This is a genomic window from Streptomyces sp. NPDC001822, assembly GCF_042892135.1.
Taxonomy (GTDB): Bacteria; Actinomycetota; Actinomycetes; order Streptomycetales; family Streptomycetaceae; genus Streptomyces.
Genome location: NZ_JBIATW010000010.1, coordinates 1 through 114760 on the forward strand (window position 1 = coordinate 1; position 114760 = coordinate 114760).

Sequence of the window (114760 nt, forward strand, 5' to 3'; positions counted from 1 at the left end):
GGGGGGCGGCGCGCGTGGGTCGCCGGGCGGGGGGGGGGGGCCCGGGGGGGGGCGCGCCGGGGGGGGGGGGGGCCCCCCCCGCGCCCCCCCCCCCGGCGGGGGGGGGGGGGGGCGCCCCCGGGGGGGGGGGGGCCCCCCCCCCCCCGCGTCTCGGGTTTCAGCCGGATGGTGCTCCGGCTGAATCGCGCTCAGCTGAAGGAGTCACCGCAGGCGCAGGAACCCGTCGCGTTCGGGTTGTCGATCGTGAAGCCCTGCTTCTCGATGGTGTCCACGAAGTCGACGGACGCGCCGCCCAGGTACGGGGCGCTCATGCGGTCGGTGACGACCTTGACTCCGCCGAAGTCCTTCACGACGTCACCGTCGAGCGAGCGCTCGTCGAAGAAGAGCTGGTACCGCAGGCCCGAGCAGCCGCCGGGCTGGACGGCGACGCGCAGCGCCAGGTCGTCCCGGCCCTCCTGCTCCAGCAGGGTCTTGACCTTGGATGCGGCGGCGTCGGACAGGAGGATGCCGTCGCTCACGGTGGTGGTCTCGTCCGATACGGACATCTGCTTCTCTCCCGGGTTGTACGGACTGCTTGCCGACGGTCCAACCATCGGGGCCTCGGATTCATTCCGGGCCGGGCGTGTCTGTTGCCTTCATGCTCGCACACCGCACCCGTGGGCGGATGCGTCACATCGACGCTATCGGCATCGTCAAGCTGACGCGAAGCGGTTATGATAGATAGCGTCAATTAGACGAAAAGGCGTTTCGCAGAAAAGAGAGGGTGCGTGTCGTGACCACCGCCCAGCCCCTGGATGTCCAGCCGACCCCGCTCGCCCTCCTGCTGCTCGGCCGCGAGGCCGACCCGCGGAGCGAGCGCGGGGTCGAATGCCCCGGCGACCTGCCCTCACCGTCCGACCCGGACCTGGTGGAGCGGGCCCGCGCGGCCAAGGAGAAGCTCGGGGACAAGGTGTTCATCCTCGGCCACCACTACCAGCGCGACGAGGTCATCCAGTTCGCGGACGTCACCGGCGACTCGTTCAAACTCGCCCGCGACGCCGCCGCCAGGCCCGAGGCGGAGTACATCGTCTTCTGCGGCGTGCACTTCATGGCGGAGTCCGCGGACATCCTCACCGGCGACGACCAGAAGGTCGTCCTGCCGGACCTGGCCGCGGGCTGCTCGATGGCCGACATGGCCACCGCCGAGCAGGTCGCCGAGTGCTGGGACGTGCTGACCGAGGCGGGAGTCGCCGACCAGGTCGTGCCCGTCTCGTACATGAACTCCTCCGCCGACATCAAGGCCTTCACGGGCAAGCACGGCGGCACGATCTGCACCTCCTCCAACGCGAAGCGCGCACTGGAGTGGGCCTTCGAGCAGAGGGAGCCCTCGGCGGGCAAGGTGCTCTTCCTGCCGGACCAGCACCTGGGCCGCAACACCGCCGTGCGTGACATGGGGATGAGCCTGGAGGACTGCGTCCTCTACAACCCGCACAAGCCGAACGGCGGACTGACCGCCGAGCAGCTGCGCGACGCGAAGATGATCCTGTGGCGCGGGCACTGCTCGGTGCACGGACGGTTCTCGGTGCAGTCCGTCGAGGACGTACGGGAGCGGATCCCCGGCGTCAACGTGCTGGTGCACCCGGAGTGCAAGCACGAGGTCGTGGCGGCCGCGGACTACGTGGGCTCGACGGAGTACATCATCAAGGCCCTGGAAGCCGCTCCGGCCGGTTCCAAGTGGGCCATCGGTACGGAACTGAACCTGGTGCAGCGGCTGGCGAACCGTTTCGCCGCCGAGGACAAGGAGATCGTCTTCCTCGACAGGACGGTCTGCTTCTGCTCGACGATGAACCGGATCGACCTGCCGCACCTGGTGTGGACCCTGGAGTCGCTGGCCGAGGGGAACCTGGTCAACCGCATCCAGGTCGACGAGGAGACTGAGAAGTTCGCGAAGCTGGCACTGGAGCGGATGCTGGCGCTTCCGTAGGGCGCGGCCCCGCGCACGGCCGAGGCGTACGCAGCCGTCGGCGCGCACGGCAGGGGCCCTTGGCACCATCCGGACGGACGGTGCCAAGGGCCCCTTCTTCTCGCGCCGTGAACCGCTTCCAGCGAAGCGCCGGCGGTCAGGCCTTCGCGGGCTCCGGCTCCTCGGAGGAGACCTCCTCCGGCGCCTCCGCGGCCGCCGTACCGGACTTCGCCTCACGCTTGGCGGCCTTCTTCTTCGCGCGGCGCTCCTTGCGGAGCTCCACCACCGCGTAGAGCGTCGGCACCAGGAGCAGCGTCAGCAGCGTGGAGGTGATCAGACCGCCGATCACCACGACCGCCAGCGGCTGCGAGATGAAGCCGCCCTCGCCGGTGACGCCGAGCGCCATCGGGAGCAGCGCGAAGATCGTCGCCAGTGCCGTCATGAGGATCGGGCGCAGACGGTGACGTCCGCCCTCCAGGACCGCCTCGACGACGCCCAGACCCTGTGACCTGTACTGGTTGATCAGGTCGATGAGCACGATCGCGTTGGTCACCACGATGCCGATCAGCATCAGCATGCCGATCATCGCCGGCACACCCATCGGGGTGCCCGTGAGGATCAGGAGGCCGATGGCTCCCGTCGCGGCGAACGGGATGGAGACCAGCAGGATCAGCGGCTGGATCAGCGACCGGAAGGTGGCCACCAGCAGCATGAAGACGATCGCGATGGCCGCCAGCATGGCCAGCCCCAGCTTCACGAAGGCGTCGCCCTGGTCCTGGGTGACACCGCCGATGGTCGCGGTGGCGCCCTCCGGGAGGTCCAGCCCGTCGATCTTCTGCTGGAGCGAGGCGCCGACCGCGCCGGTGTTGTCGCCGGTCGGCTTGGCGGTGATCGTCGCCGCGCGCTGACCGTCGATCCGGGTCATGGAGACCGGGCCGGGGACCAGTTCGACGTCGGCGATGTCGCCGAGCTTCACGGGGCCGAGGGACAGCGCCTTCAGCTCGGCCATGGTGGTGGCCGGACGCGAGGACTTCACGACGATGTCGCGCTCGGCGTCGTCCATGACCGCCTTGCCGGACGGGGTGCCCTGCACCGCGCCCGCGACCACTCCGCCGAGCGTGGTCTGGTCGAATCCGGCGTCCGCCGCCTTGGCGTTGGCCGTGACCGAGATGCGCGGCACACTCTGCGCCAGGTCGCTCTGGACGTCGGTGACGTCCTTCAGCTTCGCGACCTCTCCCCGGACCGCTTCGGACGCCTTCTTGAGGACGTCCGCGTCGGCGGCCTTGACCACGACGCTCAGGTCCTGGCTGCCGAACCCGTCGCCCGCCGCGATCGTGGTGTCGCCGATGCCGTCGAGCTTGCCGAGTGCCTCGTCGATCCGCTCCTGCGTGGCGTCGAAGTCGGCCGAGTCCTTGAGGGTGATCTGGTAGGAGGCCTGGTTGGCACCCGTGCCGCCGCCGAAGGCCGCCATGAAGCCTGAGGAGCCGACGGTGACCTGGTAGTCCTCGACGCCCTTGTCGGCGGCGAGGACCTTCTCGACCTTCCGCGCGGCCTCGTCCGCCGCTTCCAGGCTGGTGCCGGGGGTCAGCTCCTGCTTGATGGAGAGGACCTCCTGCTCGCCCTGGTCGAAGAAGTTCGTCTTCAGCAGCGGCGCCATGCCGAAGGTGCCGAACAGGACCGCGAAGGCGATGAGGATGCTGGTGACGCGACGCCGGGTGGCGAAGCGCAGCACGGGGACGTAGATCCGCTGGAGCCGGCTCGCGGCTTCCTTCTCCTCGGCCTTGCGGCGCGCCTCGTCCGGATCGGCGTCGGTGCCCTTGGGCGGCCGCAGGAACCAGTACGAGAGCACCGGGACGACGGTCAGCGAGACCAGCAGCGAGGCCAGCAGCGCCGCCGTGATGGTGAGGGAGAACGAGCCGAAGAGCTGCCCGACCATGCCGCCGACCAGCCCGATGGGCAGGAAGACCGCGACGGTGGTGAGCGTGGACGCGGTGACCGCGCCGGCCACCTCGCGGACGGCGGCGATGATCGCCGACTGCCGCTCCTCGCCGTAGCCGAGATGGCGCTTGATGTTCTCCAGGACCACGATCGAGTCGTCGACCACGCGGCCGATCGCGATGGTCAGCGCCCCGAGCGTGAGCATGTTCAGCGACAGGTCGCGGGTCCAGAGCACGATCAGCGCCAGGACCACGGACAGCGGGATGGAGACGGCGGTGACCAGCGTCGAGCGGATCGACGCGAGGAAGACCAGGATCACGACGACCGCGAAGACCAGGCCGAGCCCGCCCTCGGTGGTGAGACCGGAGATCGCCTTGGAGACCGCGGGTCCCTGGTCGGACACGACGGTCAGCTCGGCGCCGGCGCCGAGGTCCTTGCGCAGGTCGGGGAGCTTGTCCTGGACGGCGTCCGAGATGGCGACGGCGCTGCCGTCCTTGTCCATCGTCGCCATGACGGCGAGGCTCGGCTTGCCGTTCGTCCGCGTGATGGAGACCGCGGTGGCGGGCTCCTGCTTCACCGTGGCGATGTCGCCGACGCGGACGGCCTTGCCGCCCTTGCCGCCCCTGCCCGCGTCCCCGCCGGCCGGCGGGATCCTCAGGTCCTCGATCTGCTGGAGCGAGGAGTAGGCACCGCCGACCTGGATGGTGCGGCTCTTGCCCGACTCGGCGAACGAACCGGCCGGGACGGTGGCACCGCCCGCCTGGAGCGCCTGGGCCAGCGAGCCGGCGTTGAGACCGGCCGCCGCGAGCTTCCGGTCGTCCGGGACCACCGAGACCTGGAGGTCCTGTACGCCGTCGACCGTCACCTGGCCCACGCCGTCGATGTCCTCGAGCGCCGGGACGACCGTGCGGTCGAGCTGGTCGGCCAGCGCCTGCTGGTCCTTGTCCGAGGTGACCGCGAGGACGACGGTCGGGATGTCGTCGGTCGAGCCGGCGATGACCTGCGGGTCGACACTGTCGGGCAGCTGGATGCGGGCCCGGTTCACGGCCTGCTGGATGTCGGCGACGAGCTGCTTCGTGCCGTCGTCACCGAAGTCGAACGTCGCCATGATGACGGCGTTGCCCTCGCTGGCGGTCGAGGTGATGCCCTCGACGCCGTCGACGGCCTTGATGGAGTTCTCGAGGGGTTCGACGACCTGCTTCTCGACCACGTCGGGAGACGCACCCTGGTAGGGCGCCAGCACCGACACCATCGGGAGTTCGATGGTGGGCAGCAGCTGCTGCTTGAGCTGCGGGATCGCGATGGCTCCGAAGACGAGCGCGACGATCGAGATCAGCCCGATCAGGGCCCGTTGCGCGAGGCTGAATCTGGACAGCCAGGACATGGGTGGGTCTCTCTCTTCTGTGGCGTACGAGGCGGTCGGGCGGCTGTCGGTGGCACAGCAAGGGACAGGACAGGGGGACACCGCAGGGGACATCGCAGGGAACACGACGGGGGACAACAGCCCGCCCACCTATACGATCGCCGGTCCCGCGCGCGAAAACGTCGGCCCCCGGGCTGCTTTCTTATCCCGCGCATACCGCGCCTGGAGTACGCCGCCTCCACCTTTCGCTCCACCCGGGAGCAGGCCCGGCTCCACCCCTTACTCCACCCTGGGGCGCACCAGACCCGATTCGTACGCGATGACGACCAACTGGGCCCGGTCGCGCGCTCCCAGCTTGGCCATCGCCCGGTTCACATGCGTCTTCACGGTGAGGGGGCTGACGGCGAGACGCTCGGCGATCTGGTCGTTGGAGTGGCCGCCGGCGACCAGCACGAGCACCTCGCGCTCGCGCTGGGTGAGGGCGGCGAGGCGCTCGGAGTACTCCGCCGCGTCGGGCCCCGCGCCCGAAGTGCCGCCCTGGGCCAGGAAGGTGGCGATGAGGCCCTTGGTCGCGGCCGGGGAGAGCAGTGCCTCACCGGCGGCGGCGATGCGGATGGCGTTCAGCAGTTCGTCCGGCTCCGCGCCCTTGCCGAGGAATCCGGAGGCGCCGGCGCGCAGGGACTGCACCACGTAGTCGTCCACCTCGAAGGTGGTGAGCATGACGATCCGAACGCCTGCCAGGTCGGGGTCGGCGCTGATCATCCGGGTCGCGGTGAGTCCGTCGGTGCCCGGCATCCGGATGTCCATCAGCACGACGTCGGCGAGGGTCGAGCGGGCCAGCGAGACGGCCTCGGCACCGTCCGCCGCCTCACCCACGACCCGCATGTCGGGCTCGGAGTCCACCAGCACCCGGAACGCGCTGCGCAGCAGCGCCTGGTCGTCGGCCAGCAGCACCTTGATGGGCGTCATACGGATCCCCCCGTCGTCTCCGCGGTGACCGGCCCCTCCGGCGCACGTGTGCGGGACGTGACGGGCAGGATCGCATGGACCCGGAATCCGCCGCCGTAACGGGGCCCGGCCGTCAGTGTGCCGCCGAGCGCGGTGACCCGCTCGCGCATCCCGATCAGGCCGTGGCCACCGCCGCCGCCGTCGGAAGGTGTCGCGCCCGGAGCCGTCCCCCTCCCGTTGTCGAGCACCGTGATCTCCGCGGTCTCCCCGACCCGGACGACGCTGACCTCGGCCTTCGCCTCTCCCCCCGCGTGCTTGCGCACGTTCGTCAGGGCCTCCTGGATGATCCGGTACGCGGCGAGGTCGGCGGCGGCGGGCAGCGGACTGTCCCGGTCGGCGCAGGCCACCTCGACGGGCAGTCCCGCGTTGCGGAAGGTGTCGACCAGCGCGTCGAGGACCGCGAGCCCGGGTGCGGGTTCGGTGGGCGCCTCCGGATCTCCGGACTGCCGCAGGAGCCCGACGGTGGCCCGGAGCTCGTTGAGCGCGGAGCGGCTGGCCTCCCGTACGTGGGCGAGCGCCTCCTTCGCCTGGTCGGGGCGCTTGTCCATGACGTGGGCGGCCACCCCGGCCTGCACGTTGACCAGGGCGATGTGGTGGGCCACGACGTCGTGCAGGTCGCGGGCGATGCGCAGGCGCTCCTCGGCGACCCTGCGGCGGGCCTCCTCCTCGCGAGTGCGTTCCGCGCGCTCGGCCCGCTCCCTGATCGCGTCGATGAAAGCCCTGCGGCTGCGCACCGCGTCACCGGCCGCGCCCGCCAGGCCGGTCCAGGCGAGGACGCCGACGTTCTCCTGGCTGTACCAGGGGGTGCTGCCGACGACCATGGCGGCCACGGTCAGCACCCCCATCGTCAGCAGACCGACCCGCCAGGTGGTGGGCCGGTCGGTGCGGGACGCGACGGTGAACAGGGCGACGACCGCGCTCATCACGACGGGGGCGGGCGGGTCCATCAGGACGAACTCGACGGCGGACAGCACTCCCGTCGCGGCCAGCACGGCCATGGGCCTGCGCCTGCGCAGCACGAGCGCACCGGCGGCCAGCACCATCAGAAGCACACTGGACGGTTCCGGGGTGCGGGCGCCGAAGATGGGCTCGTGGCCCGGGTTCGGCTCGGCGAACGACGCGCAGATCATGCAGGCGAGAACGGCCGCGGCCAGTCCGCGGTCGAAGGCGAGGGGGTGGCCGCGAAGCCAGCGGCGGGGCCGCACGAAGCCGGTTCCGAGGGTGGTCACGTCGAGCAACGGTACGGCGTGGCATCGACGCCGCGGTCCGTGCCGTGTCAGGACGCCGTCACAGCGCCGGGGGCCGGGACGCGAGGGGGCTCCGGCAGCACGCCGCCCCGCCCCGGAGGGACCGGGGCGGGGCGGCGTACGGAGTGCGGCGGAGGGACGGCCCCGCTCAGCCGGGGATGAGCCCGTCGTCGCGGAGCATGGAGCGGACCTCTTCGAGGGTGGCGTCGGGTGCCGGAAGGATCAGTTCGGACGGCTCCAGGGAGTCGTCGGGGAGCGGCGATCCGAGCTCGCGCACCTTGTCCAGGAGCGCGTGGAGCGTGGTCCGGAAGCCCGGTCCGTCACCGCTCTCCATCTCCGCGAGGAGTATGTCGTCGAGCGCGTTCAGCTCGGCGATGTGACTGTCGGCCAGGCTGACCTGGCCCTCCCCCATGATCCGTACGATCATGACGCCACCCTCACTGCTTGTCGAACTTGTGCGGGGACTGCTGCGACTGCGGTGCCGCGTCCTGCGTGCCGCCCTCGATGGCCTGCTGCTGTCCGGCGGAGCCGCCGGCCAGCTCGGCCTTCATGCGCTGCAGCTCCAGCTCCACATCCGTACCACCGGAGATCCGGTCCAGCTCGGCGGCGATGTCGTCCTTCGCCGTGCCGGACGGGTCGTCGAGCGCGCCCGAGGCCAGCAGCTCGTCGATGGCCCCCGCACGCGCCTGCAGCTGCTGGGTCTTGTCCTCGGCCCGCTGGATCGCGAGACCGACGTCGCCCATCTCCTCGGAGATGCCCGAGAACGCCTCGCCGATGCGCGTCTGGGCCTGGGCGGCGGTGTAGGTGGCCTTGATGGTCTCCTTCTTCGTGCGGAAGGCGTCGACCTTCGCCTGCAGGCGCTGGGCCGCGAGAGTGAGCTTCTCCTCCTCGCCCTGCAGCGTCTGGTGCTGCGTCTCCAGGTCCGAGACCTGCTGCTGGAGGGCGGCACGCCGGGACAGCGCCTCGCGGGCCAGGTCCTCGCGACCGAGCGCGAGCGCCTTGCGGCCCTGGTCCTCCAGCTTGGACGACTGGCCCTGCAACTGGTTCAGCTGCAGCTCGAGCCGCTTGCGCGAGGTCGCCACGTCGGCGACGCCGCGGCGTACCTTCTGCAGCAGTTCGAGCTGCTTCTGGTACGAGTAATCGAGGGTCTCGCGCGGATCCTCGGCCCGGTCAAGGGCCTTGTTTGCCTTCGCGCGGAAGATCATTCCCATACGCTTCATGACACCGCTCATGGGCTTCGCGCGCCCCCTTCTGACGGACTGAGCTCCAGCACTCCAACAGAACCCACAGTACGGGCCCTGTCTCCATTACCGCACTGTTCGAGCACGGATGTGCTCCTCCCCAAGGACGACTGACGCCGGTCAGCGCTCCCGCCCAGGGAGTAGACGAAGATCAGGGGAAGTCACGGCGGCAGTCCGTTCTGCCCCTGTCACACCGCTTTTCTGGACGCGGGCCGTTGCCGGATCGTTCCCAGCCGGTCCCCGCTCGTCCCGGGCGACCCCTTACCCTTGGGTTTTGTGTTCCGTAGCCGTTCCAAGGAAGAGAAGGCCCCCACCGACAAGGTGACGGCGGACCTCTCCAAGCAGCCCCGCGACCCCCAGGCTCCCAAAGGTCGCCCGACCCCCCGGCGCAGCGACGCCCAGACGCAGCGCCGGCGCGCCTCCAGTGGTGCGCCGACGGACCGCAAGGAGGCCGCCAAGCGCCAGCGCGAAGCCCGCCGCTCCGACATGGCCCGGCAGCGCGAGGCGCTCGCCTCGGGCGACGAGCGCTACCTGCCGGCGCGGGACAAGGGCCCGGTGCGGCGCTACGTCCGTGACTTCGTGGACTCGCGCTTCTGCATCGCCGAGTGGTTCCTGCCCCTCGCGGTGATCATCCTGATCCTCAGCGTGATCCAGGTGCAGAACATCCAGAACATCTCCCTGCTGCTCTGGCTCGGCGTGATCGTGCTGATCGTCGTCGACTCCGTCGGCCTCGGCTTCCGGCTCAAGAAGCAGCTCGCGCAGCGCTTCCCGGACACCCCGAAGCGCGGCGCGGTGGCCTACGGGCTGATGCGCACGCTCCAGATGCGCCGCCTTCGTCTGCCCAAGCCGCAGGTCAAGCGGGGAGAGCGGCCCTGAGCACGGAGACCTCCGGCTTCACGGGGGTATCCTCCCAGTGGCTGGAGGGCCTCGGTGGACTGCGCAACACGGTCCGCCAGGAGCTCGTCGCCCGGCAGCTCGACGAGCAGATAGCCGGGCGCTTCCCCGTGGGGCAGCGGCTGCGGGTGCTCGACGTCGGCATGGGCCAGGGCACCCAGGCCCTGCGCCTCGCGCGGGCCGGCCACTCCGTGACGGGCCTGGAGTCCGACGCCGAGATGCTGCGGTCCGCGCGGGAGTCCCTGGCGGGCGAGCCCGAGGGCATCCGGGAACGGGTGCGGCTCATCGAGGGCGACGGCCGTGACACCGGGGTGCACTTCCTGCCCGGCAGCTTCGACGTGGTCCTCTGCCACGGCGTGCTGATGTATGTCCCCGAGCCCGATCCGATGCTGGCCGGCCTGGCCCGGATGCTGGCGCCCGGCGGCCTTCTCTCGCTGCTCGTGCGCAACGCGGACGCCCTGGCGATGCGGCCCGGAACCGCGGGCGACTTCGGCGCGGCTCTCGCGGCGTTCGACACGGACACCTACACGAACAGGCTCGGCCTCGAGGTCCGGGCCGACCGGCTCGGAACGCTGCGGGACACGCTCGCCGGCATCGCCGCGCCGCTGCACGCCTGGTACGGCGTGCGCGTCTTCACGGACAACGTGGACAACGCGGCGGAGCTGCCCGGCCCCGAGGAGCTGGCGCAGGTGTTCGCCGCCGAGGACCGGGCGGGGCGCACCGACCCCTACCGCGGGATCGCCGCCCTGCTCCACCTGTGCGGGGTACGCGGCTGATCCGGGCCCGGGCGTACGCCTGATCGGCCCACCAGCGCGGGGCACCGGCACGGCGGCCCGGCCATACTCCGGGCATGGACGCATCGCCGTACCGAAGCCGTGTACGCCGTTCCCTCGTGCCGTCGGCCGCCGCCGTGTGCGCGGCCGTCCTGGCGGGGAGCTGTGCGGGGCCCGGCCCCGCCCCGGCCGCGGCTCCGGCGCGGCAGGGGGTGGTGTCGCGCGCGGCGGGCGATCTGGAGGACCAGTACCAGGCGGTCATCAAGGACGTGCTGCCCTCCGTGGTGCAGATCGCCGCGGGAGACGGGCTCGGCTCGGGCATCGTCTACGACGACAAGGGCCACATCGTCACGAACGCGCACGTCGTCGACGGCGAGAAGACCTTCGACGTCAGCGTCGCGACCGGTGAGAAGGAGCTGAAGGCCACGCTGGTCTCCTCCTATCCGGAGCAGGACCTGGCGGTCATCAAGCTCGACGACGTGCCCGAGGGGCTGCGCGCCGCACGGTTCGGCGACACCGACACGGTCGAGGTGGGGCAGATCGTCCTGGCGATGGGTTCCCCGCTCGGGCTGTCCAGCAGCGTCACCCAGGGCATCGTCTCGGCCGTGGGCCGGACCGTCAGCGAGAGCGCGTCCGGCGGCGGCACGGGGGCGACCCTGGTCGACATGGTGCAGACGTCTGCGGCCATCAACCCCGGCAACAGCGGCGGCGCGCTGGTGAACCTGGACAGCGAGGTGATCGGCATCCCGACCCTCGCGGCGACCGATCCCCAGCTGGGCGGCAGCGCGGCTCCGGGGATCGGTTTCGCGATCCCCGTCTCCATGGTCCGTACGGTCGCCGACCAGATCATCAAGTCCGGCAGGGTCACCGACTCGGGCCGGGCGGCGCTGAACATCACGGGACGCACCGTCGTCGACGACGAGTACCGGCCGGCGGGCGTCGCGATCGTCAGCGTCCAGAAGGGCGGCGGGGCCGCCGACGCGGGTCTGCGCGTCGGGGACGTCATCACCCGGATCGGCGACGACCGGGTCACCACCATCACCTCGCTGTCCGAGGCGCTGGCCGGTGACAAGCCGGGCGAGAAGGTGACCGTGGCCTACACCCGGGGGGACGCGAAGAGGACGGTCCAGGTCACCCTGGGCGAGATCTAGGTCCTCCGGCCGGGCCGGGCGAGATCCAGGTCCTCCGAGGAGCGCGGCGCCGTCCGGCGGGAAGGCGGCGGACCCGCCCGGACGCAGGGGTCCGGGCGGGTCCGGGAGCCTCAGTCGGCCTGGAGACTCATGGGGCCGTAGATCTTCGTCGTGTCCTCGAAGAGCGACACCTGGTCGGCGCCGCCTTCCAGGAGCTCCTTCCAGAACTCACCGATCCAGGACTCCGCGTCGCCCTGCGTCGTGAACTCCTCCGGCTGCAGCGCCGGCTCCGTCTCCGTACCGTCGGACTTCTCGAACCGCCACGTCCACGCCATGTCCGCCTCCTGGGTCACGTTGCTCCCCGAAGACTAGTGGGTGTGCCGGGCGCGCAGGTGCCGCACGGACGCGGGAGGATCGGAGCGTGGAACTGACTCTGCTCGGCACCGGAGCCCCCGACGGGCTGCCGCGGCCCGACTGCCCGTGCGCCGTCTGCGCGTCGTCCCGCGGTGCGCGGGCCCGCGCCGCCACCGCGCTGCTCGTCGACGACGCCCTGCTGCTGGACCTCACACCGGGAGCCGTGTTCGCCGCGGCGCGCGCCGGCCGTTCGCTCTCGGGCGTGCGCCAGGTGCTGCTGACCCATCCTCACGACGGGCCCGCGGTGGAACTGCCCGCCTCGCTGCCCGCCGCCGGACGCGTGCCGGACGGCCAGGAGCTGACACTGATCAGCGGCCACCGGGTCCGGGCCATGGCGATGGACGCGCCGGGCACCGGCTACGAGGTGACGTCGCCGGAGGGCGAGCGCCTGCTCTATCTGCCTCCCGGGGCCTCCCCCGCCGGTCTGGCCGATCCGTTCGCCGAGCCGTACGACATGGTCGTGTGCGACGTGGTCGGCAGGCCGGACGCGGTGGCCAGGCTGCGGGCCGTCGGGGCCGTCACCACCGCCACCGAGGTCGTCGCGGTCCATCTGGACCACGACGCGCCGCCCGGCGCCGAGCTTGACCGGCGGCTCGCGGCCGCCGGGGCCCGGGCCGTGCCGGACGGGACGACCCTTCCGGTGGGCGCCTACCACGCCGTACCCGAAGTGCCCCGGCGCACGCTGGTGACGGGCGGCGCCCGGTCGGGGAAGTCGGTGGAGGCCGAGCAGCGCCTGGAGACGTACCCCGAGGTGGTGTACGTGGCGACCGGCGGCCGCCGGCAGGGCGACACCGAGTGGGAGGCCCGGATCGGGCTGCACCGGGAGCGCAGGCCCGCCGCGTGGCGCACCGAGGAGACGTGCGAACTCGCGGGGCTGCTGGAACAGGACGGGCCGCCGCTGCTGATCGACTGCCTGTCGCTGTGGCTGACGGACGCCATGGACCGGGTGGACGCGTGGGACGACACGGGGTGGACGGACGGCGGGCAGGAGAAGCTGCGCGCACGGGTCGGGGAGCTGGTCCGCGCCGTGCGCGGGACACGTCGCACGGTCGTCGCGGTGACCAACGAGGTCGGTTCCGGGGTGGTTCCGGCCACGGCCTCCGGCCGGCGCTTCCGGGATGAACTGGGCCGCCTGAACGCCGCGTTCGCCGCCGAGTGCGAGGAGGTGCTGCTGGTGGTGGCCGGGCGGGCCCTGGTGCTGCGCGGCTGATCGCCGCGGGGTGCCGGGGCGGGGACGCGTGCGGGGCTGCCGGGTACTGTTCCCGGCAGGAGCCCTCAGCGGGGTTCCGGCCCACCCTGTGACGACCCGCGAGGCAGACCCCCGTGAATCTGGACGACTTCTCCGACCTGATCGAACGCCCCGACGGGGGTGTGCGGCGTGATGCCGAGGAACGCCGGGAGCGGCTGGCCGTTCCCGTGGGCGCCCTCGGCCGTCTCGACGAACTGGGTGAATGGCTCTCGGCCGCCCAGCAGTCGGTGCCGGTCAGGCCGGTGGACCATCCGCGCGTCGTGCTGTTCGCCGGTGACCACGGGGTCGCCGAGCTGGGGGTGTCCGGCAGGGCCGCCGGGACCGCGCACCGGCTGGTGCGGGACACGCTGGACGGGACCAGCCCCGTCGCCGTGCTGGCCCGCCGCCTCTCCGTGCCCGTGCGCATCGTCGACGCCGGTCTGGACTGCGACCCGGAGCTGCTGCCGGACGCCGTCGTGCGCGACCGGGTGCGGCGGGGCAGCGGCCGGATCGACGTCGAGGACGCGCTCACGGCCGAGGAGGCCGAGCGGGCCGTACGCCTCGGGATGCGCATCGCCGACGAGGAGGCCGACTCCGGCACGGACCTCGTGGTGCTGGGTGACCTCAGCGTCGGCGGTACGACGGCGGCCTCGACCCTGATCGCGGCCCTGTGCGGCACGGACGCCTCGGTGGTGACGGGGCGCGGCGGCGCCCGCATCGACGACCTGGCGTGGATGCGCAAGTGCGCGGCGATCCGGGACGCGCTGCGCCGGGCCCGCCCCGTGCTCGGCGACCAGCTGGAGCTGCTGGCTGCGGTGGGCGGCGCGGATCTGGCGGCCATGACCGGCTTCCTGCTGCAGAGCGCGGTGCGCCGGATGCCCGTGGTGCTGGACGGCGTGGTCTCGGCTGCCTGCGCGCTGGTCGCCCAGCGGGCGGCCTTCCGGGCCCCCGACTGGTGGCTCGCCGGCCAGGTGAGCGGCGAGCCCGCTCAGGCCAAGGCGCTGGACCGGATGGCGCTGACACCGCTGCTGGACCACGGGGTGACGGTCGGTGAGGGCAGCGGCGCGCTGCTGGCCCTCCCGCTCGTCCAGGCCGCCGCGGCGCTCGCGGCGGAACTCCCCGAGCGGGTACGGGAGTCCGCCGGGGACGAGGAGAAGCCCTCCGGGGACGAGGAGAGGCTTTCCGGGGACGACCCGCAGGACGTGGATTCCGCGGAGGACGGCGAGACCCCCGGGGATCCTCGGCCCGCGGGGACGACGGGCTGACTCCTCAGAGCCCGCCGGGTCGCCTTCGATCGGAAAGCACGGGCGCCCGGTCGGAGGCCACCCGACGGGCGCTCAGAGCCCGGCGCCGGGCCGGGGCCCCGGGAGCGCGGTCCTGTCCGGCGCCCCGCCGATCAGGTCCTGGAAGCGGCGCCGGGGTCCGGCCCAGCGCACGTCGTGGTGATACGCCCTCAGCACCGCCCTGGCGCGGGCCCGATGGCGGCGGCGGTAGAAGCGCTTCGCCCAGAACGAGGCGGGCCGGGCCAGCCGGATCGCGCCGATCAGCGCGATGAACGGGATCAGCGTCCCGATCACCGCCATCCGGGCCTTGCCCTTGAACAGGGCGACCAGCACGAAGCCGAAGTTGCAGACGTACGTCAGGGCGACGCCCAGCCTGCTCTGCTGCTCCTCACCCGTCAGCTCGTCCACACCGAGCGGCGAGAAGCCGAGCAGCACGAGCAGGACGAGCGAGGCGGTGAGGACGACGACCTCCACGCTCTGCCGGCCCTCCTCGGTCCAGTACACGTCGTCCAGGTGCAGGATCAGCGCGAACTCGTCGAGCACGAGACCCGCGCCGATGCCGAAGACGACCGCGAAGACCCCGGCGGCCACGCCCTGCTGACCGCTCGCGACCGCACCGAACCCTCCGACCACCGAGAGCACGACCCCGGGCACCACATGGTGGACGTGCACGCCGCCGGGCGTGATGTTGCGGAACGGCCCCTTCCCCGCCCTGATCATGCGGGTGATCACCCGGGTGACCGCGAAGGTCAGGACGAAGGCGCTCAGGGCGATCAGCAGGGGGAGCTTGCCCGGCTCGACGATGTTCTGCTGGAACCAGTGACCCATGCCACCTCCACCCGGGGATCCACCTATACGGCTTTCGAGCCACTTTGCCCCATCTGGCGCCCGGTCACACCGGCTAGCCTGCGCGCGGTGACCTCCCTGAACAGCCACGGCCTGCGTTTCGCCTTCGGCACCCTGACCGCGCTCCCCGTCCGCGTCACCCGCTGGGACCGCCGGACCGCCCGCGCCGGCATGCTGTGCGCCCCCCTCGCCGGACTCGCCGTGGGCCTGCTCGCCGCCGCCTCCGGGAGTCTGCTGCTGCTCGGCGGGGCGGGAGCCCTGGTGGCGGCGGTCGCCTCCGCCGCGCTCCCGGCCGCGGTGACCAGGGGGCTGCACCTGGACGGGCTCGCGGACACCGCCGACGGACTCGGCAGCGCGCAGCCGGCCGAGGCCGCGCTGCGGATCATGAAGCAGTCGGACATCGGCCCGTTCGGCGTGATCACCCTGCTGTTCGTGCTGCTGGGCCAGGTCGCCGCCCTCTTCGAGCTCTACGGCCGGGGGTGGGCCGACGGCGCGCTGGGCGCGGTGGCCGCCGCCGTCACGGCCAGGCTCGCGCTGACGCTCGCCTCGCGGCGCGGTGTCCCGGCGGCGCGGCCCGAGGGGCTCGGCGCGGCGGTGGCGGAGACGGTCCCGCCCCGGGGCGCGGCGGCCGCGGCCTGTGCCGTGGTCGCCTGCTGCGCGGGGGCCGGCGCCCTGCTGGGCGGACACGGCGCGGCACTCCACCTGACGCTCGCCGTCCTGGCCGGCATCGGGGCGGCGCACCTGATGCTGCGTCACTGCGTACGGCGCTTCGGCGGCGTGACCGGCGACGTGTTCGGCGCGCTGGAGGAGACCGCGGTGACCACGGTCCTGCTGGCCCTCGCGCTGGGCTGACCGGCCGGGCCGAAGGGCGTCCGCGGGGCTCCCGCGGGCACCGCCGCGCGTACCCCCGCCCGGCGGACGGCCCGCCCCCGTGAGGCCGGGACTCGGGCGCGCGTAGGCTCATATCCGGCACATTGCGGCGGCGTCCACGATGCGCCGGGCCCGGTCGGCCCACCCCTCGACCGGCACACAACTCAACGGAAGCGAGATTTCACCACCGTGACTGCTCTCACTCTCAGCACCTCAGGTGCAGCGACGCTGCGCGCCGACGCACTCGTCGTCGGTGTCGCCAAGGGCGCTGGGTCCAAGTCCGGGGGCCTGGTCGTGGCACCGGGCGCCGAGGCCGTGGACAAGGCGTTCGACGGAAAGCTCGCCGCCGTCCTGGAGACGCTGGGCGCCTCCGGGGCCGAGGGCGAAGTGACCAAGCTCCCCGCCCCCTCCGGCCTGAAGGCCCCCGTCGTCATCGCGGTCGGACTCGGTCCGGTCCCGGAGAAGGACGACGCCTACGACGCCGAGACGCTGCGCCGGGCCGCCGGCAGCGCCGCCCGTGCGCTCAAGGGCTCGAAGAAGGCCGGATTCGCGCTGCCGACCGAGTCCGTCGAGGACGCCTCGGCCATCGCGGAGGGTGCGCTCCTCGGCGCGTACGCCTTCACCGCCTACCAGGGCGGCGAGAACAAGCTCGCCCCCAAGGACACCAAGCCCGACGCCCGGAAGCTGCCGCTCGGCGAGGTCGCCCTGCTCGGCACCAAGCCGCGCGACAAGGCCTTCAAGGCGGCCGCCGAGCGCGCCGTCGCGGTGGCCGAGGAGATCAACCGGGCCCGCGACCTGATCAACACCCCGCCGAACGACCTGTACCCCGAGTCCTTCGCCGCCGTGGCCACCGCCGCCGGCAAGGAGCACGGCATCAAGGTGCAGGTCCTCGACGAGAAGGCGCTCGTCAAGGGCGGCTACGGCGGTCTGCTCGGCGTCGGCCAGGGTTCCACCCACGGACCGCGCCTGGTCAAGCTGGCCTACACCCACCCCAAGGCCGAGAAGACCCTGGCGCTCGTGGGCAAGGGCATCACCTACGACTCGGGCGGCATCTCGCTCAAGCCGGCCGGGCACAACGAGACGATGAAGTGCGACATGAGCGGCGCGGCCGCCGTGTTCGCCGCCGTCGTCTCGGCGTCCCGCCTCGGCCTCCGGGTCAACGTCACCGGCTGGCTGGCCCTCGCCGAGAACATGCCGTCCGGCAACGCCACCCGCCCGGGTGACGTGCTGCACATGTACAGCGGCAAGACCGTCGAGGTCCTCAACACGGACGCCGAGGGCCGCCTGGTCCTCGCGGACGCGCTGACCCGCGCCTCGGAGGAGAAGCCCGACGCCATCGTCGACGTCGCGACCCTGACCGGCGCGATGGTCCTCGCCCTCGGCAACCGCACCTTCGGTGTGATGTCGAACGACGACGCCTTCCGTACGTCGATCCACGAGATCGCCGAGGAGGTCGGCGAGGCCTCGTGGCCGATGCCGCTCCCCGCCGACCTGCGCAAGGGCATGGACTCCTCGACCGCCGACATCGCCAACATGGGCGAGCGCATGGGCGGCGGCCTGGTGGCCGGTCTGTTCCTCCAGGAGTTCGTGGGCGAGGGCATCGCCTGGGCGCACCTGGACATCGCCGGCCCGGCGTTCCACGAGGGCGCGCCGTACGGCTACACGCCCAAGGGCGGCACCGGTTCCGCGGTCCGCACCCTGGTCAGGCTGGCCGAGCGCACGGCGGCCGGCGACCTCGGCTGAGGTCCGCACCGGCCGTCCCGCACGGACGATCCGCCCGCGGTGCTCACGCGCCGTACACGGCCCCGGGCATACGTCCGGGGCCGTGGGCGTTCCCCCTTCGGCTCCGACCGGCTTTTCCGGAGATCTGTACGCATCGGTAACCGTTCGGGCCCGGTGATCGTCCGGCCCGGAGCAGGGGCCCGCGTCCCGTCCGCCCGCAACAAGTGCGAAGATGGGTTCTCGGCAGGACAGGGCCCCCACCACAGGGCCGAATAACGCAAGCGGCCGAACACCAGCCGACCGGCCGGTCACACCCCAGCGACGGGGCCCGGCATACGGCGCACATGCATGGAGGACGTGACGTGGCGAACGACGCCAGCACCGTTTTCGACCTAGTGATCCTCGGCGGTGGCAGTGGCGGTTACGCCGCGGCCCTGCGCGGAGCTCAGCTGGGCCTGGACGTCGCACTGATCGAGAAGGGCAAGGTCGGCGGCACCTGCCTGCACAACGGCTGTATCCCCACGAAGGCGCTGCTGCACGCCGGCGAGATCGCCGACCAGGCCCGCGAGGCCGAGCAGTTCGGCGTGAAGGCCACCTTCGAGGGCATCGACATGGCGGCCGTCCACAAGTACAAGGACGACGTGATCTCGGGCCTCTACAAGGGCCTGCAGGGACTCATCGCCTCGCGCAAGGTCCACTACATCGAGGGTGAGGGCCGCCTTTCGTCGCCCACCTCGGTGGACGTGAACGGCCAGCGCGTGCAGGGCCGCCACGTGCTCCTGGCGACCGGCTCCGTGCCGAAGTCGCTGCCGGGCCTGGAGATCGACGGCAACCGCATCATCTCCTCGGACCACGCGCTGAAGCTGGACCGCGTGCCCAAGTCCGCGATCGTCCTGGGCGGCGGCGTCATCGGCGTCGAGTTCGCCTCGGCGTGGAAGTCCTTCGGCACCGACGTCACGATCGTCGAGGGCCTGAAGCACCTGGTCCCGGTCGAGGACGAGAACAGCTCGAAGCTTCTTGAGCGCGCGTTCCGCAAGCGCGGCATCAAGTTCAACCTCGGCACCTTCTTCGACAAGGCCGAGTACACGCAGGACGGCGTGAAGGTCACCCTCGCCGACGGCAAGGCCTTCGAGGCGGAGGTGCTGCTGGTCGCGATCGGCCGCGGTCCCGTCTCCCAGGGTCTGGGCTACGAGGAGGCGGGTGTCGCGATGGACCGCGGCTACGTCCTCGTGGACGAGTACATGCAGACCAACGTCCCGACGATCTCGGCCGTGGGCGACCTCGCCCCGACCCTCCAGCTCGCGCACGTCGGCTTCGCCGAGGGCATCCTCGTGGCGGAGCGCCTGGCCGGCCTCAAGACCGTGCCGGTCGACTACGACGGTGTGCCGAAGGTGACGTACTGCCACCCCGAGGTCGCCTCCGTCGGCATCACCGAGGCGAAGGCCAAGGAGATCTACGGCGCGGACAAGGTCGTCGCGCTCAAGTACAACCTGGCGGGCAACGGCAAGAGCAAGATCCTCAAGACCGCGGGCGAGATCAAGCTCGTCCAGGTCAAGGACGGTGCCGTGGTCGGCGTCCACATGGTCGGTGACCGTATGGGCGAGCAGGTCGGCGAAGCCCAGCTGATCTACAACTGGGAGGCGCTGCCGGCCGAGGTCGCGCAGCTCATCCACGCCCACCCGACGCAGAACGAGGCCATGGGCGAGGCCCACCTGGCCCTGGCCGGCAAGCCTCTCCACTCCCACGACTGATCCAGTCCCGGGCGACGACCGACCACATCCGCACTTTCGTAAGGAGCAACTGAAACCATGTCGGTTTCCGTAACCCTTCCGGCGCTCGGCGAGAGCGTCACCGAGGGCACTGTCACCCGTTGGCTGAAGGCCGAGGGCGAGCGAGTCGAGGCCGACGAGCCGCTGCTCGAGGTCTCGACCGACAAGGTCGACACCGAGATCCCCGCGCCCGCCTCGGGCGTGCTCTCGTCCATCAAGGTGGCCGAGGACGAGACCGTCGAGGTCGGCGCCGAGCTGGCCGTCATCGACGACGGCTCGGGCGCACCCGCGGCCGAGTCCGCGCCGGCCGCCGAGCCGGAGGCCGCTCCGGCCCCGGCCGCCGAGGCCCCCGCGGCACCGGCGCCCGTCGCCGAGGCCCCCGCCGCCGAGGCGCCGGCCCCCGCCGCCGCTCCGGCCGGTGGCGCCTCCGGCACGGACGTCACCCTCCCCGCGCTGGGTGAGAGCGTCACCGAGGGCACCGTCACCCGCTGGCTGAAGGAGGTCGGCGAGGAGGTCGCGGAGGACGAGCCCCTGCTCGAGGTCTCCACGGACAAGGTCGACACCGAGATCCCCGCGCCGGTCGCCGGCGTGCTGCTGGAGATCGTCGTCGGTGAGGACGAGACCGCCGAGGTCGGCGCCAAGCTCGCCGTCATCGGTGCCCCGGGTGCCGCGCCCGCCGCCGCTCCGGCTCCGGCCGCACAGGCCCCCGCCGCCGCTCCGGCCCCCGCCGCCGCGCCCGCCCCGGCCGCACAGGCTCCGGCACCCGCCGCGCCGGCACCGGCACCGGCGGCCCCCGCGGCCCCGGCACCCGCCGCGCCCGCTCCGGCACCCGCTCCCGCCGCCGCACCCGCCCCGGCCGCACAGGCTCCGGCACCGGCAGCCCCGGCAGCGCCCGCCGCCGCGGCTCCCGCCGGGGACGACGGCGCGTACGTCACCCCGCTGGTCCGCAAGCTCGCCGCCGAGAACGGCGTCGACCTGGGCTCGGTCAAGGGCACCGGCGTCGGTGGCCGCATCCGCAAGCAGGACGTAGTGACCGCCGCGGAGGCCGCCAAGGCCGCCGCGGCCGCTCCGGCTCCGGCCGCCGCCGCTCCCGCGGCCAAGGCCGCGCCGAAGCTGGAGGCGTCCCCGCTGCGCGGTCAGACGGTCAAGATGACCCGCATGCGCAAGGTCATCGGCGACAACATGATGAAGGCGCTGCACTCGCAGGCCCAGCTGACCTCGGTGCTCGAGGTCGACGTCACGAAGCTGATGAAGCTGCGCAACCAGGCGAAGGACGCCTTCGCCGCCCGTGAGGGCGTCAAGCTGTCCCCGATGCCGTTCTACGTGAAGGCGGCGGCCCAGGCGCTGAAGGCCCACCCGGTCGTCAACGCCCGGATCAACGAGGACGAGGGCACCATCACGTACTTCGACTCGGAGAACATCGGCATCGCCGTCGACGCCGAGAAGGGTCTGATGACCCCGGTCATCAAGGGTGCGGGCGACCTGAACATCGCCGGTATCTCGAAGAAGACCGCCGAGCTGGCCGGCAAGGCGCGCGGTGGCGGCCTCACTCCGGACGACATGTCCGGCGCGACCTTCACCATCAGCAACACCGGTTCGCGCGGCGCGCTGTTCGACACGGTCATCGTGCCCCCGAACCAGGCCGCCATCCTGGGCATCGGTGCCACGGTGAAGCGTCCGGCGATCATCGAGACGGACGAGGGCACGGTCATCGGCATCCGCGACATGACCTACCTCTCGCTCTCCTACGACCACCGTCTGGTGGACGGCGCGGACGCCGCCCGTTACCTGACCACGGTCAAGGCGATCCTCGAGGCGGGCGAGTTCGAGGTCGAGCTCGGTCTCTGAGCGGTTCGGCTGTAACCAGCCTCACCAGCGGCGCCCCCGTCCGGAACACTTCCGGACGGGGGCGCCGCCGTATTGTCTAGACACCACCCGGTCGTTCCCCGGCCGCCGTTGTCGGTGCAGGCGTCGACGGTTCGCCACGAAGGAGCCCCTCATGACCCCGCCCGTCGTCCACTCGCTGCGCGAACAGATCCGCGAGCACATCGTGGAGGGAATAGTCAGCGGGCGCTGGAAGCCGGGTGAGCGGATCGTGGAGCGCCGCATCGCGACGGAACTGGAGGTCAGCCAGACCCCGGTGCGGGAGGCCCTGCGCGAGCTGGAGACGCTCCGGCTGATCGAGTCGGCCCCCAACAAGGGCGTCCGGGTGCGCAGCCTCACGGCGGCGGACCTGGAGGAGAGCTATCCCGTACGGGCGGGGCTGGAGCAGATCGCGGCCGAGCTGGCGGCCCCGGCCCTCGGCGAGGACTGCTCGGCGCTCGCTCCGCACGTGGCGGCCCTCTACGAGGCCGACCGGCTGGCCGACGGCGAGGCGCAGGTGCGGCACACGGTGGCCTTCCACCGCGAGATGGTGCGGGCCGCCGGGAACGCCGTGCTGCTGCACACCTGGGAGGGGCTGGGCATCGAGGTGTTCACGGCCCTGTCGATCCGCTGGCTGGGCACCGTGCAGAAGTCGTACGCGGAGGAGCACGAGGCGCTCATCGACGCGTTCCTGCGGCGGGACCCGCGGATCGCCGTCCTGGTGAAGGAGCACGTCCTCGGGTGCGCCCCGCGCGCATGAGAGGCGGCCCGACCTGCGCGCCCATCTGCGACGTAGCCCGCTCTGCCGTGCGGTTCGAGGTCCGGTTCACCCCTTTGATCCCGTCACTCCGTGCCCCGTTTCGCGGCACCGCATGCCACTTTTCTTCATATCGAGAAGTTTTGCCCTTCACCCTTTGATCGATCATCGATCGACGACTTACAGTTCAGTCGCGGGCCCACCGGCCCGATCGCCCTGTCCTGCCCGTCAGGGCCTTCTCCACCCCCCTCCACTCCGGAAGGCGGCGATCATGACCGACCCCGTAGCAAAGCTTCCGAGCGAGCTCGACCAGCTCCCGGACCGCGACCCCGAGGAGACCGCCGAATGGGCGGCCTCCCTGGACGCCGTCACCAAGGCCGCGGGCCCGCACCGCGCCGCGTACCTGATGCGGCGCTCGCTCCAGCACGCCGAGGGCGCCGGCATCGCGCTGCCCAAGCTGCTGGAGACCGATTACGTCAACACCATCCCCACCTCCGCGGAGCCCGCCTTCGACGGCGACCTGGAGATGGAATCGAAGATCACCGCATGGAACCGCTGGAACGCGGCCGCGATGGTCACCCGGGGAGCCCGGTACGGCGTCGGCGGCCACATCGCCACGTTCGCCTCGGCCGCCTGGCTGTACGAGACCGGCTTCAACCACTTCTTCCGCGGCAAGGAGGGTGACGGCTCCGGCGACCAGCTCTACATCCAGGGCCACGCCTCGCCCGGCATCTACGCCCGCGCCTTCCTCGACGGCCGCATCAGCGAGCAGCAGCTCGACAACTTCCGCCAGGAGTCGGGCGGAGACGGCCTGCCGTCCTACCCGCACCCGCGGCGGCTGCCCTGGCTGTGGGAGTTCCCCACCGTGTCGATGGGCCTCGGCCCGCTCTCGGCGATCTACCAGGCGCGCTTCAACCGCTACCTGGCGAACCGCAACATCAAGGACACGTCGAACTCGCACGTCTGGGCCTTCCTCGGCGACGGCGAGATGGACGAGCCCGAGTCGACCGCCGCCCTCGCCCTCGCGGCGCGTGAGCGGCTCGACAACCTGACCTTCGTCATCAACTGCAACCTGCAGCGTCTCGACGGTCCTGTCCGCGCCAACTTCCGCGTGGTCCAGGAGCTGGAGGGCGCGTTCCGCGGAGCCGGCTGGAACGTCATCAAGACGCTCTGGGGCAACGCCTGGGACGAGCTGTTCCAGCTGGACACCACGGGCGCGCTGCTCCGCCGTCTGCGCGAGGTGCCGGACGCGCAGTTCCAGACGTACGCCACCCGTGACGTGGCCTACATCCGCGAGCACTTCTTCGGCGCCGAGCCCGCGCTCGCCGAGCTGGCGAAGCTGCTGACCGACGCGAAGATCGCGGAGTGCTTCTACAGCTCCCGCGGCGGCCACGAGGCCCGCAAGGTGTACGCGGCCTACCGTGCGGCCGTCGAGCACAAGGGCGCGCCGACCGTGATCCTGGCCCAGACGGTCAAGGGCTACACCCTCGGCAAGGGCTTCGAGTCCAAGAACGCCAACCACCAGATGAAGAAGCTGTCGATCGACGAGTTCAAGGGCATGCGCGAGCTGCTCGGCCTCCCGATCCCGGACAGCGCCTTCGAGGACGGGCTGGTTCCCTACGGCCACCCGGGAGCCGACTCCCCCGAGGTCCGCTACCTCCAGGAGCGCCGTGCCGCCCTCGGCGGTCCGGCCCCCGCCCGCCGGGTGCACGCCGTGGCCCTGCCCGAGCCGGAGGAGCGCGCCTTCAAGGCCCTGTACAAGGGCTCCGGCAAGCAGGAGATGGCGACCACCATGGCGTTCGTGCGCCTGGTGAAGGACCTCATGCGGGACAAGGAGACCGGCAGGCGCTGGGTGCCGATCGTCCCGGACGAGGCCCGTACCTTCGGTATGGAGTCGCTGTTCCCGTCGGCCGGGATCTACTCGCCGCTGGGCCAGACGTACGATCCGGTCGACCGCGACCAGCTGATGTACTACAAGGAGGCCAAGGACGGCCAGATCCTCAACGAGGGGATCACCGAGGCCGGTGCCATGGCCGACTTCATCGCCGCCTCCACGTCGTACGCGACGCACGGCGAGCCGATGATCCCGTTCTACATCTTCTACTCGATGTTCGGCTGGCAGCGGACCGGCGACCAGATGTGGCAGCTCGCCGACCAGCTCGGCAAGGGCTTCATCGTCGGCGCCACCGCGGGCCGTACGACGCTGACCGGCGAGGGCCTGCAGCACGCGGACGGCCACTCGCACCTGATCGCGTCCACGAACCCGGCGTCGCTCAACTACGACCCGGCCTTCGCGTACGAGATCGCGGTGATCGTCAAGGACGGTCTGCGCAGGATGTACGGCCCGGAGGCCGAGAACGTCTTCTACTACCTGACGGTCTACAACGAGCCGAAGCAGCAGCCCGCGATGCCCGAGGGCGTCGAGGACGGCATCGTCAAGGGCCTCTACCGCTTCAAGGAGGGCGCTCCGGCAGCGGAGGACGCCCCGCGTATCCAGCTCATCGGTTCGGGTACGGCGATCCACTGGGCCCTGGAGGCCCAGGAACTGCTCGCCGCCGACTGGGGTGTCACGGCCGACGTCTGGTCCGCCACCTCGTGGGGCGAGCTGCGCCGGGACGCGCTGGAGTCCGACGCGGCGCTGCTGCGCGGCGAGGAGCGCGTGCCGTACGTGACCCAGGCGCTCTCCGGCGCGCCGGGCCCGGTGCTCGCGGTCAGCGACTGGATGCGCGCGGTCCCGGACCAGATCAGCCAGTGGGTGGAGCAGGACTGGTCCTCGCTCGGCACGGACGGCTTCGGCCTCTCCGACACCCGCCAGGGTGCGCGCCGCCACTTCGGGGTCGACGCCGAGTCGGTCGCGGTCGCCGCGCTGGCCCAGCTCGCCCGCCGCGGTGAGATCCCGGCCTCGAAGGTCAAGGAGGCCCGGGAGAAGTACGGGATGTGAGCCCTGGACGGGGGCGGGTACCGGGTTCGCCCGGTGCCCGCCCCCGTCGTCGTACCGCCGGGCGCCACAATGGTCCGCATGCGTGCCGCCCGCCTGATCAAGATGGTGCTGCTCCTGCAGTCCCGCGCCTCCATGACCGCCGCCGAACTGGCGCGGGAGCTGGAGGTGTCGGAGCGCACCGTGACCCGGGACGCCCAGGCCCTCTCCGAGGCCGGGGTGCCCGTGTACGCCGACCGGGGCCGGACGGGCGGCTACCGGCTCGTCGGGGGCTACCGGACGCGTCTCACGGGTCTGGCCCGCCATGAGGCCGAGGCGCTCTTCCTGTCGGGCCTGCCCTCCGCGCTGCGCGAGATGGGCCTCGACGACGCCGCGTCGGCCGCGCGGCTCAAGGTCTCGGCCGCGCTCCTCCCCTCGCTCCGGGACGCCTCGCACACGGCGGCCCGGCGCTTTCACCTGGACGCCCCCGGCTGGTACCACGACCCGGTCACCCCGGAGCTGCTGCCCGCCGTGGCGGAGGCCGTCTGGGACGACCGGCTCGTCCACGCGCGGTACCGCCGCGGGCCGGGCGCCGAGGTGGAGCGCGAGCTGGCTCCGTACGGACTCGTGCTGAAGGCCGGGGTCTGGTACGTCTGCGCGCGGGCGGACGAGGACTTCCGGGTGTACCGGGTCGACCGGTTCACCGCGGTCGCCGTGTCGGGAACCCGCTTCGAACGGGACGAGGACTTCGACCTGCCGGGTTTCTGGGAGGAGCGGGCGGCGCAGTTCGCCCGGTCGATCCTGCGCACGGAGGTGACCGTGCGGCTGTCCGAGGCGGGCGTGCGCCGGCTGCCGCACACCGTGGACCGGGCTGCGGCCGAGGAGGCCCTGGCCGGGGCGGCCGGTCCGGACGCCGGCGGGCTGCGCACGGTCGTGCTGCCGGTCGAGTCCGCCGATGTGGCCTACGAGCAGCTGCTGGCCCTCGGACCGGAGGCCGAGGTCCTCGCCCCCGCCGGCCTGCGCGAACGTTTTGCCGATACGGCCGAACGGTTGCGCGATCTCTATCGCTGAACGTCCCCGGAAGTGAGGCCGAAGGCCTCATTTCGGTGTCTGGGCGTGCGTCGCCCGTCGTCGGGGCAGATGCTGGATCCGTGATGGACGAGACGGAGTTCTGGCAGATCATCGACAGCACCCGCGAGGCCGCCGACGGCGACCCCGAGGACCACGCCGATCTGCTCGTCGAACGGCTGGTGCGGCTCGATCCCGACTCGGTGCTGGATTTCGCCCGGCACTTCGAGGCCCGCTACAACCGCGCGTACCGCTGGGACCTGTGGGGCGCGGCGGCCGTGCTGCTCGGCGGGGCGGGCGACGACGCGTTCGACTACTTCCGCTGCTGGCTGATCGCCCAGGGCCGGGAGGTCTTCGAGGGGGCGATGCACGATCCCGACAGCCTCGCCGAGCTGCTGGACGACTTCGGCGAGGAGCTCGACGGGGACGGCGAGGAGATCGGATTCGCCGCCGACGAGGCCTACGAGCAGCTCACGGGGGTGGTCGCGCCGGACCTCGGGCTGCCGCCGCAGGCCGCGAAACCGGAGGGCACGCCCTTCGGCCTCGACGACGACGGCGTGCTCGCTGAGCGCTACCCGGCGCTCTGGGAACGCTTCGGGCCGGCCTGACCGGAACCGCGCCGGGCGCCGGGCGCCGGGCGTCAGACGGTGAGAGAACGGCCCATCAGGACGTCGTCGACGTAGCGGCCGTGCAGGTGGAACTCCCCGGGCAGTATCCCCTCGACGGTGAAGCCCTCCGACGCGTAGAGCGCCCGCGCGGGGGCGTTGTGCCCGAGCACACGCAGGGTGAGCCGCCCCGCGCCCTGCCGCCGGGCCTCCGTGCAGGCGGCGCGCAGGAGGGCCCGTGCGATGCCGTGGCGCCGCGCCCACCCGGCGACGGCGAGACCCTGGATCTGGCGTACGTGGGCGTTGCACGCGAGCGGCGTCGGGCGGCCCAGCCGGAGGTAGCCCGCCGTCCGCTCCCCGTCCTCGGTGACGGCCTCGGCGACCAGGAAGTCCGCCGGCCTGTTCCGGTCGTCGAAGAAGGGCGCGTAGGGCGGCTGCGGCCTCGGCTGGACGGAGTGGAGGCCCGACCACGTCGCCCGGTCGAGCTCCGCCAGCCCGGCCTCGTCCTCGGGAACGGCGAAGCGGACGGGACGGAGGGAGCTGATCTGCGGCGCGGGCATGCGCGCCACTGTGCCACGCGGCCGCCCCGCCCGGCATCCGTGTTCCGCGCCCCGCGTCACGGATGAGCAGCCGCGTGTGGGGCAGGATGGACGCCATGCTGCGTTCCCGAATCGCCGTCACCGGATCGACAGGCCTCATCGGAGCGGCGCTCGTGCGCTCGCTGCGCGCCGACGGGCACGAGGTGGTGCGCCTGGTGCGCCGCCCGGCCGCGACCGGCGACGAGGTGGAGTGGGATCCGAAGCGCCAGTACGTCGATGTGGCAGGGCTGGTCGGCTGCGACGCGGTCGTGCACCTCGCCGGTGCCGGCGTCGGCGACCACCGGTGGACCGACGCGTACAAGCGGGAGATCCGGGACAGCCGGGTCCTGGGCACGGCTGCCGTCGCCGAGGCGGTCGCTTCCCTCGACACCCCGCCGAAGGTGCTGCTGTCCGGGTCCGCCATCGGTTACTACGGCGACACCGGTGACCGCGCGGTCGACGAGAGCGCCCCGCCCGGCGAAGGTTTCCTGCCGTCCGTGTGCGTCGAGTGGGAGGAGGCCACCGCGCCGGCCGAGGAGGCCGGTGTCCGCACGGTCCACGCCAGGACCGGGCTGGTCGTCTCCCGGGAGGGCGGGGCCTGGGGCCGCCTCTTCCCGCTGTTCAGAGCGGGGCTGGGCGGGCGGCTGGGCAGCGGCCGGCAGTACTGGAGCTACATCGCCCTGCACGACCACGTCGCCGCCCTGCGGTACGCCCTGGACACGGAGAGCCTGTCGGGCCCGGTGAACCTGACGGCCCCCTCCCCCGTCACGAACGCGCAGGTGACGGCCGCGATGGGGCGGGTGCTGAAACGCCCCACCCTGTTCACCGCCCCGGCCCCGGCGCTGAAGCTCGCGCTCGGCGAGTTCTCCGATGACGTCCTCGGCAGTCAGCGGGTGCTGCCCGGCCGGCTCCTCGACTCCGGCTTCGCGTTCGCCTTCCCCGGCATCGACGAGGCCATCCGCGCCGCGCTGCGCTGACCCGCCCTCCCCGGGCCACGGCGGCCCGCCCGTGCGGCCGCCGTGCGACCCCGTGCACCGGTGCCCCTGGGTGCGCGCGACTGCGCCCGTATCGGCCATCCACCTAGCCTCGACCCGAACTCCGGCATTCCGGGGCCGCGTTGGGGGAAATAGCCCCCCAGCATTCGCACCGACTCGGGGAGGGGCACGTGCTCACGGCACACACAGCAGACCACGCGGATGTGGTCATCATCGGGGCCGGTATCGCCGGCCTGTCGGCGGCTCACCAGCTGATCGGCGCGGGAGTGCACGTCAGTGTCCTGGAGGCCGCCGACGAGGTGGGGGGCCGGTTGGCCACCCATGAGGTCGACGGCTTCCGGCTCGACGGTCCGGGCCCCTTGCTCAGCACGGCGTATCCGGATCTCACGGCCTCTCCGGGGCTCGACGGCCTGGTCCTGCGGGAGTTCACGCCCGGCGTCCTCGTCCACAGCGGAGGGCGGCAGTACCTCGCCGGCGACATACGGAGCGCGCGGGGCGCACTCCGCGCAGTGCGCTCCCGGTCGAGCGCCCCCAGTGCGCCCCTGGGAGGAGCGATCGAACAGGCCCGCCTCGGCGCCTGGCTGGCCCGTCTCGCCACCACCCCCGAGTCCCGCATCACCGGCCGGCCCGACAGGCCCGCGCTCACGGCGCTGTCGGCACGCGGCCTGTCGCCCCGCACCCTCGGCGGGTTCGTCCGGCCGCTGCTCTCGGCGCTGCTCTGCGACCCGGAACTGACCACGTCGAGCCGCTGCGCCGAACTCGCCCTCCGCGACTACGCGCGCGGCCGGCTCTGCGTGCCCTCGGGCGGCTCCGCGGCCCTGCCCCGACTGCTGGCCGCCGCCCTGCCGCCCGGGACCGTACGCACCGGGGTGCACGTGACGGCCGCCGGCATCACCTCCGTACGCACCAAGGAACACGGCGAGCTCGGCTGCCGGTCGCTGCTGCTGGCGACCGGCGCGGGCGCCGCCGCCGAACTGCTCCCCGGTCTGCGCACACCGGCGTTCCACCCGGTGACGGTGCTGCACCACACGGCGCCCCGGGCGCCGTCGACCGGGGCGCGTCTCCTGCTGGACGCGGACCGGTCGGGTCCGGTCGCCCACACAGCGGTGATGAGCGAGGTGGACCCCTCGCGCGCACCGCGCGGCCGCGTCCTGATCACCTCCACGGTGCTCGGCCCGCAGCCGCCGGACCTGGACCGCACCGTACGCGCGCACCTCGCCGGGCTGTACGGGACGCCCACGCACGACTGGGAACTCCTGGCCGCCCGTCACGACCCGGAGGCCGTCCCCGCGATGGTGCCGCCTCATGATCCGCAGCGGCCCGTCCGGCTGCTCGCCGGACTGTACGTGTGCGGCGACCACCGCGACGTGAGCAGCGTCCAGGGCGCCCTGGCATCGGGCCGGCGGGCGGCCTCGGCGATCCTCGCGGACCTGGGGGTGAGCCGGCCCCGCGAGGACGGGACTCGCCTCCGCGCCGCCGCTTAGGCGGTCATCCCAGGGCGGCGACCCGGTCGCGGTAGCCCCGCACGGCGACGGCGTCGCGGTACGGCTCCAGGCGCCGTTCGAAGTCCCGGACGTACTCCGTCGCGCGCGCCGACCGCATCTCGGCCGCCTGCTGGGCCGCCTCGGCACCCAGCAGGCAGGCCTGGTCCAGTTCGCCGAGCCCGAGACGCGCCGAGGCCAGGACCACACGGCAGAACAGTCTGCTCCGCGCGAAGGCGGGCGCGCGGAGCTGGAGCGACCGCTCGGCGTGCTGTGCGGCCACCCGGTACTGCTGCAGATCGCGGTGGCAGTGGCCGAACTCGTCGGCGAGCTGGGCCTCGTCGAAGAAGCGCGCCCAGTGCGGCACGTCGTCCCCGGGCCTCGCGCCCTGCAACGCGCGCTCCGACCGGACGAGGGCGGCGACACAGGCCCTGGTCTCCCCCAGGACGCCGTGCCCGCGCGCCTCCACCGCGTGCAGCAGCGCCATGACGATCTGCGGCGCGGCGGAGCCGATGCCCTGCTGGGCGACGCGGGCGAGCTGGATGGCCTCCCTGCCGTGCCCGAGATAGACGGCCTGCCGGCTCATCGTGATCAGGACGAAGGCCCCGTACGCCCGGTCACCGGCAGCCTGGGCCAGCCGCAGCGCCTGCACGAAGTAGCGCTGGGCGAGACCGTGCGCCGCGATGTCGTACGAGGTCCAGCCCGCCAGCCTGGTCAGGTCGGCGGCCGCCGAGAACAGCCGCCTGCCCATGGCCTCTCCGTAGCTCCCGCGGAGCATGGGCTCGGCCTCGTGCTCCAGGTAGCGGACGAGGGCCTGCCGGGCGTGGCCGCCGCCGTAGGCGTTGTCCAGGGTGCGGAAGAGCTCGCAGACCGAGCGCAGCGCGGCGACGTCACCGCTGCCGACCCGCAGGCCCGCACCCCGCTCGGTCTGCCGCTGGCGCGGGACGCCCAGGGGCGGTGCCGCGGGCGCGGGAGGCCGTGGGAGGCCGGGACCACGGGCGCCGTTCGGCACTCCGGGGGTACCGGGGGCCTGCGGGACGCCGCTCCCGTTCGCCTGGTGGAGTCCCTGCGGGGGCCGGGCCTCCGTGGCGGTGCGGGGGGCGGGTGCCGGGGCTGGGCCGCCCGCCCGGTCCGCCGTCCCGCCGCGGCCGACCCACTCGTCGGCGCGACCGATGAGCCAGTCCCTGCTGGGGACGACGAGTCCGGCCGGGGTGAAGGCGATCTTGCGCAGCTCGGTGTGACTGCCCGAGTCCTTGCGCCACAGACCGCTGACGATGTCGACCGCCTCCGCCGGTGTCGCCGCGAACTCGAGGCCCGCGTAGACGGGTGCGCACGCGTCCAGGCCCAGGTCCTGCGCCGAGAGCCTGCGCCCGAGGCGCCGGGTGAAGACCTCGGCGATCAGTGCGGGGGTGGTGCCGCGGGGCTGCTGGCCGCGCAGCCAGCGGGTCACCGAGGTCTTGTCGTATCGCAGGTCGAGCCCGTGTTCGAGGCCGAGCTGGTCCACCCGGCGGGCCAGCCCGGCATGCGAGAACCCGGCCTCCGCGATGAGAGCGGCGAGCCGCCGGTTCGGGGTGCGCTGGGGCGGTCGTTCCGACATCAGCTGAAAGGTCTCCTGCCATCGAGCACGGGCGGGCAGCCCTCCCGGGCTCCCCCGCGAGTGGGAGCGGGCGAGCCCGTTATGGAACGGCGCGAATTTAGCCGTCCCGGCCGCGGTCCCAGCGCCCTTCGCTCCACGTTCATCCGATCGTGTGAGGATTGCCCGGATCGCTGACGGATTCGACCGCGTACGGCCTGCCGGACCGGGTGTCCGGGACCGGTCGTACAGTGGCTGGGGGCGCACATCAGTGCATGGTGACGTGGTTCCGGGGACACCCTCCGGCCGCGCGGCACCGCGAGTAGGGAGGCACCCGAGTGAGTGAGCTGCGGTTCGTCCGTCTGGGATTCGGCGAGGAAGCCGTCGAATACCAGGAGGCCTGGCAGAAGCAGCGCGAGGTGCATGCCGCACGGTTCGAGGACACCGTCCCCGACACCTGCCTGCTCCTTGAGCACCCCTCCGTCTACACGGCGGGCCGGCGCACGACGGAGAGCGAGCGCCCGCTGGACGGCACGCCCGTCATCGACGTCGACCGCGGCGGGAAGATCACCTGGCACGGCCCCGGGCAGCTCATCGGCTACCCGATCCTGAAGCTGCCCCGCCCGGTGGACGTGGTCGCCCACGTGCGCCGGCTGGAGGACGCGCTGATCCTCACGGCCGCGGAGTTCGGTCTGGAGACCAGCCGCGTGGAGGGCCGCAGCGGTGTCTGGGTGCTCGGCGACCCGGTCGAGGACCGCCCGGCCCTCGGCGGACTCTCGCTGGACTTCGACCCCCGGCTGCACGACGAGGAGTTCGACCCCCGGCTGAACGGCCCCGAGTACGCGCCGTCCAACGCGGGCCAGCGCCGGGAGGACCGCAAGCTCGCGGCGATCGGGATCAGGGTCGCCAAGGGCGTGACCATGCACGGCTTCTCGCTGAACGTGAACCCGGACAACACGTCCTTCGACCGGATCGTGCCGTGCGGCATCCGGGACGCGGGCGTGACCTCGCTCTCGTACGAGCTGGGCCGTGAGATCACGATCGACGACGTGCTGCCGGTCGCCGAGCGGCACCTGCGGGAGGTCCTGGAGAACGCCGAGCCGGCGCCGCGCGTCATAGGCGCCCCCGAGGCCGCGGCGACACCCGCCTGAGAGGGCTCTCACGGGCCCGTCGGGAATAGGGCCTGTCGGCCACAGGTTGGGCAGACGTAAGACCGTTCTAACCACGGGCGTACCCTGGTGTTCGCCGAAGATTCCAATGCAGTGAGAGCTAAGGGGAGTGCCGGAGTGTCCGCTGTCGCACCCGACGGGCGCAAGATGCTGCGCCTCGAGGTCCGGAACAGCCAGACCCCCATCGAGCGCAAGCCCGAGTGGATCAAGACCCGGGCGAAGATGGGCCCCGAGTACAACCAGTTGCAGAAACTCGTGAAGAGCGAGGGGCTGCACACGGTGTGCCAGGAGGCCGGCTGCCCCAACATCTTCGAATGCTGGGAGGACCGCGAGGCCACCTTCCTCATCGGCGGGGACCAGTGCACGAGGCGCTGCGACTTCTGCCAGATCGACACGGGGAAGCCGCAGGCGCTCGACCGCGACGAGCCCCGCCGCGTGGGCGAGTCCGTGGTCACGATGGACCTGAACTACGCCACCATCACCGGCGTCGCCCGCGACGACCTGGAGGACGGCGGTGCCTGGCTGTACGCGGAGACCGTGCGCCAGATCCACGCGCTGACAGCGGAGCGGGAGGCGGGCGCGACCAAGGTCGAGCTGCTGATCCCCGACTTCAACGCCGAGCCCGAGCAGCTGGCCGAGGTCTTCTCCTCGCGCCCGGAGGTGCTGGCGCACAACGTGGAGACGGTGCCGCGGATCTTCAAGCGCATCCGCCCCGGCTTCCGTTACGAGCGTTCCCTGGAAGTCATCACGCGGGCCCGCGAGGCCGGTCTGGTGACCAAGTCCAACCTGATCCTCGGCATGGGCGAGACCCGCGAGGAGGTCAGCGAGGCGCTCCAGGACCTGTACGACGCGGGTTGCGAGCTCATCACGATCACCCAGTACCTGAGGCCCTCCGTCCGGCACCACCCGGTCGAGCGCTGGGTGAAGCCGCACGAGTTCGTGGAGCTCAAGGACGAGGCCGACGCGATCGGTTACTCCGGCGTCATGTCGGGTCCGCTGGTGCGCTCGTCCTACCGCGCCGGACGCCTCTTCCAGCAGGCGATCGAGCGCCGCGGCGCCGCCACCGCGGCCACGCCCTCCGTGTGAATCGGCGCACAACCGATTACTGAACAGTAATAGCCGCGACGACGCGGTCCGTACGCCCCCCGCAGGTCGGGGGCCCGTATGGGCCGCGTCGACGTGCGCGGCGCCGAAATCAGAGTTTCATTGGTGTTTGACCGACCGGTCATGCACTGGTAACACCGAGCAGTGACCCTAGGTACATACGCGATGGCTCCCGTGGCCACCGCGGTCATTGCTTCCCGCTACTCAGTGCGCGCCGGGTGCGCGCATCCGCTCCGAGGGGGAACGTCCACGATGCATGCCGCGCCGGTACGAGCCAACGCGATCCCGACCGTCACCACCGCACTCCGCGCCGTCGAGTCACTGCTCCTCAGCAGCGGCCAGCGCACCGCCCGCCGGAACGCCTGGACGGCGGTCCTCGAGGACCGTCGCAGGGCACAGGACCGGGTCGAGGCGGAGCACGTGCTGAAGGCTGTGGCCGACCACCGTTCCTAGGTCACCTCCGGGCCACGTAAACTTCGGTACATGGCGAGGAAGGCAAACACTGACGGCGCGGACAGCGCCGAGAACGCGGGGCGGCTCAAGCAGATCGCCCTGACCTACAAGATGACCAGGCGGTCGGACCCGAAGGTGGGTCTCGTCGTCGCGGGTGTGGGAATCATCACCTTCGGTGTCCTCCTCGCCATCGGTTTCGTGATCGGTCACCCGGTCTACGCGGGCATCCTGGGCTTCGTACTGGCGTTCCTCGCGATGGCGATCATCTTCGGACGCCGCGCGGAGCGGGCCGCGTTCGGGCAGATGGAGGGGCAGCCGGGCGCCGCCGCGGCGGTGCTGGACCGTGTCGGCCGCGGCTGGACCACGACCCCGGCGGTCGCGATGAACCGGAGCCAGGACGTCGTCCACCGGGCGGTCGGCAAGGCGGGGATCGTGCTCGTGGCCGAGGGCAACCCGAACCGGGTGAAGAGCCTCCTGGCCGCCGAGAAGAAGCGGATGGCCCGCATCGTGGTCGACGTACCCGTGCACGACATCATCGTCGGCGACGGCGAGGGCCAGGTGCCGCTGAAGAAGGTGCGCACCAGGATGCTGAAGCTTCCGCGGGTCCTCACCGGCCCGCAGGTGACCGCGGCCAACGACCGGCTGCGCGCGATGGGCGACCTGATGAGCAACATGCCGCTGCCGAAGGGCCCGATGCCGAAGGGCATGCGGATGCCGCGCGGCGGAAAGATGCGCTGACGCCGCTGAAGCGTGGGACGGCGCGGCCCCGGACGAGATCTCGTCCGGGGCCGCGCCGTTTCGCTGTCCGGTGCCCTTGCGCGCACCCGTCACGTGTTCTGTCCGGGATGCGGACGGCTCAGATACGGACCTGTACGGCGCGCGCCAGCCGGTCGTGGAGGCCCCGGCTGTCGCGGTCCCAGACGATGGCCGGGATGACCAGGAGGAGCAGCACGCTCCGCACGACGACCCGCACCGTCCCGAGCCGCCCGCCGTCCTCGGCGACGACCCGCAGGCCCATGATCCGCTTGCCCGGGGTGGAACCGATGGTTCCGACCGTCAGCAGGCTCATGACGAGGAAGACGCCGAGCGCCCAGTTCCCCGCCGCCTGCTGGTCACCGCGAGCGAGCAGGCCGTATGCGATCACCATGCACGCGATCCAGTCGATGAAGAGGGCCCCGAAGCGCCGGCCGAGCGGGGCGATCGACCCCGGGCCCTCCTTGGGCAGACCGAGGCGTTCGCCCCGGTGACCGAAGTCGGCGCCCATCTCCTCGGCCGCCGCGCGAGGGCCCGAGAGCCACGATCCGATTGCTTGCCTGTTGTCCACCCGACCACGGTACTGCGCGCGCGTTTGCACCCGGCCGGGCGGGGCACGGAACACGTCGCCGAGGTGTCCCGGGCAACCGGGCTGGTTAACTTGTGCGAAACAAATGGGTCATGCTGGAGAAATCCCTTCTGCCTATGGTCGGGTCCAGCGTGTGCCACCGCACTGGCCACACAGACGAGCTGCAACCCCGCCCTTTCCCGGGTCGGGAGTAGGAGGAGTTGGATGTTCCAGAACGCCGACGAAGTCCAGAAGTACATCGCCGACAACGACGTCAAGTTCGTCGACGTCCGGTTCTGCGACCTGCCGGGTGTGATGCAGCACTTCACGATCCCCGCGGCGTCCTTCGACCCGTCCGAGGAACTGGCATTCGACGGCTCGTCGATCCGCGGCTTCCAGGCCATCCACGAGTCCGACATGGCGCTCCGCGCCGATCTGTCGACGGCCCGTGTCGACCCGTTCCGCCGCGACAAGACCGTGAACATCAACTTCTTCATCCACGACCCGATCACCGGCGAGCAGTACAGCCGTGACCCGCGGAACGTCGCGAAGAAGGCCGAGGCCTACCTCGCCTCCACCGGTGTCGCCGACACCGCCTACTTCGGTCCCGAGGCCGAGTTCTACGTCTTCGACAACGTCCGCTTCCAGACGTCGGCGAACGAGAGCTTTTACCACATCGACTCCGAGGCCGGCGCCTGGAACACCGGTGCGGTCGAGAACAACCGGGGTTACAAGGTCCGCTACAAGGGCGGCTACTTCCCGACCCCGCCGGTCGACCACTTCGCCGACCTGCGTGCCGAGATCTCCATGGAGCTGGACAAGAACGGCCTCCAGGTCGAGCGCCAGCACCACGAGGTCGGCACCGCCGGCCAGGCCGAGATCAACTACAAGTTCAACACGCTGCTCGCCGCGGCCGACGACCTGATGCTCTTCAAGTACATCGTGAAGAACGTCGCCTGGCGCAACGGCAAGACCGCGACCTTCATGCCGAAGCCGATCTTCGGTGACAACGGCTCGGGCATGCACGTGCACCAGTCCCTGTGGTCCGGCGGCTCCCCGCTGTTCTACGACGAGCAGGGCTACGCCGGTCTCTCGGACATGGCGCGCTACTACATCGGCGGCATCCTGAAGCACGCCCCGTCGCTGCTCGCCTTCACCAACCCGACGGTGAACTCCTACCACCGCCTGGTGCCCGGCTTCGAGGCCCCGGTCAACATGGTGTACTCGCAGCGCAACCGCTCCGCCGCGATGCGCATCCCGATCACGGGCTCCAACCCGAAGGCCAAGCGCGTCGAGTTCCGCGCGCCGGACCCGTCCTCGAACCCGTACCTGGCGTTCTCGGCCCTGCTGATGGCCGGCCTCGACGGCGTCAAGAACAAGATCGAGCCGCCGGAGCCGATCGACAAGGACCTCTACGAGCTGGCTCCCGAGGAGCACGCTGGTGTCCAGCAGGTCCCGACCTCGCTGCCCGCCGTCCTCGACGCCCTGGAGGCCGACCACGAGTACCTCCAGGCCGGCGGCGTCTTCACGCCCGACCTGATCGAGACGTGGATCGACTACAAGCGCACGAACGAGATCGCCCCGATCCAGCTGCGCCCGCACCCGCACGAGTTCGAGCTGTACTACGACCTGTAGAACGCGGGGCGGAAGCCCCTGGCCGATGCCTGCAACGTGCCGTTCCGGCCGTTCCCGCCCGGCCTCGGAATGAGCGGCGAGGGCCGGTTCCCCCATCCGGGGAGCCGGCCCTCGCTGTCGTATGCCGGAACGCCGTCACCGACGGGGGGTCGGGGCGTCGTCGGCGGAGCGGCAGAGCGCCCGGCGGAGCCGGTGGAAGAGCCGAGGACAATAATGAATTCTTGACGACATGAAGTCGTCAATACGCACGGGTCCTTGACGCGACGTGTCCTACTGTCGATACGCGGGGGTCGGTGACGGGTCTTCAGAACGCTGGAGAGAAATTCCAGCCGGAAGTCCTGGTCATTTCTTCCGCGACCATCAGAACCATTTATTGACGTAGGCGAGTGATTTCATGAAGCTGAAGACGATAACCCGTGCAGCCGTCGTTTCCACCGGCGTGGCCGTAGCTGGGCTGACCCTGGCGACGTCCCCCGCCTCGGCCGCGGCCGCGGCCGACTGCGGCTCCGCCTGCTCCGTCTCCAAGCACGTCAATACCGGCATCGAGACGGCCGACTACCAGGCGCAGGTCAACAACAGCACATCGGGCTCCGGGGTGACGAGCTGGATCTGGGTCTGGTCGAACAATTCCGGGGCCCACGCCGACTACTACCTGAACGGCGACGGGAGCATGCACAAGATTTACGGCCCGGCCAAGGGTGCGGCGTCCACGACTCTTTCCCGGGACGTCACGTCGTTCAGGGTCTGCGGGCCCAACGGATTCGGCGCCGACACCTGTTCGGCCTGGGCGCACCCCCAGTACTAGCCTCGGTATTCCCCGAAGCCAAATCTCGAATTCCCCCGGAACACGAGGGCCGGACATTCCCGACCGGGGTGATCGTCCGATGGCGCGGGCATGAGACCAGGGCCTCTCGGCAACTCGGAGACATTTGTCGAACCGAGCGGACCGGGAGGCCCTGACGCAGTTGTGCGGAGGACAGGCGCGCGCCGCTCTGCCCTCCGCCCCGCAGAGGCGGTCCGGGGTGTCAGTCGGCAAGCAGGTCCCGCAGCTCCGTCACCGCCTCGCGGAGCCGGTCGGCGAAGGCGTGCATCTGGTCGGCGACCGCGCGCGGGGTGCTCAGGTAGAGGTTGAACCGCTGCGGCAGCAGGACGTAGGCCACACCGATGCAGCGGCTGCTCGTGGAGCCGAAGCCGAAGTACTGGATGTTCTCGGACGGTGCCGAGCTCGTGCTCAGGTAGTCGTCCCGCATGATCAGCCATCCCGGGGAGCGGTACAGGGAGGGCTGTTCGCCGACGCCGAGCTCCTCGCCCCGGCGGCGCTGGATCAGTTCCAGCTCCCAGAGGTGCTGCTCGGGCGCGTCGCCTGCCTGGCACTCCTTCGCCCGGGCGACATGGGCGGCCGCGGCGGCCCGGAACGCCGCGCGGCGGGCCTCCCGGTCGGCCACGGGGTCCTCCATCGCCGCGACGAAGGCCGGCATCTCGGGGGTCACCACCCGCATCGCCTCGGTGCGGCCGTGGCGGAACTGCCGGGTGGCGATCGACTCGTACGTCGCGCCCAGGTGCCCCTTGGCGCGCTGGTGGGCCAGTTGGTACGCGGCCTGCACGAACGCGTCCGGGGACACCCCGAGCGCCTTGGCCGCCGTGCTGCCGAAGTCCCCGAAGGAGACCGTGGTGGTGGCGGTGTCCCGCCCGTACGCGGCGAACGCGTCGGCGGCTGTGCGTACCCGTTCCCGCAGCGGCTCGTCCAGGTCGAAGGCGAGCGGGTTCGGGACCGGCTCGCCCTGGGAGCGTGCGCCGGAGAGGCGGGAGTGCTCGTCGGGCGGGGTGCCGAGCAGCGCGTCGGTGAAGCTGAGGATGGTCGTCCCGTCCAGCTCGCAGTGCTCGACGTTGATGCCCGCCCGGCCGTCCGCGTAGACGACGAAGGAGACGGCCTTGTCGAACCACCGGTTTCCCCGGTCTCCGTAGAGCAGTTCGTCGCAGGTCCCCTGGGTGTCCCCGGGTGCGAAGTCCTCCAGGCAGACGCAGAAGAGGGCGGTCTCGACGTCGTCCAGCGTCCGGGCGTTGCCCGGGCTCCTGGCCAGCAGCTCCTGCCGGGCGGCCGCCCACTCGGCCCGCGCCATGGTGGTCAGGTGACCTGTCCGGTCCTCGTCCGCCGTGTGGACGTCGGCCTTGGTCACCGCGCGGAGCCCCGCCTCGATCTCGTCGAGGCTGTGCGGGACGCCGTCGGGGCCGATGACGTCCAGCCGGAACATGGTGCCGCGAAAGAAGACGACGATGTGCCGCGCCGTCGAGGGCCCGGGCGCCTGCTCGCTGTACGGGGCGCGCACGGTGTCCAGCGGCACTCCGGGGATGCGCGTGGTGGAGAAGAGGTACTTGTTCTGCACCATCGACTGCGGAACCCCGCGCTGTTCCACCGGTGCCACGAGACCCTCGCCGAGACGCCGTTTGTAGTGGAGCGCCCCGGCGACGAGTCCGGCCGCGCGGTCGAGCTGCCCCTCCCCGGTGTCCTGGAAGAGGAAGAAGAAGTTGGCGTTGAGCGCGATGCGGTCCCGGCGGCCGAGGTAGCGGTAGGGCCAGAAGGTGTCGAGCCAGCTGTGCACCCCCTCCGTCGCGTCGTACTCCTCCAGCGCCGCGTGCAGTGTCCGGCCCGGGCCGCCGGGCCGCAGGAAGGCCGCGACCTCGGCCTCGGTGGCCGCCCGCTCCTCCTCGTTCAGCAGGGGGGCGCACCAGGCGAGGAACCTCTCGCAGCTCGCCTCCAGCGTGGGCAGCGGCACCTTCGGCAGACTGCCTTCACGGGCGAAGGTCGCTCCGGCTGCTGCTTCCTGACTGACGTTCAATGCGGCTCTCTTCTCGGTGAGTGGGTGGGAAAGGGATCTACCGGTTCCGGGGCGTGGAGAGGTGGAGCTGGGCGTAGAGCCAGCCATCCTCCTCCAGTCCCCTCGCGTCCACCTCGGCCGCGGCCATGCCGTCCAGGACCCGTCGCTGTTCCTGGGGCCCGGCGAACCGCCGCTGTCTGAAGACCCCGTCGACCGTGATCGTGCGGTAGCCGAGGCCGGCCAGGGCCCGCTCGACGGGGTCGAAGGGGAACATGCGCAGGACGAAGTGCGCCATCCAGGGAAGACGGCCGTCCTGGGCGCGGACGACGCGGACGAGCGTGCGTTCGGTGACGTAGCCGATGCATCCGGTCGAGATCACCAGGTCGGTGCCGGCGAGCCGGGCGCGCTGCTGCGGGGTGGGGTCGTACGTCTCCAGGTCGGCGTGGACCGTGTCGTCGAGGAAGCCGGCCTCGCGGGCGTAGGCCAGTGCGCCGGTGGAGGCGTCCAGGCCGGTGAACCGCAGGCCGTTCGCGGGGCTGCGGGAGCGCGAGAGGTCCTGGTCCCGTGCCAGGAGCCCGGCGCGTGTGGTGGGGCCGGTGCCGTCGTAGCGCGCGTAGAGCTCGTCCATCGTGAGGTCGTACTTGAGCAGGGCCGCGTTGATCCCGTACGAGCAGCCGATGTCGAGCACCCGGGGGGCGGCGATGCCTTCGGTCTCGCGGTACTCCTTGACGAGCTTCTCGAAGTAGGGCTTGGCCAGTTGGGGCACGCAGTAGCCGAGGGGGCGCAGTTCCTGGAAGTAGGTCCGGGGATCGGGTGCCGTGTAGATGTGGTCCAGCGAGACTTTTCCGGTCGCGTCGAGGCGCAAGGGGCTTCTCCTTGGTGGATCGCGTGGCTGGGCCCGGGTCGGGAGAAGTCCGTCAGTCCAGCAGCCGGTCCCCCCGCACCGCGCGGCCCTCCGCGGCCAGGTGCTCGGGCAGCACGCGGCCGAAGAGCTGCCTGGTGCGGGCCACGCTCCCGATGACGCCGGGGCGCTCGCTGTAGGCGAAGATCGCGCTGTGCCGCGCCCGGCCGCCCCGCACGGGGCTGACCCGGTGCAGCGAATAGCGGCCCATGAACAGCTGGAGGTCGCCCGGCTTCAGCAGGAGGCGCCGGGTCGGCGGTCCGCCGCCGTCCAGGACGTCCCGGACGTCGTCGAAGCACTCGTCGTCGGCGGACCTGATGTGCGGGCAGTACTCGAAGTCGCCGCCGCTCTCTGCCTCCTGGGTCAGCATGCTGACCGTGTACTCGTTGGTGTCGAAGTGCCAGGGGTGCTCCATTCCCGGGCGTACGACGTTGAGGACGAGTCCCGAGAGCGGATCGGCGAGCTCGTGCAGGCGGGGCAGTGCGAAGCAGTCGGCCACGAAGCGCTGGAACAGCCCGTTGCCGTAGAGCCGGCCGATGAGGGCGTCGGCGGGCACGCGGTCGCGGGCGACGAAGGCGTTGCCGCGCTGGAAGGTGCGCCGCCCGGGGTGGTCGTCGGGCAGGCCGGCGTCCACGTCGATGTTGTAGACGTTCACCGTCTCCACGTCGAAGTACGCCTGCGGGGCGATGGCCGCGCACTCCTGCCGCAGGACCTCGTGGAGCGCGGGCCGGATGAAGTCCGGGAGCACGGTGCAGCCGACCTCGGCCAGTTCGCCGCGCGCCCGCGCGACCACGGCCTCGTATCCCGGGCTCTCCGGGTCCGACAGGGGGTAGCGGTCCGTGTCGACCACCTGGTCGAGCGTGATGGCTTGCAGAGTGCTCATTCGACCCTCTCCACGCGCACGTCGGGACTGGACGTCGTCAACTCAACTGATGAGTAGCAGAGTTGAAGTTCCCACAGCCCTGCCGCGATGTCTGTGACACGTCACACGTCCACAGGGGCGCGTGGGCCGCCCGACGGCCGGCCGGAGGTGCGGAGGGGCCGTCGGCGCCCTCGGGCCCGGCCGTCCCGCCCGGCAGGTGACCAGCCACGGGGCCGGAGGGCGGGAGACGCCGGGCGGGGCGACGGCCTCGCGGCGCCGTCACCCCGCGGACCGGGCACCGAAGGGTGGCCGCCGCTCCTCACCGGTGCGCGTCGGATGCCCTGATCGCGGCGCGCAGCATCGGGCCGACCTGCTCGGACAGGTCGGCGGAGTGCTGGGCGGCCCACGAGAGGCCGAGTGCGACCGCGATGACCGCGCGGATGGTCAGCTCGGGGCGGATGAGACCGGCCTCCTGTGCCCGTTCGAGCAGTCGGCCGCCGGCGGAGTTCATACGGTCGCACGCCTCGTGCAGCCCTGATTCCTCGTTGGCCAGGGCATCCATGATCGACTCCGGGAGGCCCTGGTACGTCGCCGATCCGGCTGCCATCTCCTCAAGCCATGCCAGGAGCGCGGCCTCCGGGTCGGGGGACGCGAACAGGCCGTCGGCACGCGCGCGCAGGGCGTCGAAGTTCGCGTCGAGCAGCGCCTCGAGGAGTACGTCACGGGTGGGGAAGTGGCGGTAGAGCGTGCCGATGCCCACGCCGGCCCTGCGGGCGACGTCGCGAAGGGACGCGTTGGTGCCGTGTTCGGCGATGACCTCCCCCGCCGCCGTCAGCAGCAGGGCGCGATTTCTGAGCGCATCGGCGCGAGTTGTCGGTGGCACGTCATGACCTCACACGGGACGGAGCGGTACGTCGTTCGTTTAGCGGAGCACCGCTCCGCTATGATCTCTTCCGGAGCGTCGCTCCGGCGTCATCGACATCGTACGGAGCGGCGCCCGGGCACGCGACGGCACCGCCGGACGGGCGGGAGTGCGCCCCTGGCGCACGCAGGCGGGCGGCGACGCCCCACCACAGGCAACGACAGAGGGAGAGAACCGTGCGCGCGATCATCGTCGGGTCATCCGCGGGACAGAGTGTGGCGTCAGTGGGGGACCTCCCCGATCCCGAGCCCGCCGCCGGGCAGGTTCGCATCAGGATGGCGGGCGCCGCGGTCAACCCCGCGGATCTGCACGCCCTCGACGGCCGCGCCCCCGAGATCGGCGACGGGCGGCTGCGGGGGCTGGGACTGGACGTCTCGGGCGTCGTGGACGCGGTGGGCCCCGGTGTGCGGGGCCTGACGGCCGGTATGCCGGTGGCCGCGATGACGTTCCCCCACGCACCCCACTCAGCAGCCGGAGCGGCCGCGGAGTACGTGATCGTGCCGGCCGCCGACGTGGCGCCCGTGCCCGACGGGGTCGGCCTGCTCGACGCCGCCACGGTCCCGCTCAACTCGCTGACCGCTGACCAGCTCATCACCCTGCTCGGCCCCTCCCGCGGCAGGAGCCTGCTGGTCACCGGAGCGGCCGGCGGGGTCGGAGGGTACGCGGTGGCCCTCGCCGCGCTCGCCGGCTGGTCCGTCACCGGACTCGCCCGCGCCTCCGACGCGGACTTCCTGGTGCGGGCCGGAGCCACGGCGACGATCACCTCCCTGGAGGGAGTCACGGGCTTCGACGCGGTACTGGACGCGGCGCGTCTGAACGGCCCGGCGCTGAAGGCCGTACGCGACCAAGGGGCGTACGCCGGTGTCTTCCCCGGTGCTGAGCCGCCGGCCGAGCGGGGCATCACCGTCGTCAGTGCGGTCGTCGTCCCGGACGGCGGCCGGTTGCGCGAGATGCTGCGACTGACCGCGGAGGGACGGCTCGAAGCGCGCCGGGCCGGCACGGTCCCGCTGGCCGAGGCCGCGACCGCCTACCGGGCCCTCCGCGACGGTGGCAGCCGGGGACGCTGGGTACTGACGCCGTGATCAGGGCGGCCGGGTCCGGTGCCGGGGCGGACGTCGAGCCTCTGAACACCCCCACCCCCCGGCGCCGTTCAGGACTTCGGCCGTCGACGGACGCCCCGTCGGCGGCGCGCGGCGAAGGCTGAGCGGGGTGCCGCGGCTCCGGCCCGGCACTCCCGCCGTATACGGAATCGCCCGTGCCCCCGGGCCCGCCGGGCGACGGCGGACCCGTGCCCCCGACGATCCGGGGGCACGGGCGGTGCGGTCAGCGGCCGTAGCGGATCAGGGCGCGGACCATGCGGCAGGTGGTGTCGGACGGCGGGTGGATGGCGAGACGGTCGGCGGTCGTGCGTATCCGGTCGTTGTCGGCGCTCGACGGCTGGTAGACGCCGCTGTCGAGCAGGGCGATCGCCAGGCGCATGGCCTTCAGGCGACGGTTGTGCGAGACGTACCACTCGCGGGGCCGGCCCGCGGGGAGCGGCTTCTTGCGCGGTGGCGTGTGGAGCGGCTCGGTCGTGACTGTGGCGACGGCCATCGGCAACCTCCTGGCACGGTGGTGGAACCCTCACGAACTCCCACCATTTTACTGCCGCGCACTGACAATCGCCCCTGGCCAGAGGCCTTTTCGGGGTCACTCCCGTACCCTGGGCCCCATGGAGATCTGGATCAATCCCGCCTGTTCCAAGTGCCGCAGCGCGGTGAGTCTGCTCGATGCCGAGGGCGCCGACTACACCGTCCGCCGGTACCTGGAGGACGTGCCCTCTCCCGAGGAGATCCGGGACGTGCTCGGCCGCCTCGGGCTGGAGCCGTGGGACATCACCCGCACCGGGGAGGCCGACGCCGTGGACCTCGGGATCAAGGAGTGGCCGAGGGAGGCCGGCTCGCGCGAGCGGTGGATCACCGCGCTCGCCGGACACCCCGCGCTGATCCAGCGCCCGATCATCACCGCCGAGGACGGGACCGCCGTGGTGGCCAGGTCCGAGGAGGCCGTCCGGGACGCGCTCGGGCGCTGAACCACCGGATCAGGCGCGCACCGGCGCGAGCTGCGCCTCGGCCTCGGCGAGCAGCTCGGTGAGCCGCAGCCCGAACCGTACGTCGCAGGGGTGTGCCACACCCGTACGCGCCGCCTCCGCGAGCGCGTCCACGGCGATCCGGAAAGCGTCGCTCGCGTCCACCGCGTCCGCGGGCAGGCTGGACACACCGGCCTCTCCCCGGACCTCCAGCTCGGTCCCGGTCGCTCCTTCCGGTGCGTCCAGGGCGAGCGTCAGCGTGCTCGACGCACCGGAGGCGTGGCGCAGGAGCAGGTGCGCGGCGTCCGCGGGTCCGCGGACCGCGGTCATCTCCGTCACCTCGCCCAGCACCGGGACGAGGACCGAGAGCGCGTGCGGGCCGACGTCCCAGAGGCCGCCCTTCTCCCGGCGCCAGGGCGAGGCGCCGAACTCGTTGTCCGCGCCCGGGGCGAACAGTGCGCCGATCCACATGGCCCGTGCCGTGAACCAGCCGCCCTCGGCGGCCCGGTCGGCGATCCAGGCGGCGGTGCCCGCGTCGAACCGCATGGTGCAGAAGACCACGGAGGCGACACCGGCCCGCCCGGCCGCCTCGGCGACCTCGCGCGCGCCCGCGACCGTGGTCGCGACGGGCTTGTCCAGCAGCAGGTGGCGCCCCGCGGCGGCCGCCCGTACGGCGAGCGGCGCCTGGACGTCCGGCGGCACGGCGAAGGCGATCGCGTCGCTGCCGGCCACCAGCGCGTCGAATCCCGCGTCGCCCGTGAAGGCCTCGGTCCCGTGCGCCGACGCGAGCGTCTCCGCGGCTTCGGGGCGCCGGCCCCAGATGCCGCTCAGTACGACGTCCGGATGGGAGGCGAGGGCGGGGGCGTGGGTCATGCGGGCCCAGGGACCGGCGCCGACGAGGCCGATGCGCAGCGGTCCGCCGGAGGCGACGTGTGTGTTCATGCTACAAGTGTGCCTGGACGCGGCCGCGCGACGCGCCCCGCACCCCGCGCACCGTGCGGTGGTGCGGGCCCCGGCGGAGGTGCGCCGGTCCTCGACACCCGGGGGAAACACCGGTAACACGCGGTTCACATACGGGCAACGGCCGGGAAATCGCGGCTTGCGAAGCTGCGCACCATAGACCGCAGCACCCGCAAAGGATGGCGTCCGTGACGTTCAAGGCTGAGTACATCTGGATCGACGGCACCGAGCCGACCGCCAAGCTCCGCTCCAAGACGAAGATCATGTCCGGAAGCCCGTCCGCGGACGTGGCGGACCTGCCCATCTGGGGCTTCGACGGTTCGAGCACCAGCCAGGCCGAGGGGCACGCCTCCGACCGGGTGCTGAAGCCGGTCTTCACGTGTCCGGACCCGATCCGCGGCGGTGACGACGTCCTCGTCCTGTGCGAGGTCTTCGACATCGACATGACTCCGCACGAGTCGAACACCCGCGCGCTGCTGCGCCCGGTCGCGGAGCAGTTCGCGGGCCAGGAGCCGATCTTCGGCATCGAGCAGGAGTACACCTTCTTCGACGGCCACCGCCCGCTGGGCTTCCCCGAGGGCGGCTTCCCGGCCGCGCAGGGCGGCTACTACTGCGGTGTGGGCGCGGACGAGATCTTCGGCCGTGAGATCGTCGAGAAGCACCTCGACAACTGCCTGAAGGCGGGCCTGGCCATCTCCGGCATCAACGCCGAGGTCATGCCCGGCCAGTGGGAATTCCAGGTCGGGCCGGTCTCGCCGCTGGAGGTCTCCGACCACCTGTGGGTCGCACGCTGGCTGCTGTACCGCACCGCCGAGGACTTCGACGTCTCCGCGACGCTGGACCCGAAGCCCGTCAAGGGCGACTGGAACGGCGCGGGCGCGCACACCAACTTCTCGACGAAGGCGATGCGCGAGGGCTACGACGCGATCATCACCGCGGCCGAGTCGCTGGGTGAGGGCTCGAAGCCGATGGACCACGTCAAGAACTACGGCGCGGGCATCGACGACCGTCTGACGGGCCTGCACGAGACCGCCCCGTGGAACGAGTACAGCTACGGCGTCTCCGACCGCGGCGCCTCGGTCCGTATCCCGTGGCAGGTCGAGCAGGACCGGAAGGGCTACATCGAGGACCGCCGCCCGAACGCCAACGTCGACCCGTACGTCGTCACGCGGCTGATCGTCGACACCTGCTGCACCGCGCTGGAGAAGGCCGGCCAGGCCTGATCCCCACCGGACCGGCCGGCCCGGCCCCACCGGCACCGTCACCGAGGGGCGTCCGCACGCGGGCGCCCCTCGGGTGTGCCCGGACACCCGCCGCACGCCCGCGGGACGGGCGGTGCGCCGGAGAGGGGTGAGGGGTCCGGCACCGGGTGCGTATCGACGGGTGAGAGGGCTCTGATGCACAGCCGTAATCTCTGCTTCAATGGGGACATGGCCAGCTTCCAGCACACCGCGTCGGGTCGCAGCGACCTCGAGCCGTTCTGGCCCTCCCGTCAGCACCATGACTTCGACCGGGTGTGTTGCCGCGCAAGGAACGCGCAGGCCCTCTAAAGCCGCCTCACACCGGCCTTCGGCCCGCGCGCACGACGTACGTCCTCGACGACTCCTCGCGCGAAAGAGCTGACCCCATGACGAACGCCCGTACCCTCTCCACCGCGTCCGCCGCCACCGCGGCGTCCTCGGTACCCGCCGCGGCCTCCGCCACCGCCCGCGCCGCCCTCTCCCCCAACCGTCCCAGGCTGCGCGCCGTCGACCGTGACGAGGTGGTCGAACTCGCGGACGTGGCGGGCTTCCTGCCGCCGGGCGCCACCTGGCTGCCCGCGCCCCAGCACACCCTGCCGGCGCTGCCGGGCCGGCCGCCGATGGTCGGCTACCTGGTGCTCGTGCCCGCGGACCAGCAGCCGGCCCTCGCCGGGGCCGTGGCCACGGCCCGGCATCAGCAGCTCGTGCCGGAGCCGGTGGACGCTCCCGCGAGCGGCCCCGTGCGGATCGACTCCACCCGGCGCACCGCCGCTGTGGACGGCCTCACGCTGGACCTCACCTACCTCGAGTTCGAGCTGCTGGCACACCTGGTGGCGCATCCGCACCGGGTGCACACCCGCGACCAGCTGGTGACGACGGTCTGGGGCTACGGGCACGTGGGCGACGGGCGGACCGTCGACGTCCACGTGGCCCGCCTGCGCCGCAAGCTGGGTGCGGAGCACCGGCGGTCGATCCAGACGGTGCGGCGCGTGGGCTACAAGTACGCGCCCTGAGCACGGGCGCACGCTGCGGGAGGCCCCGGGGACCTGGTCCCCGGGGCCTCCCGTCGTCGGCCGGCAACCGCGGTCCGGACGCCCGGGGGTGGTGCCGGGTACACCCTCGGGCGGGTGGCTGAACGGCTGACGGCGCACCGTCCGCAGGGGCGAGACTGTGCGTCGAACGGGATCCGACGGGGGCCCGGCGAGGGGAGACACGCCATGCAGGCAACACGCAGCCGGGTGAGGACCGCGGCGCTGACCGCCGGGCGGGCGTTCGTCCTCTCGTTCGCGAGCATCGCCGGCTCCACCGCGCTCTTCGTCCTGTCGGTCCTCTCCCTGGCCTTCGTCCCGCTGGGCGTGGGGCTGGTGACCACACCGTGGGTCCTGGAGGCGGTGCGCGCCCACGCGAACCGGCGCCGGCTGCTGGCCGCGGCCTGGTCCGGCGTCCGAATCCCGGTGCCCTACCGGCCGTTCCCGAAGGATCTGCGCACCGGTCTCACCGGCCGGGTCGAGCGGTCCACGTTGCTGCTGAAGGACCCGGCCACCTGGCGGGACCTGAGGTGGCTGCTGACGGACATGACGGCCGGCTACGTACTGCTGGTCCTCACCTTCGCGCTGATGGTCTATCCGCTGGAGGGGCTGGTCCTGGCGGCGGGGCTGTGGCGGGTGTTCGAGGACAGCGCGTACTGGTACGGCTTCGTGCCGGTCGACAGCCAGCTGACGGGGCTGGCGGCGGCGGCCCTCGGCATCGCGGTGTTCCACGTCGGTCTGTGGGCGGCCGAACCGCTGCTCCGGGCCCACTTCGTCCTCGCCCGGTCGGCGCTGGCGCCCGCTCAGGGCGAACTCGCGCAGCGCATCGACCGGCTGACCGAGACCCGGCACGAGGCCGTGGACACGGCGGCCTCCGAACTGCGGCGCATCGAGAGGGACCTGCACGACGGGGCGCAGGCCCGGCTGGTGGCGATGGGGATGAACCTCGGCACCATCGAGGCGCTGGTCGAGAAGGACCCGGCGCAGGCCAAGAAGCTGCTGGCGATGGCGCGTACGTCGTCGGCGGAGGCCCTGGCCGAGCTGCGTGACCTCGTGCGGGGCATCCATCCGCCGGTGCTCGCCGAGCGGGGTCTGGGAGACGCGGTGCGCGCGCTGGCCCTGCGCATGCCGGTGCCCTCGGAGGTGACGGTGGAGCTCTCGGGCCGTGCCGGGGCACCGGTCGAGTCGGCGGCGTACTTCGCGGTCAGCGAGGTACTGACGAACGCGGTGAAGCACGCGGGTGCGGACCGCATGTGGGTGGACGTGCACCACGCCGAGGGCATGCTGCGGATCTCCGTCACCGACGACGGCAGGGGCGGTGCGGCGGTCACGGACGGTTCGGGACTCCGCGGAATCGAACGCCGGCTGGGTACATTCGACGGCGTACTCGCCGTCAGCAGTCCCGCGGGCGGCCCCACCATGGTGACCATGGAGATCCCTTGCGCGTTGTCCTAGCCGAAGATCTCTTCCTGCTCCGCGACGGCCTCGTGCGCATGCTGGAGGCATACGACTTCGAGGTCGTCGCGGCCGTCGAGTCGGGCCCCGAACTGACGCGCTCCCTGGCGGAGTCGGACCCCGACGTCGCCGTCGTCGACGTACGGCTCCCGCCGTCCCACACCGACGAGGGCCTGCAGTGCGCGCTCGCCGCCCGCCGCACCCGGCCGGGGCTGCCGGTGCTGGTCCTGTCCCAGCACGTGGAGCAGTTGTACGCCCGTGAGCTGCTGGCCGACGGCGCCGGCGGCATCGGGTACCTGCTGAAGGACCGGGTGTTCGACGCGGACCAGTTCGTCGACGCCGTGCGCAGGGTCGCCGCGGGCGGCACGGCGATGGACCCGCAGGTCATCTCTCAGCTGCTGTCCCGGCGTTCCGCGGACAAGCCGATGGGGGGCCTCACGCCCCGGGAGCGTGAGGTCATGGAGCTGATGGCGCAGGGCCGTTCCAACGGGGCGATCGCGGCGCAACTGGTGGTGACGGAGCGCGCGGTGGCCAAGCACACCTCGAACATCTTCGCCAAGCTCGGCCTGCCGGTGTCCGACGACGACAACCGCCGCGTGCTGGCGGTGCTCGCCTACCTCGACCGGGGCTGACGCCGCCGTCCGCAGCTCGTCGGCCGCGCGGCCGGAGCGCCCGTGGCCGGGGCCCCGGCGTGATCCGCCGAGGGAATTCGGGGCCGGGGTGAACGCACGGGGCGCCCCGTGCGTATGGGACGTCACGCTTCTGACTCGAAGCCCCGAAGCGGAGGAGTTCCATGGGACGCACATCGCGCAGGAAACGTTCGACACTGGCCAACCGGGCGATCGTCGCCTCGGCCGCGCTGATTCTGGGTGGAGGTGGGCTGGTCGCCGTCAACGTCTACGCGAGTGCGGGCGAGAGCGGCTCCGGCTCGCCTCCCGGACAGGATCGGGCGGCGGCTCGCCAGATGTCCACCATCGACTGCCCCGACGCGGGAACAGCCCTTCCCGACGTACCGGAACAGGCGCGGCCGGAGGTCGACCGCGAACTGGCAGCCATGGATACGCAGATCACCGACGCGTACCGGCAGTTCGCCGACCGCAGGGAGCAGATCTCCCGGGATCCCGGTCTGGCGCAGAACGCGGTGCTGGGCCCGTTGCAGAGCAAGCGGACGGCCAGCCTGGACCGCATCGGGACCGCCGTGGAGCGGGTGGCGGGCGACCGCCCCCAGGGGCTCGACGGGCTCGCCGGATGCAGCCTGCGCGCCGACGACGAGGGCGGCGGGACCGGGGGCCAGGGCGAGGGCGGGGGTGACGGCCAGGACGGCGGCCAGGATCCCGGGGAGGGTGCGGACCAGGGCCAGGACGGGGGCGGAGGTGACGCCCAGGACGGCGGTCAGGACGGCGGTCAGGACGGCGGTGACGGCCAGGGAGGCGACCAGGGACAGCAGGGCAACGGCCCCGAGGCCTCCGACTTCGTCGACATCGAGTCGGTCCGGCCCAACGTCGACCGCCCCCGCCTCCGCCGGGGAGCCTCGCGCGGTACGTTCACCACCTCCTGCGGCCGCAACGAGAACGGCAAGTTCAACCCCGACAACGTCATCGCGGCCCCGGGTGTGAGCAACGGCGCCCACCACATGCACGACTACGTCGGGAACCAGGCCACGGACGCCTTCGCCGGCGACGACGACCTGGCGGCCGGCGAGACGACCTGCCGCAACCGCGGCGACCGGTCCACCTACTACTGGCCCGTGCTGCGTCTGCAGAACGGCCAGGACGAGGACGACGTGGCCGCGGACGGGGGCGGCAAGGACCAGAACACCGGGGAGATCCAGACGCCTTCCCAGGTCACGCTGAAGTTCGTGGGCTCCCCCGCCGGGAAGGTCACGGCCATGCCGCGCTTCCTGCGCATCATCACCGGGGACGCCAAGTCGCTCACCAACGGCGACGCCAACGCGAACGCCTCCTGGAGCTGTACCGGTTTCGAGAACAGGCAGCTCAAGGACAAGTACCCGATCTGTCCCGAAGGCAGCCAGGTGGTGCGCTCCTTCGCCTTCCAGAGCTGCTGGGACGGCCGGAACACCGACAGCGCCAACCACCGCACGCACGTCGCGTTCGCGCAGGACGACGGGCGGTGTCCCAGCGGCTTCAGGGCCATCCCGCAGCTGGTGCAGCGCATCGTGTACGACGTCCCGCCGGGCCCCGGCTTCGCCGTGGACTCGTTCCCGGAGCAGCTGCACAAGCCGGTCACCGATCACGGCGACTTCATCAACGTCTTCGACGACAGGCTGATGAAGAAGGTGGTGAGCTGCATCAACGGCGCACGCAAGTGCCGCTGACGCGGTGACCCCGGCACCCGGGGGCACCGTCCGGACCGGGGCCCTCAGCCCGGCGGTGTCCGGGCGGGGGCCCCGCGGCCGGCCCCGGACCTGCGCGGTCAGCTCCCGTGGTGACCGGAGTGCCCGCCCTCGCTCCCCCCACCGCCACTGTTCCCCGAGTGGTGCGGCGAGGCGGTCTCCACCGTCCCCCCGAGCCGGCCGCGCAGCGCCGCGACCACCTCGGCGTCACCGACGGCGACCCACTTCCGGCCGACGAGGTAGGACCCGCCGTAGTCGTTGGCCTCGTTGATCCACTCCCGCTGCCCCCGGTCGGTGGCGAAGGTGGCGAGCACATAACGTCCGTCGCCGGTGGTGCAGTTCGCCTGGCGGAGTTCCTCGGCGTCCGTCTGCACGTCGGGATCGCAGTCCGCCTTCGAGGCAAGCTGTTCCAGTGTCCCCTTCGCGGTGGCCGGCACGTCGGGCCCGTCGCCGCCGTCCGCTCCCCCGCCGCAGGCGGTGAGCAGGACCAACCCCGCCAGCACGGCTGCGGCGGCCCGGGGGGCCCGTACTCGTCGCCACTCCTGCTGTTGCACCATCCGGCCATCGTGCCCCGGTGGTACCACCCGGCGCGGGGAAACCACGCAACCCGCTCCCGGGGGCGCGCGTGCCGGAGTGACCATCGCACCATTCGCTCGTTCTGCTGAACATGCCCCCACTGCGAGCAGTACCGCCGCCCGCCGGCCGCCCGTTCGCGACGCCGGCCGCCTCGGACCGGACCGAGGCCGCGCCCGCCGAGCACTACGCGCGCCTGGTCCGGGTCGCCTACCTCGTGCTGGCCCCCTCGCTCGGCCGCAACCGCCGGGTCGTGTCGGCCCACTGGCTGGTGCAGCGGGCCCTGGCGGCCGGGGAGGGCGCGGACCCGGGTCACGCGTACGCGCACGTGCGGCTCCGGGTGGTGCGCTCCGCGCTGGAGGCCGGGCTGCCGTTGCTGCGGTTCGCCCGGCCCCGTCGGGCGCAGTTCCCTCCGCTGGTGCCGCAGGTGTGGGGGCTGCGGCTTTTCCCGCACTCGTGCGGGGCGGAGGAACTGGCCCTGGAGCAGGCGCTGGCCGGTGTCTCGGGGCCCTCCCGGGCCGCGCACGTCCTCCGGGGGCTGGAGGGGCTCGACGACGCCGAGGTGTGCGGGGTGCTCGAAGCAGCGGGCGTCGCGGACCCGCGGGCCGCGCTGCTGGAGGCCGACGCGCTCACCGCGCCGTACGCCCTGCTGTCGTCGCCGGAGTTCGACCCGTGCTCGCTCCAGGTCAGACCCACCGACGCGGCCCGCCGGGGGCGGCGCGGGCGGGCCGTCCTCGCGGGGCTCGGGGCCGCCCTGGTCTGCGGGACGCTGCTGCTCACCCCGGGGGACGGTCTCAGCGGCCCGGGCCCCGCATCCGCGCCGCTCTACTCCCTGCACCACTCCGCCCAGCGCGCTCTGGACCCGGCCGCGTTGCGCAGGGTGCCGGCCGGGCTCTGGCGGGGCTCGGAGCGTGCGGACTTCACCGTCTGGCCGACGCGCGGCGACCGGACCGGGGACACCAGGCTGCTGCGCCGCGCCCTCGCCGCGTGGGCGCGGCCTGGGCCCGCGGTGGCCGCGTCCGCGACGCCGGGTACTCCCGACGGGCCCCCGATGGGCCCTCCCCAGCTCCTCTACGCGGGCGAGGTGGGTCCGGCGGCGGTGGTCCTGTTCCACGACGGTCTGCGGGTGGTGCGCTACGCCGAACCGCGCAACGCCGATCCGGCCGGGGGCGCCGCCCTGGACTTCGCCCGGGTGGACGGGGCGGACGCGCTGTCCGCGAGTGCCCTGGTGGTGCAGCGCCGGGAGGGGCGGGTCCGCTATCTGACCGCGCCCTGGGTGCGCGAGGCGGCCGTACGCGATCTGCTCACGCCCCGCCGGGCGCCCCGGGCACTGGCCCTGGACCGGCACGGGGTCACGGATCCGGTGGCCGCGCCGGAGCCGCGGGAGGACGGCCGGTCGGACTGCCGGTCCTGGCAGGCGCTGGAGGTACGGGACGGCACGGCCGCACGGCTGATGACGGACCTCGGCGAACTCACCCCCGCCCGGCTCACGTCGGGGGCGCCGTCCGCTCCGCACGACGTGTCGGGCCGGGCCGAGCGGGAGAGCTGGGCGCGCACGGCCTGCCTGCTCCCGGCGGTGCGGTCCCACGGCGTCCGCTCGGTGAACTCCTGGGCGTACGCACGGCAGCAGCTCCCTGAGGGGGAGGGCGCCGCACAGTGGCTGTGCACCAGGGCGGACACCTGGCGGGGCACGGGGAGCAGGGTTCTGGCGCAGTTCCAGGCCCCGCCCGAGCTGTCGGGCGGGGCGGGGGCGCCGGGTGCGGTCGCGGCGCGCGCCGAGGACTCCCCGGACTGCGGGATGCGCAGGCCGAGGGTGCTGGCGGGGGTGCTGTGGAAGTCGGACGGCGGGCGGTGGTACGTGCTCGCCGCGGGCTCACGGCAGTTCGCCTCGCTGACGGCGGCCGGCGGGGTGCGGGGGCGGGCCGACGGAAGGCTGCTGGCGCTGCCGGCCAGGGCGGGCGACCGGGCGCGGCTGGCCGGGGTGCTGGTGGACGGCAGCAGGGTGGGCGCTCTGCGCTGACCGGCACCCTCGCGGCTCCCGCCGGGAACTGCCCGGTGGAGGTGGCGGACCGGCGCGTGGCCACCCCCCGTTAGGCTGTCCGGCATGACGACCGGTGTGCGGCGCAGGATGGGCGTCGATGAGCGCAGGGCCCAGCTGATCGGCGTCGCGCTGGAGTTGTTCAGCCACCGCTCGCCCGACGACGTGTCGATCGACGAGATCGCGGTGGCGGCCGGCATCTCGCGTCCGCTCGTCTACCACTACTTCCCCGGCAAGCGGAGCCTGTACGAGGCCGCGCTGAAGCGGGCGGCCGATGATCTGGCCGGCCGTTTCCTGGAGGCGCACGAGGGTCCGCTGGGGGCCAGGCTGCTCCGGGTGATGCACCGCTTCTTCGACTTCGTCGAGGAGCACGGGCCGGGCTTCGCCGCGCTGATGCGCGGGGGCCCCGCGGGGGGTTCGTCCACGGCGGACGCCCTCGTCGACGGGGTGCGGCAGGCGGCCTACGAGCAGATCGTCGCGCATCTCGGTGTGCCGTCGCCGCCCGCGCGGCTCGAACTGGTCGTGCGGTCCTGGGTGTCGCTCGCCGAGTCGACGGCCCTGCTCTGGCTGGACGGGAAGCGCGTCCCGCGTGCGGAGCTGGAGTTGCAGCTCGTGCACGACTTCGCGGCGCTCGCGTCGGTGAGTGCCGCGTACGACCAGGAGATGGCGGGGATCATGCTGCGGGTCTTCGCCCAGGAACCGGCGGACGGCCCGTTCGACGAGCTGCTCTCGCGGCTCGCCGCCCTGGCGCCCGCCGTGCCTGTGGTGCCCGCGGTGCCTGTGGTGCCGCCGCAGCGGCGGGTCTGAGCCCTCAGCGCTTGGCGTAGGACGGGTCGAGGTCCCTGATCTCGGCAGAGGTGTGGACGGCCAGGCCGTCGGCGGGCTTCAGGTGGCCGGCCAGCAGGTCCAGGATCGTCTCGGCCAGCCGTTCCTTGAGCTCGGGTGTGCGGCCGGCCAGCAGCGCGACCTCGACGTGCACGATCGCGTCGCCCGCCGGGGCGTCCCCGACGACCGACTCCTCGACGCGGCGGAAGCGGGTCTTGCAGCTCGGGACCTTCGTGGTGACGGTCTCGGCGACCATCGGGTGGAGGGCGAGGGCGAAGCCGCGTCGGTCGAAGCCGTCGTCGAGCTCGGCGGAGTAGTCGACGGTGATCTGCGGCATCAAACGCTCCTGGTGCGGGTGCGGTGGGACTGTCGGACCTCAGCTTTCCCCGATCGTCGCGGTGGCACAAGGCGGTCTTGCCGGGTGGGACCCCGGAGACGGAGACGGCCGGTCCCGCCACCGGACCACGGGGGCGGTGGCGGGACCGGCCGGTGCGGACCGTCAGCGCGCGGAGAACACGGCGACCGTGCGCCCCGGCACGGTGAAGCTGCCCGACGTCCCTTCGTACGAGGCCTTCTTGACCGTGGAGTCGGCGCCCGCCGCCTGGACGGGGTGCAGGGCGTAGGACTTTCCGGCCAGGCCGGGGACGGCCTGGGTCCGTGTCCCCGGGGTGGCGTTCAGGACGACGACGAGTTCACCGAGCCGCATGGTGATCACTCCGGGCGTCTCGTCCGTGCCGGACAGCGGGAAGGACAGGGCCTCCTGCACCTGTGCGGTGGTGGCGAGGCCGAAGCCCTGCTCCGTGGTCCGGATCGTGAGCAGGTCCTGGTAGGCGGCGGACGCCCCCGTGATCTCCGCGCACCCGGGGGTGAGTGCGGCGGAGGTCAGCAGCGGCTTGCCGTACGGCCACTTGTCCTTGTTGTCGGCGGCGGGCGGCAGCCCCCGGCCGAAGCCGTTGCCCTTGCGGCAGTCCCAGTGCAGCGCGTTGAACCAGTCGCCGCTGTCGTAGGAGTTGCGGTCCAGCGACTTGGAGCGCAGCAGGTCGGTGCCCGCCTGGGAGAGCGCGGGCCCCTGGGAGAGCGCGGCCGTCGCCATGGCCAGCACCTGCATGCGGGCCCGGTCGGCGGCCGGGGTGCCGGCCGGGAGCTTGAAGGCGAGGGCGTCGTAGAGCGTCTCGTTGTCGTGGGCGTCGGCGTAGGCGAGTGCGTCGCCGGGTGCCGCCGCGTAGCCGGCCGGGGCGCCGTTGTAGTCGACCTCGGATCCCGTGACCGTGCGGCCCCGGCTGTCGGTGAAGGTGTAGTCGGCGAGGTTTCCGGTGAGGCCGACCTTGATCAGGTCCTGGTAGTGGAGGAGCCGGGCCTTCTGCTCGGCCTCGGTGCCGTTGGCGGGTGAGGTGTTGGGGTCGGTGTAGAGGCCGGAGGCGAAGCCCTGGATTCCGGGGTCCTCGTCGAAGGGGCCGCCGCCGCGCACGGCGTCGCGGGCCCGGTCGGAGAAGGTGGCGATGCCGGTGCCGGCCATGTTCTTCTGGGTGGCCTGGACGAAGCGGGCGTCGTCGGCGATCTCACCGAAGTTCCAGCCCTCGCCGTACAGGATGATCTTCTTGCCGTCGACGCCGTCCCTGGCGACGGTCAGCTCGTCGAGGGCCTTGCGCACCGCGAGGATGTTGGCCTTGGGGTGGTGTCCCATGAGGTCGAAGCGGAAGCCGTCGACCTTGTACTCCCTGGCCCAGGTGACGACCGAGTCGACGACGAGCTTGCCCATCATGGTGTTCTCGGTCGCGGTGTTGGCGCAGCAGGTCGACGTGGCGACGGTGCCGTCCTCCAGGAGCCGCTGGTAGTAGCCGGGGACGATCCTGTCGAGGACGGACTTGTCGTCCTGGCCGGAGGCGACGGTGTGGTTGTAGACGACGTCCATCACGGTCCGCAGTCCGGCGCCGTTGAGCCCCTGGACCATCTGCCGGAACTCGGTGGTGCGCTTCGTGCCGTCGGGGTCGGAGGCGTAGGAGCCTTCGGGAACCGTGTAGTGCAGCGGGTCGTAGCCCCAGTTGAAGCCGTCCTGCGCCGCCGCCTTCGTGACGCAGGCCTGCTGCTCCTCGGAGTCGGGGGCGTACACGGACAGGTCGCAGGCGGGCTGCTGCCGGTCGGACTTCTTCTCCGGGATGGTCCCGATGTCGAAGACGGGCAGCAGGTGCACGTAGCTGGTGCCGGAGTCCGCGAGCTCCTTGAGGTGCTTCATGCCGTCGGAGCGGGTGTCGGTGAAGGCGAGGTACTCGCCGGGGTGTTTCGACGTGGAGTCCGTGACCGAGAAGTCACGGACGTGCAGCTCCTGGATCTGGGCGTCGCGGAGCGGGACGGCGGCGGGCTTCTTCAGCGCGGACCAGCCGCGCGGAGCGAGCTCCGGGCCGGCGAGGTCGACGACGAGGCTGCGGGCGGAGTCGGCGGTGAGGGCGGTGGAGTAGGGGTCGGTGACCTTGTTGGTGACCAGCTTCTGGACGGTGGGCGCCCAGACCTGGACGGCGTAGCGGTAGGGCTTGCCCGTCCAGGACTTCGTGCCGGTGACCGACCAGACGCCGGTGCGGCCGTCGCGCCGCATCGGGACGGTCCGTCCGTCGAGTTCGAGCGAGACGGTGCGGGCGGTGGGTGCCCACACGGAGAGCGTCGGGCTGCCCTTGCGGAAGACCGGGCCGAGGGCGGCGCCGCTCGCCGCCTTGCCGTACAGCTCGTCCAGCACTCCGGCGGTCTGGACGCCGGTGGCGGCGAGCAGGGCGCCGTTGGCTGCACGCTGGGTGGCTATCAGCTGGCCGCGCAGGGACTCGCGGACGCGGTCCCGGTCGCGGGTGTCGACGGTGAACGCCGGATAGTCCTTCAGGTGCGGGTACTTCGCCTTCTGGGCGTCGGTGAGTCCGGTGGCGCCGAGGCGCAGCCACCGCCCCTCGTCGGACAGGGCGCCGTCGACGACGGAGATGCCGCCCTTCTCCGCATACACGAGCTGCTGGCTGGTGGCGTCGGTCGCCTTCACCTTCCAGACAACGGTGTCCGCGTCGATCCACTGGGCTTCGGCCTTGGTGAGATCGGGCGTCGGGGCACCGCCCGTCTGCGGGAGCAGGTAGCCGGGCCGGCCGCCGAGCATCCAGACCTCGTGGCCGTAGGAGGCGATGTCGAGGGACTGGTCGCTCGGGAGGTCCTTCTCGTCGCCCTTGTGGAGGATGTAGCTGAGCGAGGTGGCACCGTCGGTGAGCGGGACCTCGAAGGTCACGCCGTACGCGTCGGTCCTCGCGGGCTGCAGCGGCTTGGCCCAGTCCGTGGGGGCGGCGGCGCCGGTCCAGGTGTGCAGGCCCCAGCCGGTGTAGTCGCCGTCGGCGCGGTGGTAGTGCAGGACCGCCTTGGAGGTGTCCTGGGGAGGGGCTTCGGGTGCCTCGGCGGACTGCTCGTCCTTGCCCTGCTCGATCCATACCTGGCCGGTCCGCGCGAGGTCGACGGTCCGCTCGGGCCCGTCGGCCGTGCCGTCCTTCTCGACGGTGTACGGGACCGAGGAGGCGTCTTCGTCCAGATCGATCCAGGCGAACGCGCCGTAGGCGTCCCGGCCGGTGAAGTCGGCCGTCGTGTCTCCGGACTTGAGCTGCCAGCCCTCGTAGTCGCCGTCCGCGCGCTTGTAGTGGACGACCGCATGGTCGCGGTCGACGGCGACGGGCTTCGGGGCGGGCGGGGCCTGGCCCGCGGTCGTGGAGGCGAGGGCGCTCGCGGTGCGACCGGCCCGGTCGACGACCACGGCCTTGTAGCGCAGCGCGGTCCCGGCCTTCACCGAGTCGTCGAGGTGCTGGGTGACCTTGTACGGGGCGTGGTCGGCAGAGCCGAGGGTGGTCCACTTCCCGTCGCCGGTCTGCGCGGCGAACACCACGCGGTTCAGGTCTCCGCCGCCGGCCTCGGCGCTGATCTCGACGGTGCCGGTGGCCCCGGCGGCCGGGGCCTTCAGGGTGATCGAGGGCGTGGCCGCAGGTGTGCCGAGCGGCTTGTCGGCGCGGAGCACGATGCTGGACAGCGCGGGCACGGTGACCTTGACGGTCCTGTCGGCGGCGCTGCGCACGGCTCCTGAACCGCCGTACAGCATACGGAAGTTCATCCCGATCGACTCGGTGGGCAGCTGGACGGTCCGCGCCTCGGTGGAGTTGTTCGAGGCGACGACGTACTCGTACGGCTTCCTGGTGTCCGTACGCGAGAAGGCGTGGACGGAGCCCTCGGCGTAGCGTTCGGTCTGGGTGCCGTCCCGCAGCGCCGGGTGCTCCCGGGTGAGCTTCGAGAGGGCGGCTATGGACCGGTAGAGAGGGTGTGAGGTGTCGTACGCGTCGGACGCGTGGGTGCGGTCGGTGCCGATCTGGTCGTCGTCGAGGTAGTCGGCGGTCTTCGAGGCGAAGAGCGTCTGGCGGGCCTCCTTGTCGCCGCCGGCTCCGGTGTAGCCCTGTTCGTCGCCGTAGTAGATCACCGGGTTGCCGCGGCCGAGGAACATCAGCTCGTCGGCCAGGCGGGCGCGCTTCAGGAGTTCGGCGTCGCCGGCCTTCGGCTTGTCCTGCTTCAGGAAGGTCCCGATGCGGCCCATGTCGTGGTTGCCGAGGAAGGTGACCTGTTCGTAGGCGTTCGCCTTGTCGGTGGTGTAGCGGTAGTCGTCCGCGTAGACGTCGGCGAGCTTCGAGGCCGGGGCGCCCTGGGACGCGTACTGACGGGCGGCCTCCTGGAACGGGAAGTCAAGGGTCGCGTCGAGCCTGCCCCGTGTCACGTAGGGCGAGGTGATCTCGGTGTCGGCGGAGTAGACCTCGCCGAACATGAAGAAGTCGTCCCGGCCGTGCTTCGCCGCGTAGCCGTCGAGGGCGGTGGCCCACCGGGTCCAGAAGTCGAGGTCGACGTGCTTGACCGTGTCGATGCGGAAGCCGTCGATGTCGAAGTCGCGGACCCACTTCTCGTAGATCTTCTCCATGCCGGAGACGACCTCGGGGCGTTCGGTCCACAGGTCGTCGAGGCCGGAGAAGTCGCCGTACTCGGTGGATTCACCGGCATAGGTCGAGTCGCCCCGGTTGTGATACATCGTGGTGTCGTTGAGCCAGGCCGGGACCTTCTTCCCCGTGTTGGCGGGGGTGTACGGGAAGGAGTCGGCGTCCACCTCCTCGACGCCCCGGCTGTCGTCGAACGGACGCCCGTCCTCGTCGAGATAGGGGAAAGCGCCCTTGGGCTTGTAGCCGTACTTCTTCTCGGCGTAGTCGACGGTGTCGGCCGTGTGGTTGGTGATGACGTCGAAGAAGACCTTCATGCCCTTGCCGTGGGCCTTGTCGATCAGCTTCGTGAGATCGGCGTTCGTCCCGAAGTGCGGGTCGACCTGGGTGAAGTCGGTGATCCAGTAGCCGTGGTAGCCGGCCGAGGCTTGGTCCCCCGTGCCCTGCACGGGCCGGTTCTTGAAGATCGGCGCGAGCCAGATCGCGGTGGTGCCGAGGCCCTTGATGTAGTCGAGCCGCTGGGTGAGGCCCTTGAGGTCGCCGCCCTGGTAGAACCCCTTGTCCGTGGGGTCGTAGCCGGTCTCCAGCCGCGAGCCGGTGAGACCGCCCCGGTCGTTGGAGGTGTCACCGTTCGCGAACCGGTCGGGCAGCACGAAGTAGAACTGCTCGCGGGTCAGGTCGTGCCTGGCCGGCTCCTTCGCGAGCTTCGCGTCCGAGGGCGGGGACGGCGGTCCGGGCGCGGCGGACGCGGAGGCCGCCGGTACGACGGGCAGCAGCGCCGCGCACAGTGCGGCGACGGCTCCCCGGCGGAGGGTGGTTCGGGACACGGGCGGGTACTCCTCGGCTTTCGGGGATCGGGCGGTGGAGCGGTGCGGGCCGGGGACGCTCACCCTCGCGTCCCCGGCCCGGCGGTGAACGGGGTCAGCCGCGCCAGACGTCGGCGGTCAGCGTGACCTTTCCGGAGGACGGCACGGTGGCGGTGCGGTTGGCGCCGCTCTCCCAGGTGGTGTTGCCGCTCGCGTCCTTGCGGAGGTACTTGTACTCGAAGGAGGTCCCGGCGGGCAGGGCCACGTCGAGCTTCCACACGGGATAGGCCGCCGGGTCGAGCTTCAGGGCGCTGCCGGGCGACCAGGTGCCGAGGGCCGCCTGGTTCCCGGTGACGTAGATGTTCTGGCCCGGCTGGGTGGTGGCGTTGACGCCGAAGGAGGCACCGGACCCGGTGCCGGGGTCGGGGGTCGTGCCGCCGCCCGTGCAGGTCCGGGCGCCCACGTGCAGGGCCACGGCGGTGTTCGCGCCGAGGGTGGCCGTGAACTGCCCGGACCCGTTGACGGTGACGCCCTTGCCGGACTGGACGTCGCAGTAGTCACCGGCGGGCAGCGAGGTCTGGAACGTACGGCTCAGCGACGAGCCCTCGTGGTTGATGGCGACGTACGCCTTGGAGCCCCGGCCGAACGCGATCTGGTCGCCGCCGTTGTCCCACCAGTCCGTGACGGCCTGCCCTCGGGCCGAGTTGCGGAAGCCGACCATGGAGGAGATCTCGCGCCAGGCGTGCTGGCACTTCCAGCCGTCGCTGTAACAGGCGTTGACCTGACCGCCGTTGGGCGGACCGGCGTCCTTGTCGGACCACTCGTAGCCGGAGTGGACGTCCGGGGAGCCGTAGGGGTACGCCAGCATGAAGACGTTCGCCAGGGTGTAGTTGGCGCCGTCCTTGTAGTTCAGGGTGTCGCCGCCGCGCTCGGTGTCGTGGTTGTCGACGAAGACGGCGGACTTCCCGGACTGCATGAAGCCCCAGCCCTCACCGAAGTTCTTGAGGTAGGCGAGGTTCTCGTTGTTGAAGACCTGCTTGAGGCTCCGGGCGTAGCGGAACTCCTGGACGTCGCCGCTGCCGAGGTACTCGGAGGGCGAGACGGCCTCGCCCGCCCCGTAGATCGCCTCGTGCTTCCAGTACACGCCGGGGTTGCTCAGCCGGGACTTGATGTTCGCGAGGTCGGCGGCCGGCATGTGCTTGGCGGCGTCGATGCGGAAGCCGTCGACGCCGAGGGACAGCAGGTCGTTGAGGTAGCCGGCGATCTTTCCGCGTACGTAGTCCTCTCCGGTGTCCAGGTCCGCCAGGCCGACCAGTTCGCAGTTCTGGACGTTGGCCCGGTCGCCGTAGTTGTTGATCTGCGACTGGCAGTCGTTCATGTCGTTGACCGAGTAGAGGCCCGGGTAGTCGTACTTGCTGTAGCCGGAGCCGCCTGTGCCCGTGCCGGAACCGGCGGACATGTGGTTGATGACCGAGTCCGCGATGACCTTGACACCCGCACCGTGACAGGTGGAGACCATGTTCGCGAAGGCGTTGCGGTCACCGAGCCGGCCGGCGATCCGGTAACTGACGGGCTGGTACGAGGTCCACCACTGGCCCCCCTGGATGTGCTCCTGGGGCGGGGAGACCTGGACGAAGCCGTAACCGGCGGGCCCGAGGCTGTCGGTGCAGGCCTTCGCCACGGAGGCGAACTTCCACTCGAACATCACGGCGGTGACGTCCTTGTCGCCGGGCGGCGCGGCCTGAACGGTGCCGGCGGGTATGGCGAGGACGGCGGCGCCCGTGGCGAGGGCGAGCGCGGCAGACAGGGATCTGCGTGCCATGACTTTCCTCCTGCGGTGGGGGAAGTGCGGGGGATGGCGGAGCAGCCTCACGTGGCAACGCGCCGTGCCGTCCAAGGCCTTGAAGGTTCTTGCAGCAAGAATGCAAAAACTTCGGTGCGGCAGACCGTACGAGTCCGGCCAGTCCCGGTCAACCCCCGGGACACGACGCGATCACCTCCCGCTCACATCTGTGAAATACGGGAGATCGCGACCTGCAAGGCCTTACGCAACTTATTGCGGGGCTGTTAAGTTCACCCCGACTCCGGTCCGGCCGGCCGGGGGTCCGGCACCCCGGGCCCCACGCGCCCGGCCGGCCGGGCCGGTCACGCCACGGAGAGGCCCGGACGTCGCTTCCCCGCCGGCCCACCCAGGGCCGACGCCCGGGCCCCTCCTGGCGCACCCGCACCCCCGACGCCGGACTCGGCACCCATGGCCGGCCACCCCTCCCCGACGGGCACGTACGGCGAGATCCGACAACCCCACGCACCGGCCCCACGAGGCGGCCCCACCCCCAACTACTTGACCAGGCAACTTATTCTTGCGATTCTTGGATCACCGGAAAAGCCGTATCTGGCGTCATATACGAATGACAGGGCGTCAGGCGCAACAGCGAAGAATCGAAGGGAATTGACGTGAGTGTCGCCGAGCCTGAATTCGTGGTGAGGGATTTCTGGGAGAGCTTCGGTCCCACCTGTGATGACGCGATCGCCACCTGCAAGCGGCTCGTCGCCGACGAGGTCGCCTGGGAATCGGTCCTCGCGGACGCCAACCCCATCGGCACCCTCGATGAACTGGTGAACGATCTCGAACGTGCTCGCCGCGACCTCGGCGCCGAGGGCTATCAGTTCGACGTCAAGTACATCGCCACGCAGGGGGACGTCGTCCTCAGCCAGCGCGTGGAGAAGATCCTGGCAAAGGACGGCAGCACCCTGCTCGTATTCGACGTGATGGCTCTCACGCGCGTGGAGAACGGCAAGATCACCTGGAACCGCGACTACTTCTACAGCACACAGCCCAAGGAATGGGGCCGTGACGAGTGACGAATCGATCCCGGCCGACCGGCCACGGCGGGGTTCGGACGGCCGGGGAATGAGTGGGGCGGGGAGATCCACCTCGCCCCACTCGAAGCCGGGCAGGCTCGGAAATATATACTTGCATCGTCAAATCTGAGCGGGTGCGGTGAGTCCACACCATGCGCCCGAGGACGGGAGCGATATGACCACGCCGGCGTCGGACGGCTATCGACAGACATGCCTGCCCGTCGACGAATGGCTCTCGCAGCGTCTGCTCGGAACGGGAGTCGTCGGTGCGGAGAGGGACGCGCTGGTCCAGACGGCCCGCGAGGAGTTCAAGAAGATCTACCGGGACGTCCTCGACGAACTGTTGGACCAAGCCCGTGGGGCCGCAGCAGAGAAGCAGCCGGCTGCGGAAAGGGTGACGCGGGCTGAGGCCGTGAGTGGCAGGGACGCCGACAGCCGGAGCATTCGTGAGGCTCTGACGGGGATGGTGGCGGACGCGCCGACGGCGTCGCAGCCGGACATGGCCCCGTCCGGAGTTCTTCCTCTGGCTGAGAGCCGCCCGGGGGCTTCACCACTTTCTGATACCTCCGATCGTGGCCTGACGGCGTCCGTCAGGGAGGCTGTCGGAGCGGAGGTGATCGTCCGGTACCCGGAGATTCCCGAGGTTCTGGTGGTGCGGGCCGTTGAGCTGTATCACGGGCTGCGGCCGGTCTCTACGTTCGTGACCGCCGCTGACAGCGCTCAGTACGTGGTCGATGTGGGCGACGTGGCGCGAGCGGGTCTGGAGCACGTGGCGACAGGGCCGAAGCATCCGGAAGTGTCGGCTGTCACCGAAGCGGCCGAACGCGCCATGAGGACTGAGGCGTTGAGGCGTGCGGAGGACGCCGAACGTACCGCGCGGGGCGGCCGGAGCTCTGTCGCTGCGGGGGCGGAGGGATTCACCGCTGATGACCTGAGGGCCCTGGCCCGAGTGCAACGCGAGCGGAATTCAGGGGACGAGCGCGAGAAACTCGAGCAGGCCTTGAGTCTGGGGCAGGCCGCTACGGCACGTGCCTTCGGGAACATGCCGATGCTGATCAGCGAGTCGACGGACCCGGAGCCGTACTCGCAGCAGCCCTTCGAGTGGCAGGTGGCTGCTGTCGTGGCGAATCTGTTCCTCGACAACGGCGTCAGCGAGCGGACCCTTGTCGCGGCGCAGGAAACGGCAGACCGGCTGGCCGGGCGAGAGTCTTCTTCCCAGCGCAATGCGGTCAGAGCACCCGGGGGTGTCCGCGGCAGGAACGCCGGTCATGTGCGCGGTGATCAGCCGCAGGCCGGGCCCTCGGCGAACCCCGCAGCGGGGCCTCATCAGGGATACCCCGTAAATGAGCCGGACCGGCAGGCAGCAGCTCCGCAGCAGAATTATCGAGGTGGGCCGGGATGGCAATTCCATAGGCAAAGGGGTTGGGAGCCGGACCCTGCATACCGTCCGCCAGGACAGGAGCGCAATCCCGCCTACAGGTATCCCGGCTACGAGTTGATGGACTATGTGCCTGGCCAGGGTTGGGTTCCCTCTCCCAACCCCGGCCAGGCACAATGGATGCCGCCCGCTCCCGATGTGTGGCGTGGGGCGCTGCCGCCGGCCCAGCCGGCCCTTCGCCACGGGCCCGGACGCGAGGGCCTTTCCGTTGATCCCCGAGCAGTCGGTTCGACCGAGCCCGTGAACTTCACCCTGGATCTGATGGTCCGTCAGGACGGTGACACGATAAGGGGTGGACAGCTCAACGTAGGACACTCCTGGGTGGCGATGCACACCCAGAAGGGTCACAACAAATCAACCACCACCTACGGTTTCTATCCCGCAGAATTCAATCACGACCGCCCATTCAATAAGTACCCCGGCGTGGTGCGTGAAAACTACGACGATCCGCACATCGCGGACGCAAAATTCTCCGTGGACATCAGTCGGGAGCAGTACAACAGGGCAGTAGATTTCATAGCGAGGAGCACCAACCTCGAATACCACCTGTTGGCTTACAACTGCACTACGTTCGCCCGCGAAGTTTACAAGGTGGCCATCGGGAGAAGCGCCCCGGGAAAAACCGCTCCGGGAATGCCGGACACCCCCGCCGAGCTCCGTAAGGATATCGAGCGGCGGAACGCCGCCGGCTCGTCGAGTAGGTCGGGTTTGTTCAATCCGTTCCGCCGGCCGGGCGGCTCACGCGACGCGGATCTGAACCCCGCAGGACTGCCCCTGGGGCACGCCCTGGTGCTCGGGCAGCCGCGTTTCGGCGGTGCGGTCGAGGTCGATTCATCCGTGGTGACGCGGTCCGCCGGCACCCGGACGCAAGCGAAGCGGCACGAGACCCTGACCAGGTTCGAGCTTCCTGATCCGAGCCGCTCCGAAGTCCTGTTCGGTTACGACGTCAGCGATACCGGCGAGATTCATCTGCTCCACGACGGGAACACCGTCCACCTGCCCGCCGACGGCTGGATGTCCTACGGAGACGATTTTCTGCACGGGCGGGGCTACCTGCTGCGCGGAGACAGCGGCTGGATCGGGCAGGTCGAGAACTGGGACGGGCTGCGCGCGGAACTGCCACCGAGTGCGATGCAACATCAATTGGTGGTGCACGACGAACAGCTGTACATCGTTCCCGCGCAGGGAAGCAGAGCGGTGATACTGCCGCTGAACGCGATAGAGCCGGCACACGTCGCTGAGCCGAGCCCGCCCGCCTATGAGGAGGAAATCCCCACCCACGGGCTCGCCGGGGACGAACAGCAGGCGGCCTCGAACGCCTCTTCCACTGACGACGTCGTGGGCACGAGCCGTGACAACGTCCCACTCGGTCGAGTCGGCACATCGCATGCACCGCAGGCCGCCGGTCCGGCATCCGCCACGTCATCCGGCCCGGGCCTCCTCGCCTTCCTCGACGCACCCCGCGGAACAGGGACGGGGACGCCGCGGACGGATCCGAAGGAGGGCGTTTCCGACGGGCTCTCCGCGCACCCGCAGACCGCGGATGGGATTCCGGCTCCGCAGGAGCAACGCCCTGCGATGCCGCGACAGGCCGCTCCGGAGGCGCAGGAGGCGCGGGACGTCGGGCAGGAGCGGGTCGGAGACGGTGGGCCGGGTGCGGATCAGTCGCAGCACGTGGGCCACGACTCCTCGAACACTGCCGGCACGTCAGGCGCCGAGGTCGTGCCCTTGGCCGAGGATTCACCCGCCACGGAGTGGCTGGGGTCCCTGCTCGTCCGGCTCAACGAGGACGTCCGGCCGACGGTCCGGATCTGGGAACGGTCGGCCGGCGGTCATGTCGAGGTGCTGAAGGACGTTCTGGCGGAACCCGGCTCGCGGTCCCTGGTCTTCGGTGCGCAGTGGGGGAACCCCGTATGGGCCATCAACATGGCAGGCACGATCAGATGGTTCTCCCTCAATGCCGAACAGGTGCCGGTCCCGCATTTCGCCGACGGTTCGTTCGCCTCGATCGACATCGACCGCAGGGGTCAGCTGACCGGACCTGCCGCGAGCGTCCTGAAGACGACCGGGCCGCCGGCACTGCACGGGGCGAAAACCGGGTTCTGTGATCTGAACATGGGCGTAGACCTCGGGGCCGTACTCGGGTGGCAGGCGAGGGCGTAGGCGTGAGGCCGCGCCGGGTGCGGCGGTGCTTACCGGAAGAGTCCGCGCATCCGTCGGCTCCGGGTCCTGCAACCCTCAGAGCCTCCGGCAAGGTCTTCCACCGCGTCACCGCCCACCGGGCCGCGCGCTCGCGCGACCCGGTGGGCGGTCACCGCACGAGGTCGACTTCGGCCCACACCGTCTTGCGCGGGGCGGGCCCCGCATCGGTGCCCCAGCGGTCCGCGAGTGCCCCGACGATCAGCAGGCCGCGCCCCGACTCCGCCTCCCCGTCCGGCAGGCCGACGGCCTCGGGTGCGGGAGGCATCCGTTCGCCGCGCGCGTCGGTCACCTCGATCCGCAGCAGCGCACCGCGATGCACCGCGAGACACAGCCTGAAGTCCCGGCCCGGTACGCGGCCGTGCGCGACGGCGTTCGCGGCCAGTTCGGCCACGATGTGGGCGGCCGGCTCCGCGGGCAGCCCCCAGTGGCTCAGATGGGCGGTGGCGAGCAATCGGGCGAGCCTGGCCCCCCGGCGGGTGGGCGAGAGCAGCACGGCGAACTGCCGTGTCGGAGCGGAATGTTCGGTTCGGGTGATTTCTTGGGTCACGCCTCCCAGCCTGACCCCGCCTGCCTACCGTGAAGAGCGACAAGGCGGTTACGTACGGTGATTGTCCAGTCCTTGTCCCGTGCTGTCCCGGCTGTCCAGGGTGACCAGCTGGGGACGACAGAGGTTGGTGGAGAACCGCAGGCGCGTCGGAAGTGGGGCACGGATGAGCGTGGAGCAGGTCGGTACGTCAGGCGGCGGCGACGGAGCGGACGAACCGGGTTGGGAGGTCGATCCCGATGACGAGTCGAGCGCGGCGCTGGTCGGCTCCGTAGGCCGTCAGATCAAGGCCTGGCGGGAGTCGGCGGGCATGCGGGCCGGCGAGTTCGGGGCCGCGATCGGGTACGGCGAGGACCTGGTCTACAAGGTCGAGGGTGGCCGCCGCATCCCCCGGCCGGAGTTCCTGGACCGCGCGGACGACGTGCTGGGGGCGGGCGGGAAGCTCGCCATGCTGAAGCGGGAGTTGGCGGAGGTCCGGTATCCGAAGAAGGTACGGGACCTGGCGCGCCTTGAGGCACAGGCTGTCGAACTGCTGGCGTACGGCGATCACAACCTGCACGGGTTGCTTCAGACCTCGGAGTACGCGAGGGCCCTGTTCGAGATGCGGCTCCCGCAGTACGAGCCGGACGAGGTCGAGCAGGCCGTCGCGGCGCGCGTGGCCAGGCAAACGATCTTCGATCGAACCCCGGCTCCCGCGCTCAGTTTCGTACAGGAGGAAGCGACGCTGCGGCGCCCGCTTGGGGGCACAATGGTTCTGCGTCGCCAGCTGGAACGCCTGCTGATGGTGGGCAAGTTGCGGAACGTTTCCCTCCAGGTCATGCCGATCGACCGCGAGGAACATGCCGGAATGCAGGGGGAGACGCAGGTGCTGAAGTTCAAGGACGGCTCGGCTCTGGGGCGCTCGGAAGGGGCGTACAACGGTCGGGCGGTCTCCGATCCGAAGCAGCTCCGAATCCTTGAGCTGCGCTATGGCATGATCCGGGCCCAGGCTCTCACCCCTCGCGAGTCACTGGCCTTCATCGAGCAACTCCTGGGAGAAACATGATCAGCGAGCTCTCCGCCGAGGGCACCCATCAGCTGAACTGGCTTAAGAGCAGCTACAGCAGCAACAGCAGCGAGGCTGACTGCGTCGAGGTGGCGACCACCCCCGGAACAGTGCACGTGCGCGACTCCAAGAACACCCGGGGCCCGTTTCTCGGGTTCGCCCCCACCACATGGGACGCCTTCCTGACCTACGCCTCGGAGCGCTGAGAGGGGCCGGGTCCCCCCTCCGGACCCGGCCCCTCCCGCGTCCCGCCCCCGCGCGGCGTCAGGCGCTCCGCACCGCCGCCGTGGACCCTCGTACCACCAACTCGGGCTGGAACACGTACTCCGTGCGCTGTACGGGGCTCCCGCCGATCTCCTCCAGCAGCGCGCCCACGGCCGCCGCCGCCATCGCCTGCACCGGCTGGCGCACGGTGGTCAGGGGCGGGTCGGTGAAGGCGATGAGCTGGGAGTCGTCGAAGCCGACGACCGAGACGTCGCGCGGCACGTCGAGGCCTCTCCCCCGCGAAGCCCGGACCACGCCGAGCGCCATCAGGTCGCTGCCGCACACGATTCCCGTGCAGCCCCTGTCGAGCAGCGCACCGGCCGCGACCTGTCCGCCCTCGACGCTGAACAGCGTCGAGCAGACGAGGAGTCCGGCCTCCTCCCGGTCCATGCCCAGCACCTCTACGGCCGCGTCGACGAAGCCGTCGCGCTTGCGCCGGGAGGGCACGTAGCGCTGCGGTCCGATGGCCAGGCCGATCCGCCGGTGACCGAGTTCGGCGAGGTGCCCGACGGCCATCCGCACGGCGGCCTGGTCGTCGGGCGAGACGAACGGGGCGCTGATGCGCTCGTTGTAGCCGTTGATGAGGACGAACGGCACACCCCGGTCGCTGAGCGCCGCGTACCTCGCCGGGTCCGCCGAGGTGTCGGCGTGCAGCCCGGACAGGAACACGATCCCGCCGACGCCTCGCTCCACGAGCTGTTCGACGAGCTCGTCCTCGGTCGCGCCGCCGGGGAGCTGGGTGCAGAGCACGGGCGTGTAGCCGTGTCCCGCGAGCACCTGCTCCACGGACTGCGCGAACGCCGGGAAGATCGGGTTGGTGAGTTCGGGCGTGACCAGCCCGATCAGCCCGGCGCTGCGCTGCCGCAGCCGTACGGGGCGTTCGTAGCCCAGGATGTCGAGCGCCGCGAGCACCCGCTGACGCGTGGTGTCCGCGACGCCCGGCTTCCCGTTCAGGACGCGGCTGACGGTGGCCTCGCTGACGGCCGCCTGTCCGGCGATGTCGGAGAGCCGCAGCGCCGGTCCGGTCCTGGGTGCGGGGACGGTCACACCGTCCACCACACCGTGGTGTCGGCGGGCAGGTCGACCGTGCCGCCGTCCACGGTCACGCGGTCGCTGGAGAGCAGCGGGGTGCCGGGGGCGGTGATCCGCACGGGCGCGCCCGTGGTGTTGACGGTGCACACGAAGCCGGGGCGGCCGAAGGCGAGTACGCCTTCGGGGGCGTCCAGCCAGCGGACGTCCGTGCCGACGCCGAGTCCGGGGTGCTCGCGCCGGGCGGCGATCGCGGTGCGGTACAGCTCCAGCGTGGAGCCGTCCCTGCCGCTCTGCGCCTCGACGGACAGCTCGCCCCAGCTGTCGGGCTGCGGCAGCCAGCTGCCGCCGGTCCCGAAGCCGTAGGAGCTGCCTCCGCGGGTCCACGGGATCGGCACGCGGCAGCCGTCGCGGAAGCCGTCCTGGCCCTCGGCGCGGAAGTACGACGGGTCCTGGCGCACCTCGTCGGGCAGGTCGGTGACGTCGGGGAGGCCGAGCTCCTCGCCCTGGTAGACGTAGGCGGAGCCGGGCAGCGCCAGCATCAGCAGGGTCGCTGCGCGCGCCCTGCGCAGGCCGAGCGCGCGGTCGCCGGGGGTACGGATCTGGGTGCCCAGACCCGGCGGGTTGGCGAAGCGGGTGGCGTGCCGGGTGACGTCGTGGTTGGACAGCACCCAGGTGGTGGGGGCGCCCACCGGACGCATCGCGTCGAGCGAGGTGTCGATGACGGCGCGCAGCTCGGCGGCGTCCCAGGCGGTGGAGAGGTACTGGAAGTTGAAGGCCTGGTGCATCTCGTCGGGGCGCACGTAGTTCGCGGTTCGTTCGACGGTGGGCGTCCACGCCTCGGCGACCAGGATGCGATCGCCGGGGTACTCGTCGAGGATGGTGCGCCAGCTGCGGTAGATCTCGTGCACACCGTCCTGGTCGAAGAACGGCAGGCCATCGTCGGCGCTGCCCAGCAGCTTCAGCTGGTCGTGGGACCCGAGGTCGGGCAGTCCCTCGGCCTTGACCAGGCCGTGGGCGACGTCGACGCGGAAGCCGTCGACGCCCATGTCGAGCCAGAAGCGCAGGATCGAGCGGAACTCGTCGGCGACGGCGGGGTGTTCCCAGTTGAAGTCGGGCTGCTCGGGCGCGAAGAGGTGCAGGTACCACTCGCCGGGCGTGCCGTCCGGGTCGGTGGTGCGCGTCCACGCGGGTCCGCCGAAGATGGACTCCCAGTCGTTGGGCGGGAGTTCGCCGTCGGCGCCCTTGCCGGTGCGGAAGTGGTAGCGCTCGCGCAGCGCGGAGCCGGGGCCCTCGGTCAGGGCGCGCTTGAACCACTCGTGCTGGTCGGAGGAGTGGTTGGGCACCAGGTCGACGATGATGCGCAGCCCCAGGCCGTGGGCTTCGCGGATGAGCGCGTCGGCGTCGTGCAGTGTGCCGAACATGGGGTCGATCGCCCGGTAGTCGGCGACGTCGTAGCCTGCGTCGGCCTGCGGTGAGGCGTAGAAGGGGCTGAGCCAGACGGCGTCCACCCCGAGGTCCCTGAGGTACGGGAGCCGGGCGGTGACGCCCGCGAGGTCGCCCATGCCGTCGCCGTTGCCGTCGGCGAAGCTCCGTGGATAGACCTGGTAGATCACCGCGTCCTGCCACCAGCCGGTGCGGTGGCCCGGGGCGTCGTCGGACGTGCCGGTGGAGGGGGCAGCGAGGTGCTGGGTCATGTCGTCCCTGGGGTGTCTGGGTGGGGGGCGGCGCCGGGACCGGGTCGGGGATCCGGCGCCGCCGTGACGTGGCGTGCGGTCGTGCGGACTGGGCGCGTCAGCCCTTGACGGCTCCGGCGGACATGCCGGTGACGAGGTGCTTCTGCGCGAAGAGGAAGACCAGTGCGGCGGGGATGGCGATGAGCACGGACGCCGCGGTCATCGGGCCCCACTGGGCGCCGTACTGGTTGACGAACTTCTGCAGTCCGCCGGCGAGTGTCAGGTTCTCGTCGCCGACCATGAAGGCGGAGGCGTAGGCCACTTCGCCCCAGGCGGTGATGAAGGAGTAGAACGCGGTGACGGCGAGGCCGGGCTTGGCGAGCGGCAGGATGAGCCGCCAGAACGTGCCGAAGGGGGTGAGCCCGTCGACCTGCCCCGACTCGTCGATCTCCATGGGGATCGTGTCGAAGAAGCCCTTCATCATCCAGGCGCAGAACGGCACCGAGATGGTGAGGTAGGTGATGACCAGGCCGGCCGGCTGGTTGAGCAGGCCGATGGTCGACATGATGTTGTAGATCGGCACGATCAGGACGGCGACCGGGAACATCTGGGTGATCAGCAGCGTCCACATCAGCCCGCGCTTGCCGGGGAACCGGAAGCGGCTGACGGCGTAGCCGGTGGTGGCGGAGACGAAGACGCCGATGACGGTGGAGAGTCCCGCGACGACCACCGAGTTGCCGAACCAGCTCAGGAACTCGGTGTCCTTGATGAGGTTCGTGTAGTTCTCGTAGGTCGTCTCGCGGAAGAAGTCCGTCGTCGTCGCGTACCTGGCGGGCTTCAGCGAGGTCAGCAGGACCCACAGCACCGGGAAGACCGCGATCACCGAGGCGGTGATCAGGGTGAGGTGCAGGGCGACGGAGGCGGCCGGCGAGCGGTCGCCGCGGCGGCGGACCTTGCGCGCGCCGTGCCGGCTCGGGGTTGCCGTGGCGGTGGTCACCAGTTGTCTCCCTGCGTGCGGAGCACTCGCCGGTACACCATGGCGAAGAGCATCAGGAGTACGAGGATCAGCACGCCCCAGGTGGAGGACTGCGCGAAGTCGCGCGGGCTGATCTCGAACGAGAACTTGTACGCCTGCGTCACCAGGATCTGGGTGGCCTCACCGGGTCCGCCGCGGGTCAGCAGGAAGATCACGGGGAACATGTTGAAGGTCCAGATGGTGGAGAGCAGGATCACCGTCGTGGACACCGGGCGCAGCCCGGGCAGCGTGATGTGCCGGAAGCGCTGCCAGGCGGTGGCGCCGTCCATCTCCGCGGCCTCGTAGTGCTCGGAGGGGATCGACTGCAGCCCGCCGAGGAGGGCGACCATCATGAACGGCACGCCCAGCCAGACGTTGACGGCGATGACCGAGAACTTGGCCCACGCGGGGTCGTTCAGCCACGGTATGCCGTCGATCCCGGCGCCGCCGAGGATCTTGTTGAGCAGCCCGCGGTCCTCGTTGTAGAGGAAGCGCCAGGCGAACACCGAGACGAAGCCGGGGATGGCCCAGGGCAGGATCAGGGCCATGCGGTAGACGGAGCGTCCGGCGATCCGGCGGTTGAGGATGTTGGCGAGGGCCATGCCCAGGCAGAACGTGATGCCCACGCAGGAGACCGTCCACACCAGTGTCCAGCCGAGCGTGCCGAGGAACTGGGTACCCGTCAGCGCGTCGACGTAGTTGTCGACGCCCACGAACTCGTAGGTGGCGGGCAGTTCGTTGACACCGATGGACCGGGCGACGTTGCGCTCGTTCGCGTCGGTCAGCGACAGGTAGATGCCGCGGACCAGCGGGTATCCGATGATCACGCCGATCACGATCACGACCGGGGCGACCATGGTCCAGGCGTACCAGTGGACCGACACGGCCCGCCGGAGCCTGCTCGGTGGAGCGGATTGACCAGTACCGCGGCTCCGGCCGCGGGCGACGTCGTCGCCCGCGGCCTTCGCCACCGACTGGCTGGTGTGGACAGCCATCAGCCGGCCTGCCTTCCTGGGTTACTTCCAGCCCTTGAGGAGCTTGCGGTAGGAGTCGCCGGTCGTCGAAGCGGCCTTCTCCGGCGTGGTCTGGCCGGTGAGCACCTTGGTGTACTCGGTGACGAGCGGCGCGAAGAGGCTGCCGGTCTCCGGGATCCAGGGGCGCTCGACGGCGGTCTCGACGACGGGCTTGAAGAACTGCACGATCTCGCTGTGCACGGCCTGCTGCTTGGCGTACACGGAGGTGCGGGTCGGGAGCAGGTTCAGCTCACCGGCGGTCTGCGCCTGGGACTCCACCGAGGTCATGTAGTCGACGAAGGCGTAGGAGGCGTCCAGGTTCTTGGAGCCCGCGTACACGGCGAGGTTGTGGCCGCCCTGCGGGGCGCCCTGTCCGGCCGAGCCGGCCGGCACCGGGGAGATGCCGAGGTTCGCCTTGTCGGTGAACTCCTTGCCGGTCAGGGTGTCGGCGACGGCCCAGGGGCCGTTGATCATCATCGCGACCTTGCCGTCCTTGAACGACGACTGCATGTTCTCCCAGCCGTCGGTGGCGTCGGTCTTCGCGGCGCCCGAGTCGACGAGGTCCTTGACGGTCTCGAACGCCTTGACGCCCTCGGGCTTGTCCACGGTGACGGACTTGGAGGAGGCGTCGACCAGGTCGCCGCCCTCGCCGTAGAGGAAGGAGAGGAACCAGTACGCGTCGTCGCCACGCAGGTAGAGGCCGGTCTTGCCGGTCTTGTCCTTGATCGTCTTGGAGACGGTCTTGAGGTCGGCGATGTTCTTGGGGACCTCGACGCCGGCGTCCGCGAAGATCTTCTTGTTGTAGAAGATGCCCATGGAGTCGATGACCTGCGGGACCGCGTAGGTCTTGCCCTTGTACTCGGTCGACGCGGCGGCCTGCTCCAGGAAGTCGTCCTGGTCCTTCAGCGCGGTGGTGCCGTCCAGCGGGGCGAGGTAGCCGAGGTCGGCGAACTCGGGGGTCCAGGCGACCTCGGAGCGGATGACGTCCGGGGCACCGGCCCCGGCCTGGGCGGCGTTCTTGAACTTGTTCTGCGCCTCACCGAAGGGGACGTTGACGTACTTGACGTCGACCTTCGGGTGCTTCTTCTCGAAACCCTCGGCGAGCTTCTTGAAGACCTTGTCCTCACTGCCGACGGTCGAGGTGTCCCACCACGTCACCGTGCCGGAGAGCTCGCCCGAGCTCTTGCCGCCGCCGGACTCGTCGTCGCTGCCGCAGGCGGTCGCCGCGAGCGCCAGGGCCGCGACCAGGGCGGTGGCCGTTATGCCACGTCGCATCTGAACTCCTTCAACTGCCGTACCGCTCCGTCGCGGCGCCGGGTCGACGTGAACGTAACAAGGATGAAAGACGTCCGAAAGACTTTGCGGAAGATTTCTGCAAGCGCCGGTGATCGTTACATTGGCGTGTCCTCAAGGTTGCCGTCAAGCCTCTTGACGGAACCGCCGAACCCCTGCGCATGCCTGGCCAGAACCGTGCGGTGACCGGTAGGAAGATCGGATCGCAAGGGTGGATCGTCGCCCGCAAGCTCTTGCAAGATATTGCCGCCGCGAGCCCCGCGGGCGCGGCCGACCGGGTCGGACTGCCCGAATCCCGCTCATGGTGGGCAATCCGACACGCGCCCGGTACAGTCCCCTCATGACCGCACGGCTTGCCGATATCGCAACTCAGGCGGGGGTCAGCGAAGCGACGGTCAGCCGAGTACTGAACGGCAAGCCCGGTGTCGCAGCGGCCACCCGCGAATCCGTCCTCGCGGCGCTCGACGTACTCGGCTACGAACGCCCTGTGCGACTGCGCCGGCGCAGCGCGGGTCTGGTCGGCCTGATCACGCCCGAGCTGGAGAACCCGATCTTCCCGGCCCTGGCCCAGGTGATCGGCCAGGCGCTGACCAGGCAGGGCTACACCCCGGTGCTGGCGACCCAGACCCCCGGCGGCTCCACCGAGGACGAGCTCACCGAGATGCTCGTCGACCGCGGGGTCTCGGGCATCATCTTCGTCTCGGGGCTGCACGCCGACACCTCGGCCGACATGCAGCGCTACGAGCAACTGCGGGCCCAGGGTGTCCCGTTCGTGCTGGTCAACGGCTTCTCGCCCAAGGTCCAGGCGCCGTTCATCTCCCCCGACGACCGGGCGGCGATGCGGCTCGCGGTGACGCACCTGGTGGCCCTCGGCCACCAGCGCATCGGCCTGGCGGTCGGCCCCAAGCGCTTCGTGCCGGTGCTCCGCAAGATAGAGGGATTTCACGCCACGATGCAGGAACAGCTGAACCTCACGGCCGGTGCCGTGGAGGAGTTGATCCAGCACTCCCTGTACACGCTGGAGGGCGGCCAGGCGGCCGCCTCGGCGCTGATGGAGCGCGGTTGCACCGCGGTGGTGTGCGCGAGCGACATGATGGCGCTGGGCGCGATCCGGGCGGCGCGCAGGCTGTCGATGGAGGTCCCGGGGGACCTCTCGGTGGTCGGCTACGACGACTCGCCCCTCATAGCGTTCACCGATCCGCCGCTGACCACGATCCGTCAGCCGGTGACGGCGATGGGTCAGGCCGCCGTGCGCACACTGCTGGAGGAGATCGGCGGCACGCCCGCACCGCACAGCGAGTTCGTGTTCATGCCCGAGCTGGTCGTCCGCGGTTCGACGGCCTCCGGGCCCGGCCACTCAGCGGCAGCCCGCCCCCGTCCGTGAGGAACAGAACGTGCGACCGGAACCCGTCCGTAGGATCATCGGGCGGAGGGGGACGTATCTGGCAGACTCTGCGCCTATGGGTGAATCGCACGTGACCACACAGGAAGACCGCACGGCGGCCACCCCGTCACCCGTCGCGGACGGAGTGACGGAGTCCGGTTCCACCCGGGCGATCAAGGGGTCACGCCTGCGCACCCGCTTCTCCCTCGCGGCCCTCCGGGCCCCGCGCCGTCCGCGCCTCTGGTTCGAGATCCTGCTGATCGCGGTCAGTTACTGGCTGTACTCGCTGGTGCGCAACGCCGTGCCCGAGCAGAAGGACGCGGCCCTGCGCAACGCCGACTGGATCTGGTCGGTCGAGCACAGCCTGGGGCTCGCCTTCGAGGAGTCGGTCAACCACGCCGTCAATTCGGTGACATGGCTGATCGTGTCGATGAACTACTACTACGCGACGCTGCACTTCGTCGTGACGATCGGCGTGCTCATCTGGCTGTTCCGCCGCCACCCCGGCCGTTACGCGGCCACCCGCCTCGTCCTGTTCGCGACCACGGCGGTGGCGCTCCTCGGCTACTACCTCTTCCCGCTGGCCCCTCCCCGGCTGATGAACGGCGGGGGGTTCTTCGACACCGTGCTGCTGCACCAGACCTGGGGCTCCATGGCCTCGGGCAACTTCAAGCACATGTCGAACCAGTACGCGGCGATGCCGTCGATGCACATCGGCTGGTCGTTGTGGTGCGGGCTGACCATCTTCGCCCTGGCGTCCGCGCCCTGGGCGCGCATCCTCGGACTGCTCTACCCCATGGCCACGCTGGTCGTGATCGTGGCGACCGCGAACCACTTCTGGCTGGACGCGGTGGGCGGCATGGTGTGCCTGAGCTTCGGCCTCGCGCTCTCGTACGCCTGGTACGGGACGCTGCCGCACCGCCTCCCCCGACAGGTGGCCGCCCGCACCGGACGACTGCGCGCGCTGCGCCGCGATCCCCGGGCACGAGTGCGTCCGCGCGCGACCGCGTCGAGCGCCGCCGAGAAGGTCTGACCCTTCCGGGTCCGCCCGGCGGCGCTCCGGGCCCGGCACGCGGCCGGGTGCCCCTCAGCCGGCCGCGCCGTAGAACCTCTCCTCGACCACGGCCCGTGCCCGCCGGGTGATCCGCCGGTAGTCGTCCAGCATGTCCCCGACGTGCCCCGGCTCGTAGCCGAGGTAGCGCCCCACCGCGGTGAGTTCGCGCGGGTTCGAGGGGAAGGTGTCGCCCGGCCGCCCTCGCACCAGCATCACCGCGTTGCGCACCCGTGAGGCGAGGACCCAGGCCTCGTCCAGGGTCTGCGCCTCCTCCGCCGGGATCAGGCCGGCCGCGCACGCCGCGGCGAGGGCTTCCCGGGTGCGCGTGGTCCGCAGCCCGGGCTCGGCCCAGCCGTGCTGCATCTGCATGAGCTGCACCGTCCACTCGACGTCGCTCAGTCCGCCCCGCCCCAGCTTGGTGTGGAGCGTCGGGTCGGCGCCGCGCGGCATCCGCTCGGACTCCATCCGGGCCTTGAGCCGCCGGATCTCACGCACGGCGTCGTCCCCGAGGCCCTCCACCGGATACCTCAGGGGGTCGATCAGCTCCACGAAGGCCTGGCCCAGCTCCGCGTCACCGGCCATGGGCTCGGCACGGAGCAGCGCCTGGCTCTCCCAGACCAGCGACCACCGCCGGTAGTACGCCGCGTACGACTTCAGGGTGCGCACCAGGGGCCCGCTCTTGCCCTCCGGGCGGAGGTCGGCGTCGATGAGCAGCGGCGGATCGGCCGTCGGCAGCTCCAGCAGCCTGCGCATCTCGGTGATGACGGTGTTGGCCGCCCGCATCGCCTCCTCGTCGGCGACCCCTTCCCGGGGCTCGTGCACGAACAGGACGTCGGCGTCGGACCCGTAACCCAGCTCGTGTCCGCCGAAGCGGCCCATCCCGATGACGGCGAACCTGGTCGGCAGGGTGTCCCCCCACCGGGCGCGCACCGCGGCGCGCAGGGCGCCGGAGAGCGTGGCGGCGTTCAGGTCGGTGACCGCGGAGCCCACCCGGTCGACCAGCGCACCGGGATCGGGCTCCGCCGGGCTGTCCTCGGTGCCGTAGGAGCCGATGATGTCGGCCGCCGTCGTGCGGAACAGCTCCCGCCGCCGCACCCCGCGCGCCACCGCGACCGCCGCTTCCGCGCCCTGCGCCCGGCCGACCGCGGCGAGCACCTCCTGGTCCAGGTGTTCCCGGCGGCGCGGCTTCAGACCTTCGGGGTCGCCGAGGATGGCGACGGCCTCCGGGGCCCGCATGAGCAGGTCGGGGGCGAGCCGCCCGGCGGACAGCACCCGGGCGAGGTTCTCGGCGGCGGCGCCCTCGTCGCGCAGCAGGCGGAGGTACCAGGGGGTCTTGCCGAGCGCGTCGGAGACCTGCCGGAAGCCGAGGAGTCCCGCGTCCGGGTCGGCGGAGTCCGCGAACCAGCCGAGCAGCACCGGAAGCAGCGTGCGCTGGATGGCCGCCTTCCGGGACACCCCGGAGGACAGGGCCTCCAGGTGCCGGAGCGCGGCGGCGGGGTCGGCGTAGCCGAGGGCTTCGAGGCGCACGACGGCGGCCTTGGGGCTGAGCCTGCTCTCGCCGGGGGCGAGCTGGGCGACCGCGTCCAGGAGCGGCCGGTAGAAGAGCTTCTCGTGCAGCCGCCGCACCACGGACGCGTGCCGGCGCCACGCCCTGTTGAGCTCGGCGACCGGGTCCGTACGCAGCCCGAGCGAGCGCCCGAGCCGCCGCAGGTCGGCCTCGTCCTCGGGGACCAGGTGCGTGCGGCGCAGCCGGTAGAGCTGGATGCGGTGCTCCATGGAGCGCAGGAAGCGGTAGGCCTCGTCCAGCTGGGCGGCGTCGGCCCTGCCGACGTAGCCGCCGCCCGCGAGGGCCGCGAGGGCCTCCAGCGTGGACCCGGAGTGCAGGGTGCTGTCGCTGCGGCCGTGGACGAGTTGCAGGAGCTGTACGGCGAACTCGACGTCCCGCAGCCCGCCGGGGCCGAGCTTGAGCTCACGGTCGACCCGGTCGACGGGAATGTTGTCGACGACGCGGCGGCGCATCTTCTGCACGTCGCCGACGAAGTTCTCCCGTTCCGCGGCCTGCCAGACCAGCGGCGACACGGCCGCGACGTACTCCGCACCGAGGCCGGGGTCGCCGGCCACCGGCCGGGCCTTCAGCAGGGCCTGGAACTCCCACGTCTTGGCCCAGCGCTGGTAGTAGGCGAGGTGCGAGGACAGGGTGCGCACCAGGGGTCCGTTGCGGCCCTCCGGGCGGAGGTTGGCGTCCACGGGCCAGATGGTGCCCTCGACGGTGGTGTCCGAGCAGATGCGCATCATGTGGGCGGCGAGGCGGGTGGCGGCCTGCAGGGCGCCGCTCTCCTCCGCCCCCGCGACGGGCTCGCCCACGAAGATCACGTCGACGTCCGAGACGTAGTTGAGTTCGTGTCCGCCGCACTTCCCCATCGCGATGACGGCGAGCCGGCACTGCGCGGCGTCGGCGGGGGCCGCGGCGGCCGCCAGGGCGAGTGCCGCCCGCAGGGTGGCCGTCGCGAGGTCGGCCAGCTCGGCAGCGACTTGGGCGACGTCCGTCGTCCCGCACACGTCGCGTGCCGCGATGGACAGGAGGCACCGGCGATAGGCGACCCGGAGTCCGTCAGGATCCACGACACCATCGAGCATGCGTTCGAACTCGGGGACCCCGGGATGCAGATCGGTGGCCTCGTACGTGACGAGGGCGTGCCAGTCGTGCGGATGCCGTGCCAGGTGGTCCCCCAGCGCCTCCGAGGCGCCGAGCGCGCCGAGGAGCCGGTCCCGCAGCGGTTTCGCCGTGACGAGGGTGTCGAGGAGGACCTGCCGCTCGTCGGGCTCCTCGGCCTCCACGAGCCGGACGAGACTGTTCAGCGCCAGATCGGGGTCCGCGGTCGCCCCGAGCGCGTCGAAGAGGACCGGATCGGCCCGTACGGACGACAGCTCGGGCAGATCCAGCAGTCTCTCGGCGGCCGACGGATCGGTGAAACCGTGCCGCAGCAGCCTGGTGAACGTACTGCTCCTGCGCCCCGGCACCGTCGTCATCCCGTGTTCTCCCGCCAGCCGACCACCCATATCCGCCCTTCGAGCCTAGCCCTGTGCAGGTGAATACGGAGTGGGGGCGGAGCCCTCGCTCCCTCCGCGTCTCCGCCGGGGCGCGCGGGCCCCCTCCCTCACGCCTTCCCGACGGCGGGCCGAAGCGGCCGCGTCCCGATGACGACGGTGGCGTACAGCTCCTCGGAGACGACGACGCGGGGGATCAGCCCGCTGCCTCCCAGCGCCTCCTCGGCGCGCGCCGCCTGCCGCTCGCTCGCCTCGACCAGCAGGCTGCCTCCCGGGGCCAGCCAGCCCGTCGCCTCCGCGGCCACGCGCCTCATGACGTCGAGCCCGTCACCGCCGCCGTCGAGCGCGACGCGCGGCTCGTGGATGCGCGCCTCCGGGGGCAGCAGGGCCACGTCGTCCGTCGGCACGTACGGGACGTTGGCGAGGAGGACGTCGACGCGACCGCGCAGAGCGTGCGGCAGGGGCGCGAAGAGGTCGCCCTCGTAGACCGTCCCCCGGTCGCCGACGTTGCGCCGCGCGCAGCGCACCGCGGCGGGTTCGACATCGGCCGCGTGCAGTTCGGCCCCGGACAGCGAGGCGGTCAGCGCCGCGCCGAGCGCCCCCGAACCGCAGCACAGGTCGACGACGACGGCCCGCTCCGGAGCCAGGGCGGCGGCCTGCCGGACCAGGAACTCGGTGCGGCGCCTGGGCACGAAGACCCCGGGGTCCACCGCGATCCGCAGTCCGCAGAACTCGGCCCAGCCGAGCACGTGTTCAAGTGGCAGCCCGGCCACACGGCGGTCGACCATGGCGGCGAGCTCGGCGGGTCCGCCGGCCGTGGAGAGGAGGAGTCCGGCCTCGTCCTCGGCGAAGACACAGCCGGCGGCGCGCAGTGCGGTGACGATGGCGGAGAGGTCGAGCGGGGGCGGGAATTCCTGCATGGGGCGGAGCCTTTCGGGGAAACCGATGGGCGCTCCGCGGCCGCTCAGACCCGGTCGGGCCGGCGACGACGAGAGGGGAGCACCCGTCCTGCGACAGCGTTGATGGGTCTCACCTCCTGGGTCGGTCCCGGTCTCGGGAGGGGTCAGACTACCCGACCCCGGATGCGGCGGTACCTCGTACCGGCGACGCCCACCGGCCGGTGCGGGGCACACGCCCGCCCGCAGGTCCACGCGGGCGCCTCGCCCCATGGGCGTCACGACCGCGTGAGCGTCACCGCATGGGGGTCACATGGGCCTGACCATGGGCTCCAAGGAACTTTGCCCACTGCGCAACATGTTGGACCCCGTAGATAATGGCCCCATGGAGAGCTCTGTGGGACTGCGGGAACGCAAGAAGGCGGCCACCCGGCAGGCCGTGCACGAGGCGACACTGCGCCTGACCGTCGAGAACGGCTTCGACCACGTGACGGTGGAAGCGGTCGCGGACGCGGCCGGCATCTCCCGCAGGACCTTCTCCAACTACTTCACCAACAAGGAGGACGCCCTCCTCTACGGCGAGGAGCAGCAGATCGGCTCACTCGTCCGGGCGGTCCGCGAGCGCCCCGCGGACGAACCCGCCTGGACCGCGCTCAGGGCCGCGGTGGCGGAGTTCTCCGAACGCGTCGCTCCCCCGGAACGCGAGTGGGCCGTCCGCACCAGACTGGCCATGCGCCACCCCTCGCTCCTCGCCCGCCAGCTCGCCAACCACGCGGCGATGGAGCGGGACCTGGCGGACGCCATAGCCCTGCGCCGCGGGCCCGGCGGCGGGCCGGTGCGTCCGACGGTCCTGGCGGCCGCCTTCCTCTCCTCCCTGCGGATCGCGATGCGCATGTGGATCGAGGAGGATCTGGCCAGGGAGCCCGGCGAGGTCATCGACGAGATCCTCGACGAGATGGGCAGGGACTTCCGCCCCGGGGACTGAGCACCGGCCGTCGCACCCCGGGCCATCGGGCCGCTCCTGCGGCCGCCTCAGACCACGACGCGGTAATGGGTGGTCAGGCGCCCGTCGTCATCGAGGACGTGGAAGGCGAGACCGGGCGGCTGCTCACGGTCCGCCACCTCGTCGCCCTCCCACGGCAGGCGCAGCGTCCAGGTGGTCGCCGGGCCCACCACGAGAGGCCGGCCCGCGAACACGGAGGCCGCCGCGGTGTGGGCGTGCCCCGTGAGGACGGCGGCGACCCGCGGGTGGGCGCCGAGGAGCGCAGCGAGATCGCGCGGGTTCTCCAGCATGCAGCTGTCGGGGAGCGGGTGGTGGACCTCGACGGGCGGCTGGTGGAAGGCCAGCAAAGCCCTTGCTCCCGGCGGGAGTTCGCTCAGGGTCCTGTCGATCCAGGCGAGTGTCCCTGCGTCGAGGCGCCCTTCGTCCCGGCCCGGAACGGTGGAGTCGCACATCAGGATCGCGACACCCTTGACGTGGTGCACGCGGTTGACGGGTGCCGCGTCCGGCACCTCCCGCAGCAGGGCCTTCCGGTAGGCGGTGCGCACATCGTGGTTGCCCGGGCACATGAGCACCGGGAACGGCGCGGCCAGCAGACGCAAAGCCTCCTCGTACTCCGCCTCCTCCCCGTGATCCGCGATGTCCCCGGTCACGAGCAGCGCGTCGACCTGGCGGGGCAGGCCTCGGAGGTGGTCCATGACGCGTTCGGCGCGCCGGGTGGCCCGCTCACCGCCGTCCAGATGCAGGTCGCTGATCTGCGCGAGCAGTACGGCCACGATCCCCCCTCACGTCTGTTCACGGTCATCCGTTGGAGACCCTAGAGCGTCCGTGTCACCTCGGGAACCTGAACGACTCCGCCGCTCCCGTCCACGTCACGCAGGGCGGGGCGCGCCCGTCGCTCTGACGGGCGTACGCGCCGGTGAGTCAGCCGCGGCGGGCGGCGCCGTCCGGCCAGACGACGTCCACGGGCACTCCGGCCCTGCGGGCCTCCTCGACCAGGTCCGCCGTCCCACCGCCCCGGCCGGACGGCGGCGCCCCGTCCCACACGGCGACGACGCGGTCCGCCCGTCTCAACAGCTCGGCGTTGGCGGCTTCGTAGGCGGTGCGGCCGACGGATTCGTACGGCAGGGTGTGCACCTCGACGGCGGCCTCGCAGAGGTGGTCGAAGACCGGTCCGTCCTCCGGCTTCACGTGGACGTCGCGGTAGTCGAGGGACGGTATGACGACGACGAGGCGGCCGCCCAGGGCGCTGACCTCCTCAGCGAAGAGCGAATCGGCCCCGGCGGCGATGCACGACACCCCCGTGAGTCCCGCGCTGTACGGACCGAGGACCTCGCGCAGCGCCGCACGCACGAGCGGCACGGTCTCCTCGGTCAGGTCGATGTGCCCGGTCACGGCGATCGTGGTCATGCGCCGCCCCTCCTCAGCTCGGCTGCGGATCGTGAGACGCGAACGCGTCTCACGCGCCGGGGCCCCGTGGGACCACCGGCGCACGGATACAGCTGCCCCACCCACCCGCCGGCACGCCCGGACGCGGAACCCGGCGGCCGTCCGAAACATGGATCCTGCACCGTTCACCCACCCTTCTCCCGAAATTGAGCCGGGGCTCGTCCACCGCACGTAGCGTCCGACCGACATTGCCGGACAGTTCACGAAGTGGGATCACCATGTGCGACACACACCACATACCGGACGGGCCCCAGCTCGGCCTGAGCCGTCGGTCCATGCTCGTGGGCGCGGGACTCGCGGGGGCCGCCGTCGCGGGGCTGGCCGCGACGGCCCCGACGGCGTCGGCAGCCGGGGCCGAGGGGCGCGAGGGCACTTGGCGCCCCGACACCGACGACTCGCGGTTCACCATGGTCGTGATGCCGGACACGCAGTTCCTCTTCGACGGTGCGAGCATCCATCCGGCCCCCGTCGAGGCGACGTTCCGGTACCTCCTGGAACAGGCCGAGGACGAGAACATCGTCTTCCTGGCCCACCTCGGTGACATCACCCAGAACGGCCAGGCGAGCGAATTCGCGTCCGTCGACAAGGCGTTCCGCGTCCTGGACCGCAAGGGTGTCCCCTATAGCGTCGTCGCCGGCAACCACGACATCGGCTCCTCCACCGACGACACCCGGGGCGACTCTCCCTACCTGGACGTCTTCGGCCCGCACCGCTTCCGTCACGCGCCCGCCTTCGGCGGCGCAAGTCCGGGCGGCTACAACACCTACCACCTGTTCCGGGCGGCCGGCCGCGAGTGGATGGTGCTCTCCCTGGACTGGCGGCCGTCGCCGGTCGGCATCGCCTGGGCCAAGGACGTCATCGCCCGGCACCCCGGCACGCCGGTGATCCTCACCACCCACGAACTCGTCTACGCGGACACCTACGGCGACGAGGCCCGGTTCTCCGACCACGGCCAGGAGCTCTGGGACGAGCTGATCAACAGCACGGACCAGATCTTCCTCACCCTGAACGGTCACTACTGGCCGCCCGCCCGCACCACCCGGGCGAACGCGGCGGGCAACGACACCCACCTGCACATCACGAACTACCAGGACCGCTACTACGGCGGCGCCGCGATGATCCGGCTCTACCACTTCGACCTGGCCCGCAACACCATCGACGTCGAGACCCTCTCCCCCTGGATCCTGGGCCGCGTCGGCGAGGGACTGAACGCACTGGAGCGCGAGGAGGTCGAACTAACCGGCCCGCAGGACCGCTTCTCCGTCGGCATCGACTTCGAGGAGCGCTTCGCCGGCTTCGCCCCGGTCCGCGCACGCCCCTCCCGCCCGGCCTCGCGGATGCTGATCCCCGGCACGGTCGCCTACTGGCGCTTCGACGCCTCCCGCGACACCGACAGGGTCCGCGACCTGACCGGGCGCGGCAACGACCTCACCAAGGTCGTCGCCCCCGGTTCCGACCCGGCGACCGCCCTCACATGGTGCGCCGAGCACCATCCTGACCAGCCTGGCCACGCCAGCCTGTACTTCGCGGGCGACAAGACCCCGCTGCGCGGGGCACACCTCACCACCGGCGCCCACGCACCGCTCAACTCAGCGACCTTCCGGCGCGGTTACACCTTCGAGGCGTTCTTCAAGCTCCCCGGGGACTGGGACGACGGACGCAACGGCTGGGCCGCGCTCATCAGCCGCTGGGGACTGGCCCGCGAGGCGGGCAAGCTCAAGAACGACCCCGACGAGCCCGTCGCGACGCTCAGTCTCTCCGGCGGCCGCGAACTCCAGTGGTGTGTGTACCCGCAGGACCTCGACGAGTCGGTCAGCAACTGGGGTCACTCGCTGCCGCTCGACACCTGGTGGCACGTCGCCGTAGTCAACGACGGGCACCACACCATCATGTACGTCGACGGCTGCCCCGTAGCCCGCAACCCTTCGACCCGTAACACCGGTCTCACCAGTCTCGGACTGCCCTGGCTGCTCGGGGGTTACGAGTACGGCGGCAAGCTCGACCAGCTTCTGCACGGCTGGATCGGTGACGTCCGGATCAGCGAACGCGCCCTGAAGCCTGCCGAGTTCATGAACGCCCGATAGGGGCCGGACGGGAAGACGGCTTCGGGCCGACGGGTGGGACACCGTCGGCCCGAAGCCACGTACGAGCGCTCTACCGGAGCTGACCTGCGCCTACAGCACCGGCAGCAGGTTCTTCAGCTCGAAGGCCGTGACCTCGCTGCGGTACTCCTCCCACTCCTGCTTCTTGTTGCGCAGGAAGAAGTCGAAGACGTGCTCGCCCAGGGTCTCGGCGACCAGCTCGCTCTTCTCCATCAGCGAGATGGCCTCGCCCAGGTTCTGCGGGAGCGGCTCGATGCCCATCGCGCGGCGCTCCGAGTCGGACAGCGCCCAGACGTCGTCGTCGGCGCCGGCCGGGAGTTCGTAGCCCTCCTCGATGCCCTTGAGGCCCGCCGCGAGCAGGACGGCGTACGTCAGGTAGGGGTTGGCGCCGGAGTCGATGGAGCGGACCTCGACGCGGGCCGAGCCGGTCTTGCCGGGCTTGTACATCGGGACGCGGATCAGCGCGGAGCGGTTGTTGTGGCCCCAGCAGATGTACGAGGGGGCCTCGCCGCCGGCGCCGGCGGAGCGGGAGGAGCCGCCCCAGATCCGCTTGTAGGAGTTGACCCACTGGTTCGTCACGGCGGAGATCTCCGCGGCGTGCTTGAGCAGGCCCGCGATGAAGGAGCGGCCGACCTTGGAGAGCTGGTACTCGGCGCCCGACTCGTAGAAGGCGTTGCGGTCGCCCTCGAAGAGGGACAGGTGGGTGTGCATGCCGGAGCCCGGGTACTCGGAGAACGGCTTCGGCATGAAGGTCGCCTGCACGCCCTGCTCCAGAGCGACCTGCTTCATGACCAGGCGGAAGGTCATGATGTTGTCGGCGGTGGACAGCGCGTCCGCGTACCGCAGGTCGATCTCCTGCTGGCCGGGGGCGCCTTCGTGGTGGCTGAACTCGACCGAGATTCCCATGGATTCGAGCATGGTGATCGCCTGGCGGCGGAAGTCCATGCCGACGTTCTGCGGGGTGTGGTCGAAGTAGCCGGAGCTGTCGGCCGGGGTCGGGCGGCTGCCGTCGACCGGCTTGTTCTTCAGGAGGAAGAACTCGATCTCCGGGTGCGTGTAGAAGGTGAAGCCCAGGTCGGAGGTCTTGGCCAGGATGCGCTTGAGGACGAAGCGCGGGTCGGCGAAGGAGGGCGAACCGTCCGGCATCAGGATGTCGCAGAACATCCGCGCCGTCCCGGGGGCCTCCGCGCGCCACGGGAGGATCTGGAACGTGCCGGGGTCCGGCTTCGCGATCATGTCCGATTCGTATACACGGGCGAAGCCCTCGATGGCGGAGCCGTCGAAGCCGATGCCCTCGTCGAAGGCCTGCTCCAGCTCGGCAGGGGCCACGGCGACGGACTTGAGGTAACCGAGAACGTCGGTGAACCACAGGCGTACGAAGCGGATGTCACGCTCCTCAAGCGTCCTGAGGACGAATTCCTGCTGCTTGTCCATAGCCACATCCTTGCAGTTCAGACGGTCCGTTCACCACCGCCCGGGGTAGGGGGACACCTCAGTATCACGACCCCGGATTTCACCCACATTACGCACCGGGTGTGAGAGAGAGCACGCGACCACCCACTACGATCGGCGCCCATGGTGTGCAGGGGCCCGACGGGCCTCCCCACGGCCCCGCGCGCACCTGATCCCCGCTCGACCACCCGTCCCTCCCGACCCCTTGGCAGAAGGACCCGCCGACATGAGCTTCGACCGCAGGACCCGCATAGAGCAGATGCGCAGTGCCGACCGTGCGCGTGACCGCCGCAACCGGGTCCTCGCCATAGGCGTGAGTGCCGTGGTCGTGGCGGGACTGGTCGGCTTCGGGTCGTACATGGTGCTGGAGAAGTCGGAGGCCAAGGAGCGGAGCGAGGAGAGCCGGGCCCAGGACTCCAAGCAGACGGAGCAGGAGCGGAAGGACCTCGCCGCCGAGCCGATCACGGGCGAGAAGACGTGGGACGCGAAGAAGCTGACCCGCAACCACGTCACGACCGCGGTGAAGTACCCCATGGAGCCGCCGGTGGGCGGCGACCACAATCCGGCCTGGCTGAACTGCGACGGCGTCGTATACGAGAAGGCCGTCCCGAACGTCAACGCCGTGCACGCCCTGGAGCACGGCGCGGTCTGGGTGACGCACACCGACAAGGCGTCCGGCGCCGACGTCGGCAAACTCGCGTCGCGCGTCAGGAGCACCCCCTACTCCCTGATGTCCCCGTACGAGGGACAGGCCGGGGCGATCATGCTCAGCGCCTGGGGCAAGCAGGTCACGGTGGACAGCGCGGACGACCCCCGGGTGGCGCGGTTCTTCGCGAAGTACGTCCAGGGTGCTCAGACGCCCGAGCCCGGAGCCCCGTGCACCGGCGGGGTCGACGGGTGATCCCGTCGCGCACCCGCCGTGTCCGGTGGGCGGCGGGCTCCGCGGTGGGCCTCGCCCTGCTGTTCGCCGGCGCGGCGACGGTGGCTTCCGCCCGGGACGACGGGGCGGCGCCCCCGCCGGGTACGCCCGCCGCGGACTCGGCGGACGCGGGCTTCGCCCGGGACATGGCCGTCCACCACCAGCAGGCCGTGGAGATGTCCTTCATCGTCCGGGACGTGACCGATGACGCGGACGTGCGGCGTCTCGCGTACGACATCGCCAACACGCAGGCCAACCAGCGGGGCATGCTGCTGGGCTGGCTGGACCTGTGGGCACTGCCCAAGACGGCCCCGGACGGCGCGGCCCCGATGGCGTGGATGTCCGGCGGCGGCCACGACGGCGCCGGACACGGTGGCAGCGGGCACGACAGCGGCGCCCACGGCAGCAGCGGCCACGACATGGCGGACATGCCGGGCGCGGCGGCCACGCACGGCGCCGCCGGCCCGGATCGCGACGGGGCGCTGATGCCAGGGATGGCCACCCGTACCGAGCTGAGACAGCTGGGTGAGGCCGGCGGGCGGAAGGCCGAGATCCTGTTCCTGCGGCTGATGACCGACCACCACAAGGGGGGCGTCGCCATGGCCGAGGCCTGCGCCGAGCGGTGCGCGGTTCCGGCGGAGAAGCGGCTCGCCCGGGGCATGGTGGAGGCCCAGCGGTCCGAGCTGGACCTCATGGCGGACATGCTCGGGGAGCGAGGGGCCGCGCCCCGCACGTGATGGGTGCGAGCCGCGCTCCGCACGTGATGCGCGGGAGCCGCGCCCCGGCCCCCACGACCGGCCCCACGCCCCGGACACGGCCCGCTTCCCGCGGTGTCCGGGGCGGTGGGCGGCGCGGCGGCTGGGCGGGAGGCGCGACGGGGCCGGTACCCGTCCGTGGCGTACACCCGCCCGGGTGATCCGCCAGCGGTCGCGGGCGCCGGGCGGGCCCACCACAATGGTGGTGGCTCGGGGTCGTACGGCATGCCCACCGGCACGCGGGAGGAATCACATGACCACCGCCAAGGACATCATGAGCAGCGGGACCCACTGGATCCCCGCCCACGAGACGCTCGACCGCGCGGCACAGATGATGCGTGACCACGACGTCGGCGCCCTGCCCGTCTCCGCCAACGGGGAGCAGGACAGGATGGTCGGGATCATCACCGACCGCGACATCGTGACCAAGTGCGTGGCGTCGGGGCACGACCCGGCGCAGGTGACGGCGGCCGAGCTCTGCGACGGCACGCCCCGCTGGATCGACGCGGGCGCCGGTGTCGAGGCCGTGCTCGACGAGATGCAGAGCCACCGCATCCGCCGGCTCCCGGTCATCGAGGGCAAGAAGCTCGTCGGGATGATCAGCGAGGCCGATCTGGCCCGGCACCTCTCCGACGAGCAGGTCGCGGGCTGGGCCGAGAAGATCTACGCCGGCTCCTGAGCTCCCGTCGCGTCCCGGCCCGGCTCCCCCGCCCCGCGGGAGGGGAAGCCGGGCCGGCCGGGTGTCGGGGCGGTCGGGTGTCGGGGCGGTCGGATGTCGGGGCGGTCGGGTGTCCAGGTATCCGGACGGCCGGGTGTCGGGTAGCCGTGCGTATACCCGACAGGGGTACGGTGCGCAATATGTCTGAAATGCCCAGTCGTCGCGCCGTACTCGGCTCCAGCCTCGCCCTGGCGGGCACGGCGGCCCTCACCACCCGGTCCTACGCCGCCCCGCGCCGTGCCCCCTCGCCCGCGCGGGCGGCCGACACCTACGTCGCCCCCGACGGCCCGGAGGTGGCCGACGCCGAGGCAAGGCGGGGCACCGGCCCACTGCGGAAGGTCTCGCTCACCGCCACCGCCTCCAGCCTGGAGCTGGGCGGCGGCCTCACCGTCCCCACCTGGTCCTACGGCGACCGGCTGCCCGGACAGGCCGTCCGGGTCACCGCGGGCGACCACCTCGAACTCACCCTCGCCAACCGTCTGACGCAGTCGACCTCGATGCACTGGCACGGTCTCGCGCTGCGCAACGACATGGACGGCGTCCCCGGCCTGACCCAGAAGGCCATCGAGCCCGGCGCCGATTTCACCTACCGCTTCGCGGTCTCCCACCCGGGTACGCACTGGATCCACCCGCACTCGGGCGTCCAGCTGGACCGGGGCCTGTACGCGCCCCTGATCGTCGAGGACCCGAAGGAACCGCTCGCCTACGACAAGGAGTGGGTGGTCGTCCTCGACGACTGGCTCGACGGGGTGGAGGGCTCCACCCCCGACGCGGTCCTCGGCGAGCTCACCAAGGGCCGGGGCAGCAGCCACGACGCCACGGCCCACACGACGAAGGCCTCCCGCCGGCGCCGGGCGGCCGCCGACGGCGACGCTCCCTCACGGATCATGGTGGGCGCCAGCAGCGATCTGCTCGGCGGCCACGCCGGTGACGTCGCCTACCCGCACTACCTGGTCAACGGCCGCAGGGCGAGCGACCCTTCGGTCTTCGAGGCCAAGCCCGGGGACCGCATCCGGCTGCGCGTCATCAACGCGGGCGGCGACACGGCGTTCCGGCTGGCGCTCGGCGGCCACCGGATGACCGTGACGCACACGGACGGCTACCCCGTCCAGCACGCCGAGACCGACACCCTGCTGCTGGCGATGGGCGAGCGCTACGACGTGCTGGTGACCGCCGGGGACGGAGTCTTCCCGCTCACCGCGCTCGCCGAGGGCAAGGACGCGCAGGCACTGGCCGTGCTCAGGACGGCGTCGGGCGAGATCCCGCCCGCCACCGCCCGGCCCTCCGAGCTGGACGGCGAACTCGTCACCGCCGACCGGCTGGTGGCGGACGAGTCGGTGGCCCTGGCGGACCGTGAGCCCGACCGGACCGTGCGCATGACACTGACGGGCTCCATGGACGCGTACGACTGGGGCTTCGACGGCAAGCCCTACGCCCCGGCCGTGCGGCAGCCCGTGAAGGCCGGCGAGCGCGTGCGGCTGGTCTTCACCAACCGCACCTCGATGTGGCACCCGATCCATCTGCACGGCCACACGTTCGCGCTGGCCGGTACGGCCCTCGGAGCCCGCAAGGACACCGCGGCGGTCCTGCCCGGCCGGTCGCTGACGGTGGACCTGGACGCCGACAACCCCGGCCTGTGGATGCTGCACTGCCACAACGTGTACCACGCCGAGGCAGGCATGATGACGGTGCTCGGCTACCTCCGCTGAGCCCCGCGCGACGGCGTCCCCGCGCGGGACGGGCCCGGTGGACGGCGGCTCGCCAGGACATCGCGTCAGTCAGACGATTACACTGGTTCCGTGCCTCAACTACGTCTCGCACTGAACCAGATCGACGCGACCGTCGGTGACATCTCCGGCAACTGCGAGTCGATCGTCCACTGGACCCGGCACGCCGCCGAGCAGGGCGCCCACCTCGTGGCGTTCCCCGAGATGGTGCTGACCGGCTACCCCGTCGAGGACCTGGCGCTGCGCTCGTCCTTCGTCGAGGCGTCGCGGGAGGCGCTGCGCGCGCTCGCCTCCCGCCTCGCCGACGAGGGCTTCGGCGAACTGCCGGTCGTCGTCGGCTACCTGGACCGCTCGGAGCACGCCGCGGTGCGCTACGGGCAGCCCGCGGGGTCCCCGCGCAACGCCGCGGCCGTGCTGCACCGCGGCGGTGTCGCACTGAACTTCGCCAAGCACCACCTGCCCAACTACGGCGTGTTCGACGAGTTCCGGTACTTCGTGCCCGGCGACTCGATGCCCGTCGTGCGGGTCCACGGAATCGACGTGGCCCTGGCGATCTGCGAGGACCTCTGGCAGGACGGCGGGCGGGTCCCCGCCGCCCGCGCCGCCGGGGCGGGGCTCCTGCTGTCCGTCAACGCCTCGCCCTACGAGCGCGACAAGGACGACACGCGGCTCGAACTGGTCCGCAGGCGCGCCCGAGAGGCCGGTTGCACCACCGCCTACCTCGCGATGACCGGCGGTCAGGACGAGCTGGTCTTCGACGGCGACTCGATCGTGGTCGACAAGGACGGCGAAGTCATCGCCCGCGCACCCCAGTTCGCCGAGGGGAGCGTGATCCTGGATCTGGACCTGCCCGCCGCTCCGGCCGCGGCGCCGTCGGGGACCGTCGACGACGGGCTGCGGATCGACCACGTGGTACTGAGCGAGGATCCGCTCCCCGCCTACGAGCCCGAGCTGACGGGGGGCTGCGCCGAGCGGCTGGACGACGACGAGGAGCTGTATTCGGCGCTGGTGGTGGGACTGCGCGCGTACGCCGCGAAGAACGGTTTCAGCAGTGCGCTGATCGGGCTCTCGGGCGGTATCGACTCGGCGCTGGTCGCGGCGATCGCCTGCGACGCGCTCGGTGCCGCGCAGGTGTACGGGGTCTCGATGCCGTCGAAGTACTCCTCGGAGCACTCCAAGGGCGACGCCGCCGAGCTGGCCCGGCGCACGGGGCTGAACTTCCGCACCGTACCCATCGAGCCGATGTTCGACGCCTACATGGGCTCGCTGGCACTCACCGGGCTGGCCGAGGAGAACCTCCAGTCCCGGCTGCGCGGCACGATGCTGATGGCCCTGTCGAACCAGGAGGGCCAGATGGTGCTGGCGCCGGGCAACAAGTCCGAGCTGGCGGTGGGTTACTCCACGCTGTACGGGGACTCGGTCGGCGCCTACGGGCCGATCAAGGACGTGTACAAGACGTCGGTCTTCCGTCTGGCGAGGTGGCGTAACCGGGCCGCCGAGGAGCGGGGGCAGGTCCCGCCGATCCCGGAGGCCTCGATCACCAAGCCGCCGAGCGCCGAACTGCGGCCGGGCCAGGTCGACACGGACTCCCTGCCGGACTACGACGTGCTGGACCGGATCCTGGAGATGTACGTCGACCGGGACCAGGGCAGGGACGCGATCGTGGCCGCCGGCTTCGACGACGCCCTGGTGACGAGGACGCTGCGGATGGTGGACGCGGCCGAGTACAAGCGCCGGCAGTACCCGCCGGGCACGAAGATCTCGCCGAAGGGCTTCGGCAAGGACCGCAGGCTCCCGATCACCAACCAGTGGCGCGAGTCGACCTGACGGGGCCGCCGGTCCAGGTCCAGGTACCGGTGCCCGGGAGCTGGACCGGCGGCGGGCAGGCGGTCCGTGCGTCCGCCCCGCGGACGGGCCCGCGCGCCGGCTGAAACCGGTGTGCGGGCCGTGGACCGAGGGGCCGGGCCTCGCGCGGCTCAGGACTCGGAGGAGCGCGCCCCGGCCTGTTCGCGCACCGGGGCCTCCCCCGCCAGGGCGCCGGAGGCGACCACGCGGGACGCGCCGGGGGCGCGGTCCAGGAAGCCGGCCGTGGCCGCGACCCCGAGCCCGGCGACCGCCAGGACGGCGCCGACGAAGGCCGGGGACGTCCAGCCCCAGCCCGCCGCGATGGCCACACCGCCGAGCCAGGCCCCGCCCGCGTTGGCGAGGTTGAAGGCCGAGTGGTTGGAGGCGGAGGCGAGCGTGGGCGCGTCCTTGGCCTTGTTCATCACGAGCATCTGCAGCGGAGTGGTGGTCAGGAAGCCGATGCCGCCGAGCAGGACCACCATGACCAGCGCCGCCCACCGCACGTGGACCGTGAACGGGAAGACGACGAGGACGACGGCGAGCGCCGCCAGCGAGCTGTAGAGGGTGGGACGCAGCGCCCTGTCGGTCAGCGGTCCGGCCGCGAGGGCGCCCAGGGTCATGCCGATGCCGAAGAGCGCGAGCACCAGCGTGACCGAGGACTCGCCGAAGCCCATCGACTCGGTCGTCATGGAGGAGAGGTAGGAGTACACGGCGAAGACACCCGCGAAGCCGAGGACGGCGGTGAGCAGGCCGAGCAGCACCTGCCGGTTGCCCAGCGCGCTGAGCTCGCGGCGGATGTTCTGGTGCGCCTCGACGGGGATCTGCGGGACGAGACGGGCGAGCGCCGCCATCGCGCCGAGGCCGATGACCGCGACCACCAGGAAGGTGGCGCGCCAGCCGAGGTGCTGTCCCAGCAGGGTCGCGGCGGGGACACCGATGATGTTGGCGACGGTGAGTCCGAGGAACATCGTGGCGACGGCGCGGGCCTGCCGTCCGTCCGGCACGAGGCGGGCGGCGACGACGGCGCCGACGCCGAAGAAGGCCCCGTGCGGCAGCCCCGCCAGGAACCGGCCGGCCATGAGCCAGCCGAAGCCGGGTGCGAAGGCGGAGGCGGCGTTGCCGACGGTGAAGACGGCCATCAGCAGCAGGAGCATCCGCTTGCGCGGTATCCGGGAGCCGAGACCGGTGAGCAGGGGGGCACCGAGCACGACGCCGATCGCGTACGCCGAGACGAGGTAGCCGGCGGTGGGGACGGACGTTCCCAGATCGTCCGCGACGTTGGGCAGCAGCCCCATCATCACGAACTCGGTGGTGCCGATGCCGAAGGCGCTCACAGCGAGGGCGAGCAGGGCCAGGGGCATGGTGGGGACCTTTCGGGGGTGGCCACCCGGTCCGTGGAGGGCGGGAGGCGGCGGTGTGGTGGCGGGAGCGTCGGCGTCGTTGCCGGGACGGGTTATGTATCCCGTCGGAACAAAGTCTCTCAGACGTTTGATGCCCGGAGGTGAACGAGCCGTTGCGCCGAGGTGTGATGTGGGCATCACTCGGCGGGGCCGCGCACGACCGTACCCGGCGGGCGGCGGGCCGCGCACCTGTCCGACGGCACCCCAGGAGCCCTCGCCGGAGCGCGCCCGCGCACCGGTCCCTTGCGCGCAGGCGCAGTTCGGCCCGGCAGCGCTTCGCTGAGCGGAGGGACCGGCGGCGTCCGGCGGCGTCCGGCGAGGCGCACAGGGCTCGCCGGCGAGGCGCGGCAGCGGGCCGGGCGGCGTGAACTCCCCGGCGCCCCGGGCGAGTACGGCCGGTCCGGGGAGTCGGCCGGTCCGGGGAGTGGGCCGGTGCGCCCTGACGGCGGGCCGGGAAGCCCGCCCGCCGTCAGGGCGGGCCACTCACAGTTCGACGCGGGCGGCGATCGGAAGGTGGTCGCTGTCCGTGGCGGGAAGGGTCCAGGAGGCGAGGGGTTCGACGCCCCTGACCATGATCTGGTCGATCCGCGCCATCGGGAAGGACGCCGGCCAGCTGAAGCCGAAGCCGTCACCGGCCGCGCCCTGGGTGGAGCGCATCTGGGAGGTGACCGCGTGCAGCGAGCGGTCGTTCATCGTGCCGTTCAGGTCTCCGAGCAGTACGACCCTCTCCACCGGTTCGTGGGCGATCGCCTCGCCGAGCGCGTCCGCGCTGTCGTCGCGCTGGTTGGCCGTGAAGCCGGCGTTCAGCTTGACCCGCACGGACGGCAGGTGGGCGACGTACACCTTCACCGGGCCCTCGGGCGTCGTGACCGTGGCGCGCATGGCGCGGGTCCAGCCCAGCTTGATGTCGACGGGCCTGGAGTCCGACACGGGGTACTTGCTCCACAGTCCGACGGTGCCCTGCACGGAGTGGTGCGGGTAGCGCTCGGCGAGCGCGTCCTCGTAGGCCGACACCTTTCCGGTGGGCAGTTCCTGGAGGGCGACGACGTCCGCACCCGAGCCGGCGACCTGGCGGGCGGTCCCCGCGGGATCGGGGTTGCCCGCGTTGACGTTGTGCGTCGCGACGGTGAGGTCACCACCGGCGCCCGACTTGTCGCTGAACAGCAGGCCGCCGAAGAGGTTGAGCCAGACCGTGACGGGCAGGACCAGCGCGATCACCGCGGTCGCCGAGCGCCGTAGCAGGCCGAGTGCCAGCAGAACCGGCACGACGAGGCCGAACCAGGGCAGGAACGTCTCGATGAGACTGCCCAGGTTGCCCACGGTGTTGGGGATGTCGGCGTGCAGCATCATCACGAGGGTCAGGGCGACCGAGCAGAGCGCGAGAATGATGCCCCGCCGCCAGATGCCCCGGTCGGACGCGACTCTGCGGCGCAGGGCCCCGATACGTGAAACCGGCTGCGAACCCACGCCGGCGCTCTCGGTGTCCGCCTTGTACGCCTGCACCATCGCGCTCGTCCTCACTGACTTGCCGTACACATCACCGCGCCTCACGACCCTAGGCGATGGGTGACGCCATTGGTGCCGCCGACGACGGCAGTACTGCCATCAGGACGACGTGAACGACGCGACGGGTTCCCGCCCGTCGTCACGCTCGTCCGGCTTGTGACAGAACGATCACATTGCGGACGCCGCCGCCCCCGCGCCCGTGACCTGGGACTTCGGCGGCCGGGGCGCGAGGCCCTGGAGGAGGATCCGGATGATGCGGTCCGCGAGGTCCTCCGGCAGGGGCGCCTCGGGACGGTGGACGGTGCGTACGAGCATGGGGCCCAGGAAGAGGTCGTCCATGAAATCCACGTCGAGGTCGTCGCGGAGCTCCCCCGCGTCCACGGCCCGCCGCACCGCGGCCAGCATGGCGGCGCGGCGCGGCGCGATGACGGTGCTCTGGTACTCGGTCCACAGTCTGGGGTGCTTCTTCATCTGCACGAACACGTTGTGCAGGAGGGCCGACGAGCGCTGGGCGAGTCCTCGCGTCCGCATGGACTCCAGCAGGACGCGCAGGTCGTCGAGGCCCGCGGTGCCGGAGACGGTGGGCTCGGGGGGCTCGATGTCACGCAGGACGTCGACGAAGATCTCCTCCTTGCCGCTCCACCGGCGGTAGATGGTGGCCTTGCCGACGCCGGCGGTGCGGGCGATCCGCTCGATGGACAGGCCGTCGAGCGTCTCGCCCGCCTCCAGGAGTTCCACGACGGCGTCGAGGATGGCACGCTCCACGGCCGCGCTGCGCGGGCGGCCGCGGCGCGGCTCCGGGCCGGGAGCGGCCGGGTCGTGCGGCCCGTCCCGCTCCGGATCGTGCCCCGGGTTCTGTGCCGCCTGCCGCACGTGGCCGCCTCTCGCTGCGCCGTTCCGCCGTTCGCTGTCCGTCGTCCCGATTCTCGCCGACCGGCGGACGCGCGGCGACCGCCGGCCGGTGAGGGGATCAGGACTGCAGCACCCGTTCCTCGCTGACCTCGGGCGTGGCGGCCGGCGGCCTGCCGGGCAGGAAGGCGGCCACGACGGCGGCGCCGACCAGGGCGACGGCCGCGGAGCCGAGGGCGGTGACGTGCATCGCGCCGATGAACGCGTCGTGCGCCGCGGCGATCAGCGGCCTGCCGGCGGGGCCGAGCTTCTCCGCGACGCCCAGGGTCGCCTCGATGGACTCCCCCGCCGCGTCCCGCGCACCGGCCGGTACGCCGCCGAGGTGCCCCTCCATGTCGCTGCGGTAGACCGTGGAGAGCACCGAGCCGAGTACGGCGATGCCGAGCGCCCCGCCGACCTGGCGGAAGGTGTTGTTGATGGCGGAGCCGGAACCGGCCCGCTCGCGGGGCAGCGCCTGCATCACGGCGACGGTGACCGGCGGCATGATGTGGGCCATGCCCGTGCCCTGGACGAAGAAGACCAGGCACAGCACCCAGAGCGGTGTGTCCGCGTCGAACAGGGCGAAGGCCGCGAGACCGGCGGCGACGAAGAGCATTCCGGCGGTGCAGACCGCGCGGGCGCCGAAGCGGTCGACGACCAGACGGGTGCGCGGCGCGAACAGCATCTGGGCGACGGCGAGCGGCAGGATCAGCAGGCCGGACTCCAGCGCCGAGTAGCCGCGCACGCTCTGCAGGTAGAAGGCGGAGAAGAACGTGACGCCCATCAGCGCGAAGAAGACCAGCGCTATGGCCGCGACGGCGGCCGAGAAGGCGGGCTTGCGGAAGTAGCTGATGTCGATGGACGGGTGGCTGCTGCGCTTCTCGTGCCAGACGAAGCCCGTCAGCACCAGCAGGCCGCCGATCAGCGGTGCGAGGACGGTGACGTCGGCGAAGGAGGCCAGCTCGCCGCCCCGGATGATGCCGTACACCAGCAGGACCAGGCCGACGATGGACAGGACGACCCCGAGCGGGTCGACGCGGCCGGGGTTCGGATCGCGGGAGTCGGGGACGAGCAGGACCATCGCGATCAGGGCGACGATCACCACGGGCACGTTGACCAGGAAGATCGACCCCCACCAGAAGTGCTCCAGGAGCACCCCGCCGGTGATCGGGCCGATGGCGATGCCGAGCCCGACACTGCCGGCCCAGATGCCGATGGCCTTGGGCTGTTCGTCGCGCTCGAAGACGTTCATCAGGACGGCGAGGGTGGCGGGCATCACGAACGCCGCGCCGAAGCCCATCAGCGCGCGCCAGGTGATGAGCTCGCCGGGCGAGGTGGAGAGCGCGGCCAGGCCGGAGCCGATGCCGAAGACCAGGATTCCGGCCAGCAGGACCTTCTTGCGGCCGATGCGGTCGCCCAGGAGTCCGGCGGTGAAGAGCAGCCCGGCGAAGACGAGCGTGTAGGAGTTGATGGCCCACTCCAGCTCGCTCTGGGTGGCACCGATGCCGGTCGGGGCGGGGCTGGCGATCGTCTTGACCGCGACGTTCAGGATCGAGTTGTCGAGGACGACGATGAGCAGGCTGAACATGAGGACGCCGAGGATGGCCCAGCGGCGGCGGTGGACCGCCTCGGGGACACGGGGCGCGACGGCGGGGGCGCCGGACGGTATGGACATGGCCAGGACTCTAACCGACTTCCAATACGAGACCGTCTCGTATTTGAAAGACTTTACCCGGCCGCCGCGCACCGTTCGGGGGCCCCGGTGGGCCCACTTCCCGGGAACGGCCGCGGGATGCCACCATGGAAGGGATCCGGGGACGCCGTCAGGGCGCCACGAGATGACGAAGGAGCCGTTGGCCATGTCGCTTCAGGCTGCGCAGAACCAGTCCGTAACACCTTCCGCGGGTATCGCTCCCGGCGCCGGAAAGGCGCTGTACGGGGGCACGAGCACCCGCCGCATCACCGTCCACGACATCGCCGCCGCCACGGAGCGCGGCGAGAAGTGGCCGATGCTCACCGCCTACGACGCGATGACCGCGTCCGTCTTCGACGAGGCCGGCATCCCGGTCATGCTCGTCGGCGACTCCATGGGCAACTGTCACCTGGGCTACGAGACCACGGTGCCCGTCACCATGGACGAGATGGCCGTCCTGTCCGCGGCGGTCGTGCGGGGCACCAAGCGCGCCCTCGTCGTCGCCGACCTGCCCTTCGGGTCGTACCAGGAGGGCCCGGTCCAGGCCCTGCGCAACGCCACCCGGCTGATCAAGGACGCCGGCGTCGGCGCGGTCAAGCTGGAGGGCGGCGAACGCTCGCACGAGCAGATCCGCCTCCTGGTCGAGGCCGGCATCCCCGTCATGGGCCACATCGGCCTGACGCCGCAGTCCGTCAACGCCATGGGTTACCGGGTGCAGGGCCGCGGCGAGGAAGCCGCCCAGCAGCTCCTGCGCGACGCCAAGGCCGTGCAGGACGCGGGCGCGTTCGCCGTCGTCCTGGAGCTCGTGCCGGCCGAGCTGGCCGCCGAGGTCACCCGCACGCTCCACATCCCGACCGTCGGCATCGGCGCCGGGCCCGACACGGACGCCCAGGTCCTGGTCTACACCGACATGGTCGGGCTGACCGGCGGCAAGGTGCCGCGCTTCACCAAGCAGTACGCGAACCTGCGTCAGGTGCTCGCCGACGCCGCCAGGGAGTACGCCGAAGAGGTCGTCGGCGGTACGTTCCCGGCCGCGGAGCACACCTTCCACTGACGCCCCGCCGACCACTGCCGCACCACCGACAGCCCGCCGACTTCCCCCATCGGCGGGCTGTCGCCTTGGGTCGGCCCGCTGTCAGCGACATGTCGGTGACTTGTCGGTGGCTGCTGGTGTCATGGTGTCCATGAAGCGACACGACAAGAACCTCAGGGGCGGCGCGAACGCCGTCGAGGTGCGGGGGCTGGTCAAGCACTACGGCACGACCAAGGCGCTGGACGGGGTGGACCTCGACGTACGCGAGGGCACCGTCCTCGGCGTGCTCGGGCCCAACGGCGCCGGCAAGACCACTCTCGTACGCTGCCTGTCCACCCTGATCCTGCCCGACGCCGGGCACGCGGTCGTGGCGGGCTACGACGTGGTGAAGCAGCCCCGGCAGCTGCGCCGGACCATAGGCCTGACCGGGCAGTACGCCTCGGTGGACGAGAAGCTGTCCGGCTGGGAGAACCTCTACATGATCGGGCGGCTGCTCGACCTGCCGCGCAAGAAGGCCCGATCCCGCGCCGACGAGCTGCTGGAGCGCTTCTCGCTCACCGACGCGGCCCGGAAGGCCGCGATGGAGTACTCCGGCGGCATGCGGCGCCGGCTCGACCTGGCCGCCTCCATGATCGGCAGCCCGGCCGTCCTCTACCTGGACGAACCGACGACCGGGCTCGACCCCCGTACCCGCAACGAGGTCTGGGACGAGGTGCAGCGCATGGTCGCGGAAGGGGCGACCGTGCTCCTCACCACGCAGTACATGGAGGAGGCCGAACAGCTCGCCAGTGAGCTCACCGTCATCGACCAGGGCAAGATCATCGCCCGGGGCGGTGTCGACGAGCTCAAGGCGAAGGTCGGCGGCCGGACCCTGCAGATCCGTCCCTCCGACCCTGCCGAACTGGCCGCCATGGCGCAGGCGCTGCGGGAGGCCGGTCTCGACGGCGTCGCGGGCGCCCAGGCCGTCCCGGACGAGGGCCTGCTGTACGTACCGATCCTCAGCGACGAGCAGCTGACCGCCGTGATCGGGCTGCTCGGCACCCGCGGCTTCTCCCTCGCCCACGTCGCCACCGCGCTGCCCAGCCTGGACGAGGTCTTCCTCGCCATCACGGGCGACAAGGCCACCGTCACCGACTCGAACCCCCAGGAGGTCGCGGCATGAGCACGACGACGCTGACGCCCACGCCCACCGACGCCACCGCGACCGCTCCGGCCGCGGTGCTCCACGACGAGGGCCGGATCGGGCTGCGGAACAACCTGCGCCACATCGGGGCCCTGGTGCGGCGCAACCTGCTCCAGATCAAGAAGGATCCGGAGTCGATGTTCGACGCGCTCCTGATGCCTGTCGTCTTCACACTGCTGTTCGTGTACGTCTTCGGCGGCTCGGTCGGCGGCAGCCTGGGCGGCGGCAGGGAGGAGTACCTCAACTACCTGATCCCGGGCCTGATGGCCATGATGGGGATGAACATCGCCATGGCCGTCGGCTCCGGTGTCAACGACGACTTCCGCAAGGGGGTCATGGACCGGTTCCGCACGATGCCGATCGCCCGCTCCTCGGTGCTCATCGCGAAGATCGTGGTCGAACTCGGCCGGATGATGGTCGCCACGCTGATCCTGCTCGGCATGGGCTTCGCGCTCGGCATGGAGCTGCAGGAGTCGGTGCTCGGCCTCGTCGGGGCCATCGCGCTCTCCTCCGCGTTCGGCGCCGCGATCATGTGGATCTTCATCCTGCTCGGACTGACCATGAAGACCGCGCAGTCGGTCCAGGGGACGGGGATGCTCGTGCTGATGCCGCTCCAGTTCGGGTCCTCCATCTTCGCCCCGACCGGGACCATGCCCGGCTGGCTCCAGACGTTCACCGAGTACAACCCGCTGTCCAACCTGGCCGACTCCGCCCGTGCCCTGATGATGGGCGGCCCGCTCGCCCACTCGGTCTGGGTGACGCTCGGCTGGACCGTGGTCATCACCGGTGTCATGGCCCCGCTCGCGGTGGCCAGGTTCCGCAAGAAGTCCTGACGCCCGGGGTCCTCCGTCCGGACCGGGCCGGATCAGGGCACGCGAGCCCGGCCCGGCACGATCCGGACGAGAGGTCCTACGCCTCCCCGTACGTGCGCGCCAGAGCGGTGGCCTCCTCCAGTGCGAGGCCGCCGCCTTCGGCGTACGCGGCCTCGCGGACCGCCTCGTCCGGCTCCGCGGCGCGGACGGCGCGCTCCGCCTCGGCCAGGTTCTCCCGCTCGACGGCGCTCGGCACGTGACCCTTCGGCAGCAGCTTCCCCTGGAGGCCGAGCAGCATCGCCGCGTCCCGGCCGCCGCGCTCGCCGCCCAGCCCGGCGACGGCCCGGGCGAGGGTGGTCATGTGGGCGGAGGTCATCTGCGGCGCCACCATCCGCGCCAGCGAACCCCGCGAGTGCTCCAGGGCGTACAGGGCTCCGGTCAGCGCTTCCGCGTGACGGCCGTCCATGGTGTCGAGCCAGGCCAGCATGCCCACGACGAAGCCGTCGAAGATCGCCGCCGTCTCGGAGCCGAACTCGCCGCGCAGCGCGGTCAGCTGCTCCCGCGACTCGTCCACCCGGCCGGTCCGGCCCAGCCACTGGGCGAGCGCGAGCCTGGCGGCCGGCCGCGCCTCGTTCACCGGGGCCCGGCCCTCGGCGACCACCTCGCGCAGGATGCGCTCCCCCTCCTCGCCCCGGCCCGTCTCGCACAGCGCTGCTGCGTACCTGGCACGCAGCAGCGCCACCTGCGACTGGGCGCCGAGCCGCTCCGCGTATCCGACCGCGGCACGGAAGTCCTCGGCCGCCGCCGCGATGTCGCCGCTGCGCTCGTTGGCCTCGCCCCGGGAGGAATAGGCCTCCGCCACGCCCCACACGTCCCCGATGCGGACGAAGATGTCCAGGCTCTCGTCGGCGTCCTTCCGTGCCTCGCCCGCCCACTCGGGCCGGTTCGCCAGGAGGTTGGCCCGCAGTTGCAGGGCGGCTGCCAGATCCCAGGTGTAGCCGAGTTCCCGGCAGGCGCGCACGGTCTCGTCGGTGACGTCACGCAGCTCGTGGGACTCCGACTCCCCGGCGAAGATGATGGCGAACAGCCAGAGGGAGCCCGGCATCCGGCAGGTCTGCGGCTGGCCCGCCCGGTAGGTACGCGCGATCACCCGCAGCCGTGCCCGGCCCTCTTCGGTCGTCCAGCCGTCCGAGGCGTGGTCCAGGCTGGCCAGCTGGATCAGCCGGACGCCGCGCCGGGCCTCCTGGGCCTGCTCGGGTTCCCACGGCGGCGGCCGGTCCGTACAGCGTTCGAGCAGCGCGGGGGCGGGCTCGGCGGACTCGCCGAAGGGGTCGGGGCTGAGCGCGCCCACGGCCTCGGCCCACTGCCGGGCCTCGGTCCGCAGATCGCGCATGTGCCAGTACCAGGCGAGGGGGAGCACGAGGCAGAGCGCCTCGTGTTCCTCACGTGCCGCCGTCGCGCGGCGCAGGGCGGTGCGCAGGTTCTCGTATTCGTGCTCGAACCGCCGGAGCGCGGCGAGTTGGCCGGGGCCGCGGAGTCCGGGGTCGGTGGTGCGGGCCAGCTCCCGGTAGTGGACGAGGTGCCGGCGTTCGGCAGCGGTCCGCTCCCCCGCCTCGCCGAGGCGCTCGGAGGCGTATTCCGCGACGGTCTCCAGGAGGCGGTAGCGCATCTCCCCGTCGTCGCCGGGGGCGGCCACCACCAGGGACTTGTCGATCAGGGAGCCGAGGAGCGGAGCCACGTCGCGGGCGTCGGACAGGACCGCCCCGGGCAGGGAGCAGACCTCCTCGGCGGCGGCGAGGTCGCAGCCGCCGGCGAACACGGACAGCCTGCGCAGCGCGGCGCGTTCGTCCTCGCCGAGCAGGTCCCACGACCAGTCGACGACCGCGCGCAGGGTCTGCTGGCGGGGCAGCACGGTGCGGCTGCCGCTGGTCAGCAGACGGAAGCGGTCGTCGAGACGGTCGGCGATCCGGCGCGGGCCGAGCATGCGCAGCCGGGCGGCGGCCAGTTCGATGGCGAGCGGGAGCCCGTCGAGGCGCCTGCAGATCTCGGCGCAGGCCGCCGCCGTCTCCGCGTCGGCGTCGACCCGGAAGCCCGGCCTGGCGGCCGCGCCGCGGTCGGCGAACAGGCGCAGGGCCATGGGGTCGGGCAACGGGTCCACGGGGCGCACCAGTTCGCCGGGGACACCGAGGGGCTCACGGCTCGTCGCGAGGACGGTGAGGCCGGGACACCGGGCGAGGAGGTGGTCCGTGAGCCGGGCCGCCGCCTCGACCAGGTGCTCGCAGTTGTCGAGCAGCAGGAGCATGCGCCGCTGGGAGCAGTGCTCGACGAGGTGGGCGAGCGCGCTCCCGGCACCGGCCACCGAGCCCCGCTCCACGGCACGCAGTCCCTCCGCCCCGGCCCCGCGCAGCACGGTCTCGCGGGCGCCGAGCGCGCCGAGCACGGTCTCGGGCACCGCCTCCGGGTCGTCGACCGGGGCGAGTTCGACCAGCCACACACCGTCGGGCCAGGACGCGGCGACGGCCTCGGCGGCCTCCTGGGAGAGCCGGGTCTTCCCGGCGCCGCCGGGGCCGAGGAGCGTGACCAGCCGGGCACGGGTCAGGTCCTCGCGCAGGCCGGCGATGTCGGCGTCGCGTCCCACGAAGCTCGTGAGCCTGGCCCGCAGGTTCCCCCGGCGTACGGGCGGTGCGGAGGCCGCGGCCTCCGGGGCGGGGTCCCCGTGCAGCAGGTCCGCGTGCAGGGCGCGCAGGGCGGGACCCGGATCGGTGCCGAGCCGGTCGGCGAACAGGGTGCGGACCTCGTCGTAGGCCGCGAGGGCCTGGGCGGCGCGTCCGGCGTCCCGCAACGCCCCGATGCGCAGGACCTGCAGGGGCTCGTCGAGCGGGTGGTCGGCGCAGAGCCCGGCGAGTTCCGGCAGCGCCTCCTCGGCGCGGCCCAGGGCGAGGACGGCCCCGATGCGGATCCGCCGCGCGTCGAGGCGCCTGGCGTCCCACCGGGCTGCGGCCACCGCGCGGTCGGGCAGATCGGTGAGCGCGGGCCCGCGCCACAGGGCGAGGGCGTCGTCGAGGACGGCGACGGCCTTCACCGGGTCGCCCCGCTCCGCGGCCTGCGCGCCCTCGCCCGCGAGCCGCTCGAAGCGGTACAGGTCGACGTTCCCGGGCTCGGTGGCGAGGCGGTAGCCGCTCTCCGCGGATTCGACGGCCTGCGGACCGAGCGCCCGCCTGAGCCGGCCCACGAGTGCCTGGAGGGCGCCGACGGCGTCGGCGGGCGGGTCGCCGTCCCACACCTCGTCGACGAGTGTCCCGGCCGGGACCGTGCGGCCCGGGCGCAGGGCGAGCACGGTGAGCAGGGCGCGCAGCCGCGCCCCGCCGAGGTTGACGGCCGTGCCGTCGGCCCGGAGGGCGCGGGTGGTACCGAGGATGCCGTAGTGCACGCGCCCATTGTCCGTGACGGCCGTCCTCCGCGTGGAACTACCACCCGGCTACGAGACGTTCCCGCCGTGTCACCCGTAAGGTCGGGGGCCCGTCCCGTGCCGCGCAGCGCGGCCCAGCGCCTCAGGAGGGTCCTCGATGACCACCGCGTTCCGCCGCCCCAGCGACCGGCGGGTCAGCCCGGTCTTCCTCGGGATCGTCGCCGTCATGGCCGCCTCGGGCTGGGCGGTGTGGACCGGCTTCGCCGAGCAGACCGGGTTCGCGGTCTTCCTGTTCGTCACGGCTGCCTGGATCGTCTCGCTCTGCCTCCACGAGTACGCCCACGCACGCACCGCGCTGCACAGCGGCGACATCTCGATCGAGGCCAAGGGCTATCTCACCCTCAACCCGCTCAAGTACACCCACGCGCTGCTGAGCATCGTGTTGCCCGTGCTCTTCGTCATCATGGGCGGCATCGGCCTGCCGGGCGGGGCGGTCTACATCGAGCGGGGCCGTATCAGCGGGCGGTGGAAGCACAGCCTGATCTCCGCGGCCGGCCCGCTGACCAACGTGCTGTTCGCCGTCGTCTGCACCGCGCCGTTCTGGCTGGACGCCCTGGACGGTGTCCCGCTCTCCTTCCGGCTCGCGCTGGCGTTCCTGGCGCTGCTCCAGGTGACGGCGGCGATCCTGAACTTCCTGCCGGTCCCGGGGCTCGACGGCTACGGCGTGATCGAGCCGTGGCTGTCGGACGGCGTCCGGCGCCAGGTGGCGCCGTTCGCGCCGTTCGGGCTGATCGCCGTCTTCGCGCTCCTGTGGATCCCGGAGATCAACGGGGTCTTCTTCGACGCGGTGGACGCCCTGCTGCGGGGCCTGGGCGTCAGCGAGGCCGAGACGTACTGCGGCCTCGACACCTACCGCTTCTGGCAGGAGTGGTTCGGCGACCAGGACCCGGGCTGTGCGCTGATCGGCTAACGGGACAGCCCTGGGCCGGCCGCCCCGGCGCGGGCCTCCGCCCGGTGCTTGCGCACGTAGAACCAGGTCATGTTCGACGAGAGGCCGGCCAGCAGCACCCAGATGATGCCGAGGAAGCTGCCCTGGACGAAGGCGACCACGGCCGCGGCGACGGCGAGGACGCAGACGGCCAGGGAGTAGAGAGCGAGGCGGGGCATGAGGGCTGGTGCTCCTGTCCGGGGATGGTGCGCGGTCCCGTCCAGTGTCCCTCATGCCCGATTCGGCTCCCGGCACGGGCTCACACGTCGGTGGTGCGCAGCCCCGCGTGTGCCTTGTAACGGCGGTTGACGGAGATCAGGTTGGCCACCAGGGACTCGACCTGGTGCGCGTTGCGCAGCCGGCCGGCGAACACGCCGCGCATCCCGGGGATGCGGCTCGCGAGGGCCTGCACGGTGTCCGTGTCGGCGCGCGCCTCGCCCAGCACCATCACGTCGGTGTCGATCTCGTCGATCGTCTCGTCCTGGAGCAGCACCGCCGACAGGTGGTGGAAGGCGGCGGTGACCCGGGAGTCCGGCAGGAGGGCGGCCGCCTGCTCGGCGGCGCTGCCCTCCTCGGGCTTCAGGGCGTAGGCGCCCTTCTTGTCGAATCCCAGCGGGTTGACGCAGTCGACGACGAGCTTGCCGGCGAGCTCCTCGCGCAGGGACTCCAGCGTCCTGGCGTGACCGTCCCACGGCACGGCGACGATCACGACGTCGCTGCGGCGCGCGCACTCCGCGTTGTCCGCGCCCTCGACGCCGAGGCCGAGCTCGGCCGCCGCGGCCTCGGCGCGGTCGGCGGCGCGGGAGCCGATGACCACCTTCTGCCCGGCGCGGGCGAGGCGGTAGGCGAGGCCGCGGCCCTGGGGGCCGGTCCCGCCGAGCACGCCGACCGTGAGGCCGGACACGTCGGGGAGGTCCCACGGATCCTTGGCGGGGGGCTTGGGGGTGCTGCCACTGTCGTTCGTAGTCATGGCGCCGACCCTACTGCCAGGTAGCCGCCCGGGACCCCCGCCCCGTGCCGCCTCCGCGAGGCGCACCGCGGAGGCCCGCCCCACCCCCCGTCCGGGTGGATTACCGCGATCGGGCGGCGCCCCGCACACGTCGGCGTGCATGATTCCGGGTCATGGATGCGGTACGTGTCGCTCTGCTGCGCGAGGTGCTCGCCGGGACGCAATGGCCGTCGGCGGCCCGGGGGTTCGCCCGCACACTGCGGTCGTCCGTCGTCCCCCGGGGAGGCGGGCTGCTGCTCGTGGGGACCGAGGTCTACGAACCGTGGCACATGGCCGCGCACCTCGTGGACGAGTCGACGTGGTGCGGGCTGCCCCAGCTCAGGCCCACGCTCGTACGCCACCGGGTGGAGCCGGACGACCCCGCGCACCTGGCCGTCGGGCTCGGCCGGATCGAGGCGGCGGGGCGGGGCGAGACGCTGCTCCTGGTGGCGCCCGCGCGGCCGGACGCCGCGCTGCTGGAGCGCGTGCACGACGCGCGCCGGGCGGGGGCGACGGTGCTCTCGCTGGACGGCGGTGATCCGGAGGTGCGGGGTCTCGCCCACGAGGCGCTGACGGTCTCCGCCGAGGACGAGGTGGACCTCGACACGGTGCAGCACCTGGTGAGCGCGGCGGCCGGGGAGAACGTGGCGGTCACCCCGCGCGGCCGGAGGTCGTTCCGGGACCGGCTGTCCCGCCTGGCCGACCAGCTGACGGCTCCCCCTCCGGCCCGGTGGTGAGGGGGCCGGCCGGCGGCTCCCCCGCAGGCCCCGTGGTGAGGGGGAGGGCGGGCCCGTCACCCCGGCCGGGAAAACACGTTGCCGTGACGGGTGCGGCGACGGACCATGATCCCTCGTGACCTCGCGTACCTCCCGTCTGCTGCCCGACCTCTCCCCCTGGCGCTCCTCCGCCGACTTCCGGCTGCTCTGGATCCAGGGGCTGGTGACCTACTTCGGCAGCTTCATGGCCCTGATCGCGCTGCCGCTGCAGATCAAGCACCTCACCGGTTCGCCGCTCGCCGTGGGGGCGATGGGCGCGGTGGAGCTCGTGCCGCTGGTCGTCTTCGGACTGTACGGAGGTGCGCTGGCCGACTCCGCCGACCGCCGCAGGGTCATCCTGGGCACCGAGGCGGGGCTCGGGCTGCTGGCCGTGGTCCTGCTGGTCAACGCGCTCGCCCCCGAACCCGCGCTCTGGCCGCTGTACGTGGTGGCGGGCGGGGTGTCCGCCCTGGCCGGGCTGCAGCGCCCGGCCCTGGACTCCCTGATGGCCAGGATCGTGCCGCACGACCAGCAGACCGCCGCGGCCGCGCTGAACTCGCTGCGCTGGCAGGTCGGCGCCATCGCCGGGCCCTCGCTCGCGGGGGTGGTGGTGGCCTACGCCGGGCACGCGACGGCGTACGCGGTCACCGTCGTCACGTTCACGGTCTCGGTGCTGCTGTGCCTGCGGCTGTCGTCGGCGCCGCCCGCCCATGACGCCGAGAAGCCGTCCCTGCGCGGAATCGCCGAGGGGGCGCGCTACGCCTGGAGCCGCCCGGTGCTGCTCGGCACGTACGCGATCGACCTCGCCGCGATGTTCTTCGCCTTCCCGAACGCGGTCTTCCCGTTCCTCGCGGACGACCTGGACGCCGAATGGTCCCTGGGGCTGATGTACGCCGCCGGATCGGTGGGCTCGCTCGCACTGGGGCTGACCAGCGGCTGGACGTCCCGGGTGCGCCGGCACGGGCTGTTCGTCGTGGGCGGCGCCGCGGGCTGGGGCCTGGCCATGGCCGCGGCCGGGTGGTTCCAGGACATCTGGCTGGTCCTGGTCTGCCTCGCCGTCGCGGGAGCGGGCGACATGCTCAGCGGGCTCGGCCGGTCGACGATCTGGAACCAGACGATCCCGGACGAGCTGCGGGGGCGGCTCGCCGGGATCGAGGTGCTCTCGTACAGCGTCGGCCCCCAGCTGGGGCAGGTCAGGGCGGGTGCGATGGCCGGCTGGACGGGGGCCCGCTCCGCGGTGTGGTCGGGCGGGGTGGCGTGTGTCGCCTCGGTGGCGCTGCTGGCCGCGGCGCTGCCGCGGCTCCTCACCTACGACTCCGCGACGGACGAGGATGCGAACCGCAGGAGGGCGGCGGGCACCGGTCCCGCCGAGGACCGGCCCGGCCCGGTGCCCGGCGGGCCACCCGGCACGGAGCCGGGTGGCCTGCCCGCCGCCCGCGTCGACCTCTGAACCGGGCGGCGGGAGCGGGACGGCTTTCCCGGTCCGCCCGTCAGACCGCGACGGCCGCCGCGAGCTGCTCGGCGACGTCCGCCGGCGAGTTCATCTCGGCGATCTGCCGGCCGACCAGCCGCGCCTTGTCCGCGTACGAGGTGTCCGTCAGGACCTCGTTCACCGCCTTGAGCACGCTCTCGACGGGCGCGTCGAGCAGCGGGAACGAGATTCCGGCGCCGGCCGCGGCGACCCGTTCGGCCTGGATGGGCTGGTCCGCGCCCAGCGGGGTCACGACCAGCGGGACGCCTTCGGCCAGGGCACCGAGCACCGTCCCCGCACCACCGTGCGTCAGCATCACGTCGACGTCCTGGAGCAGGTCCACCAGCGGGGTGAAGCCGACGAACTCGACACGCGCGATCTGCTCGTCGGTCAGGCCGAAGTCCTGAGGCGACGACGTGTTGAGGGTCGCGCGCACGTCGATGTCCTGCGTCAGCAGTTCGGCCAGCAGGGGGCCGATCACGTGGGGCAGCGCGTACGCCGTACCGAAGCTGACCAGCACGCGCGGCCGCGCATTGTCTCCCTCGGACTTCGGCTGCGGGGCCTCTCCGGAATTCCTGAACGCCTCGGGACGCAGACCGATCCGGTTACCGGGCGCCTCCCACCCGGCGTTCTGCAGGGCGGGCGGGCAGGTGTCCAGGTACCAGCGCTCGGAACCGTAGGTCACCCCGCGCTCTTCGTACCTGCCGCGAAGTCGCTTCGCGATGGGCTCCACGCTCACGGGCTGAATGGCGGGGCCGTAGGCCAGCGAGGCGACGGGAACGCCCAGCACGGCTCCGACCAGGGGGCCCACGAAGTCGAAGTGCTCGGCGACGATCAGGTCCGGCTGCCATGCGCGCGCCTTGGCCGCGGCCTCGTCGAAGCCGAGGTCGATGCGGGCCCCGGTGAAGAACTCGGCCTCCGCCTCGACGGTCACGCCCTGGAACAGGTCGACGCCCGTGGTACGCAGCACCTCCGCCACCAGGGCCTCGACCGGCACACCCGCCGAAATGAGGTCCACTCCCTCGGCCTTCAGCGACGACTCCATGGACTCCGCCGTGCAAACGGCCACATCGTCCCCGCGTCCCTTGAACGCCCGGATGAGCGGCAGCAGGGGCAGGAGATGGCCGGCACCCGGGGTGCAGAAGAAGAGAGCTCGCATGAAAAAAGAAATCCAATCAGCTGACGGAACCGGCGAGATGATGTGACTCGGCGCGGAATCGTGACGAACGGCCTTGTCATCGTTTGCGCGTCCGAAAACAAGCGCAGTCGACGCAGACGGGAAGTCGCCCTTGCGGACCGGCGGCCCGAATCGCTCCCGCACCGCGGGGAGACACGGGGACAGCAGGGATCACGGCCCGGTATCGCCCGAGGCCGAGAATTCCGGAATGGAACCTCACAAGAGGTGGAAATTCCCCTCCGGACCGGCAAAGCAACTTGACCCGTCAAGCGAACATATTAGCGCAGGGACGGCGGCCCGTTCGCCGCTGAACCCGACGTCTCCGATTGCGGATATCAGGTCGGAATCCGGGATGCAATGTCCGATCTGACGAAAACTCGACCTTCGGCCCGCCCCCGGCACGCAGAGCGCGGGGCGACTCGGCCCGCCACCGCCGGGGACCGCCGTCCGCACCGCCACGCAGCCTCAACTCCCCACCCGCACAGGCCGATCACGAGGACGCGCAGCCCGCACGGACACCGGACGCCCACGAGGCGCTGAACGAGTGGAGGCACCTGGCGACCGGCTTCCCCCCGCCCCCGGAAAGCGGTCGCGTCGCGACCGTCGAATTCCGGCCGTCCCTCACGGTCCGGAATAAGACACTCCGCTTAAGGGAAATCCAACCGGCCGGGAAAGAATGCGACGCCACGCGTACAGTCCGCCACTTTTGACGCTCTCCACGACATCCCGCCACGAAATGCCGGAACCCCACAGGCCGGCCCGGCGCGCCGCACGCGAAGAACCGAGAAACGGATTTACTTATTCCGCTACGAGCCCGTCGGACTTCAGGGACCCGCCCCCCGCTCACGACGCGCACACCGGCGGCGGACGGACCGGGGTGCGAGAAGTCGAGGGTGCCCCCTGCCCGCCCGGGCGGGTATCACCGAAAAAGCCCGAACGCATCAGACGCGTGGGCACTTCGGGCTTCGCGGCGCACCACGAGCCCGAAGTGCCCACGCACCCGCCCACCGGGGATCACGGGACAGCCCTCAGGGGCCGTCCGGGGTCCCGCCCGGCCGGTCGTGCCACTTCGGGTCGTTCTCCCACTCGAGGTTCCGCTCCCGCGCCGTGTCCATCGCGCGCTGCGCCTCCTCTCGGGAGGTGTACGGGCCGAAGCGGTCCTTCGCAGGGCACTCCGGGCCCTCCTCGACCTTCTGGTGCTCCAGGCAGTAGTACCACTCGCCCGGTTTGCCCACCGTGCGCTTCTTGAACAGGGCCATCGACGGATCCTTTCCTCGCTGCCATGGTGCCCCCGGGGCCGCTGGTTAGACTCGCTGACATGTCTGGCCAGTCGCTTCTCGTACCAGGGGAGATCACTCCCGTCCGCTCCGTTCCCGGAAACATCCGGCGCCCCGAGTACGTGGGCAAGCCCGCGCCCACGCCGTACACGGGCCCGGAGGTCCAGGACTCCGACACCGTGGAACGCATGCGGATCGCGGGGCGCATCGCGGCACAGGCGATGGAGGAGGCCGCCAAGCACATCGCCCCCGGAGTCACCACCGACGAACTCGACCGGGTCGCCCACGAATTCATGGTGGACCACGGGGCGTACCCGTCGACCCTGGGCTACCGCGGGTTCCCGAAGTCGCTCTGCACCTCGCTCAACGAGGTCATCTGCCACGGCATCCCCGACTCCACGGTGCTGCGCGACGGGGACATCGTGAACCTCGACGTCACGGCGTACATCAACGGGGTGCACGGGGACAACAACGCCACCTACCTCTGCGGGGACGTCGACGAGGAGTCACGGCTGCTGGTGGAGCGCACCCGGGAGTCACTGAACCGCGCGATCAAGTCCGTGCGCCCCGGCCGGCAGATCAACGTGATCGGGCGCGTCATCGAGTCGTACGCCAAGCGGTTCGGCTACGGCGTGGTGCGGGACTTCACCGGGCACGGGATCAACACCTCGTTCCACTCCGGCCTCATCGTCCCTCACTACGACAGCCCGCACGCGACGACCGTGATGCAGCCGGGGATGACGTTCACCATCGAACCGATGCTGACGCTCGGGACCCACGACTACGACATGTGGGACGACGGCTGGACCGTGGTCACGAAGGACCGCAGGCGCACGGCCCAGTTCGAGCACACACTGGTGGTGACGGAGACGGGCGCGGACATCCTGACCCTCCCGTAGGGCCCGGGGAGGCCTCCGGGGAGTCGCGGGGTTTTACCGACACCCAGTCGGGAAGCTGTTGACTTAGGCAAGCCTAAGCAGGAGGATCGGTCCATCGGTGCGCGGCAGCGCGTACAGCTGCCGCCGGTATGTGCGCATCCGTCCGGACTTCCCGTCCCCTCGGTCCCCGGAGGCCCGTCTTGGACCCGACCGCCACCACCACACCCTTCTCGACGCTCATCCGCACCGCTTCGCACGAGCAGCACACGCAGGCGGAGACCTCGGCCTTCATGGGCGACATGCTGGGCGGACGGCTCGGGGTGGACGCGTACACGCGCTACACGCAGCAGCTGTGGTTCGTCTACCGGGCGCTGGAGGACAGCGCCCCGTCGCTGCACGAGGACCCGGTCGCCGGACCCTTCATCCGGCCGGAGCTGCTGCGCACCGCCGAGCTGGAGCGCGATCTCGCCCACCTGAGCGGCGAGGGCTGGCGGGAGGGCCTGGAACCGCTGCCCGCCACCGCCGCCTACGCGGCGCGGGTCGCGACGTGCGCCCGGGAGTGGCCCGGCGGCTACGTGGCCCACCACTACACCCGCTACCTGGGGGACCTCTCGGGCGGCCAGATCATCCGTGGCACCGCGGAGAAGACCTGGGGCTTCGCGCGCAAGGGCGACGGGGTGCGGTTCTACGTCTTCGAGCAGATCCCCAACCCGGCGGCCTTCAAGCGGGACTACCGGGAGCTGCTGGACGCGGTGGACGCCGACGACCTGGAGAAGCAGCGCATCATCGACGAGTGCAAGCGCGCGTTCGCGCTGAACACCGCCGTCTTCCGCGAGCTCGGCCAGGCCTTCCCGCGCAGCGCCTGAGGGCCGTCCGAGCCGTGTCAGGACGCGACCACCAGGAGCACGCGTCCCCCGATCTCCACCATGCCGTCGGGCGCGGGCGCCGTGAGGATCTGCGAGCCGCGCCCCTGGGTGATGTTGAGCGCCCGGCCGAGCCGGGCGCTCAGCAGCATGGCCGCGGCACCGGTCGCCTCGTCCTCGTCGATCCCCTCGCCGTGCCGCCGGGGGAAGGCCCGCGCCCGTACACGCCCGGCCGCCTCGTCCTCCCAGGCCCACGCGTAGAGCCATCCCTCGCCGGGCGGCGGCCCGGTCAGCGCGTCGACGTCCGCCACCGAGTCGTACTGTTCGAGCGTCCTGGGCGGCGCCCACTCCGGGCGGGCCGTGATCCAGGTGAACTCGCCGTCCTGACGCGCCATCACGTCCCCGACGGGCATTTCCAGGATCTCCAGGTCCAGCAGCCAGGCCGCCCCCACGAGCGGATGTCCGGCGAACGGCAGCCGGAGGCCCGGCGTACGGATGTCCACCACGCCCCGCTCGGGGTCGTCCACGAACACGGTCTCGCTGAAGCCCAGCTTCCGCGCGAGCGCCTGCCGGGTGTCGTCGCCGGGATATCCACGCCCGTCCCGCACGACCCCGAGCGGGTTGCCGTGGCGGCCGTCCGGTCCGCAGAACACGCGCAGTACGTCGATGCCCTCGGGTACGTCGAAGTCGTTCAC

General features: G+C 71.7%; 94 protein-coding genes. 52 read left to right on the forward strand and 42 right to left on the reverse strand.

The genetic code is table 11. The annotated features are described in order from the left end of the window. Window positions 1–188: 188 nt before the first annotated feature. Window positions 189–545, reverse strand: coding sequence for an iron-sulfur cluster assembly accessory protein (locus ACFYY2_RS22535; RefSeq protein WP_327119342.1), 357 nt, complete (start codon window positions 543–545; stop codon window positions 189–191). 227 nt (window positions 546–772) lie between these two features. On the opposite strand from ACFYY2_RS22535, the gene nadA reads away from it, so the two are divergent. Next, on the forward strand, window positions 773–1963 hold the full coding sequence (nadA, locus tag ACFYY2_RS22540) for a quinolinate synthase NadA (protein ID WP_388745595.1): 1191 nt from the start codon (window positions 773–775) through the stop codon (window positions 1961–1963). Between the two features lie 136 nt (window positions 1964–2099). Here nadA and ACFYY2_RS22545 read toward each other — a convergent pair whose 3' ends face one another. The 5 genes from ACFYY2_RS22545 to ACFYY2_RS22565 all read right to left on the reverse strand — a co-directional run bounded on the left by ACFYY2_RS22545 (window position 2100) and on the right by ACFYY2_RS22565 (window position 8718). Beyond that, window positions 2100–5264 (reverse strand): efflux RND transporter permease subunit, encoded by a 3165-nt coding sequence (locus ACFYY2_RS22545; RefSeq protein ID WP_388745597.1) that lies wholly within the window; start codon window positions 5262–5264, stop codon window positions 2100–2102. Window positions 5265–5522: 258 nt separating this feature from the next. Next, entirely contained in the window at window positions 5523–6212 is a 690-nt protein-coding gene (locus ACFYY2_RS22550) for a response regulator (RefSeq protein ID WP_388745599.1), read from the reverse strand. Beyond that, the gene (locus ACFYY2_RS22555; protein ID WP_388745601.1) at window positions 6209–7480 is read right to left on the reverse strand and encodes a histidine kinase; all 1272 of its coding nucleotides are present in this window, start codon (window positions 7478–7480) and stop codon (window positions 6209–6211) included. The genes ACFYY2_RS22550 and ACFYY2_RS22555 overlap by 4 nt, the downstream gene beginning before the upstream one ends. Window positions 7481–7646: 166 nt before the next feature. Further along, window positions 7647–7925 (reverse strand): hypothetical protein, encoded by a 279-nt coding sequence (locus ACFYY2_RS22560; protein ID WP_388745603.1) that lies wholly within the window; start codon window positions 7923–7925, stop codon window positions 7647–7649. 10 nt (window positions 7926–7935) lie between these two features. Continuing rightward, entirely contained in the window at window positions 7936–8718 is a 783-nt protein-coding gene (locus tag ACFYY2_RS22565; RefSeq protein ID WP_388745605.1) for a PspA/IM30 family protein, read from the reverse strand. Window positions 8719–9015: 297 nt separating this feature from the next. Between ACFYY2_RS22565 and ACFYY2_RS22570 the strand changes: the two genes are divergently transcribed. The 3 genes from ACFYY2_RS22570 (at window position 9016) to ACFYY2_RS22580 (ending at window position 11557) form a co-directional block, all read left to right on the forward strand. Next, a complete protein-coding gene (locus tag ACFYY2_RS22570) occupies window positions 9016–9615 on the forward strand; it encodes a DUF3043 domain-containing protein (protein WP_388745607.1) in 600 nt (199 codons plus the stop codon). A 59-nt stretch (window positions 9616–9674) separates the two neighbouring features. After that, the gene (locus ACFYY2_RS22575; RefSeq protein ID WP_388746054.1) at window positions 9675–10409 is read left to right on the forward strand and encodes a class I SAM-dependent methyltransferase; all 735 of its coding nucleotides are present in this window, start codon (window positions 9675–9677) and stop codon (window positions 10407–10409) included. Window positions 10410–10483: 74 nt separating this feature from the next. After that, window positions 10484–11557: a S1C family serine protease gene (locus tag ACFYY2_RS22580; protein ID WP_388745609.1), complete on the forward strand. Its 1074-nt coding sequence runs from the start codon at window positions 10484–10486 to the stop codon at window positions 11555–11557. A gap of 110 nt (window positions 11558–11667) precedes the next feature. On the opposite strand, the gene ACFYY2_RS22585 is transcribed toward ACFYY2_RS22580, so the two are convergent. Further along, complete coding sequence (locus tag ACFYY2_RS22585) at window positions 11668–11871, reverse strand: hypothetical protein (RefSeq protein WP_384066507.1); 204 nt, start codon at window positions 11869–11871, stop codon at window positions 11668–11670. Window positions 11872–11957: 86 nt separating this feature from the next. Between ACFYY2_RS22585 and ACFYY2_RS22590 the strand changes: the two genes are divergently transcribed. Together ACFYY2_RS22590 and cobT are read left to right on the forward strand one after the other, a co-directional pair. Then, window positions 11958–13160, forward strand: a complete 1203-nt coding sequence (locus ACFYY2_RS22590; RefSeq protein WP_388745611.1) for a bifunctional adenosylcobinamide kinase/adenosylcobinamide-phosphate guanylyltransferase — start codon at window positions 11958–11960, stop codon at window positions 13158–13160. Window positions 13161–13273: 113 nt separating this feature from the next. Next, window positions 13274–14443 (forward strand): nicotinate-nucleotide--dimethylbenzimidazole phosphoribosyltransferase, encoded by a 1170-nt coding sequence (gene cobT, locus ACFYY2_RS22595; RefSeq protein ID WP_388745613.1) that lies wholly within the window; start codon window positions 13274–13276, stop codon window positions 14441–14443. A gap of 72 nt (window positions 14444–14515) precedes the next feature. Here cobT and ACFYY2_RS22600 read toward each other — a convergent pair whose 3' ends face one another. Next, window positions 14516–15289, reverse strand: a complete 774-nt coding sequence (locus ACFYY2_RS22600) for a hypothetical protein (protein ID WP_388745615.1) — start codon at window positions 15287–15289, stop codon at window positions 14516–14518. Between the two features lie 87 nt (window positions 15290–15376). On the opposite strand from ACFYY2_RS22600, the gene ACFYY2_RS22605 reads away from it, so the two are divergent. The 8 genes from ACFYY2_RS22605 (at window position 15377) to ACFYY2_RS22640 (ending at window position 26881) form a co-directional block, all read left to right on the forward strand. Next, the gene (locus ACFYY2_RS22605; protein WP_388745617.1) at window positions 15377–16159 is read left to right on the forward strand and encodes an adenosylcobinamide-GDP ribazoletransferase; all 783 of its coding nucleotides are present in this window, start codon (window positions 15377–15379) and stop codon (window positions 16157–16159) included. Between the two features lie 207 nt (window positions 16160–16366). After that, complete coding sequence (locus ACFYY2_RS22610; protein ID WP_388745619.1) at window positions 16367–17920, forward strand: leucyl aminopeptidase; 1554 nt, start codon at window positions 16367–16369, stop codon at window positions 17918–17920. A gap of 341 nt (window positions 17921–18261) precedes the next feature. Further along, window positions 18262–19650: a dihydrolipoyl dehydrogenase gene (lpdA, locus tag ACFYY2_RS22615; protein ID WP_388745621.1), complete on the forward strand. Its 1389-nt coding sequence runs from the start codon at window positions 18262–18264 to the stop codon at window positions 19648–19650. 57 nt (window positions 19651–19707) lie between these two features. Then, complete coding sequence (gene sucB / locus ACFYY2_RS22620; protein ID WP_388745623.1) at window positions 19708–21516, forward strand: 2-oxoglutarate dehydrogenase, E2 component, dihydrolipoamide succinyltransferase; 1809 nt, start codon at window positions 19708–19710, stop codon at window positions 21514–21516. Between the two features lie 151 nt (window positions 21517–21667). After that, window positions 21668–22291 carry a GntR family transcriptional regulator gene (locus ACFYY2_RS22625; protein WP_388745625.1) on the forward strand — a complete coding sequence of 208 codons (624 nt, stop codon included), beginning with the start codon at window positions 21668–21670 and terminating at the stop codon, window positions 22289–22291. 268 nt (window positions 22292–22559) lie between these two features. After that, a complete protein-coding gene (gene aceE, locus ACFYY2_RS22630) occupies window positions 22560–25229 on the forward strand; it encodes a pyruvate dehydrogenase (acetyl-transferring), homodimeric type (RefSeq protein WP_388745627.1) in 2670 nt (889 codons plus the stop codon). Window positions 25230–25307: 78 nt separating this feature from the next. Then, window positions 25308–26276 carry a helix-turn-helix transcriptional regulator gene (locus ACFYY2_RS22635; RefSeq protein WP_388745629.1) on the forward strand — a complete coding sequence of 323 codons (969 nt, stop codon included), beginning with the start codon at window positions 25308–25310 and terminating at the stop codon, window positions 26274–26276. Between the two features lie 83 nt (window positions 26277–26359). Continuing rightward, window positions 26360–26881: a DUF4240 domain-containing protein gene (locus ACFYY2_RS22640; protein WP_388746056.1), complete on the forward strand. Its 522-nt coding sequence runs from the start codon at window positions 26360–26362 to the stop codon at window positions 26879–26881. Between the two features lie 32 nt (window positions 26882–26913). Here ACFYY2_RS22640 and ACFYY2_RS22645 read toward each other — a convergent pair whose 3' ends face one another. Further along, window positions 26914–27438 (reverse strand): GNAT family N-acetyltransferase, encoded by a 525-nt coding sequence (locus ACFYY2_RS22645; protein ID WP_388745631.1) that lies wholly within the window; start codon window positions 27436–27438, stop codon window positions 26914–26916. Between the two features lie 95 nt (window positions 27439–27533). On the opposite strand from ACFYY2_RS22645, the gene ACFYY2_RS22650 reads away from it, so the two are divergent. Next, complete coding sequence (locus tag ACFYY2_RS22650; protein ID WP_388745633.1) at window positions 27534–28433, forward strand: TIGR01777 family oxidoreductase; 900 nt, start codon at window positions 27534–27536, stop codon at window positions 28431–28433. 188 nt (window positions 28434–28621) lie between these two features. Next, the gene (locus ACFYY2_RS22655; protein ID WP_388745635.1) at window positions 28622–29935 is read left to right on the forward strand and encodes an FAD-dependent oxidoreductase; all 1314 of its coding nucleotides are present in this window, start codon (window positions 28622–28624) and stop codon (window positions 29933–29935) included. A gap of 4 nt (window positions 29936–29939) precedes the next feature. Here ACFYY2_RS22655 and ACFYY2_RS22660 read toward each other — a convergent pair whose 3' ends face one another. After that, complete coding sequence (locus tag ACFYY2_RS22660) at window positions 29940–31529, reverse strand: regulator (protein ID WP_388745637.1); 1590 nt, start codon at window positions 31527–31529, stop codon at window positions 29940–29942. A 314-nt stretch (window positions 31530–31843) separates the two neighbouring features. Between ACFYY2_RS22660 and lipB the strand changes: the two genes are divergently transcribed. The 4 genes from lipB (at window position 31844) to ACFYY2_RS22680 (ending at window position 34969) form a co-directional block, all read left to right on the forward strand. Then, window positions 31844–32656, forward strand: coding sequence for a lipoyl(octanoyl) transferase LipB (gene lipB, locus ACFYY2_RS22665; protein WP_388745639.1), 813 nt, complete (start codon window positions 31844–31846; stop codon window positions 32654–32656). A gap of 135 nt (window positions 32657–32791) precedes the next feature. Further along, on the forward strand, window positions 32792–33760 hold the full coding sequence (lipA, locus tag ACFYY2_RS22670; RefSeq protein ID WP_388745641.1) for a lipoyl synthase: 969 nt from the start codon (window positions 32792–32794) through the stop codon (window positions 33758–33760). Between the two features lie 270 nt (window positions 33761–34030). Beyond that, a complete protein-coding gene (locus ACFYY2_RS22675) occupies window positions 34031–34231 on the forward strand; it encodes a hypothetical protein (RefSeq protein ID WP_388745643.1) in 201 nt (66 codons plus the stop codon). Window positions 34232–34261: 30 nt separating this feature from the next. Further along, window positions 34262–34969, forward strand: coding sequence for a DUF4191 domain-containing protein (locus tag ACFYY2_RS22680; RefSeq protein WP_388745645.1), 708 nt, complete (start codon window positions 34262–34264; stop codon window positions 34967–34969). A 118-nt stretch (window positions 34970–35087) separates the two neighbouring features. On the opposite strand, the gene ACFYY2_RS22685 is transcribed toward ACFYY2_RS22680, so the two are convergent. After that, a complete protein-coding gene (locus ACFYY2_RS22685; protein WP_388745647.1) occupies window positions 35088–35555 on the reverse strand; it encodes an RDD family protein in 468 nt (155 codons plus the stop codon). Window positions 35556–35777: 222 nt separating this feature from the next. Here ACFYY2_RS22685 and glnA (ACFYY2_RS22690) point away from each other — a divergent pair, with 222 nt between their 5' ends. Both glnA (ACFYY2_RS22690) and ACFYY2_RS22695 read left to right on the forward strand, forming a co-directional pair. Beyond that, window positions 35778–37187, forward strand: a complete 1410-nt coding sequence (glnA, locus tag ACFYY2_RS22690) for a type I glutamate--ammonia ligase (RefSeq protein WP_388745649.1) — start codon at window positions 35778–35780, stop codon at window positions 37185–37187. Between the two features lie 394 nt (window positions 37188–37581). Beyond that, window positions 37582–37992, forward strand: coding sequence for a hypothetical protein (locus ACFYY2_RS22695; RefSeq protein ID WP_388745651.1), 411 nt, complete (start codon window positions 37582–37584; stop codon window positions 37990–37992). A 220-nt stretch (window positions 37993–38212) separates the two neighbouring features. Here ACFYY2_RS22695 and ACFYY2_RS22700 read toward each other — a convergent pair whose 3' ends face one another. The 4 genes from ACFYY2_RS22700 to ACFYY2_RS22715 all read right to left on the reverse strand — a co-directional run bounded on the left by ACFYY2_RS22700 (window position 38213) and on the right by ACFYY2_RS22715 (window position 42649). After that, on the reverse strand, window positions 38213–40024 hold the full coding sequence (locus ACFYY2_RS22700; protein ID WP_388745653.1) for a choline/carnitine O-acyltransferase: 1812 nt from the start codon (window positions 40022–40024) through the stop codon (window positions 38213–38215). Window positions 40025–40061: 37 nt separating this feature from the next. After that, complete coding sequence (locus ACFYY2_RS22705; protein WP_388745655.1) at window positions 40062–40868, reverse strand: class I SAM-dependent methyltransferase; 807 nt, start codon at window positions 40866–40868, stop codon at window positions 40062–40064. 52 nt (window positions 40869–40920) lie between these two features. Continuing rightward, entirely contained in the window at window positions 40921–41787 is an 867-nt protein-coding gene (locus tag ACFYY2_RS22710; protein WP_388745657.1) for an arpA protein, read from the reverse strand. Window positions 41788–42085: 298 nt separating this feature from the next. Continuing rightward, a complete protein-coding gene (locus ACFYY2_RS22715; protein WP_388745659.1) occupies window positions 42086–42649 on the reverse strand; it encodes a TetR/AcrR family transcriptional regulator in 564 nt (187 codons plus the stop codon). Window positions 42650–42864: 215 nt separating this feature from the next. Between ACFYY2_RS22715 and ACFYY2_RS22720 the strand changes: the two genes are divergently transcribed. After that, window positions 42865–43770 carry an alcohol dehydrogenase catalytic domain-containing protein gene (locus tag ACFYY2_RS22720; protein ID WP_388745661.1) on the forward strand — a complete coding sequence of 302 codons (906 nt, stop codon included), beginning with the start codon at window positions 42865–42867 and terminating at the stop codon, window positions 43768–43770. A 241-nt stretch (window positions 43771–44011) separates the two neighbouring features. Here ACFYY2_RS22720 and ACFYY2_RS22725 read toward each other — a convergent pair whose 3' ends face one another. After that, on the reverse strand, window positions 44012–44281 hold the full coding sequence (locus ACFYY2_RS22725; protein ID WP_388745663.1) for a hypothetical protein: 270 nt from the start codon (window positions 44279–44281) through the stop codon (window positions 44012–44014). Between the two features lie 118 nt (window positions 44282–44399). Between ACFYY2_RS22725 and ACFYY2_RS22730 the strand changes: the two genes are divergently transcribed. Beyond that, on the forward strand, window positions 44400–44759 hold the full coding sequence (locus tag ACFYY2_RS22730; RefSeq protein WP_388745664.1) for an ArsC/Spx/MgsR family protein: 360 nt from the start codon (window positions 44400–44402) through the stop codon (window positions 44757–44759). A 9-nt stretch (window positions 44760–44768) separates the two neighbouring features. Here ACFYY2_RS22730 and ACFYY2_RS22735 read toward each other — a convergent pair whose 3' ends face one another. Then, on the reverse strand, window positions 44769–45698 hold the full coding sequence (locus ACFYY2_RS22735) for a Gfo/Idh/MocA family protein (RefSeq protein WP_388745666.1): 930 nt from the start codon (window positions 45696–45698) through the stop codon (window positions 44769–44771). 206 nt (window positions 45699–45904) lie between these two features. On the opposite strand from ACFYY2_RS22735, the gene glnII reads away from it, so the two are divergent. The 5 genes from glnII (at window position 45905) to ACFYY2_RS22760 (ending at window position 51775) form a co-directional block, all read left to right on the forward strand. Next, entirely contained in the window at window positions 45905–46939 is a 1035-nt protein-coding gene (gene glnII, locus ACFYY2_RS22740; RefSeq protein ID WP_388745668.1) for a glutamine synthetase, read from the forward strand. 404 nt (window positions 46940–47343) lie between these two features. Continuing rightward, window positions 47344–47970: a winged helix-turn-helix domain-containing protein gene (locus ACFYY2_RS22745; protein WP_388745670.1), complete on the forward strand. Its 627-nt coding sequence runs from the start codon at window positions 47344–47346 to the stop codon at window positions 47968–47970. A 204-nt stretch (window positions 47971–48174) separates the two neighbouring features. Continuing rightward, window positions 48175–49440 (forward strand): sensor histidine kinase, encoded by a 1266-nt coding sequence (locus ACFYY2_RS22750; protein WP_388745672.1) that lies wholly within the window; start codon window positions 48175–48177, stop codon window positions 49438–49440. Next, entirely contained in the window at window positions 49425–50072 is a 648-nt protein-coding gene (locus ACFYY2_RS22755) for a LuxR C-terminal-related transcriptional regulator (RefSeq protein WP_388745674.1), read from the forward strand. The genes ACFYY2_RS22750 and ACFYY2_RS22755 overlap by 16 nt, the downstream gene beginning before the upstream one ends. A 161-nt stretch (window positions 50073–50233) precedes the next feature. After that, the gene (locus tag ACFYY2_RS22760) at window positions 50234–51775 is read left to right on the forward strand and encodes a DUF1996 domain-containing protein (protein WP_388745676.1); all 1542 of its coding nucleotides are present in this window, start codon (window positions 50234–50236) and stop codon (window positions 51773–51775) included. 98 nt (window positions 51776–51873) lie between these two features. Here ACFYY2_RS22760 and ACFYY2_RS22765 read toward each other — a convergent pair whose 3' ends face one another. Further along, window positions 51874–52350: a hypothetical protein gene (locus tag ACFYY2_RS22765; protein WP_388745678.1), complete on the reverse strand. Its 477-nt coding sequence runs from the start codon at window positions 52348–52350 to the stop codon at window positions 51874–51876. Window positions 52351–52460: 110 nt separating this feature from the next. Here ACFYY2_RS22765 and ACFYY2_RS22770 point away from each other — a divergent pair, with 110 nt between their 5' ends. Together ACFYY2_RS22770 and ACFYY2_RS22775 are read left to right on the forward strand one after the other, a co-directional pair. Continuing rightward, the gene (locus tag ACFYY2_RS22770) at window positions 52461–54386 is read left to right on the forward strand and encodes a hypothetical protein (protein ID WP_388745680.1); all 1926 of its coding nucleotides are present in this window, start codon (window positions 52461–52463) and stop codon (window positions 54384–54386) included. Between the two features lie 84 nt (window positions 54387–54470). Beyond that, complete coding sequence (locus ACFYY2_RS22775; protein ID WP_388745682.1) at window positions 54471–55211, forward strand: TetR/AcrR family transcriptional regulator; 741 nt, start codon at window positions 54471–54473, stop codon at window positions 55209–55211. A gap of 4 nt (window positions 55212–55215) precedes the next feature. On the opposite strand, the gene ACFYY2_RS22780 is transcribed toward ACFYY2_RS22775, so the two are convergent. The 3 genes from ACFYY2_RS22780 to ACFYY2_RS22790 all read right to left on the reverse strand — a co-directional run bounded on the left by ACFYY2_RS22780 (window position 55216) and on the right by ACFYY2_RS22790 (window position 62836). Next, a complete protein-coding gene (locus ACFYY2_RS22780) occupies window positions 55216–55566 on the reverse strand; it encodes a 5-carboxymethyl-2-hydroxymuconate Delta-isomerase (RefSeq protein WP_388745684.1) in 351 nt (116 codons plus the stop codon). Window positions 55567–55728: 162 nt separating this feature from the next. Next, a complete protein-coding gene (gene pulA / locus ACFYY2_RS22785; protein ID WP_388745686.1) occupies window positions 55729–61035 on the reverse strand; it encodes a pullulanase-type alpha-1,6-glucosidase in 5307 nt (1768 codons plus the stop codon). 94 nt (window positions 61036–61129) lie between these two features. After that, window positions 61130–62836, reverse strand: a complete 1707-nt coding sequence (locus ACFYY2_RS22790) for a carbohydrate-binding module family 20 domain-containing protein (RefSeq protein WP_388745688.1) — start codon at window positions 62834–62836, stop codon at window positions 61130–61132. Window positions 62837–63468: 632 nt separating this feature from the next. Between ACFYY2_RS22790 and ACFYY2_RS22795 the strand changes: the two genes are divergently transcribed. Next, complete coding sequence (locus ACFYY2_RS22795; RefSeq protein ID WP_388745690.1) at window positions 63469–63876, forward strand: limonene-1,2-epoxide hydrolase family protein; 408 nt, start codon at window positions 63469–63471, stop codon at window positions 63874–63876. Window positions 63877–64051: 175 nt separating this feature from the next. Then, window positions 64052–67477 (forward strand): hypothetical protein, encoded by a 3426-nt coding sequence (locus ACFYY2_RS22800; protein ID WP_388745692.1) that lies wholly within the window; start codon window positions 64052–64054, stop codon window positions 67475–67477. A gap of 148 nt (window positions 67478–67625) precedes the next feature. On the opposite strand, the gene ACFYY2_RS22805 is transcribed toward ACFYY2_RS22800, so the two are convergent. Next, a complete protein-coding gene (locus ACFYY2_RS22805) occupies window positions 67626–68063 on the reverse strand; it encodes an ATP-binding protein (RefSeq protein WP_388745694.1) in 438 nt (145 codons plus the stop codon). A 163-nt stretch (window positions 68064–68226) separates the two neighbouring features. On the opposite strand from ACFYY2_RS22805, the gene ACFYY2_RS22810 reads away from it, so the two are divergent. Beyond that, window positions 68227–69105 carry a helix-turn-helix domain-containing protein gene (locus ACFYY2_RS22810; RefSeq protein WP_388745696.1) on the forward strand — a complete coding sequence of 293 codons (879 nt, stop codon included), beginning with the start codon at window positions 68227–68229 and terminating at the stop codon, window positions 69103–69105. Continuing rightward, window positions 69102–69311 (forward strand): DUF397 domain-containing protein, encoded by a 210-nt coding sequence (locus ACFYY2_RS22815; RefSeq protein WP_388745698.1) that lies wholly within the window; start codon window positions 69102–69104, stop codon window positions 69309–69311. Before ACFYY2_RS22810 ends, ACFYY2_RS22815 begins: the two co-directional genes overlap by 4 nt. 58 nt (window positions 69312–69369) lie before the next feature. Here the strand turns inward: ACFYY2_RS22815 and ACFYY2_RS22820 are convergent, their stop codons facing one another. From ACFYY2_RS22820 to ACFYY2_RS22840, 5 genes are all read right to left on the reverse strand, one after another. Continuing rightward, complete coding sequence (locus ACFYY2_RS22820; protein WP_388745700.1) at window positions 69370–70428, reverse strand: LacI family DNA-binding transcriptional regulator; 1059 nt, start codon at window positions 70426–70428, stop codon at window positions 69370–69372. Then, a complete protein-coding gene (locus ACFYY2_RS22825; protein ID WP_388745702.1) occupies window positions 70413–72095 on the reverse strand; it encodes a glycoside hydrolase family 13 protein in 1683 nt (560 codons plus the stop codon). Before ACFYY2_RS22825 ends, ACFYY2_RS22820 begins: the two co-directional genes overlap by 16 nt. Window positions 72096–72192: 97 nt before the next feature. Next, complete coding sequence (locus tag ACFYY2_RS22830) at window positions 72193–73071, reverse strand: sugar ABC transporter permease (RefSeq protein WP_388745704.1); 879 nt, start codon at window positions 73069–73071, stop codon at window positions 72193–72195. Further along, on the reverse strand, window positions 73068–74084 hold the full coding sequence (locus ACFYY2_RS22835; RefSeq protein ID WP_388745706.1) for a carbohydrate ABC transporter permease: 1017 nt from the start codon (window positions 74082–74084) through the stop codon (window positions 73068–73070). Before ACFYY2_RS22835 ends, ACFYY2_RS22830 begins: the two co-directional genes overlap by 4 nt. Before the next feature lie 21 nt (window positions 74085–74105). Further along, complete coding sequence (locus ACFYY2_RS22840; protein WP_388745708.1) at window positions 74106–75377, reverse strand: extracellular solute-binding protein; 1272 nt, start codon at window positions 75375–75377, stop codon at window positions 74106–74108. 358 nt (window positions 75378–75735) lie between these two features. On the opposite strand from ACFYY2_RS22840, the gene ACFYY2_RS22845 reads away from it, so the two are divergent. Beyond that, on the forward strand, window positions 75736–76779 hold the full coding sequence (locus tag ACFYY2_RS22845; protein ID WP_388745710.1) for a LacI family DNA-binding transcriptional regulator: 1044 nt from the start codon (window positions 75736–75738) through the stop codon (window positions 76777–76779). Between the two features lie 187 nt (window positions 76780–76966). After that, a complete protein-coding gene (locus ACFYY2_RS22850) occupies window positions 76967–77812 on the forward strand; it encodes a phosphatase PAP2 family protein (protein ID WP_388746058.1) in 846 nt (281 codons plus the stop codon). A 54-nt stretch (window positions 77813–77866) separates the two neighbouring features. Here ACFYY2_RS22850 and ACFYY2_RS22855 read toward each other — a convergent pair whose 3' ends face one another. Continuing rightward, window positions 77867–80863, reverse strand: coding sequence for a bifunctional [glutamine synthetase] adenylyltransferase/[glutamine synthetase]-adenylyl-L-tyrosine phosphorylase (locus ACFYY2_RS22855; RefSeq protein ID WP_388745712.1), 2997 nt, complete (start codon window positions 80861–80863; stop codon window positions 77867–77869). Window positions 80864–80991: 128 nt separating this feature from the next. Continuing rightward, window positions 80992–81801, reverse strand: coding sequence for a putative protein N(5)-glutamine methyltransferase (locus ACFYY2_RS22860; RefSeq protein WP_388745714.1), 810 nt, complete (start codon window positions 81799–81801; stop codon window positions 80992–80994). Between the two features lie 361 nt (window positions 81802–82162). Here ACFYY2_RS22860 and ACFYY2_RS22865 point away from each other — a divergent pair, with 361 nt between their 5' ends. Next, on the forward strand, window positions 82163–82762 hold the full coding sequence (locus tag ACFYY2_RS22865; protein ID WP_388745716.1) for a TetR family transcriptional regulator: 600 nt from the start codon (window positions 82163–82165) through the stop codon (window positions 82760–82762). Window positions 82763–82809: 47 nt separating this feature from the next. On the opposite strand, the gene ACFYY2_RS22870 is transcribed toward ACFYY2_RS22865, so the two are convergent. Together ACFYY2_RS22870 and ACFYY2_RS22875 are read right to left on the reverse strand one after the other, a co-directional pair. Next, the gene (locus ACFYY2_RS22870) at window positions 82810–83553 is read right to left on the reverse strand and encodes a phosphodiesterase (protein WP_388745718.1); all 744 of its coding nucleotides are present in this window, start codon (window positions 83551–83553) and stop codon (window positions 82810–82812) included. A 148-nt stretch (window positions 83554–83701) separates the two neighbouring features. Continuing rightward, window positions 83702–84187 carry a hypothetical protein gene (locus ACFYY2_RS22875; protein WP_388745720.1) on the reverse strand — a complete coding sequence of 162 codons (486 nt, stop codon included), beginning with the start codon at window positions 84185–84187 and terminating at the stop codon, window positions 83702–83704. Window positions 84188–84444: 257 nt separating this feature from the next. Between ACFYY2_RS22875 and ACFYY2_RS22880 the strand changes: the two genes are divergently transcribed. Next, a complete protein-coding gene (locus tag ACFYY2_RS22880) occupies window positions 84445–86310 on the forward strand; it encodes a LamG-like jellyroll fold domain-containing protein (protein ID WP_388745722.1) in 1866 nt (621 codons plus the stop codon). A 90-nt stretch (window positions 86311–86400) separates the two neighbouring features. Here ACFYY2_RS22880 and glnA (ACFYY2_RS22885) read toward each other — a convergent pair whose 3' ends face one another. Then, the gene (gene glnA / locus ACFYY2_RS22885) at window positions 86401–87762 is read right to left on the reverse strand and encodes a type I glutamate--ammonia ligase (protein WP_014156604.1); all 1362 of its coding nucleotides are present in this window, start codon (window positions 87760–87762) and stop codon (window positions 86401–86403) included. A 244-nt stretch (window positions 87763–88006) separates the two neighbouring features. Here glnA (ACFYY2_RS22885) and ACFYY2_RS22890 point away from each other — a divergent pair, with 244 nt between their 5' ends. From ACFYY2_RS22890 to ACFYY2_RS22910, 5 genes are all read left to right on the forward strand, one after another. Further along, window positions 88007–88681, forward strand: coding sequence for a DUF3105 domain-containing protein (locus tag ACFYY2_RS22890; RefSeq protein ID WP_388745724.1), 675 nt, complete (start codon window positions 88007–88009; stop codon window positions 88679–88681). Beyond that, a complete protein-coding gene (locus tag ACFYY2_RS22895) occupies window positions 88678–89436 on the forward strand; it encodes a DUF305 domain-containing protein (protein WP_388745726.1) in 759 nt (252 codons plus the stop codon). The genes ACFYY2_RS22890 and ACFYY2_RS22895 overlap by 4 nt, the downstream gene beginning before the upstream one ends. A gap of 271 nt (window positions 89437–89707) precedes the next feature. Further along, entirely contained in the window at window positions 89708–90133 is a 426-nt protein-coding gene (locus ACFYY2_RS22900; protein ID WP_388745728.1) for a CBS domain-containing protein, read from the forward strand. A 179-nt stretch (window positions 90134–90312) separates the two neighbouring features. Then, a complete protein-coding gene (locus ACFYY2_RS22905) occupies window positions 90313–91881 on the forward strand; it encodes a multicopper oxidase family protein (protein WP_388745730.1) in 1569 nt (522 codons plus the stop codon). Window positions 91882–91971: 90 nt separating this feature from the next. Beyond that, window positions 91972–93726, forward strand: coding sequence for an NAD+ synthase (locus ACFYY2_RS22910; protein WP_388745732.1), 1755 nt, complete (start codon window positions 91972–91974; stop codon window positions 93724–93726). 149 nt (window positions 93727–93875) lie between these two features. Here ACFYY2_RS22910 and ACFYY2_RS22915 read toward each other — a convergent pair whose 3' ends face one another. From ACFYY2_RS22915 to ACFYY2_RS22930, 4 genes are all read right to left on the reverse strand, one after another. Beyond that, window positions 93876–95105, reverse strand: coding sequence for an MFS transporter (locus tag ACFYY2_RS22915; RefSeq protein WP_388745734.1), 1230 nt, complete (start codon window positions 95103–95105; stop codon window positions 93876–93878). Between the two features lie 522 nt (window positions 95106–95627). Then, complete coding sequence (locus ACFYY2_RS22920; protein WP_388746060.1) at window positions 95628–96578, reverse strand: endonuclease/exonuclease/phosphatase family protein; 951 nt, start codon at window positions 96576–96578, stop codon at window positions 95628–95630. A 240-nt stretch (window positions 96579–96818) separates the two neighbouring features. Beyond that, on the reverse strand, window positions 96819–97523 hold the full coding sequence (locus ACFYY2_RS22925) for a TetR/AcrR family transcriptional regulator (protein WP_388745736.1): 705 nt from the start codon (window positions 97521–97523) through the stop codon (window positions 96819–96821). Between the two features lie 97 nt (window positions 97524–97620). Further along, a complete protein-coding gene (locus ACFYY2_RS22930; RefSeq protein ID WP_388745738.1) occupies window positions 97621–99213 on the reverse strand; it encodes an MFS transporter in 1593 nt (530 codons plus the stop codon). Window positions 99214–99397: 184 nt separating this feature from the next. Here ACFYY2_RS22930 and panB point away from each other — a divergent pair, with 184 nt between their 5' ends. The 3 genes from panB to ACFYY2_RS22945 all read left to right on the forward strand — a co-directional run bounded on the left by panB (window position 99398) and on the right by ACFYY2_RS22945 (window position 102280). Continuing rightward, window positions 99398–100285 carry a 3-methyl-2-oxobutanoate hydroxymethyltransferase gene (gene panB, locus ACFYY2_RS22935; protein WP_388745740.1) on the forward strand — a complete coding sequence of 296 codons (888 nt, stop codon included), beginning with the start codon at window positions 99398–99400 and terminating at the stop codon, window positions 100283–100285. A 121-nt stretch (window positions 100286–100406) separates the two neighbouring features. Then, window positions 100407–101426 (forward strand): ATP-binding cassette domain-containing protein, encoded by a 1020-nt coding sequence (locus ACFYY2_RS22940; protein ID WP_388746062.1) that lies wholly within the window; start codon window positions 100407–100409, stop codon window positions 101424–101426. Beyond that, window positions 101423–102280 carry an ABC transporter permease gene (locus tag ACFYY2_RS22945; RefSeq protein ID WP_388745742.1) on the forward strand — a complete coding sequence of 286 codons (858 nt, stop codon included), beginning with the start codon at window positions 101423–101425 and terminating at the stop codon, window positions 102278–102280. The genes ACFYY2_RS22940 and ACFYY2_RS22945 overlap by 4 nt, the downstream gene beginning before the upstream one ends. A 76-nt stretch (window positions 102281–102356) precedes the next feature. Here the strand turns inward: ACFYY2_RS22945 and ACFYY2_RS22950 are convergent, their stop codons facing one another. Then, window positions 102357–105689, reverse strand: coding sequence for a BTAD domain-containing putative transcriptional regulator (locus tag ACFYY2_RS22950; RefSeq protein WP_388745744.1), 3333 nt, complete (start codon window positions 105687–105689; stop codon window positions 102357–102359). A 136-nt stretch (window positions 105690–105825) separates the two neighbouring features. On the opposite strand from ACFYY2_RS22950, the gene ACFYY2_RS22955 reads away from it, so the two are divergent. Further along, on the forward strand, window positions 105826–106638 hold the full coding sequence (locus tag ACFYY2_RS22955) for a site-2 protease family protein (RefSeq protein WP_388745746.1): 813 nt from the start codon (window positions 105826–105828) through the stop codon (window positions 106636–106638). On the opposite strand, the gene ACFYY2_RS22960 is transcribed toward ACFYY2_RS22955, so the two are convergent. Both ACFYY2_RS22960 and npdG read right to left on the reverse strand, forming a co-directional pair. Beyond that, a complete protein-coding gene (locus tag ACFYY2_RS22960) occupies window positions 106635–106835 on the reverse strand; it encodes a hypothetical protein (protein ID WP_388745748.1) in 201 nt (66 codons plus the stop codon). The genes ACFYY2_RS22955 and ACFYY2_RS22960 overlap by 4 nt on opposite strands. An 80-nt stretch (window positions 106836–106915) precedes the next feature. Further along, window positions 106916–107626, reverse strand: a complete 711-nt coding sequence (npdG, locus tag ACFYY2_RS22965; RefSeq protein WP_388745750.1) for an NADPH-dependent F420 reductase — start codon at window positions 107624–107626, stop codon at window positions 106916–106918. A gap of 152 nt (window positions 107627–107778) precedes the next feature. Here npdG and ACFYY2_RS22970 point away from each other — a divergent pair, with 152 nt between their 5' ends. Both ACFYY2_RS22970 and ACFYY2_RS22975 read left to right on the forward strand, forming a co-directional pair. Further along, on the forward strand, window positions 107779–108381 hold the full coding sequence (locus tag ACFYY2_RS22970; protein WP_388745752.1) for a hypothetical protein: 603 nt from the start codon (window positions 107779–107781) through the stop codon (window positions 108379–108381). Between the two features lie 115 nt (window positions 108382–108496). Next, on the forward strand, window positions 108497–109849 hold the full coding sequence (locus tag ACFYY2_RS22975) for an MFS transporter (protein WP_388745754.1): 1353 nt from the start codon (window positions 108497–108499) through the stop codon (window positions 109847–109849). Between the two features lie 40 nt (window positions 109850–109889). Here the strand turns inward: ACFYY2_RS22975 and ACFYY2_RS22980 are convergent, their stop codons facing one another. Beyond that, window positions 109890–111029, reverse strand: coding sequence for a glycosyltransferase (locus ACFYY2_RS22980; RefSeq protein ID WP_388745756.1), 1140 nt, complete (start codon window positions 111027–111029; stop codon window positions 109890–109892). Between the two features lie 1046 nt (window positions 111030–112075). Then, window positions 112076–112306, reverse strand: coding sequence for a hypothetical protein (locus ACFYY2_RS22985; protein WP_388745758.1), 231 nt, complete (start codon window positions 112304–112306; stop codon window positions 112076–112078). Window positions 112307–112365: 59 nt separating this feature from the next. Between ACFYY2_RS22985 and map the strand changes: the two genes are divergently transcribed. After that, a complete protein-coding gene (gene map, locus ACFYY2_RS22990; protein ID WP_329036773.1) occupies window positions 112366–113223 on the forward strand; it encodes a type I methionyl aminopeptidase in 858 nt (285 codons plus the stop codon). 179 nt (window positions 113224–113402) lie between these two features. Further along, window positions 113403–114068, forward strand: coding sequence for a heme oxygenase (biliverdin-producing) (locus ACFYY2_RS22995; RefSeq protein ID WP_388745761.1), 666 nt, complete (start codon window positions 113403–113405; stop codon window positions 114066–114068). A 17-nt stretch (window positions 114069–114085) separates the two neighbouring features. On the opposite strand, the gene ACFYY2_RS23000 is transcribed toward ACFYY2_RS22995, so the two are convergent. Further along, window positions 114086–114760, reverse strand: a complete 675-nt coding sequence (locus ACFYY2_RS23000; protein WP_388745763.1) for a PhzF family phenazine biosynthesis protein — start codon at window positions 114758–114760, stop codon at window positions 114086–114088.

What these genes read in the sequence shown, in the direction of transcription:
- ACFYY2_RS22535 (WP_327119342.1), bottom strand. Translation starts at nt 545, where the DNA reads ATGTCCGTATCGGACGAGACCACCACCGTGAGCGACGGCATCCTCCTG.
- ACFYY2_RS22835 (WP_388745706.1), bottom strand. Translation starts at nt 74,084, where the DNA reads ATGGCTGTCCACACCAGCCAGTCGGTGGCGAAGGCCGCGGGCGACGAC.
- map (WP_329036773.1), top strand. Translation starts at nt 112,366, where the DNA reads ATGTCTGGCCAGTCGCTTCTCGTACCAGGGGAGATCACTCCCGTCCGC.
- ACFYY2_RS22765 (WP_388745678.1), bottom strand. Translation starts at nt 52,350, where the DNA reads ATGGTGCAACAGCAGGAGTGGCGACGAGTACGGGCCCCCCGGGCCGCC.
- sucB (WP_388745623.1), top strand. Translation starts at nt 19,708, where the DNA reads ATGTCGGTTTCCGTAACCCTTCCGGCGCTCGGCGAGAGCGTCACCGAG.
- ACFYY2_RS22825 (WP_388745702.1), bottom strand. Translation starts at nt 72,095, where the DNA reads ATGACCCAGCACCTCGCTGCCCCCTCCACCGGCACGTCCGACGACGCC.
- ACFYY2_RS22760 (WP_388745676.1), top strand. Translation starts at nt 50,234, where the DNA reads ATGGGACGCACATCGCGCAGGAAACGTTCGACACTGGCCAACCGGGCG.
- ACFYY2_RS22680 (WP_388745645.1), top strand. Translation starts at nt 34,262, where the DNA reads ATGGCGAGGAAGGCAAACACTGACGGCGCGGACAGCGCCGAGAACGCG.
- ACFYY2_RS22940 (WP_388746062.1), top strand. Translation starts at nt 100,407, where the DNA reads ATGGTGTCCATGAAGCGACACGACAAGAACCTCAGGGGCGGCGCGAAC.
- ACFYY2_RS22930 (WP_388745738.1), bottom strand. Translation starts at nt 99,213, where the DNA reads ATGTCCATACCGTCCGGCGCCCCCGCCGTCGCGCCCCGTGTCCCCGAG.
- npdG (WP_388745750.1), bottom strand. Translation starts at nt 107,626, where the DNA reads ATGACTACGAACGACAGTGGCAGCACCCCCAAGCCCCCCGCCAAGGAT.
- ACFYY2_RS22675 (WP_388745643.1), top strand. Translation starts at nt 34,031, where the DNA reads ATGCATGCCGCGCCGGTACGAGCCAACGCGATCCCGACCGTCACCACC.
- ACFYY2_RS22875 (WP_388745720.1), bottom strand. Translation starts at nt 84,187, where the DNA reads ATGACCACGATCGCCGTGACCGGGCACATCGACCTGACCGAGGAGACC.
- ACFYY2_RS22865 (WP_388745716.1), top strand. Translation starts at nt 82,163, where the DNA reads ATGGAGAGCTCTGTGGGACTGCGGGAACGCAAGAAGGCGGCCACCCGG.
- ACFYY2_RS22860 (WP_388745714.1), bottom strand. Translation starts at nt 81,801, where the DNA reads ATGCAGGAATTCCCGCCCCCGCTCGACCTCTCCGCCATCGTCACCGCA.
- ACFYY2_RS22710 (WP_388745657.1), bottom strand. Translation starts at nt 41,787, where the DNA reads ATGAGCACTCTGCAAGCCATCACGCTCGACCAGGTGGTCGACACGGAC.
- ACFYY2_RS22775 (WP_388745682.1), top strand. Translation starts at nt 54,471, where the DNA reads ATGACGACCGGTGTGCGGCGCAGGATGGGCGTCGATGAGCGCAGGGCC.
- ACFYY2_RS22900 (WP_388745728.1), top strand. Translation starts at nt 89,708, where the DNA reads ATGACCACCGCCAAGGACATCATGAGCAGCGGGACCCACTGGATCCCC.
- ACFYY2_RS22730 (WP_388745664.1), top strand. Translation starts at nt 44,400, where the DNA reads ATGGAGATCTGGATCAATCCCGCCTGTTCCAAGTGCCGCAGCGCGGTG.
- ACFYY2_RS22745 (WP_388745670.1), top strand. Translation starts at nt 47,344, where the DNA reads ATGACGAACGCCCGTACCCTCTCCACCGCGTCCGCCGCCACCGCGGCG.
- ACFYY2_RS22810 (WP_388745696.1), top strand. Translation starts at nt 68,227, where the DNA reads ATGAGCGTGGAGCAGGTCGGTACGTCAGGCGGCGGCGACGGAGCGGAC.
- ACFYY2_RS22840 (WP_388745708.1), bottom strand. Translation starts at nt 75,377, where the DNA reads ATGCGACGTGGCATAACGGCCACCGCCCTGGTCGCGGCCCTGGCGCTC.
- ACFYY2_RS22790 (WP_388745688.1), bottom strand. Translation starts at nt 62,836, where the DNA reads ATGGCACGCAGATCCCTGTCTGCCGCGCTCGCCCTCGCCACGGGCGCC.
- ACFYY2_RS22645 (WP_388745631.1), bottom strand. Translation starts at nt 27,438, where the DNA reads ATGCCCGCGCCGCAGATCAGCTCCCTCCGTCCCGTCCGCTTCGCCGTT.
- ACFYY2_RS22635 (WP_388745629.1), top strand. Translation starts at nt 25,308, where the DNA reads ATGCGTGCCGCCCGCCTGATCAAGATGGTGCTGCTCCTGCAGTCCCGC.
- ACFYY2_RS22915 (WP_388745734.1), bottom strand. Translation starts at nt 95,105, where the DNA reads ATGCCCCTGGCCCTGCTCGCCCTCGCTGTGAGCGCCTTCGGCATCGGC.
- aceE (WP_388745627.1), top strand. Translation starts at nt 22,560, where the DNA reads ATGACCGACCCCGTAGCAAAGCTTCCGAGCGAGCTCGACCAGCTCCCG.
- ACFYY2_RS22770 (WP_388745680.1), top strand. Translation starts at nt 52,461, where the DNA reads ATGCCCCCACTGCGAGCAGTACCGCCGCCCGCCGGCCGCCCGTTCGCG.
- ACFYY2_RS22980 (WP_388745756.1), bottom strand. Translation starts at nt 111,029, where the DNA reads ATGCGAGCTCTCTTCTTCTGCACCCCGGGTGCCGGCCATCTCCTGCCC.
- ACFYY2_RS22905 (WP_388745730.1), top strand. Translation starts at nt 90,313, where the DNA reads ATGTCTGAAATGCCCAGTCGTCGCGCCGTACTCGGCTCCAGCCTCGCC.
- ACFYY2_RS22585 (WP_384066507.1), bottom strand. Translation starts at nt 11,871, where the DNA reads ATGGCGTGGACGTGGCGGTTCGAGAAGTCCGACGGTACGGAGACGGAG.
- ACFYY2_RS22550 (WP_388745599.1), bottom strand. Translation starts at nt 6,212, where the DNA reads ATGACGCCCATCAAGGTGCTGCTGGCCGACGACCAGGCGCTGCTGCGC.
- ACFYY2_RS22625 (WP_388745625.1), top strand. Translation starts at nt 21,668, where the DNA reads ATGACCCCGCCCGTCGTCCACTCGCTGCGCGAACAGATCCGCGAGCAC.
- ACFYY2_RS22580 (WP_388745609.1), top strand. Translation starts at nt 10,484, where the DNA reads ATGGACGCATCGCCGTACCGAAGCCGTGTACGCCGTTCCCTCGTGCCG.
- ACFYY2_RS22800 (WP_388745692.1), top strand. Translation starts at nt 64,052, where the DNA reads ATGACCACGCCGGCGTCGGACGGCTATCGACAGACATGCCTGCCCGTC.
- ACFYY2_RS22955 (WP_388745746.1), top strand. Translation starts at nt 105,826, where the DNA reads ATGACCACCGCGTTCCGCCGCCCCAGCGACCGGCGGGTCAGCCCGGTC.
- ACFYY2_RS22600 (WP_388745615.1), bottom strand. Translation starts at nt 15,289, where the DNA reads ATGGGTCACTGGTTCCAGCAGAACATCGTCGAGCCGGGCAAGCTCCCC.
- ACFYY2_RS22750 (WP_388745672.1), top strand. Translation starts at nt 48,175, where the DNA reads ATGCAGGCAACACGCAGCCGGGTGAGGACCGCGGCGCTGACCGCCGGG.
- ACFYY2_RS22545 (WP_388745597.1), bottom strand. Translation starts at nt 5,264, where the DNA reads ATGTCCTGGCTGTCCAGATTCAGCCTCGCGCAACGGGCCCTGATCGGG.
- glnA (WP_014156604.1), bottom strand. Translation starts at nt 87,762, where the DNA reads ATGGACAAGCAGCAGGAATTCGTCCTCAGGACGCTTGAGGAGCGTGAC.
- ACFYY2_RS22725 (WP_388745663.1), bottom strand. Translation starts at nt 44,281, where the DNA reads ATGGCCGTCGCCACAGTCACGACCGAGCCGCTCCACACGCCACCGCGC.
- ACFYY2_RS22735 (WP_388745666.1), bottom strand. Translation starts at nt 45,698, where the DNA reads ATGAACACACACGTCGCCTCCGGCGGACCGCTGCGCATCGGCCTCGTC.
- ACFYY2_RS22695 (WP_388745651.1), top strand. Translation starts at nt 37,582, where the DNA reads ATGAAGCTGAAGACGATAACCCGTGCAGCCGTCGTTTCCACCGGCGTG.
- ACFYY2_RS22960 (WP_388745748.1), bottom strand. Translation starts at nt 106,835, where the DNA reads ATGCCCCGCCTCGCTCTCTACTCCCTGGCCGTCTGCGTCCTCGCCGTC.
- ACFYY2_RS22560 (WP_388745603.1), bottom strand. Translation starts at nt 7,925, where the DNA reads ATGATCGTACGGATCATGGGGGAGGGCCAGGTCAGCCTGGCCGACAGT.
- ACFYY2_RS22640 (WP_388746056.1), top strand. Translation starts at nt 26,360, where the DNA reads ATGGACGAGACGGAGTTCTGGCAGATCATCGACAGCACCCGCGAGGCC.
- ACFYY2_RS22815 (WP_388745698.1), top strand. Translation starts at nt 69,102, where the DNA reads ATGATCAGCGAGCTCTCCGCCGAGGGCACCCATCAGCTGAACTGGCTT.
- ACFYY2_RS22660 (WP_388745637.1), bottom strand. Translation starts at nt 31,529, where the DNA reads ATGTCGGAACGACCGCCCCAGCGCACCCCGAACCGGCGGCTCGCCGCT.
- ACFYY2_RS22650 (WP_388745633.1), top strand. Translation starts at nt 27,534, where the DNA reads ATGCTGCGTTCCCGAATCGCCGTCACCGGATCGACAGGCCTCATCGGA.
- panB (WP_388745740.1), top strand. Translation starts at nt 99,398, where the DNA reads ATGTCGCTTCAGGCTGCGCAGAACCAGTCCGTAACACCTTCCGCGGGT.
- ACFYY2_RS22890 (WP_388745724.1), top strand. Translation starts at nt 88,007, where the DNA reads ATGAGCTTCGACCGCAGGACCCGCATAGAGCAGATGCGCAGTGCCGAC.
- ACFYY2_RS22845 (WP_388745710.1), top strand. Translation starts at nt 75,736, where the DNA reads ATGACCGCACGGCTTGCCGATATCGCAACTCAGGCGGGGGTCAGCGAA.
- glnA (WP_388745649.1), top strand. Translation starts at nt 35,778, where the DNA reads ATGTTCCAGAACGCCGACGAAGTCCAGAAGTACATCGCCGACAACGAC.
- ACFYY2_RS22780 (WP_388745684.1), bottom strand. Translation starts at nt 55,566, where the DNA reads ATGCCGCAGATCACCGTCGACTACTCCGCCGAGCTCGACGACGGCTTC.
- ACFYY2_RS22880 (WP_388745722.1), top strand. Translation starts at nt 84,445, where the DNA reads ATGTGCGACACACACCACATACCGGACGGGCCCCAGCTCGGCCTGAGC.
- ACFYY2_RS22970 (WP_388745752.1), top strand. Translation starts at nt 107,779, where the DNA reads ATGGATGCGGTACGTGTCGCTCTGCTGCGCGAGGTGCTCGCCGGGACG.
- ACFYY2_RS22945 (WP_388745742.1), top strand. Translation starts at nt 101,423, where the DNA reads ATGAGCACGACGACGCTGACGCCCACGCCCACCGACGCCACCGCGACC.
- ACFYY2_RS22985 (WP_388745758.1), bottom strand. Translation starts at nt 112,306, where the DNA reads ATGGCCCTGTTCAAGAAGCGCACGGTGGGCAAACCGGGCGAGTGGTAC.
- ACFYY2_RS22565 (WP_388745605.1), bottom strand. Translation starts at nt 8,718, where the DNA reads ATGAAGCGTATGGGAATGATCTTCCGCGCGAAGGCAAACAAGGCCCTT.
- ACFYY2_RS22855 (WP_388745712.1), bottom strand. Translation starts at nt 80,863, where the DNA reads ATGACGACGGTGCCGGGGCGCAGGAGCAGTACGTTCACCAGGCTGCTG.